General features: G+C 64.5%; 103 protein-coding genes (1 of these 103 running past the window's edge). 61 read left to right on the top strand and 42 right to left on the bottom strand.

The genetic code is table 11. The features are described from left to right. Positions 1-3 precede the first annotated feature (3 nt). Positions 4-981 carry an SMP-30/gluconolactonase/LRE family protein gene (locus ACVWY3_RS18965; RefSeq protein WP_456839836.1) on the bottom strand — a complete coding sequence of 326 codons (978 nt, stop codon included), beginning with the start codon at positions 979-981 and terminating at the stop codon, positions 4-6. An 89-nt stretch (positions 982-1,070) separates the two neighbouring features. Here ACVWY3_RS18965 and ACVWY3_RS18960 point away from each other — a divergent pair, with 89 nt between their 5' ends. Next, positions 1,071-1,895: an NAD-dependent epimerase/dehydratase family protein gene (locus ACVWY3_RS18960; RefSeq protein WP_456839835.1), complete on the top strand. Its 825-nt coding sequence runs from the start codon at positions 1,071-1,073 to the stop codon at positions 1,893-1,895. Positions 1,896-2,087: 192 nt separating this feature from the next. Here ACVWY3_RS18960 and ACVWY3_RS18955 read toward each other — a convergent pair whose 3' ends face one another. The 3 genes from ACVWY3_RS18955 to ACVWY3_RS18945 form a co-directional block, all read right to left on the bottom strand. Further along, positions 2,088-2,651, bottom strand: coding sequence for a hypothetical protein (locus ACVWY3_RS18955; protein ID WP_456839834.1), 564 nt, complete (start codon positions 2,649-2,651; stop codon positions 2,088-2,090). Between the two features lie 34 nt (positions 2,652-2,685). Further along, on the bottom strand, positions 2,686-3,678 hold the full coding sequence (locus ACVWY3_RS18950; protein WP_456839833.1) for a TAXI family TRAP transporter solute-binding subunit: 993 nt from the start codon (positions 3,676-3,678) through the stop codon (positions 2,686-2,688). A gap of 431 nt (positions 3,679-4,109) precedes the next feature. Then, positions 4,110-4,790, bottom strand: a complete 681-nt coding sequence (locus ACVWY3_RS18945; RefSeq protein WP_456839832.1) for a GntR family transcriptional regulator — start codon at positions 4,788-4,790, stop codon at positions 4,110-4,112. 173 nt (positions 4,791-4,963) lie between these two features. Between ACVWY3_RS18945 and ACVWY3_RS18940 the strand changes: the two genes are divergently transcribed. The 4 genes from ACVWY3_RS18940 to ACVWY3_RS18925 all read left to right on the top strand — a co-directional run bounded on the left by ACVWY3_RS18940 (position 4,964) and on the right by ACVWY3_RS18925 (position 9,770). Continuing rightward, positions 4,964-6,676, top strand: a complete 1,713-nt coding sequence (locus ACVWY3_RS18940) for an IlvD/Edd family dehydratase (protein WP_456839831.1) — start codon at positions 4,964-4,966, stop codon at positions 6,674-6,676. 57 nt (positions 6,677-6,733) lie between these two features. Beyond that, on the top strand, positions 6,734-7,729 hold the full coding sequence (locus ACVWY3_RS18935; protein WP_456839830.1) for a TRAP transporter substrate-binding protein: 996 nt from the start codon (positions 6,734-6,736) through the stop codon (positions 7,727-7,729). 125 nt (positions 7,730-7,854) lie between these two features. Next, positions 7,855-8,433: a TRAP transporter small permease gene (locus ACVWY3_RS18930; protein ID WP_456839829.1), complete on the top strand. Its 579-nt coding sequence runs from the start codon at positions 7,855-7,857 to the stop codon at positions 8,431-8,433. Next, positions 8,430-9,770, top strand: a complete 1,341-nt coding sequence (locus ACVWY3_RS18925) for a TRAP transporter large permease (RefSeq protein ID WP_456839828.1) — start codon at positions 8,430-8,432, stop codon at positions 9,768-9,770. Before ACVWY3_RS18930 ends, ACVWY3_RS18925 begins: the two co-directional genes overlap by 4 nt. Positions 9,771-9,774: 4 nt before the next feature. Here the strand turns inward: ACVWY3_RS18925 and ACVWY3_RS18920 are convergent, their stop codons facing one another. Further along, complete coding sequence (locus ACVWY3_RS18920) at positions 9,775-10,569, bottom strand: enoyl-CoA hydratase/isomerase family protein (RefSeq protein WP_456839827.1); 795 nt, start codon at positions 10,567-10,569, stop codon at positions 9,775-9,777. A 226-nt stretch (positions 10,570-10,795) separates the two neighbouring features. Here ACVWY3_RS18920 and ACVWY3_RS18915 point away from each other — a divergent pair, with 226 nt between their 5' ends. After that, entirely contained in the window at positions 10,796-12,013 is a 1,218-nt protein-coding gene (locus tag ACVWY3_RS18915; protein ID WP_456839826.1) for an NAD(P)/FAD-dependent oxidoreductase, read from the top strand. Here the strand turns inward: ACVWY3_RS18915 and rbsK are convergent, their stop codons facing one another. Then, positions 12,014-12,931 (bottom strand): ribokinase, encoded by a 918-nt coding sequence (rbsK, locus tag ACVWY3_RS18910; protein WP_456839825.1) that lies wholly within the window; start codon positions 12,929-12,931, stop codon positions 12,014-12,016. A gap of 78 nt (positions 12,932-13,009) precedes the next feature. Then, entirely contained in the window at positions 13,010-13,903 is an 894-nt protein-coding gene (locus ACVWY3_RS18905) for a sugar kinase (protein ID WP_456839824.1), read from the bottom strand. A gap of 208 nt (positions 13,904-14,111) precedes the next feature. Between ACVWY3_RS18905 and ACVWY3_RS18900 the strand changes: the two genes are divergently transcribed. From ACVWY3_RS18900 to ACVWY3_RS18860, 9 genes are all read left to right on the top strand, one after another. Then, complete coding sequence (locus ACVWY3_RS18900; RefSeq protein ID WP_456839823.1) at positions 14,112-14,960, top strand: VOC family protein; 849 nt, start codon at positions 14,112-14,114, stop codon at positions 14,958-14,960. 225 nt (positions 14,961-15,185) lie between these two features. Beyond that, positions 15,186-15,845 (top strand): TetR family transcriptional regulator, encoded by a 660-nt coding sequence (locus ACVWY3_RS18895; protein WP_456843397.1) that lies wholly within the window; start codon positions 15,186-15,188, stop codon positions 15,843-15,845. Positions 15,846-16,046: 201 nt separating this feature from the next. Then, the gene (locus ACVWY3_RS18890; RefSeq protein ID WP_235539608.1) at positions 16,047-16,856 is read left to right on the top strand and encodes an ABC transporter permease; all 810 of its coding nucleotides are present in this window, start codon (positions 16,047-16,049) and stop codon (positions 16,854-16,856) included. Between the two features lie 51 nt (positions 16,857-16,907). Then, complete coding sequence (locus tag ACVWY3_RS18885; protein WP_456839822.1) at positions 16,908-17,900, top strand: ABC transporter substrate-binding protein; 993 nt, start codon at positions 16,908-16,910, stop codon at positions 17,898-17,900. A gap of 116 nt (positions 17,901-18,016) precedes the next feature. Further along, complete coding sequence (locus ACVWY3_RS18880) at positions 18,017-18,859, top strand: ABC transporter ATP-binding protein (RefSeq protein ID WP_456839821.1); 843 nt, start codon at positions 18,017-18,019, stop codon at positions 18,857-18,859. Positions 18,860-19,074: 215 nt separating this feature from the next. Then, complete coding sequence (locus ACVWY3_RS18875; protein WP_456839820.1) at positions 19,075-20,472, top strand: hypothetical protein; 1,398 nt, start codon at positions 19,075-19,077, stop codon at positions 20,470-20,472. Next, positions 20,469-21,620 carry a Gfo/Idh/MocA family protein gene (locus tag ACVWY3_RS18870; protein ID WP_456839819.1) on the top strand — a complete coding sequence of 384 codons (1,152 nt, stop codon included), beginning with the start codon at positions 20,469-20,471 and terminating at the stop codon, positions 21,618-21,620. The genes ACVWY3_RS18875 and ACVWY3_RS18870 overlap by 4 nt, the downstream gene beginning before the upstream one ends. 10 nt (positions 21,621-21,630) lie before the next feature. Continuing rightward, positions 21,631-22,836 carry a dihydrodipicolinate synthase family protein gene (locus ACVWY3_RS18865; RefSeq protein WP_456839818.1) on the top strand — a complete coding sequence of 402 codons (1,206 nt, stop codon included), beginning with the start codon at positions 21,631-21,633 and terminating at the stop codon, positions 22,834-22,836. Next, positions 22,836-23,699 carry a sugar phosphate isomerase/epimerase family protein gene (locus ACVWY3_RS18860; RefSeq protein WP_456839817.1) on the top strand — a complete coding sequence of 288 codons (864 nt, stop codon included), beginning with the start codon at positions 22,836-22,838 and terminating at the stop codon, positions 23,697-23,699. The genes ACVWY3_RS18865 and ACVWY3_RS18860 overlap by 1 nt, the downstream gene beginning before the upstream one ends. 884 nt (positions 23,700-24,583) lie before the next feature. Here the strand turns inward: ACVWY3_RS18860 and ACVWY3_RS18855 are convergent. Further along, positions 24,584-25,669 (bottom strand): SphA family protein, encoded by a 1,086-nt coding sequence (locus ACVWY3_RS18855; protein ID WP_456839816.1) that lies wholly within the window; start codon positions 25,667-25,669, stop codon positions 24,584-24,586. 83 nt (positions 25,670-25,752) lie between these two features. Then, the gene (locus tag ACVWY3_RS18850) at positions 25,753-27,189 is read right to left on the bottom strand and encodes an outer membrane protein (RefSeq protein ID WP_456839815.1); all 1,437 of its coding nucleotides are present in this window, start codon (positions 27,187-27,189) and stop codon (positions 25,753-25,755) included. A 586-nt stretch (positions 27,190-27,775) separates the two neighbouring features. Here ACVWY3_RS18850 and ACVWY3_RS18845 point away from each other — a divergent pair. The 3 genes from ACVWY3_RS18845 to ACVWY3_RS18835 all read left to right on the top strand — a co-directional run bounded on the left by ACVWY3_RS18845 (position 27,776) and on the right by ACVWY3_RS18835 (position 30,923). Beyond that, entirely contained in the window at positions 27,776-28,765 is a 990-nt protein-coding gene (locus ACVWY3_RS18845; RefSeq protein WP_456839814.1) for a formylglycine-generating enzyme family protein, read from the top strand. Continuing rightward, positions 28,755-30,428, top strand: coding sequence for an arylsulfatase (locus tag ACVWY3_RS18840; protein ID WP_456839813.1), 1,674 nt, complete (start codon positions 28,755-28,757; stop codon positions 30,426-30,428). The genes ACVWY3_RS18845 and ACVWY3_RS18840 overlap by 11 nt, the downstream gene beginning before the upstream one ends. Before the next feature lie 258 nt (positions 30,429-30,686). After that, entirely contained in the window at positions 30,687-30,923 is a 237-nt protein-coding gene (locus tag ACVWY3_RS18835) for a hypothetical protein (RefSeq protein WP_456839812.1), read from the top strand. Positions 30,924-31,037: 114 nt separating this feature from the next. Here the strand turns inward: ACVWY3_RS18835 and ACVWY3_RS18830 are convergent, their stop codons facing one another. From ACVWY3_RS18830 to ACVWY3_RS18820, 3 genes are all read right to left on the bottom strand, one after another. Continuing rightward, positions 31,038-32,495, bottom strand: coding sequence for a Spy/CpxP family protein refolding chaperone (locus ACVWY3_RS18830; RefSeq protein WP_456839811.1), 1,458 nt, complete (start codon positions 32,493-32,495; stop codon positions 31,038-31,040). Positions 32,496-32,994: 499 nt separating this feature from the next. Continuing rightward, positions 32,995-34,209 carry an ornithine--oxo-acid transaminase gene (gene rocD / locus ACVWY3_RS18825; RefSeq protein WP_456839810.1) on the bottom strand — a complete coding sequence of 405 codons (1,215 nt, stop codon included), beginning with the start codon at positions 34,207-34,209 and terminating at the stop codon, positions 32,995-32,997. Positions 34,210-34,437: 228 nt separating this feature from the next. Next, positions 34,438-35,658: a cytochrome P450 gene (locus tag ACVWY3_RS18820; protein WP_456839809.1), complete on the bottom strand. Its 1,221-nt coding sequence runs from the start codon at positions 35,656-35,658 to the stop codon at positions 34,438-34,440. Positions 35,659-35,764: 106 nt separating this feature from the next. Between ACVWY3_RS18820 and ACVWY3_RS18815 the strand changes: the two genes are divergently transcribed. From ACVWY3_RS18815 to cnbZ, 9 genes are all read left to right on the top strand, one after another. Further along, positions 35,765-36,307: a phosphonopyruvate decarboxylase gene (locus ACVWY3_RS18815; RefSeq protein WP_456839808.1), complete on the top strand. Its 543-nt coding sequence runs from the start codon at positions 35,765-35,767 to the stop codon at positions 36,305-36,307. Next, positions 36,304-36,894 carry a thiamine pyrophosphate-dependent enzyme gene (locus tag ACVWY3_RS18810; protein ID WP_456839807.1) on the top strand — a complete coding sequence of 197 codons (591 nt, stop codon included), beginning with the start codon at positions 36,304-36,306 and terminating at the stop codon, positions 36,892-36,894. The genes ACVWY3_RS18815 and ACVWY3_RS18810 overlap by 4 nt, the downstream gene beginning before the upstream one ends. 159 nt (positions 36,895-37,053) lie before the next feature. Continuing rightward, positions 37,054-37,740, top strand: coding sequence for a TetR/AcrR family transcriptional regulator (locus ACVWY3_RS18805; RefSeq protein ID WP_456839806.1), 687 nt, complete (start codon positions 37,054-37,056; stop codon positions 37,738-37,740). Position 37,741: 1 nt separating this feature from the next. Next, positions 37,742-38,932 carry an efflux RND transporter periplasmic adaptor subunit gene (locus tag ACVWY3_RS18800; RefSeq protein WP_456839805.1) on the top strand — a complete coding sequence of 397 codons (1,191 nt, stop codon included), beginning with the start codon at positions 37,742-37,744 and terminating at the stop codon, positions 38,930-38,932. Between the two features lie 68 nt (positions 38,933-39,000). Beyond that, positions 39,001-42,096, top strand: a complete 3,096-nt coding sequence (locus ACVWY3_RS18795; RefSeq protein ID WP_456839804.1) for a MexW/MexI family multidrug efflux RND transporter permease subunit — start codon at positions 39,001-39,003, stop codon at positions 42,094-42,096. 145 nt (positions 42,097-42,241) lie between these two features. Beyond that, a complete protein-coding gene (locus tag ACVWY3_RS18790) occupies positions 42,242-44,821 on the top strand; it encodes an ATP-binding protein (RefSeq protein ID WP_456839803.1) in 2,580 nt (859 codons plus the stop codon). Further along, complete coding sequence (locus ACVWY3_RS18785; protein WP_456839802.1) at positions 44,818-45,207, top strand: response regulator; 390 nt, start codon at positions 44,818-44,820, stop codon at positions 45,205-45,207. Before ACVWY3_RS18790 ends, ACVWY3_RS18785 begins: the two co-directional genes overlap by 4 nt. Continuing rightward, positions 45,204-46,454, top strand: a complete 1,251-nt coding sequence (locus ACVWY3_RS18780; RefSeq protein WP_456839801.1) for an adenylate/guanylate cyclase domain-containing protein — start codon at positions 45,204-45,206, stop codon at positions 46,452-46,454. Before ACVWY3_RS18785 ends, ACVWY3_RS18780 begins: the two co-directional genes overlap by 4 nt. A gap of 9 nt (positions 46,455-46,463) precedes the next feature. Next, entirely contained in the window at positions 46,464-47,210 is a 747-nt protein-coding gene (cnbZ, locus tag ACVWY3_RS18775; RefSeq protein WP_456839800.1) for a 2-amino-5-chloromuconate deaminase CnbZ, read from the top strand. 67 nt (positions 47,211-47,277) lie between these two features. Here the strand turns inward: cnbZ and ACVWY3_RS18770 are convergent, their stop codons facing one another. The 12 genes from ACVWY3_RS18770 to ACVWY3_RS18715 form a co-directional block, all read right to left on the bottom strand. Further along, entirely contained in the window at positions 47,278-48,165 is an 888-nt protein-coding gene (locus ACVWY3_RS18770) for an ABC transporter permease (RefSeq protein WP_456839799.1), read from the bottom strand. Positions 48,166-48,168: 3 nt separating this feature from the next. After that, a complete protein-coding gene (locus tag ACVWY3_RS18765) occupies positions 48,169-49,110 on the bottom strand; it encodes an ABC transporter permease (protein ID WP_456839798.1) in 942 nt (313 codons plus the stop codon). A gap of 32 nt (positions 49,111-49,142) precedes the next feature. After that, positions 49,143-50,654: an ABC transporter substrate-binding protein gene (locus ACVWY3_RS18760; RefSeq protein WP_456839797.1), complete on the bottom strand. Its 1,512-nt coding sequence runs from the start codon at positions 50,652-50,654 to the stop codon at positions 49,143-49,145. A gap of 23 nt (positions 50,655-50,677) precedes the next feature. Beyond that, positions 50,678-51,781 carry an ABC transporter ATP-binding protein gene (locus ACVWY3_RS18755; RefSeq protein WP_456839796.1) on the bottom strand — a complete coding sequence of 368 codons (1,104 nt, stop codon included), beginning with the start codon at positions 51,779-51,781 and terminating at the stop codon, positions 50,678-50,680. A gap of 175 nt (positions 51,782-51,956) precedes the next feature. Further along, positions 51,957-52,946 carry an ABC transporter ATP-binding protein gene (locus tag ACVWY3_RS18750; RefSeq protein WP_456839795.1) on the bottom strand — a complete coding sequence of 330 codons (990 nt, stop codon included), beginning with the start codon at positions 52,944-52,946 and terminating at the stop codon, positions 51,957-51,959. Further along, a complete protein-coding gene (locus ACVWY3_RS18745) occupies positions 52,943-53,653 on the bottom strand; it encodes a DUF1028 domain-containing protein (protein WP_456839794.1) in 711 nt (236 codons plus the stop codon). Before ACVWY3_RS18745 ends, ACVWY3_RS18750 begins: the two co-directional genes overlap by 4 nt. Before the next feature lie 9 nt (positions 53,654-53,662). Then, the gene (locus tag ACVWY3_RS18740; protein ID WP_456839793.1) at positions 53,663-55,468 is read right to left on the bottom strand and encodes a gamma-glutamyltransferase family protein; all 1,806 of its coding nucleotides are present in this window, start codon (positions 55,466-55,468) and stop codon (positions 53,663-53,665) included. Between the two features lie 81 nt (positions 55,469-55,549). After that, positions 55,550-56,539: an ABC transporter ATP-binding protein gene (locus tag ACVWY3_RS18735; protein ID WP_456839792.1), complete on the bottom strand. Its 990-nt coding sequence runs from the start codon at positions 56,537-56,539 to the stop codon at positions 55,550-55,552. After that, complete coding sequence (locus ACVWY3_RS18730) at positions 56,536-57,522, bottom strand: ABC transporter ATP-binding protein (RefSeq protein WP_456839791.1); 987 nt, start codon at positions 57,520-57,522, stop codon at positions 56,536-56,538. Before ACVWY3_RS18730 ends, ACVWY3_RS18735 begins: the two co-directional genes overlap by 4 nt. A gap of 13 nt (positions 57,523-57,535) precedes the next feature. Further along, positions 57,536-58,507, bottom strand: coding sequence for an ABC transporter permease (locus ACVWY3_RS18725; protein ID WP_456839790.1), 972 nt, complete (start codon positions 58,505-58,507; stop codon positions 57,536-57,538). Positions 58,508-58,517: 10 nt separating this feature from the next. Next, positions 58,518-59,498, bottom strand: a complete 981-nt coding sequence (locus ACVWY3_RS18720) for an ABC transporter permease (RefSeq protein WP_456839789.1) — start codon at positions 59,496-59,498, stop codon at positions 58,518-58,520. Between the two features lie 104 nt (positions 59,499-59,602). Beyond that, entirely contained in the window at positions 59,603-61,198 is a 1,596-nt protein-coding gene (locus tag ACVWY3_RS18715) for an ABC transporter substrate-binding protein (RefSeq protein ID WP_456839788.1), read from the bottom strand. A gap of 376 nt (positions 61,199-61,574) precedes the next feature. Here ACVWY3_RS18715 and ACVWY3_RS18710 point away from each other — a divergent pair, with 376 nt between their 5' ends. The 6 genes from ACVWY3_RS18710 (at position 61,575) to ACVWY3_RS18685 (ending at position 69,320) form a co-directional block, all read left to right on the top strand. Beyond that, positions 61,575-61,832 carry a DUF6489 family protein gene (locus ACVWY3_RS18710; RefSeq protein ID WP_235539575.1) on the top strand — a complete coding sequence of 86 codons (258 nt, stop codon included), beginning with the start codon at positions 61,575-61,577 and terminating at the stop codon, positions 61,830-61,832. Next, positions 61,832-62,632, top strand: coding sequence for an esterase/lipase family protein (locus tag ACVWY3_RS18705; RefSeq protein WP_456839787.1), 801 nt, complete (start codon positions 61,832-61,834; stop codon positions 62,630-62,632). The genes ACVWY3_RS18710 and ACVWY3_RS18705 overlap by 1 nt, the downstream gene beginning before the upstream one ends. 47 nt (positions 62,633-62,679) lie before the next feature. Beyond that, positions 62,680-64,230: a WS/DGAT/MGAT family O-acyltransferase gene (locus tag ACVWY3_RS18700; protein ID WP_456839786.1), complete on the top strand. Its 1,551-nt coding sequence runs from the start codon at positions 62,680-62,682 to the stop codon at positions 64,228-64,230. Between the two features lie 22 nt (positions 64,231-64,252). Further along, positions 64,253-65,248: an alpha/beta fold hydrolase gene (locus ACVWY3_RS18695; RefSeq protein ID WP_456839785.1), complete on the top strand. Its 996-nt coding sequence runs from the start codon at positions 64,253-64,255 to the stop codon at positions 65,246-65,248. Between the two features lie 130 nt (positions 65,249-65,378). Further along, positions 65,379-68,615, top strand: coding sequence for a bifunctional cytochrome P450/NADPH--P450 reductase (locus ACVWY3_RS18690; RefSeq protein WP_456839784.1), 3,237 nt, complete (start codon positions 65,379-65,381; stop codon positions 68,613-68,615). 30 nt (positions 68,616-68,645) lie between these two features. Next, positions 68,646-69,320, top strand: a complete 675-nt coding sequence (locus tag ACVWY3_RS18685) for a spermidine synthase (RefSeq protein ID WP_456839783.1) — start codon at positions 68,646-68,648, stop codon at positions 69,318-69,320. On the opposite strand, the gene ACVWY3_RS18680 is transcribed toward ACVWY3_RS18685, so the two are convergent. Next, on the bottom strand, positions 69,317-70,231 hold the full coding sequence (locus ACVWY3_RS18680; RefSeq protein WP_456839782.1) for an alpha/beta fold hydrolase: 915 nt from the start codon (positions 70,229-70,231) through the stop codon (positions 69,317-69,319). The two genes, ACVWY3_RS18685 and ACVWY3_RS18680, sit on opposite strands and share 4 nt — an antisense overlap. 167 nt (positions 70,232-70,398) lie before the next feature. Here ACVWY3_RS18680 and ACVWY3_RS18675 point away from each other — a divergent pair, with 167 nt between their 5' ends. The 16 genes from ACVWY3_RS18675 to ACVWY3_RS18600 all read left to right on the top strand — a co-directional run bounded on the left by ACVWY3_RS18675 (position 70,399) and on the right by ACVWY3_RS18600 (position 84,565). Continuing rightward, complete coding sequence (locus ACVWY3_RS18675; protein WP_456839781.1) at positions 70,399-70,779, top strand: hypothetical protein; 381 nt, start codon at positions 70,399-70,401, stop codon at positions 70,777-70,779. Further along, the gene (locus tag ACVWY3_RS18670) at positions 70,776-71,858 is read left to right on the top strand and encodes a PHA/PHB synthase family protein (protein WP_456839780.1); all 1,083 of its coding nucleotides are present in this window, start codon (positions 70,776-70,778) and stop codon (positions 71,856-71,858) included. Before ACVWY3_RS18675 ends, ACVWY3_RS18670 begins: the two co-directional genes overlap by 4 nt. Continuing rightward, on the top strand, positions 71,855-72,448 hold the full coding sequence (locus ACVWY3_RS18665; protein ID WP_456839779.1) for an N-acetyltransferase family protein: 594 nt from the start codon (positions 71,855-71,857) through the stop codon (positions 72,446-72,448). Before ACVWY3_RS18670 ends, ACVWY3_RS18665 begins: the two co-directional genes overlap by 4 nt. 267 nt (positions 72,449-72,715) lie before the next feature. Next, a complete protein-coding gene (locus tag ACVWY3_RS18660) occupies positions 72,716-73,171 on the top strand; it encodes a phasin (protein ID WP_456839778.1) in 456 nt (151 codons plus the stop codon). 169 nt (positions 73,172-73,340) lie between these two features. Then, complete coding sequence (locus ACVWY3_RS18655) at positions 73,341-74,627, top strand: DUF445 domain-containing protein (protein WP_456839777.1); 1,287 nt, start codon at positions 73,341-73,343, stop codon at positions 74,625-74,627. 188 nt (positions 74,628-74,815) lie between these two features. Next, positions 74,816-75,586: an esterase/lipase family protein gene (locus ACVWY3_RS18650; protein ID WP_456839776.1), complete on the top strand. Its 771-nt coding sequence runs from the start codon at positions 74,816-74,818 to the stop codon at positions 75,584-75,586. 261 nt (positions 75,587-75,847) lie between these two features. Then, entirely contained in the window at positions 75,848-76,714 is an 867-nt protein-coding gene (gene paaX / locus ACVWY3_RS18645; RefSeq protein ID WP_456843396.1) for a phenylacetic acid degradation operon negative regulatory protein PaaX, read from the top strand. Positions 76,715-76,789: 75 nt separating this feature from the next. Beyond that, positions 76,790-77,782: a 1,2-phenylacetyl-CoA epoxidase subunit PaaA gene (gene paaA / locus ACVWY3_RS18640; RefSeq protein ID WP_456839775.1), complete on the top strand. Its 993-nt coding sequence runs from the start codon at positions 76,790-76,792 to the stop codon at positions 77,780-77,782. Between the two features lie 9 nt (positions 77,783-77,791). After that, positions 77,792-78,079: a 1,2-phenylacetyl-CoA epoxidase subunit PaaB gene (gene paaB / locus ACVWY3_RS18635; RefSeq protein WP_456839774.1), complete on the top strand. Its 288-nt coding sequence runs from the start codon at positions 77,792-77,794 to the stop codon at positions 78,077-78,079. Then, on the top strand, positions 78,079-78,855 hold the full coding sequence (gene paaC, locus ACVWY3_RS18630; protein WP_456839773.1) for a 1,2-phenylacetyl-CoA epoxidase subunit PaaC: 777 nt from the start codon (positions 78,079-78,081) through the stop codon (positions 78,853-78,855). Before paaB ends, paaC begins: the two co-directional genes overlap by 1 nt. Next, complete coding sequence (gene paaD / locus ACVWY3_RS18625; protein ID WP_456839772.1) at positions 78,849-79,352, top strand: 1,2-phenylacetyl-CoA epoxidase subunit PaaD; 504 nt, start codon at positions 78,849-78,851, stop codon at positions 79,350-79,352. The genes paaC and paaD overlap by 7 nt, the downstream gene beginning before the upstream one ends. A 136-nt stretch (positions 79,353-79,488) precedes the next feature. After that, a complete protein-coding gene (gene paaE / locus ACVWY3_RS18620) occupies positions 79,489-80,571 on the top strand; it encodes a 1,2-phenylacetyl-CoA epoxidase subunit PaaE (RefSeq protein WP_456839771.1) in 1,083 nt (360 codons plus the stop codon). Positions 80,572-80,623: 52 nt separating this feature from the next. Further along, on the top strand, positions 80,624-81,073 hold the full coding sequence (paaI, locus tag ACVWY3_RS18615) for a hydroxyphenylacetyl-CoA thioesterase PaaI (protein WP_456839770.1): 450 nt from the start codon (positions 80,624-80,626) through the stop codon (positions 81,071-81,073). A 32-nt stretch (positions 81,074-81,105) separates the two neighbouring features. Then, positions 81,106-82,437 carry a phenylacetate--CoA ligase PaaK gene (gene paaK / locus ACVWY3_RS18610; protein WP_456839769.1) on the top strand — a complete coding sequence of 444 codons (1,332 nt, stop codon included), beginning with the start codon at positions 81,106-81,108 and terminating at the stop codon, positions 82,435-82,437. A 65-nt stretch (positions 82,438-82,502) separates the two neighbouring features. Then, complete coding sequence (locus ACVWY3_RS18605) at positions 82,503-83,507, top strand: quinone oxidoreductase family protein (RefSeq protein WP_456839768.1); 1,005 nt, start codon at positions 82,503-82,505, stop codon at positions 83,505-83,507. A gap of 2 nt (positions 83,508-83,509) precedes the next feature. Continuing rightward, positions 83,510-84,565, top strand: a complete 1,056-nt coding sequence (locus ACVWY3_RS18600; RefSeq protein ID WP_456839767.1) for a YeeE/YedE family protein — start codon at positions 83,510-83,512, stop codon at positions 84,563-84,565. Here the strand turns inward: ACVWY3_RS18600 and ACVWY3_RS18595 are convergent. After that, positions 84,544-85,458 (bottom strand): DMT family transporter, encoded by a 915-nt coding sequence (locus ACVWY3_RS18595; protein WP_456839766.1) that lies wholly within the window; start codon positions 85,456-85,458, stop codon positions 84,544-84,546. The two genes, ACVWY3_RS18600 and ACVWY3_RS18595, sit on opposite strands and share 22 nt — an antisense overlap. Positions 85,459-85,559: 101 nt before the next feature. On the opposite strand from ACVWY3_RS18595, the gene pdxR reads away from it, so the two are divergent. Next, entirely contained in the window at positions 85,560-86,984 is a 1,425-nt protein-coding gene (gene pdxR, locus ACVWY3_RS18590) for a MocR-like pyridoxine biosynthesis transcription factor PdxR (RefSeq protein ID WP_456843395.1), read from the top strand. 9 nt (positions 86,985-86,993) lie between these two features. Here pdxR and ACVWY3_RS18585 read toward each other — a convergent pair whose 3' ends face one another. Genes ACVWY3_RS18585 through ACVWY3_RS18565 form a run of 5 tightly spaced genes read right to left on the bottom strand, consistent with a single transcriptional unit; the run spans position 86,994 to position 91,782 of the window. Continuing rightward, positions 86,994-88,217 carry a bifunctional alpha/beta hydrolase/OsmC family protein gene (locus tag ACVWY3_RS18585; RefSeq protein ID WP_456839765.1) on the bottom strand — a complete coding sequence of 408 codons (1,224 nt, stop codon included), beginning with the start codon at positions 88,215-88,217 and terminating at the stop codon, positions 86,994-86,996. 25 nt (positions 88,218-88,242) lie between these two features. Beyond that, positions 88,243-88,902: a sulfite oxidase-like oxidoreductase gene (locus tag ACVWY3_RS18580; protein WP_456839764.1), complete on the bottom strand. Its 660-nt coding sequence runs from the start codon at positions 88,900-88,902 to the stop codon at positions 88,243-88,245. 33 nt (positions 88,903-88,935) lie between these two features. Continuing rightward, positions 88,936-90,258: an MFS transporter gene (locus ACVWY3_RS18575; protein WP_456839763.1), complete on the bottom strand. Its 1,323-nt coding sequence runs from the start codon at positions 90,256-90,258 to the stop codon at positions 88,936-88,938. Positions 90,259-90,289: 31 nt separating this feature from the next. Further along, positions 90,290-91,513, bottom strand: a complete 1,224-nt coding sequence (locus ACVWY3_RS18570) for a cytochrome P450 (RefSeq protein ID WP_456839762.1) — start codon at positions 91,511-91,513, stop codon at positions 90,290-90,292. 59 nt (positions 91,514-91,572) lie between these two features. Continuing rightward, the gene (locus ACVWY3_RS18565; RefSeq protein WP_456839761.1) at positions 91,573-91,782 is read right to left on the bottom strand and encodes a ferredoxin; all 210 of its coding nucleotides are present in this window, start codon (positions 91,780-91,782) and stop codon (positions 91,573-91,575) included. Positions 91,783-91,929: 147 nt separating this feature from the next. Here ACVWY3_RS18565 and ACVWY3_RS18560 point away from each other — a divergent pair, with 147 nt between their 5' ends. Then, on the top strand, positions 91,930-92,574 hold the full coding sequence (locus ACVWY3_RS18560; protein WP_456839760.1) for a TetR/AcrR family transcriptional regulator: 645 nt from the start codon (positions 91,930-91,932) through the stop codon (positions 92,572-92,574). A gap of 125 nt (positions 92,575-92,699) precedes the next feature. Here ACVWY3_RS18560 and ACVWY3_RS18555 read toward each other — a convergent pair whose 3' ends face one another. The 4 genes from ACVWY3_RS18555 to ACVWY3_RS18540 form a co-directional block, all read right to left on the bottom strand. After that, positions 92,700-93,350, bottom strand: a complete 651-nt coding sequence (locus tag ACVWY3_RS18555; RefSeq protein WP_456839759.1) for an aspartate/glutamate racemase family protein — start codon at positions 93,348-93,350, stop codon at positions 92,700-92,702. Between the two features lie 167 nt (positions 93,351-93,517). Next, positions 93,518-94,528 carry an amino acid ABC transporter substrate-binding protein gene (locus ACVWY3_RS18550; protein WP_456839758.1) on the bottom strand — a complete coding sequence of 337 codons (1,011 nt, stop codon included), beginning with the start codon at positions 94,526-94,528 and terminating at the stop codon, positions 93,518-93,520. Between the two features lie 12 nt (positions 94,529-94,540). Next, positions 94,541-95,890 (bottom strand): aspartate aminotransferase family protein, encoded by a 1,350-nt coding sequence (locus tag ACVWY3_RS18545; protein WP_456839757.1) that lies wholly within the window; start codon positions 95,888-95,890, stop codon positions 94,541-94,543. A gap of 3 nt (positions 95,891-95,893) precedes the next feature. Continuing rightward, on the bottom strand, positions 95,894-96,766 hold the full coding sequence (locus ACVWY3_RS18540; RefSeq protein WP_456839756.1) for a MurR/RpiR family transcriptional regulator: 873 nt from the start codon (positions 96,764-96,766) through the stop codon (positions 95,894-95,896). Between the two features lie 87 nt (positions 96,767-96,853). On the opposite strand from ACVWY3_RS18540, the gene ACVWY3_RS18535 reads away from it, so the two are divergent. Continuing rightward, positions 96,854-98,041: an amino acid ABC transporter permease gene (locus tag ACVWY3_RS18535; RefSeq protein WP_456839755.1), complete on the top strand. Its 1,188-nt coding sequence runs from the start codon at positions 96,854-96,856 to the stop codon at positions 98,039-98,041. 3 nt (positions 98,042-98,044) lie between these two features. Beyond that, complete coding sequence (locus tag ACVWY3_RS18530) at positions 98,045-99,151, top strand: amino acid ABC transporter permease (RefSeq protein ID WP_456839754.1); 1,107 nt, start codon at positions 98,045-98,047, stop codon at positions 99,149-99,151. Positions 99,152-99,215: 64 nt separating this feature from the next. On the opposite strand, the gene ACVWY3_RS18525 is transcribed toward ACVWY3_RS18530, so the two are convergent. Both ACVWY3_RS18525 and ACVWY3_RS18520 read right to left on the bottom strand, forming a co-directional pair. Further along, positions 99,216-100,631: an amidase gene (locus ACVWY3_RS18525; protein ID WP_456839753.1), complete on the bottom strand. Its 1,416-nt coding sequence runs from the start codon at positions 100,629-100,631 to the stop codon at positions 99,216-99,218. Positions 100,632-100,756: 125 nt separating this feature from the next. Next, positions 100,757-101,533, bottom strand: coding sequence for an SDR family oxidoreductase (locus ACVWY3_RS18520; protein ID WP_456839752.1), 777 nt, complete (start codon positions 101,531-101,533; stop codon positions 100,757-100,759). 156 nt (positions 101,534-101,689) lie between these two features. Here ACVWY3_RS18520 and ACVWY3_RS18515 point away from each other — a divergent pair, with 156 nt between their 5' ends. Beyond that, positions 101,690-102,763 carry a tartrate dehydrogenase gene (locus ACVWY3_RS18515; RefSeq protein WP_456839751.1) on the top strand — a complete coding sequence of 358 codons (1,074 nt, stop codon included), beginning with the start codon at positions 101,690-101,692 and terminating at the stop codon, positions 102,761-102,763. Positions 102,764-102,813: 50 nt separating this feature from the next. On the opposite strand, the gene ACVWY3_RS18510 is transcribed toward ACVWY3_RS18515, so the two are convergent. The 4 genes from ACVWY3_RS18510 to ACVWY3_RS18495 all read right to left on the bottom strand — a co-directional run bounded on the left by ACVWY3_RS18510 (position 102,814) and on the right by ACVWY3_RS18495 (position 107,114). Continuing rightward, positions 102,814-103,887 (bottom strand): malate/lactate/ureidoglycolate dehydrogenase, encoded by a 1,074-nt coding sequence (locus ACVWY3_RS18510; RefSeq protein ID WP_456839750.1) that lies wholly within the window; start codon positions 103,885-103,887, stop codon positions 102,814-102,816. An 11-nt stretch (positions 103,888-103,898) separates the two neighbouring features. After that, positions 103,899-104,810, bottom strand: coding sequence for an NAD(P)-dependent oxidoreductase (locus ACVWY3_RS18505; RefSeq protein WP_456839749.1), 912 nt, complete (start codon positions 104,808-104,810; stop codon positions 103,899-103,901). Positions 104,811-104,822: 12 nt separating this feature from the next. Then, positions 104,823-106,073 carry an allantoate amidohydrolase gene (locus ACVWY3_RS18500; RefSeq protein WP_456839748.1) on the bottom strand — a complete coding sequence of 417 codons (1,251 nt, stop codon included), beginning with the start codon at positions 106,071-106,073 and terminating at the stop codon, positions 104,823-104,825. 123 nt (positions 106,074-106,196) lie between these two features. Further along, positions 106,197-107,114, bottom strand: coding sequence for a LysR family transcriptional regulator (locus tag ACVWY3_RS18495; protein ID WP_456839747.1), 918 nt, complete (start codon positions 107,112-107,114; stop codon positions 106,197-106,199). A 119-nt stretch (positions 107,115-107,233) separates the two neighbouring features. On the opposite strand from ACVWY3_RS18495, the gene ACVWY3_RS18490 reads away from it, so the two are divergent. The 6 genes from ACVWY3_RS18490 (at position 107,234) to ACVWY3_RS18465 (ending at position 112,822) form a co-directional block, all read left to right on the top strand. Further along, positions 107,234-108,049: a putative hydro-lyase gene (locus tag ACVWY3_RS18490; protein ID WP_456839746.1), complete on the top strand. Its 816-nt coding sequence runs from the start codon at positions 107,234-107,236 to the stop codon at positions 108,047-108,049. Between the two features lie 86 nt (positions 108,050-108,135). Further along, on the top strand, positions 108,136-109,380 hold the full coding sequence (locus ACVWY3_RS18485; RefSeq protein ID WP_456839745.1) for an ABC transporter substrate-binding protein: 1,245 nt from the start codon (positions 108,136-108,138) through the stop codon (positions 109,378-109,380). A gap of 164 nt (positions 109,381-109,544) precedes the next feature. Beyond that, positions 109,545-110,423, top strand: a complete 879-nt coding sequence (locus ACVWY3_RS18480; protein ID WP_027558616.1) for a branched-chain amino acid ABC transporter permease — start codon at positions 109,545-109,547, stop codon at positions 110,421-110,423. Continuing rightward, positions 110,423-111,406: a branched-chain amino acid ABC transporter permease gene (locus ACVWY3_RS18475; protein WP_456839744.1), complete on the top strand. Its 984-nt coding sequence runs from the start codon at positions 110,423-110,425 to the stop codon at positions 111,404-111,406. The genes ACVWY3_RS18480 and ACVWY3_RS18475 overlap by 1 nt, the downstream gene beginning before the upstream one ends. Then, positions 111,403-112,134 carry an ABC transporter ATP-binding protein gene (locus ACVWY3_RS18470; protein WP_456839743.1) on the top strand — a complete coding sequence of 244 codons (732 nt, stop codon included), beginning with the start codon at positions 111,403-111,405 and terminating at the stop codon, positions 112,132-112,134. The genes ACVWY3_RS18475 and ACVWY3_RS18470 overlap by 4 nt, the downstream gene beginning before the upstream one ends. Then, on the top strand, positions 112,118-112,822 hold the full coding sequence (locus ACVWY3_RS18465) for an ABC transporter ATP-binding protein (RefSeq protein ID WP_456839742.1): 705 nt from the start codon (positions 112,118-112,120) through the stop codon (positions 112,820-112,822). The genes ACVWY3_RS18470 and ACVWY3_RS18465 overlap by 17 nt, the downstream gene beginning before the upstream one ends. A 122-nt stretch (positions 112,823-112,944) precedes the next feature. Here the strand turns inward: ACVWY3_RS18465 and otnC are convergent, their stop codons facing one another. After that, positions 112,945-113,631 (bottom strand): 3-oxo-tetronate 4-phosphate decarboxylase, encoded by a 687-nt coding sequence (gene otnC / locus ACVWY3_RS18460; RefSeq protein ID WP_456839741.1) that lies wholly within the window; start codon positions 113,629-113,631, stop codon positions 112,945-112,947. A 104-nt stretch (positions 113,632-113,735) separates the two neighbouring features. On the opposite strand from otnC, the gene ltnD reads away from it, so the two are divergent. Beyond that, positions 113,736-113,838 carry the 5' portion of an L-threonate dehydrogenase gene (gene ltnD / locus ACVWY3_RS18455; protein WP_456839740.1) on the top strand. The gene runs 815 nt beyond the window's last position, so the window shows 103 of its 918 coding nt (coding positions 1-103); the start codon lies at positions 113,736-113,738; its stop codon lies off the right edge, out of view.

Genomic DNA, 113,838 nt, shown 5'->3' with positions numbered 1-113,838 from the left:
AGACTATCCCCCCAGCGCACCCTGCGTGTTTACATACAACGCGTAGATCGACTGGCTCGCCGCCATGAACAGGCGGTTGCGCTTGACGCCGCCGAAGCAGACGTTCGCGCAGCGCTCGGGTAGCGCAATGCGGCCGATCATGACGCCGTCCGGCGCGAACACCACGACGCCGTCGAGTTCGGGATCGCCCATGCCCCAGCCGCACCAGAGATTGCCGTCGATGTCGCAGCGCATGCCGTCCGGCGTGCCAGGCCCTGCATCGATGTGGACGCGCTTGCCCGAGATCGTGGTGCCGTCAGGCGAAACGTCGTAAGCGAGAATCTTGCGGTTCGGCACACCGCGCGATTCCACGACGTAAAGAATCTTCTCGTCCGGCGAGAAGCACAGCCCGTTCGGACCGAGCACGCCCTCGGCGACGATGGTCGCCTTGCCTGTTGATGGATCGAGCCGGTAAACGTTCGGCTCGATCTCGCTCTCGGCCTTGTAGCCCTCGTAATTGCCGAGCAGGCCGAAGGTCGGATCGGTGAACCAGATCGAGCCGTCGGATTTCACCACGACGTCGTTCGGCGAGTTCAATCGCTTGCCATTGAATTGGTCCATCAGCACGGTGAGGCTGCCGTCATATTCGGTGCGCACCACGCGCCGCCCGCCATGCTCACACGTCACGAGCCGGCCCTGGCGGTCGCGCGTATTGCCGTTGGCGAAATTCGACGGTTTCCGGAACACCGAAACCGCGCCAGTCTCCTCCTCCCATTTGATGATGCGCTGGTTCGGGATGTCGCTGCACAGGAGATAGCGCCCGTCGCCGAACCACACCGGCCCTTCCGCCCAGCGCAGGCCGGTCGCGAGCCGCTCCACCGCCGACAGCTTCAGCCAGTATTTTTCGAAGCGGGAATCGAGCGCACGGATCGCCGGATCGGGATAATAGCTCGCCGGCCGCCAGCCTGGCCGCTCCTGGGTGTGGGACGATGCCTCATTCATGCCGGTTCTCTCGTTTCGTTCCCTCTGGACAATCCTGCTATCATTAGAGACACGTGACCGCAAATCGGTGGCTACAGACGAGGAAAGACATGCCGCGTATTTTGATGACGGGAGCTTCGGGCGGAATCGGCACGAGCCTTCGAAAACTGCTGCCGCCGATCTATCCGGATCTCCTGCTCTCCGACATCAAGCCGCCCGCCGATCTCGGCGCGAACGAGAAATTCAAGGCGGCGGATCTTGCCGATCTCGCGCAATGCGAGGCGATCTGCGAGGGCGTCGACGGCATCATCCATTTCGGCGGCTATTCGGTCGAAGGCACCTGGGACCAGATCCTCCAGGCCAACATCATCGGCGGCTACAATCTGTTCGAGGCGGCGTACCGCCAGGGCGTCAAGCGCGTGGTGTTCGCCTCGTCGAACCACGCTGTCGGCTTCTATCCGCGTCACCACAAGATCGGCACCGACGTCACCCCGCGCCCCGACGGCCGCTACGGCGTCAGCAAGGTGTTCGGCGAGGCCGTGGGCGCGCTCTATGCCGACAAGCATGGGCTGAAGGTGACGTGCCTGCGCATCGGCAATTTCGGCGACATGCCGCTCGACCAGCGCCGGCTCTCGATCTGGCTCAAGCCCGACGACCTCGTACAGCTCTGCCGCATCGGGCTCGAACATCCCGACATCCATTTCGAGGTCTTCTATGGCGCCTCGCTGAACGAGCGCGCCTGGTGGGACAATCATCGCGCCTATGAATTCGGCTATCGCCCGACGGGACGCGCGGAGGACTTCCGCGAGCACGCGATGGCCGAGCAAGCCAAGCTGAAGCCGGACCCGGTCGGCGATTATTTCCAAGGCGGCACGTTCTGCAGTATGGAGTTCGACGCCGACCCGAGTCGGATCATCGACTGGAACAAGCGGTAGCGTTTGACGCGAACGCACGGGCGCTCCCTCGCGCCGTTCTTGCGGGGCGCGACGAGCTTCACTCGCGCCGAGAGGGATGAGGGCCGCTTCCGAGGGCGCGGTGAGAGTTGGATTCGCGAAGAGCTCCTCGGCGTCATGGTCGGGCTTGTCCCGACCGTTTTTGCAGGGGGCGCTGGCAAGAAAGTCCAGTCGTCATTTCGCAACGCGCGCTTCCTGTTTCTTGGTAACATGCCAGAGAACCACGTGGTAATGCGGCACGTCCACGCCCGGGTGACCGGGATTGAAGTAGAAGCTGACGTGATCAACCGGCCGCGTTGACCCCGCCCCCTCAAGTGACTTGTGATCGTCGATGTCCTTGTTGGGGACCATGTACACGGTCGCGACCAGACGATCCCTGCGATCGAAGCACAGGAATGGTCCCAGCGGCAAACTGTCGGGCTTGACGAAGATGATGCCAAGGCCCGGAAAGAACTTCGGGAAGTTCACGAGATCGCTGACCCGCTTGTATCCGTTTTTTTCCGCGACCTCCCGCTGATTTGGCGGCGGACGAACGACGGCGTGCTTCCTGTGCACCCGGCTGCTTCGATGGTGGGCTGTCCTGGGTTGCTCGACATTGTCCGCCGGTTGTGCGGTGGCCGGCGCGAGCGTTTGCGGCGCCTGTGGTAAGAAGGGGGCAAATTGGGCGGCGAGACGCCTCACATCGGCGATCAAGACGAGCAACGCAACGAGGGTTACGCTCACCAGCGCTTTGCGCATCGGACCCCTCCCGAGGTTTGTTTGTCAAGCTCGCTCACTTGGCCGGATTGCGTTCTCTCCAGCGTAGGAAATCCTGGAACAATTCTTCGCGGTCTGGCGGATTGGCGGTTGGCTTTCCCTCGAGGAACCGGCCGAACGCCTTGCGAAGCGCGGCCTCGCCACCTGATTGCTGCTGGAGCCACCGCTCTGCCGGTCGGAATCGTCGCCATCCGGGGAGCAGCGCGGCCAGGTTCACCTCGCGCCATTTAGGATGATGCGAGTCGCCGAGAAATTCGGGAAAGCGCGTGAACAATGTCTGCACGAAGAAATCCAGCAACCGATATCGCTCGCTGCCGATCGGCCAGCTATAGGCGAACAGAGCTGATTTAATCGCGATCGTGTCGACGCTGGCTTCGGCCGCGATGATGTTCGGGTAGTCCAGATGGCGAAGCGTCGATGGCAGGTATTCCTGTTGCAGCAGCTCTTTGGAGTAGGGGATGGGCAGGAGGCGAATACCATCGAGCTGCGAGATCTGTGTCAGGAAGCTCACCGGCTTTCCTGACACCAGCAGAGCGGCGGAGAGATCTCCCTTCCTCAGGCCATCCAGCGCGGCTTCCGGTCCCAAGTTCGACTCGCTGATCTTGACGCCGAGACGGTTGAACACTTCACGGCCAAGGATGGCGCTGGCACTACCGTCATCCCCGAGATTGACCCTTTTTCCCGCCAGCTCCGTCAGGTCTCCGATCTCCGGCCGCGCGAGAAGATGGAACTCTTCGATATGGAGCGGAGCAATGTAGGTCAGCCTGTCGGAGATATCTCCGAAGGTCCTTGTCTCCCGCAGCCGGTCGACAAGCACGACAGGGGCGATCGCCACGTCGGCACCGGCGAGCGTCAGCACATCGAGGACGTTGCGAATACCGCCGTTTCCGACGATGGGCAGAACCCGCAAGGCGACCTCGCCATGAGGGCCGGTCTCTTGGCCGGCAGCGAGCGTGGTCGCAATGTCCTGAGCGATCGCGAATTCAGTGCATTGCGGCGTACCGGTCACGAATCCCACCGTGTACGGGTCCGCAGATCGTCCTGTTTCCTTCCTGGGGATGGCTTCCTTTCTCGGAGACGACTTCGTCGACTCCCTCGGAGAGGCGGGCGGCGGCGTCTGCGCAAGGCAATCCTGGACCTGTCCGCCGAACCAGACCGCTGCAATCAATGCGATGAACAAACCGGCCCGCATCGTTCCGCAGACCCTCATTGTTCAACCTGCTTGGCCAGCCCACTCTTGGGCGTGACATGCTCCGGGAAACTTCCATCTGCCGCGTCCGAAGCAAGACCCAAGCTAAAGGTTGGACTTCCAACGCGCCCAGGGCGGCGGCGTTCCGTGGCAATGCCTGCAGCTTGACCTTGCCGCGAGCTCGATCGTCAGCTCGTGCTCGCGCCGCAGGTGCGCTCCCCGCAAGCGGAAAGAGACGAAGCAAGGACCGGCTAGCTCGCCTCGCCCGCAATCCTCGCCAGATAATCGGACTTGCTGAACTGCATGTGGTCCACACACAGCTGCGCCAGTGCCCAGCTGTCGCGGCCTTTCAAGAGCTCGATCATCAATTCATGCTGGCGGCGCGATTGCGCGAGGCCTTCGCGGTCGGCGAGATTCTTGGCGCGCATGGGCAGCGTCAGGTTCATGTAGTCCTGAAGCGAGCGCACCAGATAGGGGTTGCCGCAGGCCGAGAACAGGGTGACGTGGAACGCGTCGTTGGCTTCGTGAATGCCGCGGAGGTCCCGTATGTCTGCCTTCGCGCAATACTGCTTCTGCAAGGTGGTCAGCTCGTCAATGAGAGCTTGCGGCGCGGGCAGAGGAATCATCAGCGCGGCCTGCCGCGTCAGCATCTCCCGGACCTCGTAGATCTGGCGGACCTCCTCGGCCGAATAGAACCGCACGGTGGCGCCGACATTCTTCTCGCGGCGCACGATGCCGCGCCGCTCGGCATCCACCAAGGCCTGGCGCACGAAATGGCGCGAGGTGCCGTAGCGCGACATCAGCGCGTCTTCGGTCAGGCGCGCGCCCGGCGGCAGCCGGCCGAAGATGATGTCCTCCTCCAGCCGCGCGACCACGTCGTCCGGATCGTCGCGCCGGACCGGCATGCTGTCTGCGGTGCGAATGTCGGACATTGCCCTCGGCCTTCGGTGCTGGACCGGTTCCTTCTGTGGAGCAGGGAAGGCGCAGATTGTCAATAATCTGGGCGTTTCGCGGTGCAAGGGCCCAGAAATGGCCGGGGAGACGCCTGTCTTATTGACAATGAGGGGGCAGGCTGTACCACAATGGCAACGCAAGGAGTGGCATGATGGCGAGTGGTCTGCGCAAGGGTCTGACGAGCTATGGCGATGCCGGCTTCTCGCTGTTCCTGCGCAAGGCGTTCATCAAAGCGATGGGCTATTCCGACGACGCGCTGGAGCGCCCCATCGTCGGCATCACCAACACCTATAGCGACTACAATCCCTGCCACGGCAACGTTCCGCAGATCATCGATGCCGCCAAGCGCGGCGTAATGCTCTCGGGCGCGATGCCGTTTGTGTTCCCGACCATCTCGATCGCCGAGAGCTTTGCGCATCCGACATCGATGTATCTGCGCAATCTCATGGCGATGGACACCGAAGAGATGATCCGGGCGCAGCCGATGGATGCGGTGATCGTGATCGGCGGCTGCGACAAGACACTGCCGGCACAGTTGATGGCCGCAATCAGCGCCGATCTGCCGACCGTGGTCATTCCCGTCGGCCCGATGGTGGTCGGCCATCACAAGGGCGAGGTGCTGGGCGCCTGCACCGACTGCCGCCGCCTGTGGGCGAAATATCGCGCCGGCGACATGGACGATGCCGAGATCGAGGCGGTCAACGGGCGCCTCGCGCCGTCCGTCGGCACCTGCATGGTGATGGGCACGGCTTCGACCATGGCCTGCATGATCGAAGCCATGGGCCTGTCGCTACCGATGAGCGCGACGATCCCCGCGCCGCATGCCGAGCGCTTCCGTCTGGCCGAAGCCAGCGGCAAGGTTGCCGCCGAAATGGCCAAGGCCAAGGGGCCAAAGCCGAGCGAGCTCTTGACGCCGGCGTCCTTCAAGAACGCGCAGGTCGTGCTTCAGGCGATCGGCGGCTCGACCAATGGCCTGATCCATCTGACGGCGATGGCGCATCGCTCGCCGCACCGGCTCGATCTTGAAGTTTTCGACCGGATCGGCCGCGAGGTGCCGGTGCTGGTCGATCTGAAGCCCTCCGGCGAGCACTATATGGAGCATTTCCATCACGCCGGCGGCGTGCCGAAGCTGCTGGCACAGCTCGGCGACCTCATCGATCTCGATGCGAAGACGATCGCGGGCCAGACGTTGCGCGATGTCGTCGCAAATGCCGAGGACGTGCCCGGTCAGGACGCGATCCGCTCGCGCGACAATCCGATCAAGAAGGAGGGCGGCCTCGCCGTCCTGCACGGCAACCTTGCGCCGCGCGGCGCGGTCATCAAGCAGTCGGCGGCGAGCCCGAAGCTGCTGAAGCATACCGGGCGCGCGGTCGTGTTCGAATCCGTCGAGGACATGACCTTGCGGGTCGACGATCCCGATCTCGACGTGAACTCCGACGACGTGCTGGTGCTGCGCAATGCGGGCCCGAAGGGCGCGCCGGGCATGCCCGAAGCGGGATACTTGCCGATCCCGAAAAAGCTCGCGCGCGGCGGCACCAAGGACATGGTGCGCATTTCGGACGCGCGCATGAGCGGCACCGCGTTCGGCACCATCGTGCTGCACATCACGCCGGAATCCGCCGTCGGCGGGCCGCTAGCGCTGGTGCAGAACGGCGATATGATCAGCCTCGACGTGGCCAGGCGCAGCATCGAGCTGCTGGTCGATGCCGCCGAGCTGGAGCGGCGGCGTGCGGCCTTGAAGCCCGCGGCCGCGCCGGACGAGGCCAGGCGAGGTTACGCCTGGCTATTCGACAAGACCATCTTGCAGGCCGACGAGGGCTGCGATTTCGACTTCATGCAGAGGACTGGACCAAAGACGGATTGACGACTCGCACGAGCGCTCAGACCGCACAAGCGGCGGGCGACAAAACAGGGGGAAACGATGATTGCACGATCCACGCGTGGGTTGGTGGCTTTTGCCGCCATGCTTTTCGTCACGGGGGCCGGGGCGCAGGAGGTGAAGCATTATCGCTTCCCCTACGATCAGCCGCGCAACACCGGCTATTCGATCGCGGGCGACCTGTTTGCCGACAAGCTCAAGGAATTGAGCAAGGGCACCATGATCATAGACCAGTATCCCGGCGCGCAGCTCGGGCAGGAGCCGCAGGTGCTTCAGCTCGTGAAGGCCGGCGACGTCGAATTCGCCATCATCTCCTCGGCCAACACCGCGACTATCTCGCCGCAGGCCGGTGTGATGTCGCTGCACTTTCTGTTCCGCGATGAGAACCACGTCGTCAAGGGCCTCGCCGATCCCCGCGTGTTCGAAGCGCTGAAAACCATGATCGACGAAACCACGCAGGGTCTGCACGTGATCGCGACGGGGTCGCAGGGCGTGCGCCACATGTATTCGAAGCGGGAGATCCACAACGTCGGTGACATCAAGGGGCTGAAGGTCCGCGTGCAGGCGACCGCGACCGAGGACACCATGTTCCCGGCCTATGGCGCCCAGACCGTGCACATGCCGTTCGGCAGCGTCTACACCAGCTTGCAGACCGGCGTCGTCGACGTCGCCGAGAACAGCATCAACGTCTACCTCGTCAATAAGCATTACGAGGTCGCGCCCGTGCTCAACATCACCGAGCACGAGGCCAACAACGCACTGGTCTTCATCTCCGACAAGCTCTGGCAGAGTCTCACGCCCGAGCAGAAGGGGTGGGTGCAGACCGCGGCCAACGAGATCAGCTCGAAAGAGCCGCAAAAGGCGTTCGAGCTCGAACGCACCGCGGCCGAGAAGCTGAGGAAGATGGGCGTGAAGGTCGTCGACAATGTCGACAAGAAGAGCTTTACGGTGATCGCCGACCCCTATCTCGACAAGCTCGCCAAGGAGCTCGGCCCGCACGCCGAGAAGATCAAGAATTTGATCCGGTCGATCAACTAATCACAAACAAGGTCGTCATGCCCGGGCTTGTCCCGGGCATCCACGTTCTTCCTTCGAGACCGCGCCAAGTGCGTGGATGGCCGGGACAAGCTTGGCCATGACGGAAAGCCGCAGCCAGGACAATAATGCCCATCGCCGACAAACTGCTGGTGCAACGGCAACGCCACCTCAAATGGCGCGCGTTCGACTGGCTCGAGCTTGCGCTGATGATCCTATGCGGCCTCCTGTGCTTCGGCTTCTCGTTGTCGGTCACCGCCGACATCGTCACCCGCACCATCGGCCATCCCTGGCTGTGGCTCCAGGAAGTCACCTCGACACTGTTCATCTACGCGATCTTCATCGGCACCGCGGCGGCGACCCGGCGCAACGATCACCTCTATCTCACCGCGATCTCCGAGGCGATGCACGGCACGCCGCGGCTGATCGTCGAGATTCTCATTCGCCTCGTCGTGCTCGGCGTCGCCTTGTGCCTGATCTGGTACGGCTACCAGAACTATCTGCGCGGCTTCGGCAGCTTCCGTCTGCCGTCAGGCACCCCGATCGCCTCGCTCTACGCGATCATCCCGCTGTCGGGCGTGTTGATCGGCCTGTTCACCATCGAGCAGCTCGTCAACGGCCTGCGCAACGGCTTTGACCATCCCGAGCCGCCTGACGAGCATGCCGCACCTGTCGTCGCCGAGCCGCAGATGAGGGCGCAGCCGTGAGCGCCCCTGTTGTCCTCGCCTTGATGTCGATCTGCTTCCTGTCCTTCGGCTATCTCGGCGTGCCCGTGCCGTTCTCGCTGATGGCCGGCGTGTTCGTCGGCGCGATTCTGTCGGACGTTTCGCTCGCCGCCATCATCCAGAAGATCTTCGATGGCGTCGATTCCGAGGCGCTGCTGGCGATCCCATTCTTCCTTCTGGTCGGCGAGCTCATGAGCTCGGCGAACGTGGTGGTGCGAATAGCCAATCTGTCGGTGTCGCTGGTCGGCCATATCAGGGGCGGGCTGTCGCAGGTCGTGGTCGTCTTCAGCATGTTCTTCTCGGAAATGTCCGGCTCGACCACGGCCGATGTTGCGGTGATGAGCCGCGCGCTGGGCGGCCCGATGAAGCGCGAGGGCTACGAGCCCGCCTTCATCGCCGCGATCATCGCCTCCGCCTCGACCATCGCCGCGCTGGTGCCGCCGAGCATCACGGCCGTGGTCTATGGCGCGGTGGGCAACGTCTCGATCGCCGGCCTGTTCATGGCCGGCGTCGTGCCCGGGCTGATGATCGGCTTCGGGCTGATGATCTACTGCTATTTCTTCGGCCCATCCGGCCTGCGCAAACCGCGCGCGCCGCTGCGCCAGGTGGTGTTCGCGGCCGGCGATGCGGCCCTGCCGCTGATGATCCCGGTGATCCTGCTCGGGGGCATCCTCACGGGGTGGTTCACGCCGACGGAAGCCGGTGTCGTCGCCGTGGTCTGGATCATCCTCGTCGTGATCCCCGCGCTCAACCGCGGCCACATCAGGAAGATCCCCTATGATTTCTGCCTCGCCGGCCTGATCTTCTCACTGCCGCTGATCACCATCGGCGCCGCCAACGCCTTCGGCTGGATGCTCGCCTATCTGCGCGGCGCGACCTACATCGCCGAGTGGATCACCTCGATCGCCGGCAACGACCCGCACCTGATCATGCTGTTGATGGTGCTGCTGTTCACCGTGGTCGGCGACTTCATCGAGCCGGTGCCGACCATCATCATCTTCATGCCGCTGGTGAACGCGCTCACCGAGGCGGGCGAGATCAACGGCGTCCACATGGGCGTAGTGCTGATCGCAACGCTCGCCTTCGGCCTGATCACGCCGCCTTATGGGCTCGTCTTGCTGATGGCGTCGAAATTCGTCGGCATCAGCTTTGCGAAAGCGCTGCGCGCGGCGCTGCCGATCTACCTCGTGTTCTTCACCACGATCGCATTCGCGATCTACTTCCCGAGCGTCGTGCTCTGGCTGCCGCGGCACGTGCTCCCCGAGTCGGTCGGCTGCTTCAAGTCGCCCGCCGGGACGGGCTATATCTGTCCGCAGTGAGGGCTCACTTGCCCTTACTGGTGAACTTCTTCACGGCAACGCGAAACTCCTCCGTGTTCATCGCCATGATGATCTTGTGCTCCTCGGCGTCCAACTGTTGCTTCACCGCCGTGGTCGCGGCTTGGTAGACTAGCTGCTTGGTGCCTGATATCGCCGCCGGCGGGTTCTGCGCCAGCCGCTCGGCAAATTGCCGCGTCGCCGCCTTCAGCTCGGTCGCAGGAACGGTCTTGGCCACGAGACCCCATTCATAGGCCTGCTGCGCGGTAAAATTGTCCTCGGCGAGAAAGATCTGCAGAGCGCGGCGTGAGCCGACCGTGCCAACGATGCCGACCGTGGAGCCGCCGTCCGGCGACACCCCGATCTTGGCATAGGCCGGCGTGAATTTTGCGTCGTCAGCGGCGATGCAGAGGTCGGTGACGAAGGCGAGGCCCATCCCGGCGCCGGCCGCCGAGCCGTGCACGCTCGACAGCGAGATCTTCGGCATGCGCCTGATGATCTCGATGAAGGAATGATAGTGCTTCAGGAGCTCGCCGACGACGGGCGTCACCGTGCCGGCCTCGGCGGCAGCCCCGATCGTCTGCAGATCCCCGCCGGCCGAGAAGGCGCGGCCTTCGCCCTCGATCACCAAAACCCTGATGGCGTCGTCGCCTTCGATATAGGCGGCGAGCTGCTCGAGCTTCTGCGCAATCGCCAGATTGATCGAGTTGAACGCAGCGGGGCGGTTGAGCGTGATGGTTGCGATCGGGCCGTCGATCCGCAGCAAGGCGGGATCGTCCGGCTTTGAGACGGGAGCTGGCATCTGGAATATCTCCGGCAGGAGGTCGCTCTCGCGACTAAATCGCAGAAGGCTGGGGGTGACAATCCCCGGCCGCTCTTGCGCAAGGCGAAACGATAGGCTCAAATGGAGCCGCCTTTGCCAAGGGACGGACACGAGCGCCGGCTCCTCGTAAGGTCAGCCAAACCAAAATCAGCGAGAGAGGAGACGACATGGGTCACGCTCGTGTCTTCCGGAAATGGGCTGCCCAATGACTGGCCCGGTGATCATCGTCGGCGCCGGCCATGGCGGCTATCAAGTCGCGGCATCGCTGCGCCAGGCGGGCTTTGCCGAGGCCATCAGCCTGATCAATGACGAGGCGCATCTGCCGTACCAGCGGCCGCCGCTGTCCAAGGCCTACATCAAGGGCTCGGCCGGGCCGGAGGGCCTGATGTTCCGCCCCGAAAAGTTCTACCAGGACCAGAAGATCGAGCTGATCGCGGGCCGCGCGGTGTCGATCGACCGCGCGGCGCACAAGGTGCTGCTCGCCTCCGGCGAAACGCTGCCTTACGGCCATCTCGTGCTGGCGACAGGGGCGCGCAACCGGCTGCTGGATTTGCCAAATGCGAATCTGCCCGACGTGAAATATTTGCGCATCCTCGACGACAGCGAGGCGCTGCGACGGATCATGCCGTCGAAAAAGCGCGCCGTGATCATCGGCGCCGGCTTCATTGGCCTCGAATTCGCCGCCACCGCGCGGATCAAGGGTCTCGAGGTCGACGTGCTCGAGCTCGCCCCGCGCGTGATGGCGCGCGCGGTGACGGCCGAGGTCTCCGAGTATTTTCAGGACCGGCATCGCGAGGCCGGCATCCGCATCCATCTGGGCGTGCAGGCAACCTCCATCGAGGCCGAGAACGGCAAGATCACCGGCGTGTCCCTGAGCGACGGCCGGCATCTGCCCGCCGACCTCGTCGTGGTCGGCGTCGGCGTGCTGCCGAATATCGAGCTCGCGGCCGAGGCGGGGCTGCCGGTTGCCGCCGGCATCATGGTCGACGAATATCTGTCGACGGCCGATCCTGACATCTCCGCGATCGGCGATTGCGCGCTGTTCGCAAGCCCGCGCTTCGGCGGCTCGCTGCGGCTGGAATCGGTGCAGAATGCCACCGACCACGCCCGCTGTCTCGCCGCGCGGCTGACCGGCGACAAGAAGCCGTACGACAGCCATCCCTGGTTCTGGAGCGACCAGGGCGACGACAAGCTCCAGATCGCGGGCCTCACCACCGGCTACGACCGCGTCGTGCTGCGCGGCGATCCTGCCAAGAAGGCCTTTTCGGCGTTCTGCTATCACGGCGACAGATTGCTCGGCATCGAATCGATCAACCGAGCCGGCGATCACATGTTCGGCCGGAGACTGCAGGCCATGGACCGCTCGATCACGCCGGAGCAGGCCGCCGACGAGAGCTTCGACCTGAAGAGCGCGCTGGCGTGATCAGCCGACGCTAAGCACTGCCTTAACCTCCGCGGCCGTCGGCATCGACGGCCCGGCACCCATACGCTGCACGGAGACCGACGCTGCGGCGTTGGCGAAGGTCAGCGCGTCACGCAACGTCGCGTCCTCAGCGAGCTGCGAGGCGAGCGCGCCGACGAAACAGTCGCCGGCGCCTGTCGTGTCGACTGCCGTCACGAAGCGGCCAGGCACCGCAATCTCCTCGCGCCCCGCAAGCGCGAGCACGCCGCGCCTGCCGAGTGTGACGCAGATAGTCTGGTCCGGGCGTGCCTGAAACTTTCGCGCCACGTCGATGATCCGCGCAGCCTCGTCGCTGTCCGAAAGCTCCACGCCGGCGAGAAAGCCGAGCTCGGTCTCGTTGAGCACGAGGATGTCGACCAGCGCGAGCAGCTCGCTCGCCATCTTTTGCGCCGGCGCCGGGTTGAGCAGCGTCGTGGCTCCAACGCCACGCGCCCGCTCGAAGAACGCGGCAATCGCCGGCAACGGGATCTCGAACTGGCTGACAGCGACGTCGCCCTTCAACATCGGCACGACGCTGACGTCCTCTGCGCTGACCAGCGCATTGCTGCCGGGAATGACGACGATGGTGTTGTCGGCCTCCGCCACCGTGATGAGCGCGGTGCCGGTGTGAGCCTCCGCCGTCTCCTGGACATAGCCGAGGTCGATGCCCTGGTCGGCGAGGAACGTGCGCAGCTCGGCCCCGAACGAATCCTTGCCCAGCCTTCCGATCAGCGTCGTCCCAGCGCCGAGCCGCGATGCCGCGACCGCCTGGTTCGCGCCCTTGCCGCCCGGAAAATACAGCACCTGCTTTCCTGCGACTGTCTCGCCGACGCGCGGGTGGCGATCGGCCGTCGCCACCACATCCATGTTGATGCTGCCGGCGACGAAGACGCGCCCCATATCACCCTCCTAGAGCATGATCCGGAAAAGTGTGCAGCGGTGTTCCGATAAGATCATGCTCGAACAAGAACAAAAAGCCTAAACCCTGACCTCGAACTCGTGCCGGACCTTGGCGATGTCGACAAGTGTCGGCAGGCCCGCCTCGTTGCCGAGGCGCTGGATCTTGTAGGTCGAAGCGGCACGGGCAAAATCGAAATGCTCGCGCCAGCTTTTGCCCGGATGGGCCAGATAAGAATAGACATAGGCGCCGTGGAAGACGTCGCCGGCGCCGTTGGTGTCGATCACGCGCTCGCGCGGGATCGGCATTGCCGGCATCACCTGAACCGTCCCGGTCTCGTCGTACCAGAGCAGGCCCTTCTCACCCATGGTGACGCCGCCGATCTTGCAGCCGCGGCTCTTGAGATAATCGAGCATCTTCTCCGGCGTCAGATCCATCTGCTCGCAGAGACGTTCGGCGACGATCGCGACGTCGATGAACTCCAGGAGCTCATGCGTGTTGGTGCGCAGGCCGCCGCCGTCGAGCGAGGTCAGGATGCCGGCCTCGCGGCACACTTTGGCGTAGTGGATCGCCGCGTCCGGCTGATGGCCATCGACATGCAGCGCGCGGCAGCCGCCGAGATTGAGCATCGGAAAAGGGTGGATGTGCTCGTCGTCGCGGCAGCGGACGATGGCGCGCTTGCCGTCCTTGGGCATGATGAAGGACAGCGAGGACTGGTTGACCTTCCGCCCGTGCAGCGAGATGCCGTATTTCGCGCACATGTCCTGGAACATGCGCCCCAGCCAGTCATTGGCCGCCGTCGCGATCAGGTCGGGCACGATGCCGAGCTTGGCGCAGCAGAACGCCGCCGTCACCGCGTTGCCGCCGAAGGACACCGCGTAGTCCTTGGCCACGTGCTTTTCGTCGCCGGTCGGCATGTGGTCGGTGATGAAGACGACGTCGATATAGGTCTGTCCGATGAAGAGAGCCTGCATTGCTTGTCCGTGATGCGCTTGTGGTCCCGGCCGGCGCACTTACTCTAGCACCGGTTCCGCGTCTGAGACGCTGAAATTATTCGCAAAACCGCCCCGAAGCGCTTGAGGTCGGCATGGTGCCGGAATACGACCATGTCAGGCCCATGCCAAGCCCGGACAAACGCCGTCTTTCGGCGCGCGGTTCCAGGCCGTTCAAAAGGGGGGACATATGATCACCGGCCTCGATCACGTCGTCGCTCTGGTCAGGGACATCGGCGCGGCCAAGGTGGCCTATCAGACGCTCCTCGGCCGCGCGCCGGCCTGGCAGAACTCGGGCGAGGGCGCCGACCGGGTGCTGTTCACGCTCGACAACATGACGATCGAATTGATGGCGCCGAGCGGCTTCACCGCGACCGCCGACCGCATGCGTGCGCTGCTCGACGACCATGACGGCGTGCTCGCGAGCCTCTGCTTCCGTGTCGCAGACATCGGCAAGATGCACCGGCGGCTGGAGCGGGTGGCGCTGAAGCCTGATCCGGTCGCCGAGGTCGAGAGCAGCGACGATGCGAGCGGTGCGGCCCTGCACTGGAAGCGCACGCGCCCCGCCACCGAGCTGACGCGCGGCGTGCGCATGTTCTTCCTCGAGCTCGCCGAGGAGCGGCCGAAGTCGGTCGCGACCGACGTCGCGCCGATCGAGGGGCTCGATCACGTCGTCATCACCACCGAGGATTCCGATGGTGCCGCAGCGCTCTATGGCGCGCGGCTCGGGCTCGATCTCGCGCTCGACCGCTCGCACCACGACTGGGGGCAGCTGATGTTCTTCCGCTGCGGTGATCTCATCATCGAGGTGGTGCGACGTCCCGTGGCGGGCGGCGATGCCCAGCACGACCGGCTCTGGGGCCTGAGCTGGCGCGTCGCCGACATCGACGTCGCCCGCGCCCGCCTGATCGCCGCCGGCCTCGACGTCAGCGAGATCCGCAACGGCCGCAAGCCCGGCACGCGCATCATGACGGTGCGCAGCGGCACCTGCGGCATCCAGACCGTGCTGCTGGAGCGCTCGCCGAAGCCGGTGGAGTGAGGGGATGGAGTCATTCCGGGGCGATGCAAAGCATCGAACCCGGAATCTCGAGATTCCGGGTCTGGTCCTTCGGACCATCCCGGAATGACGGAGCTAGCCGGCGTCCCTGCTTTCTCAAACGTGCGTCCTCGTGTTACACGGAATCCTGAGAACACCCAGCGAGCACCCGGTTTGGCCAAGGCAACCGCAAAGCGAACTCTGAAATGGCAGCGCGACCCCGAGGGGATGCGGCTGCGCATTCTCGAAGCCGCCAAGCAGGAGTTCTCCGCTCACGGGCTCGCCGGTGCGCGCGTCGACCGCATCGCGGCGAAAGCCGGCGCCAACAAGCGCATGCTGTATTACCACGTCGGCAACAAGGACGAGCTTTATCTGGCGGTGCTCGAAGGCGCCTATGACAAGATCCGCAGCGAGGAGCGCGGACTCGATCTCGAACATCTCGATCCGCCCGAGGCGATCCGGCGCCTGATCGAGTTCACCTGGAATTACTTTCTGCGCAACCCGGAATTCCTCTCGTTGCTGCAGACCGAGAACCTCGCGCGCGCCAAGCACCTGAAGAAATCGACCAAGGTCAAGTCGATGCACTCGCCCTTCGTCGAGATGATCCGCACCGTGGTGCGGCGCGGCGTCGAAAGCGGCGAGTTCCAGGTCGCGGTCGATCCGGTCCAGCTCTACATCTCGATCGCGGCCCTCTGCTTCTTCTATCTCTCCAACTCGGCCACGCTCAGCGTGATCTTCGGCCGCGACCTGCTCGCCAAGGACGCCAAGGACGAGCGGCTTTCGCATATGGTCGGTCTCGTGCTGGCCGCGCTGACGGGCCAGTCGGCCGCGCTGTTCGAGATCGCCAAGCCCGCGAAATCGCGGAGCGCGGTGGCGCAGACGGTTTAGTCCCCTAAGCTCTCCACTGTCATTCCGGGGCGGTCCGTAGGACCGAACCCGGAATCTCGAGATTCCGGGTTCGATGCTTCGCATCGCCCCGGAATGACGATCTGGAACCCGATGCGAAACGTCACAGGGAAAGCTCTGGACAGTATTTATCCAACGGGTTAATTTCTCGCCCGAACGAAGAAAGAATGCCGGGAGTGAGACGTGGCTGAAGTGAAGCCGCAGGGTGCGGTGTCCAAGATGCTGAATGCGGCCTGGGTGCGGCCGCTGTTGTTCCTGGTGTTCATCGTCGTCGCCTGGGATCTTTCGATCCGGCTGTTCAAGATTCCCGCCTATCAGATCCCGGCACCGGCCGACGTCGTCGCCGTGCTGCGCAGCGACTGGCCGGAACTGCTGCGCCAGTCTTGGCCAACGACTTATGCGACCATCTGGGGCTTCGTGCTTTCGGCGCTGTTCGGCATTCCCGTGGCGATGCTGATCGCGGGCTCGAAGACGGTGGAGAGCTACGTCTATCCGCTGCTGGTGTTCTCCCAGTCCGTGCCGAAGATCGCGATTGCGCCGCTGTTCGTGGTCTGGTTCGGCTTCGGCATCCTGCCGAAGGTGATCTCGGCCTTCTTGCTCGGCTTCTTCCCGGTGGTCGTCTCCGCGGTGCAGGGCTTCAAGTCGGTCGATCCTGACATGGTCGATCTCGCCCGCGCCATGCAGGGCAGCCGCTTCCAGGTGTTCCGCGCGGTGAACCTGCCGCATGCGCTGCCGGCAATCTTCTCCGGCCTCAAAGTTTCGGTGACGCTCGCCGTGGTCGGCGCCGTCGTCGGCGAGTTCGTCGGCTCGAATTCCGGCATCGGCTACGTCATGCAGCGCTCGATCGGCACCTTCGACCTGCCGACCATGTTCGCGGCGCTCGTGATCCTGGCACTGCTCGGCGTCATCCTGTTCTGGATCGTGGACCGCATCGAGAAGCTGGTCATTCCCTGGCATGTCAGCCAGCGCGAAGACGTGATTTTCGCATCTTAACTTAAGCAACGGCCCAGCAACGGCCGAAACAACAACGATAGGGAGAGTGCAATGAGGCGGTGGATTGGGGCTGCATCTGCGGCGCTGATGGTGTTTGCGGCCATGCCGGCGCAGGCGGCCGACAAGGTCGTGCTGATGCTGAACTGGTACGTCTATGGCGAGCACGCGCCGTTCTATTACGGCAAGGCGAAGGGCATCTATGCCGCCGAGGGCATCGACCTCGAGATCCAGGAAGGCCGCGGCTCCGCTGCAACCACGCAGGCCGTCGCCGCCAAGACCGCTGATTTCGGCTATGTCGACGTGCCTACCATGATGCGCGCCGCGATCAAGGGCGCGCCCGTGATCGCGACCGGCGTGCTGCTGCAGACCTCACCGATGTCCGCCATGGGTTTTGCCGACAAGAACATCAAGAAGCCCGAGGACATCAAGGGCAAGACGGTGGCGATCACGCCGGCCGACTCCATGACCCAGATCTGGCCGCTGTTCCTGAAGAAGACCGGCCTCAAGGAAAGCGATTTCAAGACCGTCGCCGGCGACGGCCAGACCAAGCTCAACGCGGTCATCAACGGCCAGGCCGACCTCTTGCTCGGCTACGTCATGGACCAGTCGATGAAGATCAAGGACGCCACCGGCAAGGACGTCTATCCGATCAAGTTCGCCGACTACGGCATCAACATGGTGTCCTCCGGCATCATCGCCAACTCCGACTATGTGAAGGCCAATGCCGATCTCGTCCGCCGCTTCATGTCGGCGACGACCAAGGCGGTCGAAGCTGCCGAGAAGGAGCCGAAGGCGGCCGCGCAATCGATCCTCGATGCCAACCCCAAGGGCGGCAAGATCGAGACGCTGACGCAGGGCTTTGAGCTGACCATTCCGCTGTACCGGACCGCGGAAACCAGGAGCAAGCGGCCGTTCCAGGTCACCGACCAGAACATGACTGAGACGGTCAACCTGATGGTCGAATATGGCGGCCTCGATGCCAAGGCCAAGGAGAATCCGAAGGCGTTCTACACCAACGACTATCTGCCGAAGAGTGGCTCGTGAGGCAAACACTGTCATTCCGGGGCGCCCGCAGGGCGAGCCCGGAATCCCGAGATTCCGGGTTCGATGCTTCGCATCGCCCCGGAATGACGAGCATATCGTGGAGTGGACCTGTTTGAATGAACCCAGCAACCAAGATAGCTGACGTGCAGCCGGCCGCGCATCTGAGACTGGTGAGCGACCGGGCCAGCGATGCCTCGGGCATCAAACTGTCAGGCGTATCGAAGACCTACCGGACGCGCGACGGCGACGTGCCGTCGCTGCGTCCGCTCGACTTCCACATCAATGACGGCGAGTTCTTCGTCGTGGTCGGCCCATCGGGCTGCGGCAAGTCCACGCTGCTCAAGCTGATCTCGGGGCTGCTGCCGCCGACTACGGGCGAGGTGCTGGTCGAGGGCGAGAAGGTGACGAAGCCGCACGGCAATGTCGGCATCGTGTTCCAGAACGCGCTGCTGCTGCCCTGGCGCAACATCCTCAACAACGTGATGCTGCCGATCGACATGAAGCGGCTGCCGCGGCAGGAATATCTCGATCGGGCCAGGTCGCTGCTGAAGCTGGTCGGTCTCGAAGGCTTCGAAAAGAAGCTGCCCTGGCAGCTCTCCGGCGGCATGCAGCAGCGCGCCTCGATCTGCCGTGCGCTGGTGCATGATCCCAGGATCATGCTGATGGACGAGCCGTTCGGCGCGCTCGATGCGCTGACGCGCGAACGCATGAATGTCGAGCTGATGCGGATCCAGCGCGAGACCAAGAAGACCGTGCTGCTGATCACGCATTCGATTCCGGAAGCCGTGTTCCTCGCCGACCGCGTGCTGGTCATGACCGAGCGCCCCGGCGCAGTCGCCGCCATCTACGACGTGCCGCTGCCGCGCCCGCGCTCGCTCGACGTGATGGCCGACCCGGTGTTTACCGAACTCGTGCAACGCATCCGCAAGCATTTCTTCTCGCAAGGTGCATTGGACTAGAGGCGAGTGATGTTCTCCGGAGCCACCACATGCCCGGTGCGCTCCCTCCCCCGCCTGCGGGGGAGGGTTGGGGAGAGGGTGTCTCCGCAGGCGAGAACCTCGCAAAGGAGAAAACCCTCACCCGGCACTTCGTGCCGACCTCTCCCGCAAGCGGGAGAGGTGCACGGCCACCGCTGCGGCCGCACTGACGTCACCAACGATCATTCGGGTGCACCATGTCCCCGCGCCTGAAGCTGCGAGACATCGCCTTCTTCGAGCGACCCGTGCAGTTCGCGCGGCCGTTCCGCTTTGGCGCCGTTACCATCAAGGCGACGCCGCAGCTGTTCGTGCGGGTGGAGATCGAGGTCGAGGGCAGGGGCGTCGTGGTCGGTGCGGCTGCCGAGCTGCTGGTGCCGAAATGGTTCGACAAGCGGCCGGAGCTGTCGCCGGCACAGACGGTCGACGGCCTGCGCAGATCGCTCCAGATCGCGCGCGATCTCTATCTGGCGCAAACCGGTTTCCAGACGGCATTCGGTCTGCACGCCTCCTGCATCGGTGCCCAGGTCGCGGCTTGCGCGAAGGAGAACATTCCACCGCTTGCCGCAGCCTATGGCCCGGCGGAGATCGACAAGGCGATCCTCGATGGACTGCTACGTGCCACCGCGACCAGCTTCTTCGACGGCATGGCAGGTAACGTCGCGGGCATTGATGCGCGGCTTTCGCCTGATCTGAAGGACGCCGATCTCGCCACGTTCCTCGCCGGCCGAAGGCCGCTGCCGCGCGTTGCCGTCCGGCATACCGTCGGCCTTGACGATCCCATCGAAGGTCAAGGCGGCGTTGCCGATGCGCACGAGAACGCCGGTGCAAACTATTTCAAGCTGAAGCTGTCAGGCGATCCCGCCGCCGATGCCGCCCGTCTGGCACGGATCGGCAGGGAGCTCGATACGCTCCGACGCGAGACCAAGGTGACGCTCGACGCCAATGAGCAGTACGCCGATCTGGCCGCGCTGCAAGCGCTGATGGACCTGATCGATCGCGATGCCGCCTTGCGGCCGATCGCCTCGCACCTGCTCTATGTCGAGCAGCCGATGCCGCGCGACATCACGCGGCAATCGCCGTTGGGTCCGCTCGCCGCATACGGCTTCATCATCGACGAGGCCGACGATTCCTACGATGCCTTTCCGGCGGCGCGGGCGCTCGGCTATTGCGGCATGTCCTCGAAATCCTGCAAGGGGCTCTACAAGTCCATCGTCAACGCCACGCGCGCGGCGAAGTGGAGTGCGGCCGGCGAGCGGTTCTTCGTCACCGGCGAGGACCTTACCTGCCAGGCTGGCCTTGCCGTCCAGCAGGACCTCGCGCTGGGTGCCTTCATCGGCGTGACCCATGCCGAGCGCAACGGCCACCACTATGTCGACGGTTTTGGCGAAGCACCCGCCGCCGAAGCTGCGGCCTTTGCGGCGGCGCATCCCGATCTCTATGCCGATGATGGCCACGGCATCCGCCTCAAGATTCATAACGGCGATCTCCTGACGGGATCGCTCTACACAGTGGGCTTTGCGACGTCGGTCCATCCGGACTGGTCGGCGCTCCGCCCGCTCGAACAGCCAAGATCACTCTGGGAGCAACTAGCATGACCACCCAACGCCTCGGCCTCATCATGAACGGCGTCACCGGCCGCATGGGGCTCAACCAGCATCTGATCCGTTCGATCGTCGCGATCCGCGACCAGGGCGGCGTCCGCCTGAAGAACGGCGATCGCGTGATGCCCGATCCGATCCTGGTCGGCCGCAGCGCCGAGAAGGTCGAGGCGCTCGCCAAGCGCTACAACATCACGCGCTGGACCACCGATCTCGATGCCGCGCTCGCCGACAAGAACGACACCATGTTCTTCGACGCCGCGACCACGCAGGCGCGCCCGGGCCTGCTGACCCAGGCCATCAATGCCGGCAAGCACGTCTATTGCGAGAAGCCGATCGCGACGAATTTCGAGGAAGCCGTCGAGGTCGTGAAGCTCGCCAATGCCAAGGGCGTCAAGCACGGCACGGTGCAGGACAAGCTGTTCCTGCCGGGGTTGAAGAAGATCGCCTTCCTGCGCGACTCCGGCTTCTTCGGCCGTATCCTCTCGGTGCGCGGCGAGTTCGGCTATTGGGTGTTCGAAGGCGGCTGGCAGGAGGCGCAGCGGCCGTCCTGGAACTACCGCAGCGAGGATGGCGGCGGCATCATCCTGGACATGGTCTGCCACTGGCGCTACGTGCTCGACAATCTCTTCGGCGAGGTCGAGAGCGTGATGTGCATCGGCAACACCGACATTCCCGAGCGCTACGACGAGCAGGGCAACAAGTACAAGGCGACCGCGGATGATTCCGCCTACGCGACGTTCCAGCTCAAGGGCGGCGTGATCGCCCACATCAACATGTCCTGGGTGACGCGCGTCTATCGCGACGACCTCGTCACCTTCCAGGTCGACGGCACGCTCGGCTCGGCGGTCGCGGGGCTCACCGACTGCATGATCCAGGCGCGGCAGGCAACGCCGCGGCCGGTGTGGAATCCCGACGAGAAGCGGCTGCACGATTTCTACGGCGACTGGCAGAAGATGCCCGACAATGTCACCTATGACAACGGCTTCAAGGAGCAGTGGGAGATGTTCATCCGCCACGTCTACGAGGATGCGCCCTACAAGTTCACGCTGCTCGAAGGCGCCAAGGGCGTGCAGCTCGCCGAATGCGCGCTGAAGAGCTGGAGGGAGCGGCGCTGGATCGATGTCGCCCCGATCAAGGCCTGAGGAGGCAGACATGAACAAGCCCGTCCTGCCCAAGTCCGCTCCTTCAATGTCGTCATTGTCACTCAAGCTGCCGAAGGCCGATCGCTCGATCGAGACCTACCAGCTCGCGGCCTCGCGCACATTTCCCGCCAAGCTCGAGGGGCCATTGAACCGCATCGCGTTCTCGGCCGTGCATACGGTCGCCGATCCGTTCGCGGACAACGACCCCTGGCTCTCGGTCGCCGTCGACTGGGACAAGACCATCGCCTTCCGCGAGCATGTCTGGGACCTCGGCCTCGGCGTTGCCGAAGCCATGGACACCGCGCAGCGCGGCATGGGCCTGGACTGGCCGACATCGCTGGAGCTGATCACGCGTTCGGTCAATGCCGCAAAGCGCCGCAACGCTCTGGTGTTCTCCGGCGCCGGCACCGATCACCTCGCGGTGGAGGATGCCAAAAACCTCGGCGACGTGATCCAGGCCTATGAGGAACAGCTCTCGGCCGTCGAGAAGGTCGGCGGGCGCATCATCCTGATGGCGTCGCGCGCGCTGGCAAAGCTCGGTCGCAGCGCCGACGACTACGCCAATGTCTACAACCGCGTGCTGTCGCAGGTTCGTGAACCCGTCATCATCCACTGGCTCGGCGACATGTTCGATCCGGCCCTGGCCGGATACTGGGGCAACAAGGATCTCGACAAGGCGATGGACATTGCGGTGGCCATCATCAACAGCAACGCCGCCAAGGTCGACGGCGTCAAGGTCTCGCTGCTCGACAAGCAGCGCGAGATCGACATGCGCCGTCGTCTCGACAAGCGCATCAAGATGTACACCGGCGACGACTTCAATTACGCGGAGCTGATCGCTGGCGATAGCCAAGGTTTTTCGCACGCGCTGCTCGGCATCTTCGATGCGATCGCGCCGGCGGCATCCTACGCGCTGTCGCGGCTGGCGGCCGGCGACGAGGCCGGCTTCCATGACGTGCTCGGGCCGACCGTGCCGCTGTCGCGTCACATCTTCAAGGCGCCGACGCGCTTCTACAAGACGGGCGTGGTGTTCATGGCGTATCTGAACGGCCACCAGGATCATTTCACCATGGTCGGCGGTCAGGAGAGCACGCGCTCCACGCTGCATCTGGCCGAGCTGTTCCGTCTCGCCGACAAGGCCGGCCTGCTCGCCAATCCCGAACTCGCGACGCAGCGGATGAAGACCGTGCTCGCCATCCACGGCATCGAACCCTGATGCGTGATTTTTCGTCCGATCATCGCTGGCTGTCGCTGAACACGGCGACCGTCCGCAAGCAGGGTAATCTCGTCGAGATCATCGATGCCTGTGCCAGGCACCGCATCCGCGCCATCGATCCCTGGCGCGACCAGGTCGCTGCCGTCGGTCTCGATCGCGCCGCACGCGCGGTGCGCGACGCTGGCCTTGATCTCTCAGGCTATTGCCGCGGCGGCATGTTCACCTCTGATACCTCGCGCCGGGGCGAGGTGCGGGACGACAACCGGCGCTGTGTCGACGAAGCCAAGGCGATGGGCGCATCCTGCATCGTGCTGGTCGTCGGCGGCCTGCCGCAATATTCGCGGCCTGGCAGCGAAGCCTCGAAGGATATCGTGGCGGCGCGCGGGCAGGTCGAGGAAGCGCTCGCCGACATGCTCGACTATGCGAAGCAGGCAAAGCTGCCGCTGGCGATCGAGCCCTTGCACCCGGCCTATGCAGCTGACCGCGCCTGCGTGAACACCACGAAGCAGGCGCTCGATATCTGCGACCGGCTCGACCCGGGCCGCAGCGGCATGCTCGGCGTCGCGCTCGACGTCTATCACATTTGGTGGGACCCGGAGCTGATGAGCCAGATCGCGCGTGCCGGCAAGGATCGCCTGCTCGCCTTCCATGTCTGCGACTGGCTGGTGCCGACCAAGGACATCCTCAACGACCGCGGCATGATGGGCGACGGCGTCATCGACATCAAATCGGTGCGTCAGGCAGTCGAAGCGCAGGGCTTTGCCGGCTATTCGGAGATCGAAATCTTCTCCAACGACTGGTGGGGCAAGCCGATGGACGAGGTGCTCCGCACCTGCATCGCGCGGCACAAGACGGTGGTGTAGTTAACATCAGTGCGCCCCCGCGGGGCCTGCGATCTGTTGCGGCGCACCTTCTGGCGCAGCAGCAAGCCGGTGGGAGTACCACCAATGGTGAGGTGGACGCCCATCAGTCCCAGGCAGAATATCATCATCTCGATGCCGCAGCCGCGTCACAGTCTGCGCCAGATTGGATGTGGTGATCCGTGGCATCAACGATCAGCAGACGCGGCGGATGTACCCAGGCCTGTTGATCTCGAATGGCCCCGACGTGCAACCGTCGGGGCCATTGTTGTGATGATAGTCGAATTGACGGCGAAGAGCCGAATTCTCGCAATTTGTCCGCTTCGCGAATTTGCGGAAGCGGGCGGACTGGTCGCATATTCAATGACATGCCCGGACAGCTATTGCCGCCTCGAGTGAGGTCGCGAGAAGCTCTACAGCCATTCCGCAAAACTGAACGGATCGAGACTTAAAGCATGATCCGGAAAAGTGCGAAGCGGTTTTCCGGAAAGATCATGCGCAAACAACAACCTAAAGCGCGATGACGATTCATCCAAATCTCATCGCGGCTTTAGTGCTTCCCGCCGCCGGGACGGCATATCCGCCGCGGCTTGTTCGGCAACGTTGGCTTGATGGCAGCCCACGCCATACCTGTGAGTTCGTAGCATGATTCGAGCCGCCAGTTTGGGAACTTGAATCACGGCCTCAGGGCAGGCTCAACGTGTGGCTCGGCGGGAGGCGGTTGGACGCCGTCCGCTCGAAAGCAGACGCATTATGCCCAGATTGAGTTTTTCGAGTGTGACCCAACTCGAACATGTCCCCACGCCTGCGGAGTGGCTGATCGGGTTGCTACCGCCGCACCGGATTTATCCTTCAGCACGGCACCAGTGGCAGCATCACCGCTATTGCTATTTCGTGAATCTGGGCCTTGTGGATGTCGGCGGCGTTGGCGCCGCAGGCTGAAGATTGAACGTCAGCCAGACGTTCCAGCCCGCCGGCCGATTTTCATTGGCGAATTCGCCGTAGGCCTTCAGGTTCAGATACCCCTGCATGTCTCCAACTGGGAAAATGTAACCAACCTGCGGGCCGACGCCGACCACGCGCGACCGGAAGCAGCCGACGCGATCGCCGGAGCCGCTGTCGCAGCCGAGTTGCTGATAGAGGTAACCGACGAGGCCGACCTGCCACTGCTTGGTCAGGAATTGCGATGCGCCCCAGTCGAGGTGCATGTCAACGCCGCTTTGATATTGGGTCGAGGGGTTGACGAAGTTGTAGGTGAATCCCAGCACCGTCGAAAATTCATGCCCGGTCTTTGGATCGAAGTAGGTGTAGCCGCCGCCCGCGTCGATCGCCCAGTGCCCGATCCCCAAATTCGCCAGCCGGTTCGACTGGTAAGCGCCGGCCGGAAGATCGGCGGTAATGTACGTCATGTAATTGTTGACACCTGCATTCCAGCGCAGCGCGAACTGCGGGATCAGGTCGCCGAATGCAATGAGCGAGCTGTCGATGCTGTCAAACCGGGAGAAGGGGAGCGTTCCGCCGCCCGGTCCCGTCAATGTCCCAACGAGCGATCCCGCCAGCGACGTGGAGTTAGAGCCATAGGTCGCCAACAGGGTGGCAGAAGCCTGGCCGCCCAGCACAGGCGTCGCAAAGGTGTAAGTTCCGGCCACAAGGCCAAGATCCACGTTCGCATTGACGTTCGCGTTCACGGTGGCCGTCAGATTCGCGGGAAAGCGACCAAGCGTGATCTCGCGTGCCCGCGCGACGTCGCCGCCGGCGGAAACAGAGGTGTGATAGTAAACTGTGGTCACCGACCAGCCCGGCGCCTGCTGAGGCACGGCAGCGAGGCTACCAAAGAAGCCGGGTATCCAGAAGCTGATGCCATTTTCATCGGCGCGAGCCGCATTGGAGAGGAGAACGAGCAAGGCGGCGACTGCCGCCAAACCCGGCCGCAAAACGACACTAGGCCTTGGTATCAATTTCCTGCCCTTCATCGCGATCTCCCCTTTCACGGCCTGCAACGCACCAGAGTTGCGCGACCACAAATTTCCGAATCTCACTCGTTGCAAGACGACTCTTAACTTTCCGGGAACAGTAGAGACAATTGTGCTCGCAATTGCCAGTTTGGCGCGCCGGTTGGACGAACGACGTTGTAATAGCCGGCTATATTTGCACTCACCGGCTGGTCGCCAAGCTTGAAGATTCGACCAAAGCCGCCGCCAATCGGTACGGTCCACTGCTGACCCGGCGCTGCCAGCCAGTCTGCGGTGATCACCGGTGAGCTTGTCAGGTACCACCCGTGCGCCATGTTGTAATTGACGAATGGCTGCGCGAGAAATTCGTTCACGGGCGGGCGCAACGGGTTGCCGCCAACTGACCACTGGTTGTTGACCAGAACGCCGATCACCCAATGTCCGGGCGTCACGAGGGCAACGGCGGTCGGGCCGAACAACACCTTGCCTGTTCCGAGAATCGGATCGGTCGCGGACGGGACCGTAAAGACGGGACCGACACCCCAGATCAGAACGCCGGGATGGGTGGGGGTGAAAAAGAACTGCTGAGTAATGTCGCCAATTCCATTCGTGTTGTTGTTGAAGAACGGATTGGGTTGACTGATCACCGGCATGATGGTCCGCGAGATCACGTTCCAGTCCGCGTTGATGCGCAGCGGTATGACTGGCTGAATGTTGAGCACTTCCTGGGTGCGGTTGAACGGCCCGGCGTTGAAATTCGTATTGCTTTGGAACGGAACACTGACGAGATCGGCGATAGGGTTTTGCGATTTTTGGGCGAGGTCTTCATTTTCGGAAGGTTCAGCAGAATGCGCGGCTCTTGTCGGCGCGACCGTATCGGCAATGCCGCGCTCAAATTTGTAGTTTGCACCGAACTTGACCATTTGAAGGTCACGGTTCAACTGAATTGGCGGGACGGTGGGCGAAATCCAGCTTCCTAGCCCAATGTAATCGTATTCGAGTTTCAGCGTCCAATTCGGTTTGAATCCGTACTCGACACCCACTCCAGTCAGCCAGCCGGAGCTGGTGGTGGACCCCTGCCAGGTAACGCCGGGGAAGTTCAGCGTGGCATTGCTGTGCACCCAACCGCCGCCAAGCTTGGCGTAGAGGAGCCACTTATCCTCCACGAGGCCGACGCGGCCTGCCAATGTCCCAATCCAGTTGTGGCTGACCGAGCCGAGCGTCGGGGCCGGAAGCACGGGATGACCAAAAGTCGCCCCATCGAAATCACCTTCCGCACCAAACAAGAGATGGCCAGCTTGAAAATTGTAGCCGGCCTGAACACCACCGATGAATTCGGTGATGCCGCCATACAAGTTGTTACCTGGGATAGGCAGGCTGCCGCTGGTCCACGCTCCACCGAGATTTGCACCGAGATAAAATCCCGACCAATTGTAGGCTGGGGGTAAAGCGGGCGGAGCCTTCACTGGCAAGTCCGCGGCACGCGCTGTGAGACTTACGCAGACTGCAAACAAAGCAACGCTTGCAAGGAATGATTTCATGGAGCCCCCAAAGCGGGTAACGACGCTGCCAAATCTTCCCAATGCTGGATAGTCAACTACAAGGCGATGCTTTTGACTGTCTCCCCCCGGCCACACTCGGAGGAATTTCTCGGCCAGGTTGTCGCTTGCCCTAGCAGACCTGCTCTCGGCTCTCGCGTGGCCAAGCCCCAGCTCGGATCTATCTAGATCCATTCGGCGGGAACCGCTCCGCCTTGTTCGCCTGAGCCTAAAAGATCCAATACCGAAATGTGCGCGCGGGTGCTTAAGGCGGCCGGCATCCTTGCTCTTGTCATTGCAGCCGCTGCCATCGTCCGGCGGCAGGCAATGCCCGGTCGAGACCTCCGCAAGCCATGTCGGCTTCAGGTGCATGCAGGAAAGAGGCGACCTTGCTCGATTGATCTAGATCAACAAAGCAAGGTTGTGCCGCTGCGAACGTGCCACTGCTTCAGATGTTCGATCGGTCATGTTGACTGACTAAGATGTTAAGCCGCGCTCGTTCCCGGCAGAATCGACGCTAGGAAGCTGCCGAGAGAGTTTTGCGCGTGCCCCACGCAATTTTTTGAAACTCATTCGCTGGGAGCAGCGCATGCACGACGTTGGGGTTGCGGCAGGCCTACCTTTGTCGGATGGGCCCAGCGAGAGGGGTATGGTCTGGATTCCGAGCGGCACGTTTCGCATGGGCTCCGACAGGCACTACGCCGAAGAGGCACCCGTCCATCGCGTTTCGGTGAGCGGCTTTTGGATGGACCGGACGCCGGTCACCAATCGCGATTTCCGCAAGTTCGTCAACGCAACAGGCTACGTGACGTCAGCGGAGACGCGGCCTGACGCAAAGGACTATCCGGGCGCGCTGCCGCACATGCTCAAGGCAGGCTCGCTGGTTTTCACGCCACCGAAGCGTCCGGTCGATTTGCGCGACTGGTCGCAATGGTGGAATTTCAAATTTGGCGCCAACTGGCGCCGGCCATACGGCCCCCGCAGTTCGATCAGCGGCCTCGACGCTCATCCCGTGGTCCACATTGCCTATCGCGATGCCGAGGCCTACGCGGCATGGGCTGGCAAGGACTTGCCGACCGAAGCCGAATGGGAGTTTGCCGCGCGCGGCGGACTCGACGGAGCCGAGTTCGCCTGGGGCGACGAGCTCATGCCCGGCGGCAAGCCAATGGCGAATACCTGGCAAGGCGCATTTCCGTACGAGAATCTCAGCAGCGATGGTTACGCGCGAACCTCGCCGGTGATGGCGTTCCCGCCGAATGGCTACGGCCTCCATGACATGATCGGCAATGTCTGGGAGTGGACCACGGATTGGTGGTCCACCAGACATGAGCCCGATCCGGCCAAGGCGTGCTGCATTCCGCACAATCCACGCGGCGGGCGTGAGCAGGACAGCCACGATCCGTCGCTGCCCAGGATCAAAATTCCCCGCAAGGTTCTCAAAGGCGGCTCGCATCTCTGCGCGCCGAACTACTGCCGTCGCTATCGCCCGGCTGCGCGTCATGCGGAAGCGGCGGATACGTCCACGAGCCACGTTGGCTTTCGATGCATCATAAGGAAGGGAGCAAATGATGAGCGATGAGAAGGATAACAAGGCCCGCGACATGAGCCGCCGCAATGTTCTGCTCGCGACGACAAGCATTGCCGCCGCGTCCGCGTTGGGCACCGCTGCATCGGTTGAGAAGGCACTGGCCCAGGCGCAGCAGGCACCGAGCGGACAGCGGCCCAATATCGTCGTCATCATGGGGGACGATATCGGCATCTGGAATATCGGTGCTTACCATCGTGGCATGATGGCCGGCCGCACGCCGAACCTCGACAAGATCGCGGCAGAAGGCATGCTGTTTACCGATTACTACGCCGAGGCGAGCTGCACCGCAGGCCGGGCCAACTTCATCACCGGCGAGCTGCCGATCCGCACCGGCATGACCACGGTCGGTCAGGCCGGCGCTCCCACCGGCTTGCCGGCGGAGGCTGTGACCATCGCCACCGCGCTCAAAGGCATGGGCTATGCCACCGGCCAGTTCGGCAAGAATCATCTTGGCGACAAGAACGAGTTTCTGCCGACCGTGCACGGCTTCGACGAGTTCTTCGGCTATTTGTATCACCTCGACGCCATGGAAGATCCGGCTCACCCCGGTTATCCGCAGGACCTGTTGAACGTCGTCGGTCCGCGCAACATGCTGCATACGTGGGCGACCGATGTGGACGATGCCACCGTGGATCCGCGCTGGGGCAAGGTCGGCAAGCAGAGGATCGAGGACGCCGGCACGCTCTATCCCAAGCGGATGGAAACCGTGGACGACGAAATTCGGGATCTTGCCCTGAAGTTCATCGAAAAGGCCAAGGCCGACAACAAGCCGTTCTTCCTATGGCTCAATCCAACCCGCATGCACATCGTCACGCACTTGTCGCCGAAGTACCAGGCGATGCGCAATTCCAAGAACGGCTGGTCGATTCATGAAGCCGGCATGGCCCAGCTCGACGACGATGTCGGCATCGTCATGCAAAAACTCAAGGACATGGGCGTGGATGACAACACCATCGTCATCTTCACCACGGATAACGGCACCGAGGTCTTCACCTGGCCGGATGGCGGACAGACACCCTTCGCGCAGAGCAAAGGTACGGTCTTGGAAGGCGGCTTCCGCGCGCCGGCGATGATCCGCTGGCCGGGCAAGGTGCCGGCGGGCAAGGTCGAGAACGGCATCATCTCCGGGCTGGACTGGTTCCCGACCTTGCTGGCGGCTGCCGGCAACCCCAACATTGTCGAGGAACTGAAGAAGGGCAAGCACATCGGCGACCGCACCTACAAAGTCCATCTGGACGGTTACAATCAGATGGACATGATCACCGGCAAGGGACCGTCGGCCCGGCACGAAATCTGGTACTTCGGCGAGAGCGAGCTTGGGGCTGTGCGCATCGACGACTTCAAGTACCGTTTCATCGACCAGCCAGAGGGGTGGCTCGGTGCAAAGACCAAGGTTGACGTTCCCTACCTGATCAACCTTCGCCTCGATCCGTTCGAGCGGACGGGATGGCCCGATAGCGGGACAAAATACGGCGCGCAACAATACTTCGACTGGTTCAAATATGAATTCTGGCGCTTCGTGTTCGTTCAACAGGAGGTCGAGAAGCTGGCCATGACCGCGATCGAGTTTCCGCCGATGCAGAAGGGCGCGAGCTTCAACCTCGATTCCGTGAAGGCGAAAATCGAGGCGGCCAGGGCGGCGATGGCAAAATAGCCTGGATTCATGATCAGCATGGCGGGGCGGCCTCTTAGGCCGCCCCGCGCAGCACCGGGGGAAGTGTCTCTTCCTGGTCCCTCGCGACATTTGCCGCGGTTGCACAAAGCGGGCGATGGCCGTTCAGTGAAAAGTCAGACGATTGCGCTGTCTTCGATTCACCGTCAAACACCGGGCTATCACTTGCCAATTCGATCTGCGAAGCTGTGGCAGCATAAATGCGCTTGCAAACAAGCAAGCTGCGTAGGGAGGTCCGCAGTGGATAAAGTGCGACGCTTGCGTGCGATGAGCTCACTGCGCCGCCAACAGGCCGCGTACAACAGCATGAACAAATGGAAGCTGCTCGCAGAAGCAGAATACTGGGATCATCTGGCCGATCTCGAGTTGTCTTCTCACTTCCAGCAACGCAACGCCGTTGTCTCGAGTGAGGTCGAGCAGTCTCAATCGATCACAAACGCGAATGATGCTGGGCGGAAGACGATTTCCGCCGCGTGAGGTCAGAACGAGGCTGTCGTATGCGTGCCGCAGCACTCTCACAGAGAGCCGCGGCGGCGACGTGCACGATCTCGTCGAGCTTTGCAGCAAGACGATTGCGTCACCTGACGTCGTTCACGGCCCTGCGACCTGTTGCAGCGTGTTGAAGCGCGCCTTCTGCTCGCTGCTCAGCGTGGCGTAGAACTCGTCCAGGGCCGGCTCGACCAGCTTGGCGGCCGTCAGCATGGCCTCGAGCCGGTGCTGCATCGCCTCCAGCCGTCCAACCGGCGTCAGCGGTATGTCGTTTGGGCAGGCCGCCTGCAGGCCTTCAACGCCCTTGGCTGTCGCGTCACTGAGGCGGTCGAGCGCCTCCTTCTGCTTGCCGGCGGGGTGGAGCACAGCCTCGATTCTTTGGATCGGTAACTGCGTCAGGCCGGACTTCGGATCGCCGCAGCCCTCGGCGTTGGCTTGCTGCTGTGGCGAGCGCTCGCCGACATTGGGACCGAGCGCGTTGAAGCGGGCCTGCTGCTCGTCGCTGAGCGAGTTGTAGAAATTCTCAAGTGCCGGCCGCACGATCTTGACGGCTTCCAGCGTCGCGCTGATGCGGTTCATCATCGCGCGCAGGCGGCCAGGCGGAGTCAGGGCATAGGTCTCCGCGCAGGAGTCCTTGAACACACCGGCAGCGTTGGCCGCCGCGGCCTTCAACTCGTCGAGCAGTGCGCGTTGCTCCGCTGTCGGCCGCACGGCCCGCGCGATGTCGGCAAGCGGCCAGGCGGTCACGCCTTTATCCGGTGTGCCGCACAATTGCTGGAGCGTTCGCGGACTGACGCTGGCGCGCTGGCGAACGCGGCTGCCGCCGGCTTGCGGGTAGTCCTGCGGGTTGATGCTGGCATAGGCGGAATAGGGGCCGTCACCACCCCAGAACACCGTGTCGACGAAGTCGTCATACGCGTACGCCCAATAGCCGGGTTCGTAGGCATAGGACCAGAACGTGTAGTCGAAAATGTCGGAATAGGCATAAGGCCAGAACACGGGCCCAAGCCAAGCCACGAACACGGCGGGATGGCGATGTCGCCAGGCCTGCCGGGGAGCCCAGCCGCTCTGGCGGGTGGTGAGCGCCGCCTGGGCTTGCGCAGGGGCCTGCTCGCGGAAGCGCTCGGCAAACCGTCCGCGCTGGACGGCCTGGGCAGCGGCCGCGATCGCCGGCGCCCGCCCGGTCGGAGCTTGCAGTCCAAGTCGCTGCTGGCGCGTCAGGTCACTCTGCTGCGCCCGCTGTTCACGGCTCAGCAAGCGGCTCTGCGCCTGGAGCATCCGTTGCTGCTGGCGCAACGCCCGCGCGCCTTCCGGTTTCTGCGATTGGAGTTGCTGCACGCGCTGCTGCAGGCGATCGATGCGGGCCTGACGCTGCGTCGTTTGGCGCGCCAGCATCTCGCGCTGCCGCTGCTGCACGATCTGTTGGCGCTGCTGGATTTGTTGCTGGCGCTGTTGCGCGCGCTGTTCGATCTGATCGCGCCGCGACAGCCGCTCGCTCGCGGCCGGCGGTCCGCTGGGCCGCGAGGGAGCCGCGATGTGCGGCGTCGGCCGGGGAGCCATGGCCGGACGTTGCGGTGCTGCGGGCGCCCGATGGAATTCGGGCCGTGGCGCCGCCACGTGCGGGGCCGCCCGCGGCGGCGGTGCAGCGAAATGTGGCGCCGGGCGCGGTGGCGGTGAGGCAATATGCGGCGCGGGATGTGGTGCCATCGCCGGCCGCTGCGGCATGGCCGGGGGATGGAACGCCGGCGCGGCGGGACGCGCCATGGCTGGCGGCGCCGCTGGACGGGCCATGGCCGGTGGTGCTGCTGGCCGTGCTGCCGGCGCTGCGGCTGGGCCGGGTGGCCCGCCCCTTCCATGTCCCTGGCCGGGTCCTTGGGCGAAGGCACTGATGCTCGCCGTCAGCATCAAGGCACCAACTAAAACCGCCGTCAGGCAAACGCCACGCGGAAGCATGATTGTCGCTCCCAGCTCGTATTAGCCCACGACCTTCAACGCACGGCTGGCGGAATCGTTCGTGGTTGGCCATCGCCGGCATTGCGATCTTCCGACGCAGGCAGTCTCAAGAGAGATCCTGCGTCAGGGTGGTTGCGAGCCGCTCCAGCGCCCAGTCGACCTGGTCGCTGGTGATCACGAGCGGCGGAGCGATGCGGATCGTTTGCTCATGAGTGTCCTTGGCGAGGATGCCCTTGCGCTGAAGCGCCTCGCAGTAGCGGCGAGCGCGGCCGGCCTCGGGATGCAGCTCGACGGCCAGCATCAGGCCGCGCCCGCGCACCTCGCGGATCGTGTTGGCACGAATGCCTTTCAAGCCTTCCAGGAAGCGCGCGCCTTGCCTCGCCGCGTTCTCGATCATGCCTTCCTCGACCAGCACGCGCATCGCCGCGCGCGCCACCGCGCAGGCAAGCGGGTTGCCGCCGAAGGTCGAGCCATGCTGCCCGGGCCTAAGCGTGCCGAGCACGTCGTTGTTCGAGAGCACGGCCGAGACGGGATAGAAGCCGCCGGACATGGCCTTGCCGAGCAGCGTGACGTCCGCCTCGATACCCTCGTGCTGTTCGGCGAGCAGCTTGCCGGTGCGGCCGAGCCCGGTCTGGATCTCGTCGAGCACCAGCATCACATTGTTGGCGGTGCAGAGCTCCCGCACTTTGGTGAAATAGCCGGCTGGAGGAATGACGACACCGGCTTCCCCCTGGATCGGCTCGACCAGAAAAGCCACCGTGTTCGGGGTGATTGCCTCCTCCAGCGCCGCGGCGTCGCCGAACGGGATGATCTTGAAGCCCGGCGCGAACGGCCCGAAATGCGTGCGCGTCTCGGGGTCGGTTGAAAAGCCGACGATGCCCAGCGTGCGTCCGTGGAAATTGTTGGCGCAGATGATGATCTCGGCCTGGCCGTCCGGCACGCCCTTCACCTCATAGCCCCATTTGCGGACCGACTTGATCGCGCTTTCGACCGCCTCCGCGCCGCTGTTCATCGGCAACACCTTGTGGGAGCCGGTGAGCGCCGCGATTTCTTCGTAGAACAAGGCGAGCTGGTCGTTGTGGAAGGCGCGCGAGGTGAGCGTCAACCTGTGCGCCTGCTCGACCATCGCCGCCAGGATCTTGGGGTGGCAGTGGCCCTGGCTGACCGCGGAATAGGCCGAGAGGCAATCGAGATAACGGTTGCCTTCGGTATCCCAGACCCAGACGCCTTCGCCGCGCGACAGGACGACCCCGATCGGCTCGTAATTGCGGGCGCCAAAGCGTGCTTCCGTTGCGATGAAATCAATGACCGACGAGCTCATCTGTCGTCACTCCGTTGCGGCGCGCGGTGGCTGGCAACCGACTGCACCGGCGGCCTCAGCATGATTTGGGTATCAGCCTGCCGCCCTGGAAGCCTTCATGCGCCAATGGCGCGGCGCGGCCCGATTTGCTCGCAAGGTCAGATAGTTCTGCGGAACCCACAGGGCGTCCCTCGTCGACCCGGCCCCTACTGTGCATGGGGTTGTTTTCGATATTATTGTTGTTGGCCCTCACCCGATCGAACAGGGCACGCTCAAAAACCCGCGGAACCGCACCCGTCCGCCCCGCACCGGCTGGCCGCTGACGGCGTAGTTCGGGAAGCGCGCCAGGAAGCGTGAGATCGCGATGGCTCCTTCCAGCCGCGCCAGCGCCATGCCGGCGCATTGATGCGCGCCGGTGGCGAAGGCGAGGTGCCGGTTCGGCGTGCGCGCAACGTCGAAGCGCTCGGGGTCGGCAAACTGCGCGGGGTCGCGGTTGGCCGCGCCAATGCACAGCGTCACCGAGGTGCCGGGCTCGAGCATGACCCCGCCGAGCTCGACCCGCTCCGCGGTCATGCGGTTGCCGAGCTGGTTCGAGCTCTCGTAGCGCAGCATCTCCTCGACCGCGGTCTTGATCATGTCAGGGTTGTGGATCAGGCGCTGCTTCTGGTCCGGATGCCGGTGCAGTGCGACGAGGCCGTTGCCGATCAGGTTGGTGGTGGTCTCGTGGCCGGCATTGAGCAGGAAGATGCAATTGTGCAGCAGCTCCTTCTCGGTGAGCCGCTCGCCGTTCTCCTCGCCCATGATGAGACGCGTGAGCACGTCGCGGTCGGGATTGCCGGGCTTCGCGCGGCGGCGCGCAACCAGTGTTTCCAGATAGGCGAGGAAATCCGTCACCGCCTTGTTGCCGCGCGCGGCGACTTCCGGCGACACCACCGGTTCGAGCGCACCAAGGATCGCAAGCGACCAGTCGCGCAGCGGCCCGCGTTCGTCATGGGGAACGTCGAGCAGGTTGCCGATCACCTCGATCGGGATCGAGGCGGCAAAGTCGTCGATGATCTCGCAAGAGCCCCTGGCGGCGATGGCGTCGAGCAGGCCGTCGACCAGCTTGACGATGTCGCCCTCCATGCCCGCGATCGCGCGCGGCGACAGCGCGCCCATGATCAGGCGTCGCACGCGGGTATGCGCCGGCGGGTCGTTGAAGACGAGGCTGGTGGTGTGATGCTCGTAGAGCGGCGTATCGCCGTATTTCGGCGCGAACTCGCGCTTCTTGTCGGAGCTGAACGACTTGGTGTTCTTGTAGGTGGTGACGAGATCGTCATAGCGGGTCAGAAACACGGTGCCGTTGCGCAGACGCTTGACCGGCTCGTTCTCCCGCAATGCACGATAGGTCGGATAGGGATTGTCGTAGAATTCCGCCGTCAATTTCTCCAGATCGAAATTGGCCGCCAGTTCTTTCGCACTTGCGTTCATCCGCCATACTCGCCGGTTGAGACCGTTATGCTGTTTTCGCTCTTTCGAGCGGCTCGGCTCACCGTCTACAGTCGTGCCGTGATTTGCAAGCCGACCGGACAGGAAAATGCACGCCCGCGCTGACGCTGCCGACACGGCCCCGAATTGGCCCGACGATATTTTCGCGACCTTGCAACGCTTCGACGTCCGGCAGGTGCCTTACGTGCCTGACGCCGGCCATTCCAGGCTGATCCAGCGCGTGCTGGGTTCGTCCGCCATGCGCGGCATTCCGCTGACGACGGAGGAGGAGGGCGTCGCCCTTCTCGCCGGCGCCTGGGCCGGCGGCCAGCGCGGCGTCCTGCTGATGCAATCGAGCGGCGTCGGCAATTGCATCAACATGCTGTCGCTGATCCCTATCCTGCGCTTTCCGTTCCTGACGCTCGTGACGATGCGCGGCGAATGGGGCGAGTTCAATCCCTGGCAGGTACCGATGGGCTCGACCACGCAGGGCGTGTTCGAGCTGTCCGGCGTTCAGGTGCTGCGCGCCTTGAACGCGGCCGAGGTGCCGGCCGTGATGGAGGCGGCCGCCGCCCAGGCCTACAACGCACTCACGCCCACCGCCGTCCTTTTGTCGCAGCGCCTGATCGGGGCCAAGGTGTTTACCAAATGAGCAAGGCCAATCTCCTCGATCGCCGCCAGGTGGTCGCCGCGCTGCTGGCGAACCGCAAGGACCTCGTCGCGATCGGCGGCTTGGGCGCCTCGACCAACGACATGTGCGCGGCCGGCGACCACGCCCGCAACTTCTATCTCTGGGGCGGCATGGGCGGCGCTGCGATGATCGGGCTGGGCCTCGCGCTGGCGCAGCCCAAATTGCCGGTGCTGGTCATCACCGGGGACGGCGAAATGCTGATGGGGATGGGCAGCCTTGCCACCATCGGCCTGCAGAAGCCGTCCAACCTGTCGATCGCAGTGCTCGACAACGAGGCCTATGGCGAGACCGGCGGCCAGACCAGCCACACCTCCGCGGCCGCCGACCTCGTCGGCGTCGCCAAGTCCTGCGGCATCCAGGACAGCCGGGCTGTGACCACCATGGCCGAGGTCGAGGCCTTCGCCAAAGCGGTCCACGACGTCTCCGCCGGACCGCGCTTTGCCAATGTGAAGATCGACAACGCCAGCCTCGAGCGGATCCTCCCGACCCGGGACGGGACCTACATTCTCAACCGGATCCGCGGAGATCTCGGCTTCCAGCCCATCTAGGCCGGACCTGTCCATCCCGGCGCAGTCACCATTCTGCACGTGACCCGTGCAGGACGGACCGATTTCCACTGATTTTACAACACATCTAGGTTGCGGCGCAGCATTCTGCTTGACTTTTGCGTGGGTGAGTGCTTACTCACTAACATGAGCTCATTGCGAATGACGAGCGACCTGAGGCGTCAGTTGATCCTCGGTGCCGCAAAACGCTGCTTTGCACGGCACGGGTATAACGGCACCACGACCAAGAGCGTGGCGGCCGCCGCTGCCATTTCCGAAGCGCTGCTGTTCAAGCACTTCCCGTCCAAGGCGGCGCTGTACGCCGAAATTCTCAGCGACGAATGCGAGGCGGATCCGGCGCTCACCGAGTTGCTCGAACGGCAGCCGTCGACGGCGACGCTGGTCGAGCTGATCCGTGGCATGGTCGAACATTTCCTCGAGATCGCCGACGGGCCCGATCAGGAGGAGGCGCAGCGGCTGCGACTGATGGCCACGAGTCATTTGGATGACGGCGAATTCGCCCGTTTGCTATACGCCAAGATCGAGACGCTGATCGGGGCGGTGTTCGTCACCTCGCTCGAGCGCGCGGTGGCCGCCGGGGACGCACGGCCATTCAGCGGCGATCCGCTCAACCTGTTCTGGTTCGCGCATCACACGGTGATGACGGCGGCGCTGACCAGGCTGCCGGCCACGCCCTGTCTCGCCTACGGCAAGGCTGACGATCTCGAGCGCCAGCTTTGTGAGTTTCTCCTGAGGGGTATCGGACTTAACGACGCCGCAATTGCTTTGCATCTGGGCCGCGCTTTGGCGCCGGGTGCGGGTGAGGCGGCGATTGCAGAAAGCGCATGACATGAACATCGTAGCTGAACACAAGATATCGGGCGAACCGATCGACAAGGCGCCGAAGCGGCCCGTGAAGCCGGTCCGCTGGTTCATCATCGTCAGCCTGCTACTGAGCCTGCTCGTCGGCGGCCTCGTCTGGTTCAACTATTTCCGCGGCCAGATGATCAAGCAGTTCTTCGCCAACAACAAGCCGCCGCCGGTCGCCGTCAGCGCCGCCGAGGCGAAGTCGGAGATCGTGCCCAACCTGCTCACCGCGGTCGGCAGCCTTGTCGCCGTGCACCAGGTCGACGTCAGCGCCGACGTCAACGGCCGCGTCACCGAGATCAAGTTTGAGCCGGGCACGCGCGTCGAGGCTGGCACGCCGCTGGTGCAGCTGTTCGATGCGCCGGAGCAGGGCGATCTCGCCAATTACAAGGCGCAGGCCACCGTCGCGCAGCTCTCGCTCGACCGCGCCAAGCAGCTGGCCTCGCGCCAGTTCGGACCGCAGGCGACCGTCGATACCGCGCAGGCCGCCTACGATCAGGCGCAGGCCGGCATCGCCAAGACCGAAGCGCTGATCTCGCAGAAGCTGGTGCGCGCGCCGTTCTCCGGCGATCTCGGCATGCGCAAGGTCGAAGTCGGCCAGTATCTGACGGCTGGCACGGCGATCGTGTCGCTGACCGATCTGTCGGAGCTGTGGGCCAACTTCACGGTGACCGAAAAGGATTCCGGCAGCCTCAAGGTCGGCCAGACCGTTCGGCTGAAGGTCGACGCCTATCCGGGCCGCACCTTCGAGGGCAAGATCACCACGATCGAGCCGCAGATCGCCACCGACACCCGCAACATCCGTGTGCAGGCGACGATCGCCAATCCCGAGAAAATCCTCAAGCCCGGCATGTTCGTGACCACCACGGTGGTGCTGCCGGAGAAGCCGGCGGTGATCACCGTGCCCGAGACGGCGGTGGACTACACACTCTACGGCGACTCGGTCTTCGTGATCACCGAGAAGAAGGAAGAGGACGGCAAGACCAGCCTCTCAGCGGTGCGCACCTTCGTGCAGACCGGCAATCGAGTCGACGGTCGCGTCGAGATCATCAAGGGCGTGAAGCCCGGCGACAAGGTCGTCGCCGTCGGCCAGCTCAAGCTGCAATCTGGCGCGCCGGTGTCGATTTCGACCGATCCGGCTCCGGCGATCCCGGCGCAGCCGCCGCGCTACTGATAACATCCTCACGTGATCCGGCCCGGCCGGATCACGTCTCTTGAGACAAAGAAATCGAGATCGCCGCGATGGCCTTTACCGATATTTTCATCAAGCGCCCGGTTCTTTCGGTCGTCGTCAGCCTGCTGATCCTGCTGATCGGTCTGCGCGCGGCGATGGTGCTGCCGATCCGGCAATATCCGAAGCTGTCGAACACGGTCATCAACATTACGACCGTCTATCCCGGCGCGTCCGCGGACCTGATCCAGGGCTTCATCACCACGCCGATCGAGCAGGCGGTCGCCTCCGCCGAGGGCGTCGACTACATCACCTCATCCTCGGTGCTCGGCACTTCGACGATCCAGGTCTACATCAAGCTGAACTTCGATCCGAACCAGGCGCTCACCGAAGTTCTGGCGAAGACCAACTCGGTCAAGTACCTGATCCCGAAGGAATCCAACGACCCGATCGTGACCAAGACCACGGGCCAGACCACCGCCGTTATGTACCTCGGATTCTCGTCCGAGGAGCTGTCGGGCTCGGCGATATCAGACTATCTGACACGCGTGGTGCAGCCGGTGCTGTCGACCGTCGACGGCGTCGCCTCGGCCGATATTCTCGGTGGCCAGACCTTTGCGATGCGGCTGTGGCTTGATCCCGTAAAGATGGCCGGCCGCAACGTGTCGGCGGCGGACGTTGCCGCTGCCATCCAGGCCAACAACTTCCAGTCCGCGGCGGGTCAGACCAAGGGCTATCTGATCGTCTCGAACGTCTCGACCAATACCGGCCTGACCGACGTCAACCAGTTCAAGAAGATGATCGTCAAGGCCAAGGACGGCGGCTTCGTGCGGATGGAGGATATCGCCACCGTCGAGCTTGCCGCCCAGAGCACGGATGCGAGCGTCGCCTTCAATGGCGAGCACGCGATCTTCATCGGCGTGCAGGCAACGCCGCAAGGCAACCCTCTGACGCTGGTCAAGGGCGTGCGCGCACTGTTCCCTGAGCTCGAACGCAACCTGCCGCCGTCGATGAAGATGAAGGTCGCCTACGACTCGACCAAGTTCATCCAGTCTTCGATCGACGAGGTGGAGAAGACGCTCGGCGAAGCCGTGATCATCGTGATCGTGGTGATCTTCCTGTTCCTGGCCTCGCTGCGCTCGGTCATCATCCCGGTCGTTACCATTCCATTGTCGATGATCGGCGTCTGCACCCTGATGCTGGCGCTGGGCTTTAGCTTCAACCTGCTGACGCTCCTGGCGATGGTGCTCGCGATCGGTCTCGTGGTCGACGACGCCATTGTCGTGGTGGAGAACATCCACCGCCATCTGGAGGAGGGGAAGACACCGGTCCAGGCCTCGCTGCAAGGCGCGCGCGAAATCGTCGGTCCCGTCATCTCGATGACGATCACGCTGGCCGCGGTGTATGCCCCGATCGGCTTCCTCGGCGGACTCACCGGCTCGCTGTTCCGCGAGTTTGCCTTCACGCTCGCGGGCTCGGTGATCGTGTCGGGCGTGATCGCTCTGACGCTGTCGCCGATGATGTGCTCTGTGCTGCTGAAGAACACCGAAGAGGGCCGTTTCGCCAAGCTGGTCAACAAGGTGTTCGGCGCGATGACGCGCTGGTACGGCCGCAGGCTCGACCGCTCGCTCGACTACAAGGCCATTACCGGCCTGTTCGCGGTGACGATCCTCGGGCTCGTCGGCTTCCTCTACATGCATACCTCGAAGGAGCTGGCACCCGAGGAAGACCAGGGCATCGTGTTCGCGGTGACCAAGGCGCCGAAATACGCCAACATCGACTACGTCGATTACTACGGCGAGAAGCTCGACAAGGAATTCCAGAAATTCCCCGAGACTGATCTGCGCTTCGTGCTGAACGGCATCAACGGCCCGCAGGGCGGCATTGCCGGCATGCTGCTCAAGCCCTGGGAGGAGCGCAAGCGCTCATCGATTGCGCTGAAGCCGCTGGTGCAGGCCGAGCTCTCCAAGATCGAGGGCGTGCAGGCGTTCGCGTTCAACCTGCCGCCGCTGCCGGGCGGACCGGGCGGCTTGCCGGTGCAGATGGTGATCAACTCCACCGCGAGCTTCCAGACGGTCTACGAGCAGATGGAGAAGCTGAAGGACGCCGCGCGCAAGAGCGGCATGTTCATCGTCTCCGACAGCGACCTCGCCTACAACCAGCCGAGCGTGGAGGTCACGATCGACCGCACCAAGGCGCAGGATCTCGGCATCAACATGCAGAACCTCGGCTCCACGCTCGCGGTGCTGCTGGGCGGCAACTACATCAACCGCTTCAACCTCGAGGGCCGCTCCTACCAGGTGATCCCCCAGGTGCCGCGTGGCAAGCGGCTCTCGCCGGAATCGCTCGGCGGCTACTATGTGACCACCAACACCGGCCAGCAGCTGCCGCTGTCAACCGTGGTCTCGATCAAGACCCGGACAGACCCGAACTCGCTGACCCACTACAACCAGCTCAATTCGGCGACGTTCTCGGCAGTGCCGATGCCCGGCGTGACCATCGGTGCTGCGGTTGACTTCCTCGAAGGCGAGGCCAAGAAGCTGCCGCAGGGGTTCAGCCACGACTATCTGGCGGACTCGCGTCAGTACGTGCAGGAAGGCAATCAGCTCGCAATCACCTTCGGCTTTGCGCTGATCATCATCTTCCTGGTGCTGGCGGCGCAGTTCGAGAGCTTGCGTGACCCGTTCGTGATCATGATCTCGGTGCCGATGGCCATCGTCGGTGCGCTGATCCCGCTGTTCTTCGGCGCTGCGACCATGAACATCTACACCCAGGTCGGTCTGTTGACCCTGGTTGGCCTGATCACCAAGCACGGCATCCTGATGGTGGAGTTCGCCAACGAGCTCCAGGTCAACGAGCGGCTCGACCGCCGCTCGGCGATCGAGATGGCGGCCCGCATCCGCCTTCGTCCGATCCTGATGACCACGGCTGCGATGGTGACCGGCCTGATCCCGCTCTTGACGGCGTCGGGCGCGGGCGCGGCCAGCCGATTCTCGATCGGCCTGGTCGTCGTCGCCGGCATGTCGATCGGCACGCTGTTCACACTGTTCGTGCTGCCCGCCGTGTACGTTGTGCTGGCGACCGACCATCGCGCGGCGGCCGATTCGGAGCGGAACAAGCAGGTCAACGCGCTCGACCTCGACGCCAAGGCGCTGCGGCCGACCTGAGGCGGCGGACAATCGAACGAGGAGAGAAGGGCGGCAACGGCCAATCCGTTGCCGCCCTTTTTACGTCCCGATCGCGGCGTCCGCCCTAAGGCTTAGGGCGAGCGTGAGAGACAAGATCGGGCCTTCTTGCTAGGTTCGGCGGGATATGGCCCTCTCCCTCCATCCCGACACCCCGCAAGCCAGGACGCTGCCGAGCGCGGCCTCGGACGGTGTTGTGTCCGGCGAGGCGGCCGGGCGGGGGATCAGGCCCCGGCTGTTCACCAAATATGTCGGGCTGTTCGTGGCCGTCGTCGCCATCGCGCTGCTGGCCAACGGCCTGTTCGAGGTCTTCTTTTACTATCGCGAGCACAAGGCCGCTCTGATCCGGGTCCAGCACGAGCAGGCCGAGGCGGCTGCGGCCAAGATCGGCCAGTTCGTCAAGGAGATCGAGAGCCAGCTCGGCTGGACCACGCAACTGCCCTGGTCGGCGGGCTCGGTCGAGCAGCGCCGGTTCGATGCGCTGCGGCTGCTGCGGCAGGTGCCTGCGATCACCGAGCTTGCCCAGGTGGACGCGACCGGCAGGGAGCGGCTGCGCGTGTCGCGGCTCGCGATGGATGCGATCGACAGCGGGATCGATTTGTCCGATGACCCCAAGTTCACCCAGGCAGTCGCCCACAAGGTCTTTTACGGACCGGTCTACTTTCGCAGAGACTCCGAGCCCTACATGACGCTGGCACAGGCCGGCGCGCGCAAGGATGCCGGCGTCAGCATCGCCGAGGTGAACCTCAAGCTGATCTGGGATGTCGTGTCCCAGATCAAGGTCGGCCAGCACGGGCACGCCTATGTCGTCGGCCCGGAGGGACGGCTGATCGCGCATCCCGATATCAGCCTGGTCCTGCGCAACACCGACATGTCGAACCTCGCGCAGGTGCAAGCGGCGCTGGCCGGCGGCGATACCAAGGGCGCGCTTGCGGAAGCGCGCAACATCCAGGGACAGAGGGTGCTGACCGCATCGGCTCCGATCGAGCCGCTGCACTGGACCATGTTCGTCGAGCTGCCGGTCGAGGAGGCCTATGCGACGCTCTATGCGGCGCTGGAGCGGCTCGCGCTCGTGCTGCTCGTCGCCTCGATCTTTGCGGTGCTTGCCGGGATTTTCCTTGCGCGCCGCATGGTCGGGCCGATCCAGGCGCTGCGCGTCGGCGCCGAGCGGATCGGCGGCGGCGATTTCGCCCAGCGCATCTCGATCAAGACCGGCGATGAGCTCGAGGGTCTTGCGGACCAGTTCAACCACATGGGTGAGCGCCTGCAGCTATCCTATGCCGACCTGGAGAACAAGGTCGAGCAGCGGACGGCCGAATTGCGGGAAGCATTACAGCAGCAGACCGCGACCGCCGATGTGCTGAAAGTGATCAGCCGCTCGACGTTCGATTTGCAAACCGTTCTGGATACGCTGGTCGCATCGGCGGCCCGCTTGTGTGACGCGGACGAAGGAACGATCTTCCGGCCCCGCGACGGCGTGTTTTATCTGGCAGCAAGCTGCGGCCTGGACGCGGAGCAGGAGACCAAGCTTCGGACGTTTGCCTCCGTACCGGAGCGGGGAAGCGTCGTCGGGCGTACCTTGCTTGATTGCAAGACGGTGCATGTTCCGGATGTGCAGGCGGATCCGGAATTTGCTCCTTCGTCCGCGCGAAGACGCTCCAACGTTGGCACCATGCTTGGCGTGCCTTTGCTTCGAGAGGGGGCGCCCATCGGCGTGTTCGTCCTGACGCGGCATGTCGTGCGGCCCTTCAGCGAGAAGCAGATCGAGCTCGCCACGACGTTTGCAGATCAGGCCCTCATTGCGATCGAGAACGTCCGATTGTTCGAGGAAGTCCAGGAACGCACCAGGGAGCTGTCGCGGTCCCTCGACGATCTGCGTGCCGCCCAGGACCGCCTGATCCAGACCGAGAAGCTTGCCTCGCTCGGCCAGCTCACCGCCGGCATTGCGCATGAGATCAAGAATCCGCTCAACTTCGTCAACAACTTCTCGTCACTGTCGACCGAGTTGATCGACGAGCTCAACGAAACCCTTCAAGCCGTATCGCTCGATGCCAAGACGAAGGAGGACATCGAGGAGCTGACCGGCATGCTCAGGAGCAATCTGGAAAAGGTGGTTCAGCACGGCAAGCGCGCCGATTCCATCGTCAGAAACATGCTGCTGCATTCGCGCGAAGGCTCCGGCGAGCATCGCCCCAGCGACATCAACGCGATCGTGGAGGAGAGCCTCAATCTCGCCTATCACGGCGCGCGCGCCGAAAAGCCGGCCTTCAACGTCACGCTGAGGCGCGATTTCGACCCTGCCGCCGGCATGATCGACGTCTATCCGCAGGAGATCACCCGCGTCCTGCTCAATCTGATCTCGAACGGATTCTATGCGTCCGCCAAGCGCAAGGAGAGCGCACAGGACGGCTTCGAGCCAACTTTAAGCGCCGCCACAAAAGATCTCGGCAGCGGGGTCGAAATCCGGATCCGCGACAACGGCACCGGAATTCCGGCGGAGGTGAAGGAAAAGATGTTCAATCCTTTCTTCACCACCAAGCCGGCCGGCGAGGGCACGGGGCTCGGGCTATCCATGAGCCATGACATCGTCGTGAAACAGCACGGCGGCACGATCGACGTGAACACGGAACCCGGTGTATTCACCGAATTCATCATCACTCTGCCGCGCATGATGGCGGCAGGCGGCACTTCCGGAGGCAAGAGTTGAACGTTTACATCCTGGTCGTCGATGACGAGCCCGACGTCGAGGCGCTGTTCCGGCAGCAGTTCCGGCGCGACCTGCGCGCCGGCCGTTTCCAGATGGAATTCGCGCCGTCTGCGTCCGATGCGCTGAAACTCGCTGCCGAGGTGCGCGATCCCTCGCTGATCCTGATCCTGTCGGACATCAACATGCCCGGCATGAGCGGGCTCGACATGCTGCCGAAAGTACGCGCCGAGCATCCGGACGTTCCCGTCATCATGATCACGGCCTATGGCGATGCCGAGACGCGTCGCAAGGCGATCGAGCGCGGCGCCGTCGGGCTCTTGACCAAGCCGATCGACTTTGCGCTGCTGCGCCAGGAGATCGACACGAGGCTCGAGCAGGCGGCATGACTGCGACCATCCTCTTCGTCGACGACGAGCCGGATCTCGAGGCGCTGGTCCTGCAGAAATTCCGCAGGCAAATCCGCGACGGGATGCTCGCCATCATGTTCGCCCGCGATGGCGTGGAGGCGCTGCAGTCACTGGAGCAAAATCCGCAGGTCGACATGGTGGTCTCCGACATCAACATGCCGCGCATGGACGGGCTGTCGCTGCTGCAAAAGCTGCAGGAGGCCGAAGACAAGAAATCGACCATCATCGTCTCGGCCTATGGCGACATGAGCAACATCCGCACCGCGATGAACCGCGGCGCGTTCGACTTCCTCACCAAGCCGATCGACTTCGCCGACCTCGAAGCCACGATCGACAAGACGATCCGCCACATCGAGATGCTGCGCGAGGTGCGGCGCCGCCAGATGGTGGCGGAGCGGGCCCATGCCGCGCTGTCGCGCCATTTCTCGCCCGAGCTTGCCAAGCGTCTGGCGGCCAGCGGCGAGGGTGAGGGAATCGAGGTACAGTGGCGCGAGGTCGCCGCCATCTTCACCGACATCACCGGCTTCACCTCGCTTGTCGAGAGCGCGCCGCCGGAGACGCTGGGAGAGCTCCTCAACGAGTATGTCGGAGGGATGACCGAGGTCGTCTTCGCGCATGAAGGCACCGTCGCAAAGATCATCGGCGATGCGCTCCAGGTGCTGTTCAATGCGCCCGGCGATCAGCCCGACTATGCGACGCGCGCGGTCGCCTGCGCCCATGACCTCGATGCCTGGGCGCGGGATTTTTGCGCGCGCCAGCGTGCGAGGGGCGTGAACTTCGGCGCCACCCGCATCGGCATTCACGCAGGTCCAGCCCTGGTCGGCAATTTCGGCGGCAACCGCTTCTTCGACTACACTGCCTATGGCGATTCCATCAACATCGCGGCGCGGCTCGAGGCCGCCAACAAGCATCTCGGCACGCGCATCTGCGTCAGTGCTAGCGTCGCCAAGGCGGCCGAGAATTTCCAGGGCCGCCCCGTAGGCGAATTGATGCTGCGCGGACGCAGCGAGCCGTTGCGCGCGTTCGAGCCGCTGCCGCAGGCCAGATTCGAGGCCCCGGAGACGGCGCTCTATTGCGAGGCCTTTGCCAAGATGGAGGCCGGCGACGTCGCTGCCATGCCGGCCTTCGCCGCGCTGGTGGGGATGCATGCCGAGGATCCGCTGGCCAGCTTTCACCTGAAGCGCCTGCTCAACGGCGCCAAGGGCATCCGCATGCAACTGGACTAGGAGCTCGACATGTTCAGTGACTTCTCCGCCGGCAATTATCGTTTCATCCCGTCCGTGTTCCAGTATTCGGCCGGTGCGGCCGCGCACGACGGCTACGAGATCGAGCGCGTCCGGTTCGATCGGCTGGTGCCGCTGGCTGAAGGATTTGCGCTGGCCGCGAAGTATATTCAGGAGGCGGGCCGGCCGCTGACGGCCTTCTGCGCCTGCGAGTTGCGCTCGCCGGCGGCCTTCAGCGAAGAGGGCTTTCGCGCATTCAATCTGCACTACGTCAAGACGTTGTCGGAGTGGGGCATCTTCGACGGTACCACCAACCCGGTGGCGCGCAGCAATGTCTGTCCCGAGATCGATCCGCCGTCCGAGCCTTCATTCTATGCGTTCTCCTTCACGCGGCCGACGACGTCCAAGGCGCCTTCCTTCGTGATCGCCGGCGGGGCCGAGGCGCGCGAGGGCAGCGGCACCTATGTCGAGCGCACGGTGCGCTACCGCGATCTCAGCCCGGAGGGCCTGCGTGAAAAGGTGCGGTTCACCACGACCTCGCAGATGGAAAGCCGGATGACCGCATTCGGCTTCGGCTGGAGGGACACGACCGGCGTGCAGGCCTATTCTGTGCACGACTTCCACCACGCGCTGGTCGACGAGTTGGTCCGCCGCGGCGCGCTGCGCTCCGGCCTGACCTGGCATTATGCCCGGCCGCCGGTGGTCGATCTCGAATATGAGATGGATTGCCGGCGCGTGATGCGGGAGACGGTGATCTGATCCGTCGACAGTGGGTCTTCACCTCTCCCCGACGGGAGAGGTGAAGGGCCCGCCAGCAGAGTTTAGCCTAGCGCTGCCTCGGGTCGAGGGCGTCGCGTAGGCCGTCGCCGAGGAGGTTCAGTGAGAGCACCACGAGGAAGATCGCCAAGCCCGGCCAGATCGCCATCCACGGCGCCTGGGTCAGGAAGCGCTGGGCTGCATTGAGCATGCTGCCCCAGGACGGCGCCGGCGGCTGCTGGCCGAGGCCGAGGAAGGACAATGCGGCCTCGGCGATGATGGCGGCGGCGATCGACAGCGTCGCCTGCACCAGCAGCGCCGGCAGGATGTTCGGCAGGATGTGCGAGAACGCGATCCGCCAGGGCGGATTGCCGAGCGCGCGAGCGGCCTCGACATAGTCCTCGGCCTTGACGCTCAGTACCTGACCGCGGGTCAGGCGGATGAAGATCGGCGTTGCCGAAATACCGATCGCGATCATGGCGTTGCCGAGGCTCGGGCCGAGGAACGCCGCGAGCGCGATGGCCAGGATCAGGAACGGGCAGGCCAGCATCGCATCGGTGATCCGGCTGATCAGGGCATCGACAAATCCACCGCGATAGCCGGCGAGCAGGCCGAGCGGCACGCCGATGCCGAGCGCGATCGCGACCGAGATGAGACCTGCCAACAGGGAAGCGCGGGCGCCGTAAACGACACGGCTGAGGATGTCGCGGCCAAGCTCGTCGGTGCCGAACCAGTGCGCCGCCGTGGGCGGCTTGCGGACCAGGCTCCAGCTGGTCGCGATGGGATCGTAAGGCACGATCAGCGGTGCGAAGGCTGCAAGGAGGATGAACGCGGTGATTACGAGGAGCCCGAATACCGCGGCCTTGCGCTTGAACAGCCGCCGCCGCGCGCGGCGGGCGGGGCTGTCGAGCTCGTGGGCTTGCGTGGCGGGACTGGCTGAAAGCGCGGCGTCGGTCATGGCCTAGCTCCTCAGCCTGGGATTAACGAGGACATAGGCGATGTCGGCGACGAGGTTGAGCGTGATATAGACCGTGGCCGTCACCAGCACCACGCCCTGCACCACGGCGTAGTCACGGTTGAACACGGCATCCACGATGAGCTTGCCGAAACCGGGAATGGAGAAAATCTGCTCGGTCAAGACGGCGCCTGAGAGCAGCGTGCCGAGCTCGAGCGCGCCGAGCGTGATGATGGGCGTGAGTGCATTGCGCATCGCGTGTTTGAGGATCACGGAGCGCTCCGACAATCCCTTCGCGCGCGCGGTGCGGACATAGTCGCTCTCCAGCACCTGGAGCATCGCGCTGCGGGTATGCCGCATCAGAATCGCGGAGATCGCATTGCCGAGCACGAAGGCCGGCATGATGGTGGCAGCCAAACTCGCGCGCCAGTTCTCGGTGAGCGGCACATAGCCGGAGGCCGGCAGCCAGCCGAGCTTGATTGAGAACAGGAAGATGAGGAGAATTCCGAGCCAGAAATTCGGCGTCGAGATGCCCCACAGCGCGAACAGATTGGCGCCGTAGTCCCAGGCCGTGCCCTTCTTCACCGCCGAGATGATGCCGGCGGGAATGCCGATGCAGAACGCGATGACGATCGCCATCGAGCCGAGCTGAAGCGTCACCGGCAGCTTCTGCGCGATCAGCTCGCGCACCGGCATCTTGTTGCGCAAGGACTCGCCGAAATTGCCCGTCAGCACCCCCTTAAGCCAGTAGACATATTGCACCGGGATCGGCTGATCGAGCTTGTACTGCTGGCGGATCTGCTCGATCACGGCGGGATCACGCTCCTCGCCGGCCATGACCAGCGCAGGATCGCCCGGCAGCAATTGCTGCAGCGAGAAGATCAGCACGGACACGAAGAACAGTGTCGGCACGATCTGCGCGATGCGGCGCGCGAGAAAGTTCAGCATGATTCAGATCGCGTCCCGCGGCGTAGCCGTAATCACTTGAACTTCAGCCCGACGACGCGGACCAGTCCGTCGGGCATCTGCCTGTAGCCGTCGAGCTTCTTGGTGTGCGCGATCAGCAGTGTGCGGTGATAGAGGTAGATGATCGGCAGGTCGTCGAGCAGGATCTTGGTCAGCTTGGCATAGATCGCCTTGCGCTCATCGACGTCGGATGTGGCCCGGCCTTGTTCCAGCAGCTTGTCGGCCTCGGGGTTCGAATAGCCTCCGTCGTTCTGCGGCGCTTTGCTGCGCATGAAGATGTAGGAATTGCCGTCGGGGTCGATGCGGCCGCTCCAGTTGATCTGGAACACCTGGAACTCGCCGGCCTGGGCCTGCTTGAAGGTCGTCGCAAACTCGACCGCGCGGATCTTGATATCGAAGCCCGCTTCTGCGGCCATCGACTGCACGACCTGGGCGACAGCCTCGTTCTCCGCGCCCTTGGGGATCATGTAATCCACCGTCACCGGCGTGGTGACGCCGGCTTCCTTCAACAGCGCCTTCGCTTTTGCGATGTCGCGGCCGTGAACCGGGAAGGCCTTCTGGTAATAGGGATGGGTCGGGCTGACCCATTGGTTGCCTGGTGTGAACTCGCCATTGAAGACGACCTGGTTAAGCGCTTCGCGGTCGATCGACAGATCGAGCGCCTGACGGACTTTTGCCGACTGGCTTAGCGGCCCCTTGTTCTTGTCGTTGCCGATGTTGACAGTCAGGCCGAGATAGCCGAGCTCCGGCGCCGTCGACAGCACGAGGCGGGAATCGGCGCGCACGTCCTTGATGTCGGTGGCGAGCACGCGCTCGATCAGATCGAGCCCGCCGGACTTCAGATTGGCGAGGCGGACGGTGGCATCGACGATCGGCAGGAACACGATGCGATCGATATGGATGTTGTCCTTGTTCCAGTAGTCGGCGAACTTTTCGAACACCATGCGGTCCTGCTGGACGCGCTCGACGAACTTATACGGGCCGGCGCAGACCGGATGCAGGCCGAACTTGTCGCCGGCTTCCTTGGCCGCCTTGGGCGACACCATCATGCCGGAGCGGTCCGTGAGCTGAGCGATCAGCGGCGAGTAGGGAGTCTTGAGCACCAGCTTGATGGTGAGCGGATCAACGACCTCGACATGATCCACGCTTGCGAGCTCGGATTTCCGGAACGAGCCGGGCAATGTCATGTGACGCTCAATGGAGAATTTGGCAGCCTCGGCGTCGAGGGGCTCGCCGTCATGAAATTTGACGCCCGGCCGCAGCTTGATCCTCATCTCCTTGCCGTCGGCCGAAGTCTCGTGCGACAGCGCGAGCTGTGGCACGATGTTGAGCTTCTCGTCGATGTCGAACAGCTTGTCGCAGAAGGCGGAGAACACGATGCGGCCGACATAGGTGCGGCCGACGCTGGGATCGAGAATGTCGGGGTCCTCGGCGATGCCGATGCGAAGTGTGGACTGGGCCTGGGCAGCGCCCGCGAGCGACGTCAGCAAGGCCGACGCCAGGATTGCCAAATGCATGAAGCTCATCGCTCTCAACCTCTGTTTTGCGGCTATGCGGGATCGGTCCCCAAGGGACTAACCCCGCTCGCGCGCGCTGCTTCCGGGCCACCGCTGAAGGCGGCGACCAATTTTTCAAGGACCGGCGAGAAGCCGCCGTCCATCGGGACGATCGCCGCGGAGGACGGCAGTTCCGACGTTCGGTGGCAGGCGGTTGCATGTCCGATGCCATCCGGCAGGAGCCGCGGCATTTCGCTGCGGCAACGCTCGATGACGTAGGGGCAGCGGGTATGGAAGCGGCACCCGCCCGGCGGATTGAGGGCGCTCGGGATCTCGCCCTGGAGCACAATCCGGCTGCTCTTTGCCCGCGGTTTAGGCACGGGGATCGCGGACAACAGCGCGCGGCTATAAGGATGGCGGGGCGCGGCGAACAGCGCGTCGGCCTCGGCTTCCTCGACGATCTGGCCGAGATTCATCACCGCGACGCGGTCGGCGATGTGCTTGACCACCGCGAGGTCATGCGAGACGAAGATGTAGGCGAGGCCGAGCCGGTCCTGGAGCTCGCGCAGCAGGTTCAGGATCTGCGAGCGGATCGAGACGTCGAGCGCCGAGACCGGCTCGTCGCAGATGATCAGCTTCGGCTCGACCGCGAGCGCGCGGGCAATCGCAATGCGCTGGCGCTGGCCGCCGGAGAATTCGTGCGGATAGCGCCGCTCGAGCCGTGGCTCGAGGCCGACCAGCCGCAAGATGTCTGCGACGCGCTCGCGTCGTTCCGCCGGCGGTACCAGATCATGCAGGGCCAGCGGCTCGGTCAGGATCTGGCCGACCGTCATACGCGGATTGAGCGAGGCGTAAGGGTCCTGGAAGATGATCTGCGCCTCGCGGCGGAACTTGCGCAGCGCGAGGGCGTCCAGCGAGAGCAGATCGCGGCCGTCGAAACGCACAGAGCCCGCATCCGGCTCGATCAGCCGCAGCACCAGGCGGCTGACGGTGGACTTGCCGCAGCCGGATTCGCCGACAAGGGCCAGCGTCTTGCCGGCTTCGAGAGAGAAGGAAACGCCATCGACGGCTTTGACATGGGCCAGCGCCCGGCCGAACAGCGAACGCTGGGCGATGAAATGCTTGACCAGTCCTTCGACCTCGAGGAGAGCGGTCATCGTCCGTAGTCTCCGCGAATACCGATCTCGTGTCCCCGGCGCGGCGCGGCGCGGAGTGCTGCGACGCTGAACCGGGACCGAGGCTGTCGCCCCATGGGGCCCGGTTCAGCAGCGCACCACGGCGCTAAGCTTGTGCTGCGCTGCGCCCGGGGCACGAGAGGAGAAAACGAGGCCATCACGACACCAACGTTTCGAGCGGCGCGCGGATGCAGCGCGAGAGGTGGCCGGGGCTGATTTCGACCAGCGGCGGCGGTGCCTTGGTGCAGGCGTCCAGCACGAACGGGCAACGCGCGGCGAAGCGGCAACCGACGGGCGGCTGCGCCATGTTCGGGACCATGCCCTCAATCGTCGCGAGCTGCTCGGCGCGATGGTCCAGACGCGGGATCGAGCCGAGCAGGCCGACCGTGTAGGGATGCTGCGGCGCGGAGAACAATTCGTCGACCGGCGCGCGCTCGACGATCTCGCCCGCATACATGACCGCGACCTCGTCGCAGACCTCGGCGACCACGCCGAGATCGTGGGTGATCAGGATGATCGCGGCGCCGCTCGCTGCTTTCAGCTCGCGCATCAACTCCAGAATCTGCGCCTGCAGGGTGACGTCGAGCGCCGTGGTCGGCTCGTCCGCGATCAGGAGCTGTGGGTCGCAGGCGAGCGCCATCGCGATCATCACGCGTTGGCGCATGCCGCCGGAGAGCTTGTGCGGATACTCGTCGATCCGCCGCTCGGGCGAAGGGATATGGACGCGGCGTAGGAGCTCGATTGCCCGCTCGCGTGCGCTCTTCCGCGATCCGCCGCGGTGGCGCAGGATCGTCTCGATGATCTGGTCACCGATCGTAAAGCTCGGATTGAGCGAGGTCATCGGCTCCTGGAAGATCATCGCGAGCCGGTTGCCGCGCAAGTCACGCAAGGTCTGATCGGACGTATGCAGCAGATCGAAGCCGTCGAAGCGGATCGCGCCAGTAATCTCCGCGCTCTGCTTCGGCAGCAATCCCATGATCGCGAGCGACGTCACGCTCTTGCCGCAGCCGGATTCGCCGACGAGGCCGAGCGTGGCGCCTTTGGCGACGCTGAGGTCGACGCTGTCGACCGCGTGGGTGATGCGGCCGTCGTCGCCGTGGAAACGGATGCGCAGGTCCTCGATCTCGATGAGAGAGCTGGCGCTCATGACTGCCTTGCGCGCGCTGCTGCGATGCTCGCGTCGATGACGCTGCGATCGGTGTTGCCGGCCGGGTTCTGCCGCGTCGGCAGCGAGCTGCGGAAATGCACCCAGAGCTCCTGGCTGACACGTTCGAGCCGTTCGAGCTCGCCAAGCGGATCGGGATGATCGTCGGCACGAATGTCGAGCGCCGGCCATTCCTCTTCGCCGTGGATCAGCAGCGCCGCCGACTGCTTGCCGCGCTTGTCGCCGCCCGCAGCCTCGCCCGCGCGCATCGCAGCGAGCAGGCGGCGCGGGAAGGACAGGCTGTCATTGGCGATGTAGGTCTTTGCGGTTTCGTCGAGCACGTCGGCGCCGGTCAGCATGTTGCCGGCAATGGAAAAGCCGCTGCCGGCGATGTGGCCGCACCAGTCGACGCAATCGCGCCCGGTATGCGCGGCGATCTCGCCGCTCGCGTCCATGACGTGGATCTGGCGGCTCTCGCGGCCGTTGTCAGTCGCCAGCAGCGAGGCGAGCACATCATGCGCGTTGAGGCCTTCGCGCAGCAGCTTGACGCCGTCGATGCCGTAATAGGGATTGACGAAGGCCTGCGTCGCGATGGCGCCGAGGCCCGCCGCGATGTAGGGCACGCGTGCGCCCACGGCGAAGAAGCGGGTCGCAACCGCGATGCCGAACTGGCCGGTGGCAGGGTCTCGCGCGATGATCGACCAGGTCATGTGCTGCCTTCAGCGTCCCGCGGCGTAGCCTTGCATGCCGCGCGGATTGGCGGCGGCACGCCGGCGCACGCCGACCCGCGAGGCCGCGGTGAGGCGGCCTTCGGACCAGTCGGGGCCTACCTCGACGATATGCCCGCGCTCGCGCAGGTTCTCGATCGTCGCCTTCGGCACCCGGTTCTCGACCACGAGAACCCCGGGGCGCGCGGTACGCGGCCAGAACGAGATCGGGAAATGCTCGGAATGCCAGGCCGGCGCGTCGATGGCTTCCTGGAGATTCAGGTTGCAATGAACGTGGCGCAGGAAGAACTGCGTGATCCACTGGTCCTGCTGGTCCCCGCCGGGCGAACCCCATGCGAGATACGGCTCGCCGTCGCGCAGCGCCATGGACGGCGACAGCGTGGTGCGGGGGCGCTTGCCTGGGGCGAGCGCGGCCGGATGGCCTTCCTCCAGCCAGAACATCTGGGCGCGGCTGCCGAGGCAGAAGCCGAGTTCCGGAATGATCGGCGAAGATTGCAGCCAGCCGCCCGACGGCGTCGAGGACACCATATTGCCGGCCTTGTCGATGATGTCGAAATGCACGGTGTCGCCGCGCACTTCGCCGAAGCGACCGACGGTCGGCTCGCCGGCGCCAAGTGCGCCGACGGCCTCGCGTTGCCCTTCCGCGCGGCGCAGTTTTACGATCCCGCCAAAGCCTTCGACGGAGCCGGCGATGAAATCGAGCGAGGCCTTGTCGGTGACGAGCTTGCGGCGCTGGTCGTTATAGGCATCCGACAGCAGCGTCGCGATCGGGATTTCGGTGAACTTCGGATCGCCGTAGAACTTCTCACGATCCGCGAAAGCGAGCTTGGCGCATTCGATCTGGAGATGGATGAACTCCGGCCCGGTCGGGTCGAGCCCGTCGAGCGCAAAACCCTTGAGCAGTGCGAGCTGTTGCAGTGTCACCGGACCCTGGCTCCAGACACCGGCCTTGCAGACGGTGTAGCGGCCATAATCGTAGGTCAGCGGTGCCTCGACCGTCGGCTGCCAGCGCGCTATGTCGTCGGCCGAAAGCACGCCGCGATGCGGCGAGCCGCTGACGTCCATCACTTCTTGCGTCCGGCAGAATTTGTCGATGGCTTCCGCGACGAAGCCCTGCGACCATGCCTTGCGTGCGCGCTCGATCTCGGCCTCGCGGCCTCCGCCGGCGCTCTCGGCTTCGCTCAATATCCGGGTGTAGGTCGTGGCCAGCGTCTTGTTGGTGAAGAGCGTGCCGGGCTTCGGCACCTCGCCATTTGGCAAATAGACCGCGGCCGAGGTCGGCCAGTGCTTGCGGAACAATTGTTCGACGGTCTGGATCGTGGCGCAAGCGCGCTCGACCAGCGGATAGCCGTCGCGCGCATAGGAGATCGCGGGCTCCAGCACGTCGCGCACGCGCATCGTGCCGTAGTCGCGCAGCAGCATCATCCAGGATTCGAAGGTGCCGGGCACGCAGGCCGCGAGCAGGCCGGTGCCGGGCACCATGTCGAGGCCTTCGCTCCTATAATGCGCGATGGTGGCGCGGGCCGGCGCGGGCCCCTGGCCGCAGATCACCTCGGTACGGCCGCGCCTGACGTCATGGACGATGATCGGAACGTCGCCGCCGGGACCGTTCAGATGCGGCTCAACCACCTGGAGCGTGAAGGCGGTGGCGACGCCGGCATCGAAAGCATTGCCGCCCTTTTCCAGGATGCCCATGCCGACGGCGGTCGCGATCCAGTGCGTCGAGGCGACCACTCCGAACGTGCCCTCGATCTCGGGGCGCGTCGTGAACGGATCGGGATTGATATTGCTGGCCATGGTCTACCTCATTTGCGGCGCGCGCAATTGATCACAGCGCCAGGCCGCGGCCAAATGCGCAGGCCGCATGGCACGCGCGCGTCACGCTGGGACCGGTGCGGTGTTCACCGCGTGGCAGGCGACACCGTCGATCAGTTCCGGCGTTTCCTTGCGGCAGAGATCGAACGCCAGTGGACAGCGCGGATTGAAGGCGCAGCCGGAGGGCGGATTGATCGGGTTCGGGATCTCGCCCTTCACCGGAATGCGTTGTCGGCCAGACATAGCGAGGTCAGGCACGGCGCCCAGCAGCATCTTGGTGTAGGGCATGCGCGGACGGGCGAACAGCTCGCGTCCTTCCGCGATCTCGACGATGCGGCCGAGATACATCACGCCGACGCGGCTCGCCATGTGGCGGACCACAGCGAGGTTGTGGCTGATGAACATGTAGGTCAAGCCGAACTTGTCCTGGAGGTCGCGCATCAGGTTCAGGATCTGCGCCTGCACGGAGACGTCGAGCGCCGAGGTCGGCTCGTCGCAGACGATGAACTCGGCGTCGGAAGCGAGCGCCCGCGCGATCGCGATACGCTGGCGCTGGCCGCCGGAGAACTCGTGCGGAAACTTCAGCCTGTCGTCGGGATGCAGACCCACAAGGCTGAGCAGCTCGCCGACGCGGGCCTGGATGTCGCGCTCGCCCTGGATCAGGTCGAAGGCGCGGATCGGCTCGGAAATGATGGCATCGACGCGGAAGCGCGGGTTCAGGCTCGCATAGGGGTCCTGAAAGATCATCTGGATGCGACGGCGCAGTTTGCGGCGCGCTGGCGCCTGCCGCGGATCGGTCATCGAGACCCCGTCGATCAAGACGTCGCCGGAGCTCGGTGGGAGCAGGCCGACGACCATCCGCGCGACCGTGGTCTTGCCTGACCCGGACTCGCCGACCAGCGCGAAGGTCTCGCCTTTCTTGATGTCGAAGGTGACGCCGTCGACCGCTTTGAGGTATTCGAGATGACCGCCTTCGAGCACGCGATTGAGCCACGGCTTCGAGACGTCGAAGACGCGGCGCAGGTTTGTGGCCTGGACGAAAGAAGCGCTCATGCCGCGCTCTCCGCCGGCACCGTGTCATAGAGATGGCAGGCGACCGATTGCGCGCCGCGCGGCAGCGGCTCGGGGCGCTCCACGCGGCAGCGGTCGAAGGCGAAGGCGCAGCGCGGATTGAACGAACAGCCGCGCGGGATCGCCGACAGGCGTGGCATCGAGCCCGGGATCTGCACCAGGCGCTTGTCGTCGCCGGCCAGCGTCGGGATCGCGCCCATCAGACCCTTGGCGTAAGGGTGCAGCGGATTCCTGACGACGTCCTGGACCGGGCCGATCTCGGCGACTCGGCCCGCATACATCACCGCGACACGGTCGGAGGTTTCCGCGATCACGCCCATGTCGTGCGTCACCAGCATCACGGCGGTGCCGTGGTCACGGCCGAGCCGCTTGATCAGCGAGATGATCTGGGCTTGCACCGAGACGTCGAGCGCGGTGGTCGGCTCGTCCGCGATGATCAGCTCCGGTTCGGCGCAGATCGCCAGCGCAATGACCACGCGCTGGCGCATGCCGCCGGAGAATTCGTGCGGATAGCCGTCGGCGCGCTTTTCCGGCGCGGGAATGCCGACCTCGGCGAGCAGATCGATGGCACGGCGGCGGGCGGCCGCCTCGGAGAGATTGAGGTGGGTCCGGATCGTCTCCACGATCTGGTCGCCGACCTTGTACAGGGGATTGAGCGAGGTGAGGGGATCCTGGAAGATCATGCCGATGCGCTTGCCCCTGATGCGGCGCATCTCCTCGGGCGGCAGGTTGTCGATCCGCATTCCTGCGAGGCGGATCTCGCCGCCAGTAATGCGGCCAGGCGGATCGATCAGGCCGATCACCGATAGCCCGGTCACGGACTTGCCGGCGCCGGATTCGCCGACCACGCCCAGCACCTCGCCCTTGGCGATGTCGAAGGAGACGCCGTCGATGGCGCGCAGCGTGCCGCGGCGGGAAGCGAATTCCACGTGTAGGTCGCGAACGGAGAGAACGGGTTCGGTCATGGGCAACGCATACTCATCGCAGTTTCGGGTTGAGCGCGTCGCGCAGCCAGTCGCCGAGCAGGTTGATGGAGAGGATCAGCGCTGCCAGCGCGAGCCCGGGGAAGGCAACAATCCACCATTCGCCGGCGAACAGATAGTTGTTGCCGATGCGGATCAGCGTCCCGAGCGAGGGCATGGTGTCGGGCAGGCCGACGCCGAGGAAGGACAGCGTCGCCTCGGTGATGATGGCAAGCGCGAGGTTGATGGTGGCGATGACGAGAATCGGACCCATTGTGTTCGGCAGCACGTGCCGCAGCATGATCTTTGGTGCTGGCAGGCCGATCAGCTGCGCGGCGGCGACATAGTCCTTGTTCTTCTCGACCATCACCGAGCCGCGCACGGTGCGGGCATATCCAACCCAGAAGCTCAGGCCGATCGAGATCACCAGCACCACCAGCATGCTGTTTGCATCGAGCCGGTTGCCGAGGATCGATTTGGCGATGCCGTTGACCAGCAGCGCGATCAGGATGGCGGGGAAGGTGAGCTGCACGTCGGCGATGCGCATGATCACGCCGTCGACCGCGCCCCCGAAATAGCCGGCGATCAGGCCGAGCGCGATTCCGAGCGCGCCGGCGAAGATCACGCCGGCAACGCCGACGGCGAGCGAGATCCGCATGCCATAGAGAATGGCAGAGAACACGTCGCGACCCTGCTCGTCGGTGCCGAGCAGGAACGGGCTCTGGCCGTCGGCGGTCCACAGCGGCGAGATCCGGGAGTTCATCAATTGCAGCTGCGCCGGATCGAACGGGTTCTGCACCGCCAGCCATGATGCAAAGATCGCGAGCAGGAAGAACGAAACCGTGATGGCGGCCGCCACCATCGTCAGCTTGGAACGGCGGAACGAATAGAAGACGTCGCTGTCGAGCGCGCGGCTGAACCAGCTGCGCGCGGCGTGCGCCGGCTGCGCGCTCTGTCCGTTGGAATTTGAGACGACTGCGTCGGACATGCGGGCTGCCTTATGCGGCGCGGCCGACCGTCGCGCGCAGGCGCGGATCGACCACGGTATAGAGGATGTCGACCACAAGATTGATGGTGACGAAGATCAGCGAAACCATCAGCAGATAGGCAGCCATGATCGGGATATCGACGTTTTGCACGGCCTGTACGAACATCAGTCCCATGCCCGGCCACTGGAACACGGTTTCGGTGATGATCGAAAATGCAATAACCGAGCCAAACTGCAGGCCGGCCACCGTGATCACGGGGATGAGCGTGTTCTTCAGCGCGTGGCCGAAATGGATGGCGCGGGTGGTCAGTCCGCGGGCGCGGGCAAAGCGGATATAGTCGGTCCGCAACACTTCCAGCATTTCCGCGCGCACCAGCCGCATGATCAGGGTCATCTGGAACAGGCCGAGCGTGATCGAGGGCATGATCAGCGCCTTCAGGCCCGACAGCGTCAGTAGGCCCGTCGTCCACCAGCCGAGCTTGACCACCTCGCCGCGGCCGAACGAGGGCAGCCAGCCCAACGTCACCGCGAACAAATAGATCAGCAGGATGCCGATCAGGAAGGTCGGCAGCGAGATGCCGATCAGCGAGACCGCCTGGAATAATTTGGCGAGTAAGGTGTCGCGCCTGAGCGCGGAATAGACGCCCATCAGGATGCCCAGCACCATCGCAAAGACGGTCGCGCAGATCGCCAGCTCCAGCGTCGCGGGCATGCGCTCCATCAACAGCGCCGCGACGGGTTGGCGGAATTGATAGGAGATACCGAACTTGAATTGCGCGGCGTCGGCGAAATAGCGCACGAACTGCACCGGCACGGGATCGTCGAGGCCGAGCGATTTGCGCACGACCTCGCGTTCGGCCGCCGATGTGTCGATCGAGACGATCTGGTTGACGGGGTCGCCGGCGAAGCGGAACATCGAGAACGCGATGATGCCGACGGCGAACATGACGCCGATGGCCTGGACGGCGCGGCGAAGCGTGAAAGCGAGCATGCCTTCCACTTTCCTTGGATGAGCGTACGGCCAACGTCCTTGTCAGCCGGAAAAGGAAAGGTCCCGGAAGCGTGACGCTGCCGGGACCTCGTGTTCAAGTGACGCTATTCCTTCTTGGTCGCCCAATGGAACATGACGAGGTTGTCGGCGCGCTGCGGCAGGTCGACCTTCTTCGACACGCCCCAGGCCAGCGCCTGCTGGTGCAGCGGGATGTAGGCCCAGTCCTTGATGCTGATCTCGTAGGCCTGTTTGATCAGCTGGTTGCGCTTGGCGGTGTCGGTCTCGACCAGCACCTTGTCGGTGATTGCGTCGAACTCCTTGTTGCAGTAGCCGCCGAGATTGGCTTCGCCTCGTGAGGATTTCGCATCGTCGCGGCAGCCCATGATGTCGTAGAGCACGTTGTGGGAGTCCATGGTGCTCGGCGTCCAGCCCAGCAGGTAGAACGAGGTCTGATAGCCGCCCTGCTTGAGCACCTTAGCGAAGTATTGCGCCTTCGGCTGCGCCAGCAAATTGATCTTGACGCCGATGCGGGCAAGCATGCCGACAACGGCTTGGCAGATCCCGGCGTCGTTGACGTAGCGATCGTTCGGGCAGTCCATGGTGACCTCGAAGCCATCGGGGTAGCCGGCCTCGGTCAGGAGCTTCTTGGCGCCGTCAGGATCGAATTTCGGCCGCTTGAACTCCTTGGACAGTATGAACAGCTCCGGCGCGATCATCAGCGCCGAGGGCGTCGACAGTCCGCGCATCACGCGCGTCTTGATCAGCTCGATGTCGATCGCCTTGTAGAAGGCTTCGCGGACGCGGGCGTCCTTGAACGGGTTCTTGCCCTTGATATTGGAGTAGAGCAGCTCGTCGCGGGTCTGGTCGAAGCCGATGAAGATGGTGCGCAGCTCCGGCCCCTTCAGCACCTGGGCATTGGGGCTGGAATCGACACGCGAGATATCCTGGATCGGCACCGGCTCGATGACGTCGACTTCGCCCGAGAGCAGTGCGGCGACGCGGGTAGCGTCAGAGGCGATCGGGGTGAAGATGATCTCCTTCAGATTGCCTTCAACCTTGCCCCAGTAATTGGGATTGGCCTTGAACACCGTCTTCACGCCAGGCTGATGGCTCTCGATGATGAAGGGGCCGGTGCCATTCTCGTGCAGCGAGGCGTAGCTTGGCGTGGTCGCCGCCACTGGCGTGGGATCGACGACGTTGTTCTCCTCGGCCCATTTCTTGTCCATGATGTACCAGACATCCCACGCGTTATGCAGGATGGGATTGGGCGAGGGCAGGACGAAATCGACGGTATAGTCGTCGACCTTGACCACCTTGACGTCGGGCGCAAGACGGGTCTGCATGTTCGACCCCTTCTTGCGCACACGATCGGCCGAGAACAGCACGTCGTCCGCGGTGAAGGGATCGCCGTTGTGGAACTTCACGCCCTTGCGCAGATGGAAGCGCCAGCGGGTCGGCTCCGGCGTTTCCCAGCTTTCCGCCAGCGCCGGAATGATCTTGAGGTCCTTGTCGCGCGCGGTGAGGCCTTGATAGACGTGACCGAGATGGGCGTGGGTGGTGCTCTCGTTGAGGGTATAGGGATCGAGCGACTTCAGGTCACCCTGGTTGGCATAACGCAGCGTCTGGCTGGACGCCGGCGACACCGTCAACGCAAACGTACCGGCGAGCGCCGCCGCAAACAGACTTCGACCGACTGACATTCTTGACCCTCTCCACACTGCCGCACCGGTGATTTTTGATTGTTCGGCGGGCTGATTTATCCATGTTGCCCAGAGTTATCGACCCGTGCAAGCGCCATTCCAGCAAGGAACGCGCCAAGTTGCGCCGCTGTGCAGCAATGCTGACCCGCAATCTCGGAGCGGACGGTTCGCCGGCAATATGGACTTTCGACTCGTGAAATCCCCCGGAGGCCGGGACGGTCGTCGGCCGGCCGGTGCGGTGCCCTCGTGCGATTTGATTGACCATACCTGCCGATCACGCAAGCCGGCGCCCGGCCGGCCGTCTCAGGTCGCTTGCGTTGCACACCGTGTCGCGGCGATACTGCAACAGGCCGCTCGAATCTGATCCGGAGGGGACATGAAGGTTAACATCGAAATCGACTGCACCCCCCTCGAGGCCCGCCAGTTCTTCGGATTGCCCGACGTAGCGCCGATGCAGACGGCGGTGATGGACAAGCTCCAGCAGCAGGTCCTGAGCAACATCGAGAAGATCTCGCCGGAGTCGCTGGTCCAGAGCTGGTTCACCTTCGATCCGAAGATCGCCGAGCGGTTTCAGGACATGTTCGTCGCGATGGCCGGCCTCGGCGGCACGCGCAGCGGCGACAAGAAGAAATAGTGGCGCCCGGACGGGACGGGGCGCTGGGGACAGACCGGCTTCGTCCGCCGGCTCTTGGCCTGCTGCTGGCCGAGACCCGTGGGCTGCTCGAATTGAATGCGAGCCTGCTGCTGTCGCCCGTCCTGATGCGCGCGCCCAGGGGCGACGGCCATCCGGTGCTGGCGCTGCCGGGCTTTCTCGCCAGCGATCTCTCGATGGCGCCGATGCGACGCTATCTCAGCGAGCTCGGCTATGAGGCACATGCCTGGCGGATGGGCCGCAATCTCGGTGGTCTCGGCCGGATGCGGGAGTCGCTGCGCGCCCGCCTGGCCGAGATCCATGGCGCGACCGGGCGCAAGGTCAGCCTGGTCGGATGGAGCCTCGGCGGCGTCTATGCCCGCGATCTCGCGCTGTGGGCGCCCGACATGGTCCGCTACGTGATCACGCTCGGCAGCCCGTTTGCCAACGACGTGCGGGCGACCAACGCTACGCGGCTCTACGAGGCGCTATCCGGAGAGCGGGTCGAGGATTTTGCGGAAGCGCGCGCGGCCATCGCGGGCGATCTGCCGGTGCTGGCGACGTCGATCTATTCGCGTGCCGACGGCGTCGTGAACTGGCGGACCTGCCTGCTCCGTCCTTCCGATCGCGCCGAGAACATCGAGATCCACCTGGCGAGCCATATCGGGCTCGGCGTGAACCCCGCGGCGCTGTGGGCCGTGGCCGACCGCCTGGCGCAACCGGAGGGGGAATTCTGGCCATTTGACCGGGCAGGGCCGTTTGCCATTGCATATGCCCCGCCGGAACAGGCAGTATCTGCCTGACGAGAAGCGCCGGCAAAGGCGCCCGTCGAATTTGAGTGGAGGGAACAATGGCCGACGGTAAGAAGCTGTCGTCACTGGACGCGTCGTTTCTCTATCTGGAAACGCCTGAGATGCCGATGCATGTCGGCAGCATGGCGATCTTTCGCCTGCCCGACGATTACAAGGGCGACTTCTTCGAAGACTTCAAGGCGATGATCGTCTCGCGCCTGCACATCGCGCCGATCCTGAAGGCGCGGCTGGAGAAGGCGCCGCTCGACATCGACCATCCCTCCTGGGTCGAGGACGATCAGTTCGACATCGACCGTCACATCTTCCGCGCCAGCCTGCCGCAACCGCGCGACCGCGCCACGCTCGAGCGCATCGTCGGCTGGATGCACGCCAAGCTGTTGAACCGCGCCCGCCCGCTCTGGGAATTCTATGTGTTCGAGGGCATGAAGGACAACGAGGTCGGGCTCTACTCGAAGATGCATCATGCCGCCATCGACGGTGGCGCCGGTGCAGCGCTGACCAACATGATCTACGACATCTCGCCGATCCCGCGGCAGGTCGATCCCCCGACCGGCGGGTCGAAGCCCGGGCAGGAGCCGCGCGACATCGCGGCGAACCTGCTCGATTCCTATCAGCAGCTGTTCAGCCAGCCGCTCGATGCCTCGCAAGCGGCGAGGAACCTGCAACTGCCGCGCACCGGCAAGAGCGACATCGGCTCGATCCTGTTCGACAACGCGATGTACCAGATCGAAAGCGCGGTGCGGTTCGCCGGCAACATCCCGACCGTGCTCAAGAGCGTCTCCGACGTGCTTGGCAAGATCTCTGATCCCAAATCGCGGGAAAGCCTCGCCAGCATGGTGTCGCCGCCGACCATGCTCAACAAGACCATCTCGTCGGAGCGCAGTTTTGCGGGTGTGTCGATCTCGCTGTCGCGGGCGAAGGCGCTGGCCAAGCAGGCCGGCGGTAAGCTCAACGACGTCGTGCTGGCGCTCGCCTCCGGCGTGGTCCGCCGCTACCTCCAGCAATACGGCACGCTGCCGGCGAAATCGCTGACCGCGGCGGTGCCGATCTCGCTGCGCGAGGAGGGCAACACCGAGGCCAACAACCAGGTGTTCGGCATGATCTGCGCGATCGCGACCAACATCGACGATCCCAAGGCGCGATTGGAGGCCATCATCGCGCAGTCGACCAAGTCCAAGGAGATGTCGCATCCGCTGCGCGCTTTGATGCCGCAGGTCTCCAACATCTCTATGCTGGGAGCGCCGATCATGGTGCAGATCCTGGCGCTGCTCTACAGCCGCTCCAATTTGTCGGACGTGCTACCGCCGGTGGCCAACATCACCGTGTCCAACGTGCCGGGGCCGCGGCAGACGCTGTATGCGGCCGGTGCCGAGCTGCTGCACATCTTCCCGGTGTCGATCTCGACCCACGGGCAGGCGCTCAACATCACCGTGCAGAGCTATCGCGACCAGCTCGATTTCGGCTTCATCGTCGGCGCCAACATCATCCCGCATGTGCAGGTAATGTGCGACATGCTGCCGGAGGAGTTCGCCGCGCTGGAGGCGGCCTATGCGCCGCCCACAGCCGATATCAAGGGCGCAGCCGAATAGCGAGTTGATCAGGAAGCGTATCATGATTGAAATGCCGCCACTCCAGTTCGCCCAGACGAACGGAATCCGCATGGGATATTACGAGGCCGGCCCGGCCACGGACACTCCGCCAATCGTGCTGTGCCACGGCTGGCCCGAGCTCGCCTTCTCCTGGCGCCACCAGATCAAGGCGCTGAGCGAGGCCGGCATCCGAGTGATCGCGCCGGACCAGCGCGGTTATGGCGCGACCGACCGGCCGGAGCCGGTCGAGGCCTACGACATGGAGCATCTGACCGGCGATCTCGTCGGGCTCCTCGATCATCTCCGGATCGAGAAGGCGATCTTCGCCGGCCACGACTGGGGTGGTTTCGTCGTCTGGCAGATGCCGTTGCGGCATCCTTCGCGCGTCGCCGGCGTCGTCGGCGTCAACACCCCGCATTGGGACCGCGCTCCGATCGATCCGATTGCGCTGTTCCGCCAGCGCTTCGGCGAGCACATGTATATCGTCCAGTTCCAGGACCCTGCGCGCGGGCCGGACAAGATTTTCGGCAGCCGCGTCGAAGAGACGTTCGATGCCTTCATGCGCAAGCCGGCCGCCCGCCCTCCGGGTGCGCCCGAGGAACAGCCGATTGCCGGCATTGGTGCTTCGCCCCGCATCAACCTGGCGTTCCCACAGATGATCGCGAATTACGACGCCAGACATGATCCGCGCACTCCGATCCTGTCGCCGGAGGAGAAGAAGGTGTTCGTCGATACGTTCACGAAAACCGGCTTCACCGGCGGCATCAACTGGTACCGCAATTTCACTCGTAACTGGGAGAGATCAAAGGGGCTGGATCACCACATCAGCGTGCCGTCGCTGATGATCATGGCCGAGAACGACGCGGTGCTGCCGCCCTCGGCGGCCGACGGCATGGACAAGCTGATCGCCGACCTCGAGAAGTATCTGGTGAAGGACAGCGGCCATTGGACGCAGCAGGAGAAGCCGGAAGAGGTCAGCGCCAAGCTGATCGAATGGCGTAGAAGGCGGTTTGGCTGACGATGCTGTTGCCGATGTGAGTTTTAGACGTCGTTCCGGGATGGTCCGAAGGACTAGACCCGGAACCTCGAGATTCCGGGTTCTCGCTTCGCGAGCCCCGGAATGACGCGGTCAGGGGAAGCGTAGTTAAATGTCATCCAAGAACCGACTGAACCCGATTCCGCAGCCGCCGACCAGGCCGGTGGTCGGCAACATGTTATCGCTGGATTCCGCCGCCCCGGTGCAGCACCTGACGCGGCTGGCCAAGGAGCTGGGCCCGATTTTCTGGCTCGACATGATGGGCGCGCCGATCGTCGTCGTCTCCGGCCACGATCTCGTCGACGAGCTCTCCGACGAGAAGCGTTTCGACAAGACGGTGCGCGGCGCGCTGCGGCGCGTGCGCGCGGTCGGCGGCGACGGCCTGTTCACGGCTGACACACGCGAGCCGAACTGGAGCAAGGCGCACAACATCCTGCTGCAGCCGTTCGGCAACCGTGCCATGCAGTCCTATCACCCGAGCATGGTCGATATCGCCGAGCAGCTCGTGCAGAAATGGGGGCGGCTCAACGCCGACGACGAGATCGACGTCGTCCATGACATGACCGCGCTGACGCTGGACACGATCGGCCTATGCGGTTTCGAGTACCGCTTCAACTCGTTCTACCGGCGCGACTACCATCCCTTCGTCGAGTCGCTGGTGCGCTCGCTCGAAACCATCATGATGACCCGCGGCCTGCCGTTCGAGCAGTTTTGGATGCAGAAGCGGCGCAAGACGCTCGCCGAGGACGTCGCCTTCATGAACAAGATGGTCGACAAGATCATCGCCGAGCGCCGCAAGAGTTCGGAAGGGATCGACGACAAGAAGGACATGCTCGCCGCGATGATGACCGGCGTCGACCGCGCGACCGGCGAGCAGCTCGACGACGTCAACATCCGCTACCAGATCAACACGTTCCTGATCGCGGGCCACGAGACCACCAGCGGCCTCCTGTCCTACGCGCTCTATGCGCTGCTCAAGCATCCGGACGTCCTCAAAAAGGCCTATGACGAGGTCGATCGCGTGTTCGGTCCTGACGTCAACGCGAAGCCGACCTACCAGCAGGTGACGCAGCTCACCTACGTCACGCAGATCCTGAAGGAGGCGCTGCGGCTGTGGCCGCCGGCACCCGCTTACGGCATCTCGCCGCTACAGGACGAGACCATCGGCGGCGGCAAGTACAAGCTCCGGAAGGGCACGTTCATCACCATCCTGGTGACGGCTCTGCATCGCGATCCCTCGGTCTGGGACCCGAACCCGGATGCCTTCGATCCCGAGAATTTCAGCCGTGAGGCCGAGGCGAAGCGGCCGATCAACGCCTGGAAGCCGTTCGGCAACGGCCAGCGCGCCTGCATCGGCCGCGGCTTTGCTATGCACGAGGCGGCGCTTGCGCTCGGCATGATCCTGCAGCGCTTTAAGCTGATCGACCATCAGCGCTATCAGATGCATCTGAAGGAAACGCTGACGATGAAGCCGGAAGGCTTCAAGATCAAGGTGCGGCCGCGGGCCGACCGCGAACGCGGCACCTATGGCGGGCCGATTGCGGCTGCGTCCTCGGCGCCGAAGGCGCAGCGCCAGCCCACCACGCGGCCCGGCCACAACACGCCGATGCTGGTGTTGTACGGCTCCAATCTCGGCACCGCCGAGGAGCTTGCGACGCGCATGGCGGACCTTGCGGAGATCAACGGTTTTGCCGTGCATCTCGGAGCGCTGGACGACTATGTCGGCAAGCTGCCGCAGGAGGGGGGCGTTCTGATCATCTGCGCCTCCTACAACGGCGCGCCCCCGGACAACGCGACACAGTTCGTCAAATGGCTCGGCGAGGACCTGCCGAAGGATGCCTTCGCCGGCGTGCGCTACGCCGTGTTCGGCTGCGGCAACAGCGACTGGGCCGCGACCTATCAGTCGGTGCCGCGTTTCATCGACGAGCAATTGTCGATGCATGGCGCGCGCGCGGTCTATCCGCGCGGCGAGGGTGATGCGCGCAGCGATCTCGACGGCCAGTTCCAGAAATGGTTCCCGGCGGCCGCGCAAGTCGCGACCAAGGAATTCGGCATCGACTGGAATTTCACCCGCACGGCGGAAGACGATCCGCTCTACGCGATCGAGCCGGTCGCGGTGACCGCGGTCAACACCATCGTGGCCCAGGGCGGCGCGGTGGCGATGAAGGTGCTGGTCAACGACGAGCTCCAGAACAAGTCCGGCGCAAACCCTTCCGACCGCTCGACGCGCCATATCGAGGTGCAGCTGCCGTCCAACATCACCTATCGCGTCGGCGATCATTTGAGCGTGGTCCCGCGCAACGATCCGACGCTGGTGGATTCGGTGGCCCGCCGTTTCGGCTTCCTGCCGGCCGACCAGATCAGGCTCCAGGTCGCAGAGGGCCGCCGCGCACAATTGCCGGTGGGTGATGCCGTGTCGGTCGGCCGCCTGCTCAGCGAGTTCGTCGAGCTGCAGCAGGTCGCAACGCGCAAGCAAATCCAGATTATGGCGGATCACACCCGCTGCCCCGTCACCAAGCCAAAACTGCTGGCGTTTGTCGGGGAGGAGCCTGAAACGCTCGAGCGCTATCGCAGCGACATCCTGGCGAGGCGCAAATCGGTGTTCGACCTGCTGCTCGAATATCCCGCCTGCGAATTGCCGTTCCACGTCTATCTCGAAATGCTCTCGCTGCTGGCGCCGCGCTATTACTCGATCTCGTCCTCGCCGTCAGTCGACCCGGCGCGGTGCAGCGTCACGGTGGGCGTGGTCGAAGGGCCCGCGGCCTCCGGGCGCGGCACCTACAAGGGCATCTGCTCGAACTATCTCGCCAACCGGCGCGCCGGCGATACGATCTATGCCACCGTGCGCGAGACCAAGGCGGGCTTCCGCCTGCCGGACGATCCATCCGTGCCGATCATCATGATCGGTCCGGGCACGGGACTTGCGCCTTTCCGCGGCTTCCTCCAGGAGCGCGCCGCACGCAAGGCGAAAGGGGCCACGCTCGGTCCAGCCATGCTGTTCTTCGGCTGCCGTCATCCCGACCAAGATTTTCTTTACGCGGAGGAGCTGAAGGCGCTGGCGGCCGGCGGCATCGCCGAGCTGTTCACGGCGTTCTCGCGCGCAGACGGGCCGAAGACCTATGTGCAGCACGTGCTCGCCGCGCAGAAGGACAAGGTCTGGCCGCTGATCGAGCAGGGCGCGATCATCTATGTCTGCGGCGACGGCGGCAAGATGGAGCCCGACGTGAAAGCCGCGCTCGTCGCGATCCATGGTGAGAAGAGCGGCAGCGATGCCGCCGCCAGTGCACGCTGGATCGAGGACATGGGCACGAACAACCGGTATGTGCTGGACGTCTGGGCCGGCGGGTGATTGATCGTCCGATCGTGCTAAAACTCTCTCATGATTCCCTGGGAAAAACTCGACGCCGCCAAAATACCCGGCTCGGACGAAGAGCTACGCCTGATGCGGCGGGGCAAGGAGTTTTCGATCAAGCTCGGCACCAACGAGCTGATGAACAGCCGCCTGTCAGGCTCCGAGGCCGCACTCGCGACGCTGGCGGCGAAGCAGATCGAGAGGGTTGCCGAGCCTGTCGTTCTGATCGGCGGCCTCGGTATGGGTTTTACGTTGCGCGCGGCGCTCGCCGTGCTCGGCGCCAAGGCGAAGATCGTCGTCTCCGAGCTCGTCCCGTCGGTCGTTGCCTGGGCGCGAGGCCCGATGGCAGAGGTTTTTGGTGACAGCCTGGGTGACCCACGCGTCAGCATCCGCGAGACCGACGTCGGCGAGATCATCCGGGCGAAGAGCTCGGCCTTCGATGCCATTCTGCTCGACGTCGACAACGGGCCGGAAGGGCTGACCCGCAAGGGCAATGACGCACTCTACAGTGCGAGCGGATTGACGGCGGCAAAGGCGGCGCTGCGACCGGGTGGCGTGCTCGCCGTCTGGTCGTCAGGGCCGAACCCTGCCTTCACCAAGCGTCTCGGCCGTGCCGCCTTTAACGTCAACGAGGTCAACGTCCGCGCCACCGGCCGAGGCGGCGGCGCACGCCACGTCATCTGGATCGCGAAGAAGACTTAAGCCGCCTTCGCCGCCGCGCCATGCGCGTGCTTGTCGATGGCGCCGATGATCTCTGGCCAGAAGCGCATTGGCAGCGCGTGGCCCATGCCTTCGATCATCAACAGCTTTGCGCCAGGAATTGACTCTGCAGTGTCCTTCCCGCCCTCGGGACGAACCAGCGGATCAACCGTGCCGTGAATGACCAGCGTTGGCGTCTTGACGCTACGCAGCCGCGCCTTGCGGCTGCCGGAGGCAAGCACGGCGCGGAGCTGCCGGCCGACGCCGGCAGGATTGAGCCCGCGGGCAAAGACGCGTTCTGCGCGGCCGGGATCGAGTGCCTCCTCTTCCGGAAACGATCCGGCGCGCAAGATCTTCCAGGTCTCGCCGAAGCGGGTGATGAACTCCTCCTTGCTGCGCGGTGGCGGCGCCATCAGCATGGCGGCGGCCTCGCGGGTCGGCGGCGGCACGCGCGGATTGCCCGTCGTCGACATGATCGAGGTCAGCGAGCGCACGCGCTCGGGAAACGACAGCGCCACCTCCTGCGCGATCATCCCGCCCATGGAAGCCCCGACCAGATGCGCCGACTTGATGCCGAGCGCGTCCATCAGCCCAACCGTGTCCCTGGCCATGTCGATCAGCCTGTAGGTCGCGGCGACGGGAATCCTGAGGAAGCGCAGCTTCAGCAGCTCGAGCGGCGTCAGGCGCTTGCCGCCGGTGAGATGGCTCGACTTGCCTATGTCGCGATTGTCGAAACGGATCACGCGAAAGCCGCGTGCGGCGAGCTGCTCGCAGAACGCATCGTCCCAATGGATCATCTGCGCCCCGAGCCCCATGATCAGCAGCAGCGGCTCGGCGTTGTCGTTGCCGAAAATCTCGTAGCAGATGTCGATGCCGTTGGCGCGGACGGTCTGGGGCGGCTGATGGGTGGTCACGGGCGCGGTCCCTCCTGCTGATCGATGCTGTATCGCACGGTTTTGTTCCGCGAAGAAGCCGCGTGCGCGACGCCACGCGCGCGGCTTGCCGGTTGACCGGCACTGCGCAACGGTGTGGTATGGCGAGAAAAGAGGGGTGAAAAGCCCTCCACATTGGGAGGACGCTGATGACCGACAAGATCACCGATCCGGTTGCCTTGTGGCAGAAGATGGTTGGCGAGATGGAGAAGGGTTTCAACTCCTTGGCGACCAAGGCCATGGAGACGCCTGAATTCTCGCAGGCCATGAACCGCGCCGGCGGCGTTGCTGCAGGTGCTCAGAAGCAATTCGGCGATCTCATGGAGAAGTACCTGCTCTCCATGAATCTGCCGAGCCGCGAGCAAATGACCGGTATCGCCGAGCGGCTTCAGTCGATCGAGGGCCAGCTCGGCGAGATCAGGTCGATGCTGAGCCAGATGTCGGCCAATACGGGCGCGCAGCAGGTTGGCGCTGCGCCTCGGCCGCCGCGCACGAAACGTCCGCCGTCCGAAGGCGGAGAGCAAAAATGAACGCCCCAACGGGACTTGATTTCGCAGCCATCCCCGAGCGCATCCAGTCCGAGGTGCAGCGCGCCATCATGCGCAGCATCAAGGGCGTCGAATATTTCTCGACATCCGGTCCCACGCTCGGCTCGACGGCGAAGGACGTGCTGCATTCGCGCGGCACGATGAGCCTCTATCACTACCGACCGATGTCGGACGAGGTCTACCGCGTGCCGGTCTTGATCGTGATGGCGACCACCAACCGCGGCTACATTCTCGACCTCGTGCCCGGCCAGAGCTTCATCGAGTTCCTGCTGAAGCGCGGCTACGACGTCTACATGCTCGACTGGAGCGCGCCGCGCCCGGAGGAGAAGAGCCTGCGCATGGAGGACTATGTCCTCGACTTCATCCCGGATTGCGTCCGCCGCGTGCAGGCCGATTCCGGCGAGCAGGACGTCTCCGTCATCGGCTATTGCTTCGGCGGGGTGCTGTCGCTGCTCTACGGCTCGATCCACAAGGACGGGCCGATGAAGAATCTGATCTGCTTCACCACGCCGATCGACTTCCGCGAGATGAAGCTGTTCTCGAACTTCTCCGACCGCCGCTATTTCGACGTCGACCGCCTTGTCGATAGCGTCGGCAACGTGCCGCCGGAGATGATCCTGTCCTCGTTCGAGATGCTGCGTCCGGCCTCACGCACGGTGAGCCAGATCCAGCTCTGGGAGAACATCTGGAACGACGAGTTCGTGAAATCGTACCGGATGTTCGACCGCTGGGCGACCGACACGCTGCCGCTCGCGGGCGAATATTTCCGCACCATCACCAAGGACCTGATGTGGGACAACAAGCTGTTCAACGACACGATGTCGGTGGGCGGTCGGCCGGCGAAGCTCGAAGACATCAAGGTGCCGATCCTGCATGCGGTCGCCGAGCATGACCATATCGTGCCCTATGACGCCGCAAAGCACCTGATCGCCAAGATCGGCTCCGCGGACAAGGAAGAGGTGGTGCTGAAGGGCGGTCACGTCTCGCTCGTAGCGGGGGCCAATGCGGTGAAGCGGCTGTGGCCGAAACTGGACTCCTGGCTGGGGAAGAGATCGACATGAGCGAGCAGCGTTCCTATCCGCGTCACGTCAAGACCGACGCCGGCAATATCGAAATCCGTCTGATGTCGCCCGCGGACGAAGCCGCGGTGCTGGCGTTCGGCAAGGGCCTGCCGACCCATGACCTGTTGTTCCTGCCGCGCAATATCAGCGAGCCGAAGGTGCTGTCCGCCTGGGTCAAGGAGATCGAGCGCGGCGCGATTCAGAGCTTGCTCGCGGTCCAAGAGGGCAGGGTCGTCGGTTGCGGGACGCTGGTGCGCGATGCGCATTCCTGGTCGCCCCATGTCGGCGAGATTCGCATGGTGGTCTCGCCCGACGTCCGCGGGAAAGGGGTGGGCAAGGCGCTGTCACAGGAGACCTTCGCCCTCGCGCTTGGCGCCGGTCTGGAGAAGCTCTCGGTGCAGATGACGGTGGACCAGCAGGCGGCGATCGCGCTGTTCGAGAGCCTCGGCTTCAAGGCCGAGGCGCTGCTGCGCGACCATGTCCGGGACGTCGACGGCAAGACGCATGACATCGTCGTCCTCGGGCACAATATCGCGCAGGTTCAGGCCCAGATGGAGGCTTATGGGCTGCCAGGCGCCGTCCAGCATTAGATGCGCCGTCCAGCATTAGATGCGCCGTCCAGCACTGAGGCGCCGTCCACGGCGGCCAGAAACTGGAAATCAACCCCATGCACAGTAGGCGGCGGGGCCCGGGAAGGCAGCCGATTGCCTCGAATTGAGGCTGTTCACGATTTCGTGATATCGCAGTGCAGTACGAATATTGCATCGCACAATTGGCCGTGCCATATAAGCCGTGCCCCGGGCCATCGAGGACGGGGTGAGCCCATAGCTCAACGCAATGAGGATGGAGAGAACCCCATGACCACTGAAACCAACACTGCTTTCGAGGGCTTCAAGGACGCTTTGAAGAACATCCAGAACCTGGAAGTTCCCGAGGCCGCCCGCGAGTTCGTCAAGAAGACCGCCAACACCGCCAAGGACCGTGCTGCCGAGGTGTTCGCTGGCTCCGAGCGCGTGACTGCCGCCGTCGAGAACGCGGTGACCGAGTCCGTCACCGAGGCCGGCAAGATCAGCCGCAACATCCAGCAGGCGATCTACGAGGACGCCGAGGCTTTCTTCTCGGGCATCGACAAGCTTGCGTCCGCCAAGTCGGTCAGCGAAGCCGTCGAGATCCAGTCGAGCCTGCTGCGCGCCCGCGGCGAAGTGTTCGTCTCGCGCGCCAAGGCGACCGCCGACTATCTCGGCAAGCTCGCCGCCAACGGTGCCAAGTCCGCTCAGGACAACTTCGCCAAGGTCTACACCAAGACCGCCTGATCCGGCGCCCTGAGCAGAGAAACTGAATTTGAGGCCCGCTTCGGCGGGCCTTTGTTTGTGCTGCCGTCGTGATCGTCATTCCGGGGCGCCCGAAGGGCGAACCCGGAATCTCGAACTTCCGGGTTCGATGCTTCGCATCGCCCCGGAATGACGTAATCTAGACTTCATCATGAACGCACCCGCCACGTTCTCCTTTGATAGCCCCGGCGATGCCGAGCGCGCGGCCGAGCTCCGCCGCGTGAAGGCGCTGGCGACGCTGGTGCTGGCTTCGACGCTGGCACTGTTCATCGTCGCAAAGTGGCTGCTGCCCGTGCATCCCGTGTTCGCCTTCATCGCGGCCTTCGCGGAGGCCGCGACCATCGGGGGGCTCGCCGATTGGTATGCCGTGGTCGCGTTGTTCAAGCGGCCGCTCGGCCTGCCGATCCCGCACACCGCGATCATCCAGAGCAACCAGGCCCGCATCGCGGACAAGCTTGGCGAGTTCATCCAGGTGCATTTCCTCGAGGCAGGTCCCGTCGAAGCCAAGCTGAAGGAGATCGATTTCGGCTCCTTCGTCGCCGACTGGCTGCGCGACCGCAAGCGCAGCGACGACCTTGCGCGCTTTGCGCTGCGCCTGCTTCCTGAGGCCGTCTCCGCGACCGAGACCTCGGGCCTGATGACCTTCATCATCCGCCGCATGTCCTCGCAGCTCCAGGCGATCGACCTTGCGCCACTCGCCGCCGGCACGCTGCGCGGTTTCGTGGCGGAGGGGCGGCACCAGATCCTGTTCGACGATCTCCTGCGCGTGATGCACGAGACGCTGACCCAGAAAGAGACCATGGCGATGATCCGCGACAAGGTGCGCGCGGAATTGCCGACCCTGCTCAAGCTCTATCGCGCCGACAAGTTTCTGGTGAACAAGATCGTGTCGTCCGCCACCGCGTTCTTCAACGAGGTGCGCAGCGATCCCAAGCATCCGTTCCGCGGCGAGTTCGACCGCATGGTGCTGAGCTTCGTCGACCGGCTCGGCACCGACCAGGCCTATATCGATCGCATCGACGGCTTGAAGCGTGATCTGCTCGCGCGGCCTGAGCTTGCCGATCTCGCCCGCACCGTATGGGCCAACACCCGCTCCTTCATCGAGCGCAGTGCGAGCGGCGAGACGCAGGTTTTGCAGCATCACCTCGCCGGCATGTTCGTTTCGGCGGGCGATGCGCTGGCCGGCGATGCCGAGCTGCGCGGCGAGATCAACCAGGGCCTGGTGACTGTGCTGCGCAGCTTCGTCGCCGACCAGAAGAGTGGCGTCTCGACCTTCATCTCCGACCAGGTCAAGGCGTGGAATATGACGCAGCTGATCTCGCTGATCGAAATCAATATCGGCCGCGACCTGCAATACATCCGCTTCAACGGCTCGCTGATCGGCGGCCTCGCCGGGCTCGCGCTCTACTCCGCAGAATTCCTGCTTCGATTGTTGTGACTTTTGCGTCACGGCCGGTGGCATTAACGTATGGGCCTATTGTCGCCTTGCGTCTCTCCCGCTTGAATGTCCGGAACCGGCCACCTAACTGATTCATACTGCGCTGCGGAACGTTCAAGAAGCCGGCGTATTGGAATTCAAGCCCATTGCCGGCATCGCGACCGGCGCCTTCTCCAAGGGATCCAGTGATGACCGCTACTGCCCAGACGCTGCGTCCGCCCTCCCGTACCCTGATGTTTCTGGAGGGGCGCGCGATCCACGAGTTCGGCGCATTCCTCGGCGCACTGCCACTACTGAGCCTCGCGCCGCGTGGCGACGGGCATCCGGTGCTGGTGCTGCCGGGCCTTGTCGCTTCTGATGCGTCCACGCGCGCGCTGCGCACGTTCCTGACCAGCAAGGGCTATGCGGTGAGCGGCTGGCGTCAGGGCCGCAATTACGGCCTGCGCCCCGGCGTCCAGCATGCGATGGTCGATCTGGTCGAGGAGCTCAGCGACAGGCATGGCCGCAAGATCAGCCTGGTCGGCTGGAGCCTTGGCGGCCTCTACGCCCGCCAGCTCGCCAAGATGATGTCCGAGCGCGTGCGCCAGGTGATCACGCTCGGCAGCCCCTTCGCCGGCAATCCGCGTTCGACCAATGCCTGGCGCGTCTATGAATGGGCGAGCGGCCGCCGCGCCGACGAGGTCGATCCGCAGTTCGGCGGCGAACTCGCCGTGCCGCCGCCGGTGCCGACCACCGCCATCTTCAGCCGCACCGACGGCGTCTGCGCCTGGAAGGGCTGCATGGAGAAATCAGGCGCGCAGACCGAAAGCATCGAGGTCGAGAGCAGCCATTGCGGCATGGGCCACCATCCCGCGGTCGTCTACGCCGTCGCCGACCGCCTCGCGCAAAAGGAAGGCCAGTGGCGCCCGTTCGATCGCAGCGGCTGGCGTAGCCTCGCCTACCCCGACCCGCATCGGTAATTTCTTCGCCTCTCCCATTTGGCTCCCCTGCGGCGCATCCTTCGAGATGCCCGCCTCTGGCGGGCCCTCCGAATGAGGCCCGAGTGTGTTGCAGCTGCTTTAGCGGGCGCCGATGCCCGTTTAGCCTCATCCTGAGGAGACCGCCACCGGGTCCGCGCAAAGCGCGGCCCGATGACAGGCTCCGCGGAGAAGAAGCAGCGTCGCGCCAGCCGTCGCTCCCGTCCACTGTCGCGGCCGCACCAAACGCGCTATGCCTCGCGCATGGCGCATCCGCTCTCCCGCATCATCGACCAGCTCAAGCGCGAACCATCGCGCACCGGCTCCATCGTCATCACCGTGTTCGGCGACGCCATCGTGCCGCGCGGCGGCTCTGTGTGGCTCGGCACGCTCCTGGAATTCTTCGAAACCCTCGACATCGACAGCGGCGTGGTGCGCACCGCGATGTCGCGCCTCGCCGCGGATGGCTGGCTGACGCGCGAAAAGGTCGGCCGCAACAGTTTCTATCGCCTCGCCGACAAGGGGCGGCAAACATTCGAGGCCGCGACGCGCCACATCTACGATCCGCCGCAATCGGACTGGACCGGACGCTTCGAGCTGCTGCTGATTGGCAATGGTGAAGACCGCGACGTCTCGCGCGAGGCGCTGCGCAACGCCGGCTTCGGCAGTCCGCTTCCCGGTGTCTGGGTCGCGCCATCGGGCGTGCCGGTGCCGGAGGAGGCCGCCGGCGCCATCCGTCTCGAAGTCTCGGCCGAGGATGACAACGGCCGCCGCCTGCTCGGCGCGAGCTGGCCGCTGGGGCGGACTGCGGATGCCTATCTGAAATTCATGAAGACCTTTGAGCCGCTGCGGGCCGCGATCGGGCGGGGCAGGGATTTGTCCGAGGCTGATGCGTTCACCGCACGCATCCTGCTGATCCACTATTATCGCCGCGTCGTGCTGCGCGATCCGCTGCTGCCCGAGAGCCTGCTGCCCGCGGACTGGCCGGGCAGGGCAGCCCGCGCGCTGTGCAGCGAGATCTATCGCGCGCTGCTCGCCCCGTCCGAACAATGGCTTGACGGCCATGGAACCAACGAAAAGGGGCCGCTGCCGCCCGCCCGAAAGCTCCTGGAGAGGAGGTTCGAGGCTTGATTTATATGTTACAGAAATATCTTGCATGACGTAATTTTTGTTATATATTGCCTCCCAATAAACGGGAGGACGCGCATGTACACCCAGGCGCTGAACACGGCCGAGACCGACGATCGCGGTCTGGAGGAAGCAGGCCGAGCTGAGCAGTTCCAGGCCCGCATCGATGCCGAAGAACGCATCGAGCCGAACGACTGGATGCCGGCGGCCTATCGCAAGACGCTGACCCGCCAGATCTCCCAGCACGCCCATTCCGAAATCGTCGGGATGCTCCCCGAAGGCAACTGGATCACGCGCGCGCCGACCTTGCGCCGCAAGGCCGCGCTGCTCGCCAAGGTGCAGGACGAGTGCGGCCACGGGCTCTATCTCTACGCCGCGGCCGAGACGCTTGGCACCTCGCGCGAGGAGCTGGTCGACGCGATGCTCGCAGGGAAAGCCAAATATTCCTCGATCTTCAACTATCCGACGCTGACCTGGGCCGACATCGGCACCATCGGCTGGCTGGTCGACGGCGCCGCGATCATGAACCAGATCCCGCTGTGCCGCTGCTCCTACGGGCCGTATGCGCGCGCGATGATCCGCGTCTGCAAGGAGGAGTCGTTCCACCAGCGCCAGGGCTACGAGATCATGCTGACGCTGTGCCGTGGCTCGGAGGAGCAGAAGGCGATGGCGCAGGACGCGCTGAACCGCTGGTGGTGGCCGGTGCTGATGATGTTCGGCCCGCCGGATGCGACGAGCCAGCACAGCGACACCTCGACCAAGTGGAAGATCAAGCGCTTCTCCAATGACGAGCTGCGCCAGAAGTTCGTCGATGCAACCGTGCCGCAGGCGCAATATCTCGGTCTCACCATTCCCGACCCCGGCATGATTCAGGATGTGGACGGGCACTGGCGCTACAGCGAAATCGACTGGACCGAGTTCAAGCAGGTGCTGGCCGGCAACGGCCCGTGCAACCGCGACCGCATGGCCGTGCGCCGCAAGGCGCATGACCAGGGGGCCTGGGTACGCGAGGCGGCGGCCGCTTATGCCGCAAAGCGCGCGCAGCGTCAGATCGCGCAAGCCGCGGAATAGGAGATCAATATGGCTACGCCGAACACGCCGTTGTGGGAAGTCTTCATCCGCAGCCGCAACGGGCTCGCGCACAAGCATGTCGGCTCGTTGCATGCGAGCGACGCCACCATGGCCTTGCAGGCCGCGCGCGACATCTACACCCGCCGCGGCGAAGGCCTGTCGATCTGGGTCGTGCCCTCGGCCGCGATCACCGCGAGCGATCCCACCGAGAAGGGCATGATGTTCGAGCCGGCGGAATCGAAGATCTACCGGCATCCGACCTTCTATGAGGTGCCGGAAGAAGTGGGGCACATGTGATGACGACCGCCAACATCCAAGTCGCCGAAACGCCGCTGGTGCTCTATGCGCTGCGCCGCGCCGACGATGCGCTGATCCTCGGCCATCGGCTGTCGGAATGGTGCGGTCACGCGCCGATGCTGGAAGAGGACATGGCGCTCTCCAACATCGCGCTCGACCTGATCGGCCAGGCCCGCGAGCTCTACACCTACGCCGCCAAGGTCGAAGGCAAGGACAACGATGAGGACAAGCTCGCCTACCTGCGCGACGTCAGACAGTACCGCAATCTGCTGTTGGTCGAGCAGCCCAACGGCGACTTCGCGCAGACCCTGGTGCGGCAGTTCTTTTATTCCGCCTTCGCTGACTTTTATTGGCGCGCCATGACCGCCTCGCGAGATCCGACGCTGGCGGCGATTGCCGCGAGATCGGAGAAGGAAAGCGCCTATCATCTGCGCCACGCCTCGGAATGGATCATCCGGCTCGGCGACGGCACGGACGAAAGCCACAATCGCGCGCAAGCCGCGATCGATCACCTCTGGACCTTCACCGGCGAGATGTTTGCCGTCGACGACGGCGAGCGCGCGCTGATTGACGCCGGTATCGCCATCGATCCCGGGTCCTTGCGTGGCCGTTGGCTGACGACGCTCTCAGATGTCGTCGGCGAAGCAACGCTGCAGTTGCCGCAGAACGACTGGATGCAGCAGGGCGGCCGTGCCGGCCGCCATAGCGAGCATCTCGGCCATCTCCTCTCCGAGCTGCAGTCGATGCAGCGCACTTTTCCGGGGCTGACATGGTGACGGTGCTGTACCGCGACAGCGAGCTGCGCCGGCGCGCCTGGGACGCCGCGGCGAGCGTGGTTGACCCGGAAATCCCGGTGCTGACCATTGCCGATCTCGGCGTGCTGCGCGATGTCGTTCTCGACGGAGACCACGTCGAGGTTGCGATCACGCCGACCTATTCGGGCTGCCCGGCCATGAACATGATCGCGCTCGAAATCGAGCTCGCACTGGAGCGGGCCGGCTTCCATCGTCCGAAGGTGCGCACGGTGCTGTCGCCGGCCTGGACCACGGACTGGATGAGCGAGGAGGGACGCCGCAAGCTGACCGCCTATGGCATCGCGCCGCCGCAGGCATCAAGCTCACGCCGTGCGCTGTTCGGCGAGCAGGCGGTGGCATGCCCGCAATGCGGCTCGGACAGGACCGAGTTGTTGTCCGAGTTCGGTTCGACCTCCTGCAAGGCGCTGTGGCGCTGCAAAGCCTGCCGCGAGCCCTTCGATTATTTCAAGTGTCATTGAGGCGCATGATGTCAGCCCCATCGTCATTGCGAGGAGCCCTTGCGACGAAGCAATCCAGACCGCTTCGGCGGAAAGACTCTGGATTGCTTCGCTTCGCTCGCAATGACGCCGGAGAGACCGAACGAGGGCGCTTGTAATGTCAGCATCCGCACCACGTTTCCATCGCCTGGCCGTCGCCGATCTCCGCCGCGAGGCGTCGGATGCGGTTTCGATGACCTTCACCATTCCCGGCGAACTCGCCGGCGATTACGCCTTCACGCCCGGCCAGTACCTCACGCTCCGCACCATGCTGGACGGCGAAGAAGTGCGCCGCTCCTATTCGATCTGCTCCGGCCCCGATGACGGCGAGATCCGTATCGCGGTGAAGAAAATCGACGGGGGCGCGTTCTCGAGCTGGGCGGCGGACGAGCTGAAATGCGGCGACGAGCTGGACGTCATGACGCCCACGGGGCGATTTGGCGTGGTCCCGCCTGCCGAGGCCGGGCGCATCCATGTCGGCTTCGCCGCGGGCTCCGGCATTACGCCGATCCTATCGATCGTCAAGGGCATCCTCGCGCGCGAGCCGGGCAGCCGCTTCTTCCTGTTCTACGGCAACCGCGCCACCGACAACATCATGTTTCTCGAGGCCCTCGAAGAGCTGAAGGATCGCTTCATCGATCGCCTCTCGATCTTTCACGTCATCTCCGGCGAGGAGCAGGACATCCCGATCCTGCATGGCCGGCTCGACGGCGACAAGGTGAGGGTGCTCTTGCGCTCGCTGGTGCCGGCTTCAAGTGTCGACCACGTCTTCATCTGCGGTCCCCTTGGCATGAGCGAGGAGATCGAGGCGACCTGCCGCGAACTCGGCATTGCGGACGAGCGCATACACGTCGAACGTTTCGTCTCCGAATTCGGCGGCAAGCCGCGGCCGAAGAAGGCCGTTGCGTCCGATGCGCCGCCGAAGGCGATCGCTTCCCTGATCATCGACGGCAAGCGCCGCGATGTGCCCGTCGCCGAGGACGAGGCGATCCTCGATGCCGCGCTGCGCGCCGGTATCGATCTGCCCTTCGCCTGCAAGGGCGGCATGTGCTCGACCTGCCGCGCAAAGCTGGTCGAGGGCGAGGCGCCGATGGACCTCAACTATTCGCTGGAACCCTGGGAGCTGAAGGCCGGCTTTGTCCTGACCTGCCAGGCCAAGCCGTCCTCGGAGCGGGTCATCGTCGATTACGACCATGTTTGACAGTGTTGTCCAACCAGCAAGAACATTGCGTGCAAAGAGCCGGGAGAAGCGCGTGAACGTCAAAGCCGCCCTGTCATCTCAGGATGTTGCTCGCGCCTGCGCTGATGCGATGTGGGCAGAGGACGATGCGTCCAAGGCGCTCGGTATGGAGATCGTCGAGATCGGCCCGGGCTTTGCGACGCTCGCAATGACGGTGCGGCCGGACATGGTCAACGGCCAGCGCATCGCCCATGGCGGTTTCATCTTCACGCTCGCCGATTCTGCCTTTGCGTTCGCCTGCAACTCGCACAACGAGCGCGTGGTGGCGGCGCAGGGGCAGATCACCTTCATCAAGCCGGGCAGGCTCGGCGACCGCCTCGTCGCGAAGGCGCGCGAGGTGACCCGCGGCGGCCGCTCCGGCATTTACGACGTGCGTGTCACCGCAGGCGACACCATTATCGCCGAATTTCGCGGGCATTCCCGTGTCATTCCGGGCACGTGGCTGCCCGCACGAGATCAATAAAGAAAAGAACAAATCAATGTGGGGAAACGAGGATGGCTCTGACGAGGCTCAAGGAAGGCGGCAACCACTATAGTGCCGAGATGGACGCGCATGAGCGTGCCTCGCGCGACGAGATCATGGCGTTGCAGACGCAGCGACTGGCATGGTCGCTGAAGCACGCCTACGACAACGTCACGCATTATCGCAAGGCGTTCGACAAGGCGGGCGTGCATCCGTCCGAGTTTCGCGAGCTCTCCGATCTCGCAAGGTTTCCGTTCACGGTGAAGACGGACCTTCGCGACAACTATCCCTTCAACATGTTCGCCGTGCCGCGCGAGAAGCTGGTGCGGGTTCATGCCTCCTCCGGCACGACTGGCAAGCCGATCGTTGTCGGCTATACCCAGCGCGACATCGACACCTGGTCGGACGTGATGGCGCGGTCGATCCGCGCCGCCGGTGGCCGCACCGGCATGATCATCCACAACGCCTATGGCTATGGCCTGTTCACCGGCGGCCTCGGCGTTCACTACGGAGCGGAGAAGCTTGGCTGCACCGTGGTGCCGATCTCCGGAGGCATGACGGAGCGGCAGGTGCAACTCATCAACGACTTCCGGCCCGACATCATCACGGTGACGCCGAGCTACATGCTGGCGATCCTCGACGAGTTCAAGCGCCAGAAGCTCGATCCACGCCAGTGCTCGCTCAAGGTCGGGATCTTCGGCGCCGAGCCCTGGACCAACGCGATGCGCGGCGAGATCGAGGATGCCTTCGATATGGATGCGACCGACATCTATGGCCTCTCCGAGGTGATCGGTCCCGGCGTCGCGCAGGAATGCATCGAGACCAAGGATGGCCTGCACATCTGGGAGGACCATTTCTATCCGGAGGTGATCGATCCCGAGACCGGTGCGGTGCTGCCGGATGGCGAGAAGGGCGAACTCGTCTTCACCTCCCTGACCAAGGAAGCCTTTCCGGTGATCCGCTATCGCACGCGTGACCTTACGCGGCTGCTGCCGGGCACGGCGCGGCCGGGCATGCGGCGCATGGAGAAGGTGACGGGCCGCTCCGACGACATGATCATCCTGCGCGGCGTCAATCTGTTCCCGACCCAGATCGAGGAGGTGCTGCTCGCGACCGACTGGTGCGGCGGCCACTTCATCCTGGAGCTGACCCGGGAAGGCCGCATGGATGAGCTCACCATCATCGCCGAGGCGCGGCCGGAAAGCTGGGATGGAAGAGGCCTCGTCGACCATGCCGACCAGGTCTCGACCCATATCAAGAACACGATTGGCATCAGCTCCAGGGTCCAGGTGGTGGCGCCGGCCACGCTGGAGCGCTCGCTCGGCAAGGCCAAGCGGCTCTACGACAAGCGGCCCAAGGACTGACTTGACGGATTGACTTGACCGGCCCCAGAGGCGACAAGGCCCGCGAGAAATCGCGGGTCTTATCCATGTCGTCAGCCGGTACCAAAGCCTTCGAAGCGCGCTGCGTGCGCCTCAATGCCAAGGCCGAGAATGCCGCCGCGCTTGCGCCGGTGGTCGAGCACCGCACGCTCGCGCGCGGCCCGAACGATCTGCTGATCGAAGTGAAGGCCGCCGCAGTCAATCCGTCCGACGTCAAGGCTGCGACCGGGCTGATGCCCTATGCGGTGTTCCCGCGCACGCCCGGCCGCGACTACGCCGGCGTGGTGATCGACGGGCCCGCCGGAACAATAGGGCGCGAAGTGTTCGGCTCGTCCGGCGATCTCGGTATTCGCCGCGACGGCACGCACGCCAGCTATCTCGTCGTCGAGGCCGATGCGGTCGTGGAGAAGCCGAAGACGGTGTCGTGGGAAGAAGCCGCTGGCATCGGCGTGCCCTTTGTCACTGCGATGGAAGGCTTTCGTCGCGCCGGCATTCCAAAGCCCGACGAAACCGTGCTGGTGTTCGGCGTCAACGGCAAGGTCGGTCAGGCCGCGGTGCAAATCGCGACCTGGCAGGGCGCGCGCGTCATCGGCGTGGTGCGCAGGGCGGAAGCTTATGAAGGCCACACCAACGCGCCCGTCCAGGTGATCGACGCCTCCGCAACAGATGTCGCCACACGCATGCGCGAACTGACCGGCGGCAAGGGCGCCGACATCGTCTTCAACACGGTCGGCGATCCCTATTTCCAGGCCGCGCACAAGTCGCTGGCGCTTCGCGGCCGCCAGATCCTGATCGCGGCGATCGACCGCATCGTGCAGTTCAACATCCTCGAATTCTATCGAGGCCAGCACACTTATGTCGGTATCGACACGCTCGGCCTGTCCTCGGCGGCGACCGGCGCGGTGCTGCGCGATCTCGGTCCGGGCTTTGCGAGCGGCCACCTGAAGCCATTCCCGATCAAGGCGAACGCGGTCTACCCGTTGGAGCGTGCGAAGGAGGCGTACGTTGCCGTCGCCGGCTCGTCGCGCGACCGTGTGATCCTGAAGCCGTGACAATGGAACCCACCCAACTCGTCGTCCTCACCGGCCTCGTCATCGGCCTCGTCTATGGCGCCGTCGGCCTGCTCAGCGGATTCTGCCTGATGAGCGGCATGCGCGGCTGGCTGACGAAGGGAGACGAACGGCTGGTCCGGACCTATGCGCTGGCGATCGCGGTCGCGATCGCAGCGAGCCAGCTCGTTGCCGGCAACGGCATGGTCGATCTCGGCAGGTCGATCTACCTGCAACCGACCTTTTCGGTGCCGGTGCTGTTTCTCGGCGGCCTGTTGTTCGGCTATGGCATGGTGCTGTCCAATGGCTGCGGCTCACGTGCGCTGGTGCTGCTCGGCCGCGGCAATCTCCGCTCCTTCGTCGTCGTGATCGTGCTCGGCATCGCCGCGCAGATGACGCTGAAGGGTCTGATCGCACCGGCCCGCATCGCGATGGTTCAGGCCTCCCAGACGACCGTCAGCGCGAACTCGCTGCCATCCCTGCTGGCGACGCTCGGTCTCACGGAAGCGCTCGCGCGTGCGCTGGGCGCTGCCGCGATCGTTCTTGCGCTGCTCCTGTTCGCGTTCGCTCATCCGCCGTTCCGGCGCTCGCCGGGTCAGATCGCGGCGGGCATCATTGTCGGCCTGCTCGTCGCCGGCGGCTGGTACGTCACCGGCTATCTCGGTGCCGACGACTTCAACCCCGTCCCGGTGACGTCGCTGACCTTCGTCGCTCCGATCGCAGACGCCCTGCAATACGCGATGCTCTCGACGGGCCTGACGCTCAATTTCGGCATCGCGACGGTGGGCGGCGTCTTCAGTGGCAGTCTCGTCGCTGCGGTCGTTACCGGCCGCTTCCATCTCGAAGGCTATTCCTCGCCGCGCCACATGCTGCGTTCGGCCGGCGGCGCGGCGCTGATGGGCATCGGCGGCGTGATGGCGTTCGGCTGCTCGATCGGGCAGGGGCTCACAGGTCTATCGACGCTCGGGCTGGGCTCGTTCGTCGCGGTCGCCGGCATCCTGCTCGGCACCACGGCCGGTCTGCGCGGCGCCTTGCGCGTTCAGCCGCTCGCGGTGGCCTGACCGCGCAGCAGCCGGTCGCCGAGCGTCGCGAGCCCAATGCCGGTGACGATCAGTCCGGCCGCAACGGCAAGGCTGATGTCGATCGGCTCGCCCAGCAGGATCGCGGCCGCGGCGATGCCGACGAGCGGCGTCCCGGTGGTGCCGAGCGAGGTCGTCAGGGCCGAGATGCTCTTGTTGACCATCGACATCGCCCAATAAGCCAGCGCCGTCCCGATCAGGCCGGAATACAGGAACAGCAGGACGAGCTTCCACGACCATTCCGCGTGCGGCGGGCCGTCCGTGACCAGCGCCGATCCTGTCAGCACGACCGTCGCAACGAGCACCTGCCAGATCAGAAGCTGGAGCGGCGAGGCGATCCAGCGATGCGCGCGGATATAGATGATGTTGGCGGCCCAGGAGATCGCGGCCAGGATGACCATCCCGGCGCCGATGAGGACGTTGACATTGGTCCAGTCGATCGACGTTGGGTTCAGGATCACGGCAAGGCCGATCAGCCCGAGCAGGGCGCCGGCGAGCTTTGGCGCAGTCAGCGTATCCTTCCCCAGCAAGGGCGAAGCGATCGCGACCCAAAGCGGCGTGGTGTAGCCGAGCACGATGGCCTTGCTCGCAGGCAGGAAGCGCACACCGGCCGCAACCAGAACCGAGAACACCGTCATGTGCAGCAGCGCCACGCTCAGCACCACCGGAATGTCGCGCCGCTCCGGGATCATCAGATTGTTGCTCAGTCCGAGGATCACGAACAATCCGGCCAGCGCGATCCAGCTCCGGATCGCTGACGTCCACAGGGGCGGGAAGAACTGGACGAGCTGCTTCGTCACCGACCAGTTGACGCCCCAGGCAACGACGACGATCAGGAACAGGCCGATGGCCGCACGGGGTGACAGGGAGTTCATCGCGGAGGTCCTTGAAGCAGTCCAGTGCCGCGGTTAGCATCGTTATTGGCACCTGAAAAAGTGCCAGATTGGAGAATAATAAGGTGCCAGTTTCAGACGGTGTGATTTCCGCCATGATCGACCTGAACCGGGCTGACGAGCAGGGGCTGATGGCACAGCTCACCAGCCAGCTCCGCGGCCTGATCGCGAGCGGCCGTCTCGGCAAAGGCCGCGTGCTGCCGTCGAGCCGTCGCCTTGCCGGCGATCTCGGCGTCTCACGCAACACCGTCACCTATGCGTTCGAGCAGCTCGCGGCCGAGGGATATCTCGAGGCCTCGCACGGACGCCGTCCGGTTGTCACGGTCGATGGCGGCGAACCCGGCAAAGCGGCGAGTGCCGCCGGTGCGCGCACCGGCAAGCCGCGGCTCTCGCCATGGGCCGCAAGGCTCAAGCAGACCGACTGGCCGATGTCCTACCAGGCGCCGCTGAAACCGTTGCGTCCGGGGCATGGTGATGCAAGGGAGTTTCCGAACGAGGTCTGGGCGCGCTGCCTGCGTCGCACTGCCGTGCGTGCGGCGAGACGTGAGCTCGGACCGATCAACCGGCCGCGCCTGCGCGAGTCGCTGGCGCATTATCTCGCGACCAGCAGGGGCGTTCGCGCTACGGCAGACCAGATCCTGATCCTGCCGAGCGCCCAGGCCGCGCTGACCTTGATCGCGGCTGCGCTGATCTCGCCCGGTGACGAGGTGTGGGTCGAGGATCCCGGCTATCCCGGCGCGGCGGCCGCCTTCCGCGCCTCCGGCGCGCGCGTGACCGGCATCGGCCTGGACCAGCAGGGCATGCAGCGGATGGCGGGATTGGCGGCCCCGACGCTCATCTTCATGACGCCATCGCACCAGCATCCGACCGGACGGCTGATGTCGCTGGCGCGCCGCACGGAGTTTCTCAAGGCAAGCAGGCCGGGCAAGACCTGGATCGTGGAGGACGACTACGACGGCGAATTCCACTATGACAGCCGACCCGTGCCGGCCCTGCAGGGGTTAGACGTCCATGGCCGCGTGTTCTATGTCGGCACTTTCGCGAAGTCGATGACGGCGGATATCCGGCTCGGCTATCTCGTCGTGCCGCCGGCACTGGTCCGCACCCTCGAGATCGCGCAGCGGCACATCGGGCTGATCGCTGCCAGCCACATCCAGGAAGCATTGGCCGAGTTCATTGCCGACGGCCACTTCGTCGCGCATCTGCGGCGGATGCGCCGGCTCTATCATGCGCGCCGCGATCATCTCGCCGAGGGGCTGGAGCGCCAGCTTGGCGAGGTGCTTTCGGTCGAGGTGCCCTCCGGCGGCATCCAGCTCGTCGCGCGCCTCAAGCGCGGTCGTGGCGATCAGGTGGCGGTGAAGCGGCTGGTCGCCGCGGGTGTCGAGACGCGCGCTCTATCGAGCCTTGCGCTCGGCAGGCCGCGCGATCACGGCCTGCTGCTTGGCTTCGCAGCCTGGCGCGAGAGCGAGATCAGCGCAGCGCTGCGGACGATGGCGGCGTGCTTCTAGCGCGCCACTTCAACCGACGGCTTTCGTCACGATGCGGATCTCGGACGTCAGCGTCCGGTGCACCGGGCACTTGTCGGCGATCTCCATCAGCTTCTTGCGCTGCTCGACGTCGAGCGCGCCGTCCATGGCGATATCGCGCTCGATCTGGTCGAGCATGCCGTCCCGCGTCTCGCACTCGGCGCAGTCCTTGGCGTAGATTTTCGAATGTTTCAGCGTCACCGTGACGCGATCGAGCGGCAGCGACTTGCGGTCGGCATAGAGGCGCATGGTCATGGAGGTGCAGGCGCCGAGGCCGGCGAGCAGGAAATCGTAGGGGCCAGGGCCGGCATCCTCGCCGCCGGCGGCCTTCGGCTCATCCGCGACCAGATGATGCGGGCCCACGGTGATGATCTGGTTGAACTTGCTCTTGCGGGTTTCCTGCACCACGACCCGGCGCGGCTCCTCCGCGAGGTCCATCGCCGGCGCGGGCTTCGCCGTATCGATGTAGCGGCTCGCCCAGGCCGTGATCACGTCGGCTGCATAGAGCGCGTCGGCCGGCTTGGTCAGGAGATGATCGGCATGATCGAGCGAGACGAAGCTCTTCGGATGCTTTGCCGCAACGAAAATCCTGGTCGCATTGTCGATGGCGACGGTGTCGTCGACAGGCGAATGCATCACCAGCAGCGCCTTGTGCAGGCCGGCGACGTCCTTCATCAGCTCGTGCTCGACGATATCGTCGAGGAATTCGCGCTTGATCCGGAACGGGCGCCCTGCGAGCGACACCTCGACTTCGCCCCGCGCGCGGATGTTGTCGAGATGCTCCTTGAAGAGACCGGTGACGTGCGCCGGATCGGACGGCGCCGCGATGGTCACGACCGCCCTGGCTTCGGGGATCTTCCCGGCTGCCGCGAGGATGGCGGCACCACCGAGGCTGTGGCCGATCAGGATCGACGGCGCCTCACGAACGCTGCGCAGATGATCGGCGGCCCGCACGAGATCGGCGACGTTGGAGGAGAACGTCGAATTGGCGAAATCGCCTTCGCTGGAGCCGAGCCCTGTGAAGTCGAAGCGGAGCACGGCGATGCCCCTGGCGGCGAGTGCAACCGAGATGCGCTTGGCCGCCAGCGTGTCCTTGCCGCAGGTGAAGCAGTGCGCGAACAGCGCGTAAGCCGCGGGCTCGCCGTCAGGCAATTCCAGCGCGGCCGCGAGCTGATGGCCACCCTCGCCGGTGAATTGGAAGCGCTCCGTTGCCATGATCCTCCCCCACTCTTGTTCGACTTCAATCGCCTGAATAGCGCTGCTCGGCCCAGGGATCGCCGCGGTTATGATAGCCGCGGACTTCCCAGAAGCCCGGCGCGTCCTCAGTCAGGAATTCGATGGCCTGGAGCCATTTGGCGCTCTTCCAGAAATAGAGATGCGGCACGACCAACCGCACCGGGCCGCCATGCTCGTCGGACAGCGGCTGGCCCGACCAGCTATGGGCGAGCAGCGCGTCCTCGGCGGCAAAATCCTCCAGCGCGAGATTGGTGGTGTACCCGTCATAGGAATGCAGCACGACGAAACGCGCATCCTCGCGCGGCCGGCAGGCTTGGAGCAGCTCGCGCGTGGCGAGCCCTTGCCATTGATTGTCATAGCGCGACCATGTCGTCACGCAATGGATGTCGGAGGTGAATTGCTGCTGCTTCTGCGCGGTAAACTCGGCAAAGCTCCAGAACACGGGATTGTCGACCGCGCCATAGACGTCGAGCCGCCAGCGTTCCCGCGACACCGGCGGCACGATGCCGAGATCGAGCACCGGCCAGTCTTTTGTCAAATGCTGGCCGGGCGGCAGGCGCTGGTCCTCCGGTCGCGTGACCTTGCCTGTCAGGAAGCGGCCCTCGCGCGCCCATTTCTCCTTGGTGCGCGTCAGCTTGCTGTCGGATGGCGTCTCGTCAGCCATAAGTTACTCGTGGATGGGCTACTCGTGAATGAGCTACTCGTGGCGATGCATCGCGGAGGCGTGCTTGGTGTCGCGCATGGTGGAATAAATGATCAGCGACAGGAAGATGATTCCGGCGAGATAATAATAGAACCAGTCCTCGTGCCCGATGCTCTTGAAATAGAGCGCGATCGCCGGCGCCGTGCCGCCGAAGATCGAGACCGTGATCGCATAGGGCAGGCCGACGCCGAGCGCCCGGACATTGGTCGGGAACAGCTCGGCCTTCACCACCGCGTTGATCGAGGTGTAGCCGGCGACGAACAGCCAGGCGCAGCAGATCAAGATGAACGCCATGAAGGGCGATTTGGTCTCCTTCAGCGTCATCAAGAGCGGCACGGTCGCGAGCGTGCCGGCGGCACCGAAGAAGATCAACAGCGGCTTGCGGCCGATCCGGTCGGAGATCGCGCCGTAGATCGGCTGCAGGATGGTCGCGAAGATCAGCGTGCCGAAGATCACGAAGGTGGTCTGGTCCTCGGTCAATCCGACCGAGAGCTTGACGAAAGTCTGCATGTAGGTGGTGAAGGTGTAGAACGCTGCGGTGCCGCCGGCGGTGAGGCCGACCACGAGCAGCAGCTCGCGCGGGTAACGCAGCAGATTGGCGAGCGAGCCCGTCGGCTTCACCACCTTCTTGGCCTCCACGAACGCCTCGGTCTCGTGCAGGCCGCGCCGCATAACGGCTGCGAAGATCGCGAGCGCGGCGCCGATCGCGAACGGGATGCGCCAGCCCCAGGCTTTCAGCTCCTCCGGCGTGAGGAAGACCTTTTGCAGGAGCAGCAGCACGATGATCGCGGTGAGCTGGCCGCCGATCAGCGTGACGTACTGGAAGCTGGAATAAAAGCCGCGGTGCTTGGGATCGGCGACCTCGCTCAGGTAAGTGGCGCTGGCGCCATATTCGCCGCCGAGGCTGAGGCCCTCGATCACGCGGGCGAGCGCCAGGATCAACGGCGCGGCAAACCCGATCGTGGCATAGGTCGGTGTCAACGCGATGATGAGCGAGCCGAAGCACATGAAGACGACCGACAGGGTCAGCGAGATGCGTCGGCCGAAATGGTCGGCGAGATAGCCGAAGAACCAGCCGCCCAGCGGGCGCATCAGGAAGGTCGCCGCGAACACCACGGCCGCGTTCAGCTGCTGCACGACCGGGTCGTTGCCAGGGAAGAACGCCGGGGCGAAATAGAGCGCGAACGCCGTATAGGCGTAGAAATCGTACCACTCGACGAGGTTGCCGACGGAACCGATGAAGATCGCCTTGATCCGCCGCTCGGCGTCGGCGATGTCGAAGTGGTCGGAGGCCGGTTGGGTTGCTTGCTCAGTCACGTCCGGCCTCTCCGTTGGTCCTGGAAAAAGCCTACATCGCCTTTCCCAGCAAAAATGGCAACTGGCGGGGGCCTCGCACCGTGCCCTGCGACCAGGTCACGGTGCCTGCCGGATCGAGGCGGAAATCCGGAATGCGCTTCAGCCATTCCTCCAGCGCAACCTGCATCTCCATGCGTGCAAGATTGGAACCGACGCAGCGGTGGATGCCGAGGCCGAAGGCGGCATGACGATTCTCGCGGCGGTCGATCACGACTTTGTCAGCGTCCGGAAACATCTTTGGATCGCGATTGGCGGCCGGAAAGGACAACAGCACCATGTTGCCTGGCTTCACCGGGCAGCCGGAGATGGTGGTTTCCTTGACCACCTCGCGCGCCATCGTCACCGGCGAATAGGCGCGCAGCAGCTCCTCCACCGCGGTCGGGATCAGCCCGGGCTCGGCGATCAGCCGCTCGCGGTCTGCCGGTGTCCGGGCGAGGTGCCACAGCGAGGAGCCGATCGCGCTCCAGGTGGTGTCGATGCCGGCGATCAGGAGCAGCCGCAGCGAGCCCAGCACGTGGGAGTCCTCGAGCGGATTGCCCTCCTTGTCCTTCGCATTCATCAGGTAGGAGATCAGATCGTCGGTCGGCTTCTTCTTGCGCGCCTCGATGTGTCCGCTGAAATAAGCGCTCATCTCCTCCACCGCCTGCAGCAGCACGTTCTCGTCCTTGATGCCGAGCTCGAGGATCATGTGAATCCAGTTGATGAAGAGGTCGCTGTCGGTCTCGGGAATGCCGAGCATATGCGCGATCGCGCGCACCGGGATGTGCTTGGTATAGCGCTCCGCCGCGTCGATCCGTGCTTCGGCGACGAAGCCGTCGATCAGTTCGTTGCAGATCGCGCGCACCCGCGGCTCGAGCTTCTTCATTGCGTCCGGTGTGAAAGGCGGCAGCAGCAGCTGCTTGGCCGGCTTGTGCGCGGGCGGATCGGACGTGATCGGCGGGGCGGCGTTCCTGCTCGTGATCTCCGGCCGCACGTCGCGGACAATGATGCGGCGGGAGGAGAAATGCTCGGTATCGTTGGCGATCGCGCGCACCGCTTCGTAGGTCGTCGGCATGTAGCAGCCGAGGAAGCGCTGGGTGTGCACGACCGGGCTTGCGGCGCGCAATTCCTCCCAGATCGGGAACGGATCGTCGGTCCATTGCGGGTCCGTGTGATCGAAATCATGGACCCAGTCGGTCACGGGCGGATGGGCGGCGGGCTGGCTGACGTCGGACATCTCGAAAATCCCTTGTAGCTCGTGTTCGCTCAAAGCACGCGGGGCGCGGGGAGGTCCCGCTACTCTTCGATCACATCGATCGCGATTTCCGGGCAGTTGGATTTGGCAAGCCAGGCCTTGTCTTCGAGGCCCGGCGGAACGACGCCGTCACCGGCCTCATGGGCGTTGCCGTACGCGTCGAGCTCGAACAGCTCCGGCGCCAGCGCCTTGCAGCGCGCGTGGCCCTGGCACTTGTCGGGATCGACGTGAACCCTCAGTCGCTCTGTCATGGCGGCTCCTCGGTCGTATGCGCGTGGCCCGAAGGGCGCGCGTTCCTCAATCTTGACCGCGACATTTGCGGCTTGTTCTAAGTTATATGCTATTACATTCGCGACAGGCTTCCCCTGTCAAGCGCAAACTTATAGGTTGGCCGCAACATGCGCTCAAAACTAGCCCGCAAGCCCGAGAAGACCTACCACCACGGCGATCTCCGCGACGCTCTGATCAAGGCCGCGTTGCGCGAAGCGGAGCAGGGCGGGGCGGAAGCAATCAGCATCAAGGCGCTGGCAAAGCAGCTCGGCGTCTCGCAGCCGGCGCCCTACCGCCACTTTGCCGATCGGGAGGCGCTGCTTGCGGCGGCGACGGCGGAAGCGTTCCGCCAGCTCAGTGCGATCCTGCGCGAGGCGATGGCGAAGCCGTCGAAGCAATCAAAACTGTCGCGGCTGGCGCAGGCGATGCTCGATTTCGGGTTGCGCCGCAACGGCATCTACCGATTGATGTTCGCATCCCGCACCGTGTCATGCGCGGCCAAGGGCAGCGAGCTGCACGCGGCGACGCGGGAGACGTTTGGGCTCGTGATCGAGGCGCTGGAAGCGCCGGCCGTCGGCTATTTGCGCGAGCGGCAGGCTCTCAAGATCTGGGCCGCCCTGCACGGCGTGGTGATGCTGGCCGAGCAGGGCCTGTTCACCGGCGAGTCGGCGCACGCCACGCGCGAGGAGCTGGTCGAGGATTTTGTCAACGAGACGAAGGCCGCACTCGCGGTTGCGATCAAGGATGCGCGGCGTCAGAAGACTGGCGCCTAAAGCGCGACGAGATTTGGATGAATCATCATCGCGCTTCAGGTTGTTGTTTGAGCATGATCTCCGCGCAAACGCGTTCCGCGTTTGTCGCGAGGGAAAACCGCTGCGCATTTTTTCCGGGTCATGCTTTAGGTTTTCGCCTTGAGCAGCCGCATCAGCTTGTCGACCGCGCTGTCAGGCGTTGTCACCACGGGACGGCCGGTCGCCTCCGCGACCAGCGGCGCTGTTGCCGCGATGCTGAACTGCGCCAGCGCGATGACGTCGCAATCGCGCAGGTCACGCGAGGCTTCCGCGATCAGCCGGTCGTGCGTGGCGCGGTCCCCGCGGTCGAGCGCCGCCAGGGCGCCCTCGGCGAGTTTCGGTACCAGCTGAACGGAGGCGGGAAACTCCGGCGGCATCGAGGCCAGCGTCGGCGGGAAGGTCGAGAGCAGGCCGATCCGCTTGCCCATCGTCACGGCACGTTCGATCATCGCTTCATTGGGCTTCAGCACCGGCGTCGGCGCATGTGCCCGCGCCACCGCCTCGATGCAGGTACCGAAGGCCGAGCAGGTGAACAGGATCGCATCTGCTCCGGTCGCCGCCGCATAGTCGCCGAGCGCGAGGAAGCGCTCGGTCATGGCATCGTTGAGTGCACCGGCGCGCGCCAGATCCGCCGACAAGCTGTCGTCAAGCAGGTTCATCAGCCGCGCCTCCGGCCACACCTTCGCGAAGGCCGCCTCGATCGGGCCGATGGAGTGCTTGAGGGCGTGGATCAGGGCGATGCGAGGGGGCATTGTCATTGAGCGCGTAGACCCGGTCTCGTGCCCCGGGCGCAGCGCAATGCGAAGTATTGCGCTGCAGAACCGGGGCCCATTGTCGCTGCTGGGTCCCGGCTCTGCGCAGCAGCGTGCCGGACGATGCTTCGCATCGCCGGGACGCTGCAGCGCGTCCGGGACACGCGAGATTTTTACTTGAATGGTATCGCGTACATCAAGCCGCCCTTGCTCCAGAGGCCGTTGAGACCGCGCTCGAGCTTGAGCGGGCTCGCCTTGCCGACATTGCGCTCGTAGATCTCGCCATAATTGCCGGTGGCCTTGATCACTGTCACCAGCCATTTGTTGTCGAGACCGAGCCGCGAGCCGAGATCGCCGGTGGCGCCCAGCAGGCGCTGGATCGCGGGCGTCTGCGACTTCGTCATCTCCTCGACATTGGCTTGCGTGACGCCGAGCTCCTCGGCTTCGATCAGGCCGTAATGCAGCCAGGTGATGATGTCGCTCCACACCTCGTCGCCGTTGCGGGTGAAGGGACCGAGCGGCTCCTTGCTGATGGTCTGCGGCAGCACGACGTAATCCGCAGGGTTCGGGGCGGCGGTCGTGACGGCGCCTGCGAGCGCGGAGGCGTCCTGGGTCATGGCGTCGCAGCGGCCGCCAAAGAAGGTCTGGTACATGGTGTCGACGCGGTCGAACACCAGCGGCTTCCAATCGATGCCGTTGGCCCGGCCGTAATCGCCTAGCGTGACCTCATGCGTGGTGCCCTGTGCGACACAGACGGTGGCGCCCTTGAGGTCCTTCAGCTCTTTCACGCCGAGGTCCTTCTTCACAACAAAGCCCTGGCCGTCGTAGAAATTGATCGGGCCTTGCCGCAGGCCCAGCGTGACGCCGCGCAAATAGGTCTGCGTCGAGTTGCGGTAGAGCACATCGATCTCGCCCGATTGCAGGGCGGTGAAGCGGTTCTGCGCCGTCAGCGAGACGTAGCGCACCTTGCTGGGATCACCGAGCACGCCGGCTGCGAGCGCGCGGCAATAGTCGACGTCGAGACCTTTGTAATTGCCCTGCGAGTCCGGCGCGGAGAAGCCGGCAAAGCCAGCGCTGACGCCGCACACCAGCGTGCCGCGGCTTTTCACCGTATCCAGCGTCGCCGCCGATGCGACGATCGTCGATGCGGCGAGCACGCCCGCTGCGATGACCACTTTCCTCATTCTACTCTCCCCTCAGTGATTGACACTACGCAACACGTTGTCGACGGCCGTGCCGAGCTTATCGACGATCTGATCGATCTCGCCTGCCGAGGCGATATAGGGCGGCGCCAGCAGCACATGATCGCCGCGGACCCCATCCGCGGTGCCGCCGCCGGGATAGCAGCCGAGCCCGTTCGCGAAGGCCTCGGCCTTGATCTTCTGGTGCAGCTTCAGCGCCGGGTCGAACGAGGTGCGGCTGACTCGATCGGCGACGAGCTCGATCGCCCAGAACAGGCCGCGGCCCCTGATGTCGCCGACATGGCGATGATTGCCGAAGCGCTCGGTCAGGCGCTGCTCGAGCTGCTTGCCGCGCTCCCTCACGCGATCGAGCAGACGGTCCTCGCGGATCACCTCCTGCACTGCAAGCGCGGCTGCGCAGGCGAGGGGATGGGCGAGATAGGTGTGGCCGTGCTGGAATGCGCCGGAGCCGGACCGGATGGTGTCGATGATCTCTCTGCTCGCGAGCATCGCGCCGATCGGCTGGTACCCGCCGCCGAGACCCTTTGCGATCGCCTGAATGTCGGGCGCGATGCCTTCCTGCTCCCAGGCGTGCGTCGTGCCGGTGCGGCCCATGCCGCTCATGACCTCGTCCAGAATGAGCAGCGCGCCATGCCGGTCGCAGATCTCGCGAACCGCCTTGAAGTAGCCGTCCGGTGCCGTCACGGCGCCGGCGGTGGCGCCAACGACGGGCTCGGCGAGGAATGCTGCGACAGTATCGGGACCAAGCCGCTGAAACTCGGCCTCCAGCTCCGCGGCAAGACGCGCGACGAACTGCGCATCGGACTCGCCGTCGTGCTTCTCGTGATAGGCGAAAGCCGGCGTCACATGGCTGAACGCGGCCGAGAGCAGCGGCGCGTAGGGTGCGCGGCGCCAGGCATTGCCGCCGGCGGCGAGCGCGCCGAGCGTGTTGCCGTGATAGCTCTGCCGCCGCGCGATGAAATGCTGCCGCTGCGGCTCGCCGCGTTCGATGAAGTATTGCCGCGCCAGCTTGATGCTGGCTTCGATCGCCTCCGATCCGCCGCTGACGAAATAGGCGTAGGCGAGGCCGCCGGGCTCGTGCCCGACCAGGGTTTCGGCGAGCGCCTCGGCCGGCTCGGATGAGAAGAAGGCGGTGTGGGCATAGGCCAGCGTCGAGGCCTGCTTGGCGATCGCCGCGATCACGCGGGGATGCTGGTGGCCGAGGCAGGAGACCGCCGCACCGCCGGACGCATCGATCACGCGTCGTCCGTCCTCCGCAAAGAGATAGACGCCTTCGCCGCCGATCGCCTTGGGCGGCGTTTCGCGGAGCGAGCGGTGCAGCACGCGGCTGGTACGGGTGCCCATGACTCAACCTTTCTCTGAGACGTAGGTGGAGGCAGCGGCGAGCCGCGCCTCGGTATGTTCCAGGCGCTTCTTCGCGGCAGTGCCGCCGAGCGAGAACGTCACTGCGGCCAGTGACTGTGCGATCGCGATGGCTCCGGTGAGGCTGGGGAAGAACCCGGGGGAGGAAGCCGCTTCGAACAGCAGCACCTGGTCGGCGCCCTCGGCCATCGGTGCCGAGAGGCTGTCCGCGATCGCAATCAGCGTTGCACCGGCGCGATGAGCGGCTTGTGCGACCCGCACGCTCGCGTTCGTGTAGGGCAGAAAGCCGATGACGATCACCGCCTCGCCGGAACGAAAGGCGCCGAGATCGAGATCGTCGGGACCGGATGCGCCGACAAGCTGCACCTGTTCGGGGCGGAACAGCCGCAGCTCGTAGTTCAAGAGCTCCGCGACGCTGCGGCAGCTGCGGTAGCCGGCGATCCAGATCCGCTTGGCTTCGTGCAGCGCGCGGGCTGCGGCCGCAATGGGTTGTGCCGGAATGCGCGGAAGACCGGCAGCTTCAGCTTCGAGCTTGTCGATGACCAGCGCGACATCGACGTTGGGGCCATGACGCCGGCCCTTCGCCCTGGCGGAAAACGGCGAGGTCTGCAACGGCCGCCGCGCTTCGGTCAGCGCCGCGCGCAGCTCGTCCCAGCCGGAATAGCCGATCGCCTTGGCAAGCCGGGTGAAGGCGGCGGGATCGGCGCCGGCTTCGGCGGCGAGATCGCGCATCGAACGGGTGGTGGCGTCGTAATCATTGGCGGCGACGAAGCGGCCGACCTCCTGCAGGCGCAGGGGAAGCGATGGCAATGCGATGCGCAGTTCGCTCAGCGGCGAGGATTTCGCGGGCTCGGCCATGAAACATTTGTTGCATGAATCCAGGATTGGTGCAACAGTTGACGTGCGCCGCCGGAAATCGTTGCTTTTGAGAAGGATTTTTGTGCTGTGACATCAGACACGCCAAGGCCGCCGCCGCGCCGCCGCCTGTTCGGTGCATGGGGCCCCCGCGAGCTGAAGGGCCTGCTCTGGCAGGTGCTGGTGGTCGGGATCGCGGTCGCGGTCATCGCTTTCCTCTGGTCCAACACCGTCACCAATCTGTCGGCCCGCCGCATCACGACCGGCTTTGCCTTCCTTGGCCGCGAGGCCGGCATGCCCATCGCGGACAGCCTGCTCGCTTATAGTCCGAGGGATACGTATTTCTGGGCGTTCGTCGTCGGCGTCGCCAACACCCTGCGCGTCGCGGTGATCGGCATCGTGCTCGCCACCCTCCTGGGCACGCTGATCGGCATCTCCAGGCTGTCGGCGAATTGGCTGCTGTCGCGGCTCGCCGCCGTCTATGTCGAGACTCTCCGCGACATCCCGCTGCTGCTTCAACTCTTGTTCTGGTACGTGCTGATGCAGGCGCTGCCGGCCGCGCGCGCGGCATGGCGGCCGGTCGAGGGGGTGTTCCTGTCCAATCGCGGCCTGATCCTGCCGGCGATCCCGGTCGGAGCGCCGCAGCTCTGGGTACTCGGCACGGCTGTGCTCGGGATTGCCGCGTTCTATCTGATCCGGCGATGGTTGGTCGCGCAGCAGATGCGCGACGGCAAACCGCGGCCGGCCTGGCCGTTCGCGCTTGGTCTCATCGTCGCGCTGCCTGCGGCCGTTTCGCTGGTGCTCGGCGTCTCCTGGACGATCGAGTGGCCGCAGCTGCGCGGCTTCAACTTCGTCGGCGGCCTGACGCTCGCGCCGGAATATTTCGCGCTGCTGATTGCGCTCGTGACTTACACGTCCGCCTTCATCGCCGAGATCGTGCGCAGCGGCATCCAGTCGGTGCCGCGCGGGCAGTGGGATGCCGCCAATGCACTTGGTCTGCGCCGCAGCTTCATGCTGCGACAGATCATCCTGCCGCAAGCGCTGCGAGTCATCGTGCCACCGATGACGAGCCAGTATCTGAACCTCACCAAGAACTCCTCGCTCGCGGTCGCGATCGGCTACCAGGACGTGGTCTCGGTCGCCAACACCACGTTGAACCAGACCGGGCAGGCGATCGAAGCGATCGCGCTGATCATGGCTGTGTTTTTGACCATCAGCCTGTCCATCAGCTTCTTCATGAACTGGTACAATGCGCGCATCGCGCTGGTGGAGCGCTGACGAATGACCGCGATCACCGACATGCCCGATGCACCACGGGCAGCCCGCCGCCCGCAAGCCGGCAATCCCGTGCTGCGCTGGCTGCGCACGAATCTGTTTTCGTCGATCCCGAACGGCATCCTCACGGTCGTGCTGCTGGCGCTGCTCGCCAAGGGCATTTTCAGCTTCGTGCAATGGGGCATTGCCAATGCGGTCTGGCTGACGCCGGCGAACGATTCCAGCGCCTGCCGCGCGGTGCGTGGGCTTGGCGCCTGCTGGGCGATCATTCCGGAAAAATATCGTTTCATCCTGTTCGGTACCTATCCGTTCGACGAGCAGTGGCGGCCGGCGCTGTCGGTGCTGCTGTTCATCGCGCTGTATTATCTCTCGACCCGCCGCGCCCTGTGGCGGCGCGAACTCGTCTATGTCTGGATCGGGGCGCTGGCGCTGATCAGCCTGCTGATGTGGGGCGGCCTGTTCGGGCTCTCCTTCGTCTCGCAGGACCGTTGGGGCGGCCTGCCGGTGACGCTCATCCTGGCGACATTCGGATTGGCGTTCGGATTCCCGCTCGGCATCCTGGTCGCACTCGGCCGGCGCTCAAAACTGCCGGCGATCCGCTCGCTCAGTGTGCTCTATGTCGAGCTGATCCGCGGCGTGCCGCTGGTGAGCCTCCTGTTCATGGCGAGCGTGATGTTCCCGCTGTTCATGCCTGCCGGCTTCAACATCGACAAGCTCTTGCGCGCGCAGATCGCGATCATCCTGTTCGCGGGCGCGTACCTCGCCGAGGTCATCCGCGGCGGCCTGCAGGCCGTGCCCCGCGGGCAGTATGAAGCCGCCGACGCACTGGGACTGTCCTACTGGCGCAAGCACCGGCTGATCATCCTGCCGCAGGCGATCCGGCATGTCATCCCGCCGCTGGTCAACACCTTCATCGCGTTCTTCAAGGACACCAGCCTCGTGCTGATCATCGGCATCTTCGACCTGCTCACCACGGCCAAGACCGCGATCATCGATCCGGCCTGGCAGCAGTTTTCGGTTGAGGTCTACATCTTCGTCGCCGCGATCTATTTCGTGTTCTGCTTCGCGATGTCGCGCTATAGCCGAAGTTTGGAAGCGACGAGCGCAAGGTAAGGTCCGGTGTCCCGGACAAGGTGCAGCGCGTGAGCGCTGCGCTGCGTCCGGGGCACGAGAGCGGTTACTTCACCTTCGGGTCGATCGGTGTCGTGCCGCGAAGGTCCAGAATGTCCTCCAGCACCTTGGCGCCCGAGATCACCTGCGCATCCGCGCGCGGGGCGCCCACGACCTGCACGCCGACCGGCAGGCCAGAGGCCGTGAAACCACAGGGCAGCGACAGTGACGGACAGCAGGCAAGCGTGATCGCATAGACGATCCCGAGCCATTCGACGTAGTTCTCGAATTTCTTGCCGCCACATTCGGCGACATAGCGGTGCTCGACCGGGAAGGGCGGCACGATCGTCGTCGGCGTCAGCAACAGATCATACGTCTTGAAGAACTCGACGGCGCGTGCGGTCATGCCGACGCGCTGCGCTTCGGCGCGCGCGAGTTGCTCGACAGTGAGCTTGAGACCTTCGTTAATGTTCCAGATCACCTCGGGCTTGAGCAGGTCGCGCTTGGTGCGCAGCAGGTTGGCCTTGGTGATCGCGAAATCGAAGGCGCGCAGCACGTGGAAGCATTCATGCGCCTCGCGCCAGTCCGGATGCGCCTCTTCGACGATGACGCCGGCTTCGGCAAAACGTTCCGCTGCCTTGCGCGTGATCGCCTTCACCTCGGGATCGACCGGGGTGATGCCGAGATCGGGCGAATAGGCAATCCGCCTCGGTTTCTTGCCGGATTGCGCCGCCGACAAGAACGAGGTCAGAGGCGCCGGCAGCGACAGCGGATCGGCGGCATAGTCGCCGCTCATGGCATCGAGCAGCAGCGCGAGGTCCTCGACATTGCGCGCCATCGGGCCGACCACGCCGAGATTGCGATCGATCGCCGATTTCGGGGTATGCGCGACCCGGCCGATGCTCGGGCGCATGCCAACGACGCCGCAGAATGCCGCGGGGCTGCGCAAGGAGCCGCCCATGTCGGAGCCCTGCGCGAGCCAGGCCATGCCGGTGGCGAGCGCTACGGCCGCGCCGCCGGACGAGCCGGCGGCCGATTTCGACGTATCCCACGGATTGAGCGTCGCGCCGAACACCTCGTTGAAGGTGTTGGCACCGGCGCCGAATTCGGGCGTGTTGGACTTGGCGTAGACCACCGCGCCGTTGGCCTCGAGGTTCTCGACCATGAGGTCGGACGTTGCAGGGATGTTATCCCTGAAGATTGGCGAGCCCTGGGTGTTCAGGACGCCTGCGACGTCGGTCAGGTCCTTGATCGGCACCGGCAGGCCCGCGAGCAGCCCGCGCGCGCCGGCTGGCTTCTGCATCAGCACTTTGGCATGGTCGCGCGCGCGATCGAAGCACAGCGTCGGCAGCGCGTTGACCTTGCCGTCGATCTCCTTGACGCGCTTCTCCACCACATCCAGCAGTTCGAGCGGAGAGACGTCCCCCGAGCGCAGCTTGTCGACGACGGTGCAGGCGGTTTCGCGGATCAGGTCTTGGGACAAGTATCGTACTCCTACCTCTTGATTGTCATTCCGGGGCGCCCGCAGGGCGAACCCGGAATCTCGAGGTTCCGGGTTCGATGCTTCGCATCGCCCCGGAACGACGATGCTCAATGCTCTATGTCAGTTTAACTCCAACCCGCGCTGATGCCGCCATCCACCGTATAGATCACGCCGGACGTATAGCCCGCGCGATCCGAGGCCAGGAACGCCATGAGATCACCGATCTCGCGCGCATGCGCGGGCCGGCCGAGCGGCAGGCTCTTCTGGAACTCCTTGTAGCGGCTCTCGTCGCCGAACTGGTGCTTGGCGCGTGTCTTGAGCAGCGTCACGTGGCGGTCGGTGCCGACGGGGCCGGGATTGATGCCGACCACGCGGATGTTGTCGGCGAGGCTTTTTCCCCCGAGCGCACGGGTGAAGGCCATCAGCGCGGCATTGCCCGTGCTGCCGCAGATGTAATTGGCATCGAATTTCTCGCCGGCGGCGCCGATGTCATTGACGATGACGCCGCCGCCCCTGGCCTTCATCTGCGCATAGATCTGCCGCGTCAGGTTGATGTAGCCGAAGACTTTCAATTCCCAGGCGTGGCGCCAGGTCGCCTCGTCGATCTTGTCGATCGAGCCGCCCGGGATGTCGCCGGCATTGTTGACGAGCACGTCGATGCCGGCGGCGTCCTTGGCGAGTCGTGCAATGTCCTCGACCTTGCGCAGGTCCACCACGCTGGTTGCCGCGTCGATCTGGTGCGCAGAGCGCAGGCGCTCTGCCAACGCCTTGAGCTGGTCGCCGCTGCGGGCGGCCAGCAGGAGGTGCGCGCCTTCCTCGGCGAACGCCTCGGCGGCGGCAGCGCCAATGCCCTTGGACGCGCCTGTGATCAGGACGCGCTTGCCACGCAGATGCAAATCCATGAGGAGTACTCGCGAGGATGAGAACAGGATGAAATCAGTAGGCGCTCGGCGGCGCCATGGTCAACATTGCAGTGCAGCGTTGCGCTGCCCGCGAGTTTGGTCCATTGCAGTGCAGTCAAAACGCGGCGACTGCCGGACCAACCAAGGACGTTCTCGATGAGCAAGAAACAATACCGGATCGCGGTCATTCCCGGCGACGGCATCGGCAAGGAAGTGATGCCCGAGGGCTTGCGCGTTTTGGAAGCCGCGGCGAAGAAGCACGGCGTCTCGCTGCAATTCGATCATTTCGACTTCTCGTCCTGGGACTATTACGAGAAGCACGGCCAGATGATGCCCGACGACTGGAAGGAGAAGATTGGCAAGCACGATGCGATCTATTTCGGCGCGGTCGGCTGGCCGGCCAAGATTCCGGATCACGTCTCGCTGTGGGGCTCGCTGATCAAGTTCCGCCGCGAGTTCGACCAGTACGTGAATTTGCGTCCGGTGCGGCTGATGCCCGGCGTGCCGTCGCCGCTGGCAAACCGCAAGCCCGGTGACATCGATTTCTGGGTGGTGCGCGAGAACACCGAAGGCGAGTATTCCTCGGTCGGCGGCCGCATGTTCCCGGATACCGATCGCGAGTTCGTGACGCAGCAGACGGTGATGACCCGAACCGGCGTCGACCGCATCCTGAAGTTCGCCTTTGAGCTCGCGCAGTCGCGGCCGAAGAAGCACCTGACCTCGGCGACGAAGTCGAATGGCATTTCCATCACCATGCCCTATTGGGACGAGCGCGTGGAGGCGATGGCCAAGAAGTTCCCGGGCGTGAAGTGGGACAAGTACCACATCGACATTCTCACCGCGAATTTCGTGCTGCATCCGGACTGGTTCGACGTCGTGGTCGGCTCCAACCTGTTCGGCGATATCCTGTCCGATCTCGGCCCGGCCTGCACCGGCACCATCGGCATCGCACCGTCAGGCAACATCAATCCGGAAGGAGATTTCCCCTCGGTGTTCGAGCCGGTCCACGGCTCGGCGCCTGATATCGCAGGGCAAGGCATCGCCAATCCGATCGGCATGATCTGGTCCGGCGCGATGATGCTCGAGCATCTCGGCGAGAAGGTCGCCGGCAAGTCCATCGTCGAGGCGATCGAGCGCACGCTCGCCGAACGCACGCTGCGCACCAAGGACCTCGGCGGCAATGCCGACACCACCGCCTGCGGCAAGGCAGTTGCGGACATGGTGGACTAAGGCGGAGCAACAACCACGGTGTCGTCCGGGACGACACCGGTTATGATCGTTCAGCCCGCGATCTTCTCGATCGCGGCCTGATCCAGCCCGAACTTCTTTCCGGCCTCGACGATCTCCTGCCAGGTGGTCGGATCGACCGGGATGCCTTCGGCCAGGCGCTTCGTCTTGGTCTCGCGTTCGGGCTCACCGGCGATCTTCACCTTGTCGACGCCGGGGCCGGGCGGCGAGCCGGTGTGCCAGGCAACGAAGCTCTCGACTTCGCGCGCGAGGTTTTCACCGGTGCCGAGCTTGTCCGGATCGATGACGATCGAGAGCATGCCGTTGAGGACGTTGTACTTGCCGTCGGACGGGCCCTTGACCACTTGCCCGCCGGCGAGCGCGCCGCCGAGGATTTCGCACACCAGCGCGAGCCCCGAACCCTTGTGCTCGCCGAACGGCAGGATGGCGCCATGCGGCGGGATCACGGTGTAGCGCGGGTTGGTGGTCGGCTTGCCCTCGTTGTCGATGATAGTGCCGGGCTCGAGCTCGACGCCCTTGTTGTGGGCGACGCGAGTCTTGCCTTGCGCGATCCTGCTGGTGGCGAAGTCGAGCACGATCGGGTCCTTGCCCCTGCGCGGAATGCCCACGCAGAACGGGTTGGTGCCGTGGCGGGCATCGCTGCCGCCCCAGGGCGCGACGATCGGGCGTGAGATCACGTTGACGAAGTGGATCGAGACCAGCCCGTGATCGATGCACTGCTCGGCCCACTGGCCGATGCGGCCGATGTGGTGCGAGTTGGAGAGGCCGACGAGACACACGCCGTTGCGCTTGGCGCGCTCGGCCGCCAGCTCCATCGCTTCATGGCCGATCACCTGGCCGTAGCCGGTGAGGCCGTCCAGGGTGAGAAGTGGGCCAGTGTCGAGCACGATCTTGACGTGCTGGTTCACGGCGAGCCCCCCATTGGTGACGCTCTGGACATAGCGCGGGATCATGCCGACGCCGTGGGAGTCATGTCCTTTGAGATTGGCCTCGACGAGGTTGGTGGAGACGAGCTCGGCTTCGCGGTCCGAGGAGCCGCCGGCCTTGACAATGGCGCGGACGACGTTGGTGAGCGGCTCAGCCTTGATGGTGCGGTAGTCGGCCATTGTCGTTGCTCTTATCCTTTCGCGATCCGGCGGCAGTGGACCCAGGCCGCTTCAATCAGGTTCTCGCTGGCCTCCGGCGTGCGGAAGGCCGAATGCGCCGACAGCGTCACGTTCGGAATCCTGGTCAGCGGATGGTCGGCGGGCAGGGGCTCGATGTTGAAGACGTCGAGGCCGGCATGACGGATATGGCCCGACTTCAGCGCGTCGATCATGGCGGCTTCGTCGACGATCGCGGCGCGCGCGGTGTTGACGAGGATGACACCGGGCTTCATCGCAAAGATCTTCTCGCGCGTGATCATGCCGCGCGTGTCGTCATTGAGCAGCAGATGCAACGATACGACGTCGCTTCGCGCCAAGACGCTGTCGAGATCGGTGAACTCGACGCCGGGATGGCTCTTCGGCGAGCGGTTCCAGGCGATCACCTTCATGCCTGAGCCGGACGCGATGCGCGCGACCTCCGCGGCGATGCCGCCGAAGCCGATCAGGCCGAGCGTCTTGCCGGTGAGCTGCATGCCGTCCTCACGCAGCCAATTGCCGGCGCGCATCTCGCGATCCATCATCGCGATGACGCGAGCGGAGGACCACATCAGCGCGATCGCGGATTCCGCCACCGCCGTGTCGCCATAGCCCTTGATCAGGTGCACGGAGATGCCGAGCTCGGCGAGCTCCTCCGGGTTCATGTAGCTGCGCGCGCCGGTGCCGAGGAACACGACGTGCTTCAGCCCTGCACATTTCTTCGCGACCTCAGTTGGCAGCGCGGTGTGGTCGACGATCGCGATCTCGGCGCCGTCGAGGATCTCAGGGTATTGCTCGGGCTTGATATCGGGATCGCGGTGGATCCGCACCTTGGGATCACCGGGCTTCTCCAGCCGCTCCATGATCACGGCGAGGGCTTCGTTGGCGTCGACGAAAACTCCGCGCATGGCTCTCTCCGGTCAGGACGCGACGCCGGCGATCGCCAGCACGGTGTGCATGAGCACGTTGGTCCCCGCGGCGCAGTCAGGCTGCGTGGCGTCCTCCAGCTCGTTGTGGCTGATGCCGTCCTTGCAGGGCACGAACACCATCGCTGCCGGCATCACGGTGTTGAGGTTGCAGGCATCGTGGCCGGCGCCAGAAGTGATGCGACGAGAGGAATAGCCGAGCGTCTTAGCGGCATTCTCGACGGCTGCGATCAGCTTGGGATCGAAATGCGTCGGCGGCTTGCGCCAGACCAGTTCGATCTTCACGTCAACCTTGCGGCGCGCGGCGATCTCGGCAATGGCGGCGCGCAAGTCCCGATCGAGCGCATCCATGATGGCGCCATCAGCGCTGCGGCAATCCATGGTGAAGGCGATCTCGCCGGGGATGACGTTGCGCGAGGGATTTGCGATCACGGCCTCGCCGATAGTGCCGACGGCGTTCGGCCCGTGCTTCTTGGCGATGGCCTCCATCGCCAGCACGATCTCGGAAAGCGTTGCCAGCGCATCGCGCCGCAGCGGCATCGGGGTCGAGCCCGCATGGCTCTCGAAGCCGGAGATCTTGCCGTCGTACCAGAGCACGCCCTGGCCGGAATCGACCACGCCGATGGTCTTGCCCTCGGCCTCCAGGATCGGGCCCTGCTCGATGTGCAGCTCCACGAAGCAGCCGAGCTTCTGGAAGCCGACCGGCTTGTCGCCGCGATAGCCGATGCTGTCGAGCGCCTGGCCGACGGTCGTACCCTCGATGTCCTTGCGCGAGAGGATGTCGTCAGTGGTGAAATCGCCGACATAAGCGGCGGAGGCCATCATCGCCGGCGCAAAGCGCGAACCCTCCTCATTGGTCCAGTTGACCACGCAGATCGGCGCCTCGGTTTCGATCCCGGCATCGTTGAGCGTGCGGATCACTTCGAGCGCGCCGAGCGTTCCCAAAATGCCGTCATACTTGCCGCCGGTCGGCTGGGTGTCGAGGTGCGAGCCGATGCCGACGGGCAGCTTCGACATGTCGCGGCCCTTGCGCAATCCGAACATCGAGCCGAGCGCATCGACGTGCACTTCGAGGCCTGCATCTTCGCAGGCCTTTCGGAACCAGTCACGCACCTGCTTGTCCTCGTTGCTCAGCGTCAGCCGTCGCACGCCGCCCTTGGCCGTCGCGCCGAATTGCGCGGTCTCGTGGATCGAGCCCCAGAGGCGGGCGGAATCGATTTGCAGATTGGTGGCGGCTCGGCTCATACGGTCAGTCTCTCAGTTGTCATTCCGGCGCGGCTCGAAGAGCCGAACCCGGGATCTCGAGATTCCGGGTTCGATGCTGTCGCATCGCCCCGGAATGACGTGGAAGGTTGTCCGGCGCCTTTTTCAATGACGCGCCAGCACGGGCGCGTCAACAGCAAGGCTCCTCTGCGCAATCTGACGTGCAAGCTCCGCGACGCGTTCCACCGCGACGACGTCGGGCGAGGCGAGCCAGCTCGCGGTGAATGTCAGCGGCGCGATGGCAAGATCGGTGTCGAGCAGCTGCAGCCGCCCGTCGGCGAGCTCGTTCTCGACGATGGCATCGGGAATCACGGCGATGCCGAGTCCCTCGACCGCCATGTGGATGACGGTCGCAAGCGATGCGGACGCATGCAGCCGGATCGGCGGTAGCTCCGGCCGGTCGAACACCTCGCGCACGACCTCATAAGGCTTCGTCTTGCGCGGGAAGGTGATGATCGGAAACCGCGCGAGCTCCGCCGGCGTGACCGGCCCCTTGCCGAGGCCGAGCGAGGGGCTTGCGAGAAAGCCGATCGGATAATCGGCGAGCACGCGATTATGCACGCCCGAGGCCGACAGCGGCCCGACGACGAAGGCGAGCTCGATCTCCTGTGCGAGCAGGCGCGCAGTGAGGTTCGGCGTGATGTCGACCTCGATCTCCAGCGACAGGTTCGGATAGACCTCGTTCACGCTCTTCACGAGGCGCGGCAGCCAGGTGTGTACGATGGTCTCGGCGACGCCGAGACGCATCACGCCGCGCATGGCCGAGCGGTCACCGATCTCCGCCATCATTTGGGCGCGCAGGCCGATCAGCTTCTCCGCATAGACCATCATCTGCCGCCCGCTCGGCGTCGGCGAAGCCACGCGATGGTCGCGGTTGAGGAGCTTGACACCTATCTCGCGCTCGAGCTGGGCGATGCGCTGGGAGATCGCCGGCTGGGTCGTATTGAGCCGCGCCGCAGCGCCGCGGAAGCTGCCGAGCTTCACGACCCAGAGGAAGGTTTCGATCGACCTGAAGTCGAGCATTGGAAGGATTTTCCTGGTCGATAAAGCGAGTTTATCGATATCGATTAAAAAGGACGATTAGACTTTATAGTATGCTTGATGTTGGTTGTGCTTGTCGAGTTCGTAGGCAGGTCGATCAAATGACTGTTTTAGTGGCAGCGCAGCAAACTGAAACGCCCGACACGCTCCCGAGCCGCAAGGCCCGGCTCGCCTACCGCGAGGGGCTGGTCGCTTCCACCGCCGGAATCGCTCCGGGCTTCGTCCAGGGCAATCTGGCGATCCTGCCGGCCGAATATGCCAGTGCCTTTCACCGCTTCTGTCAGCTCAATCCGAAGCCGTGCCCGATCATCGGCATGTCCGATGTCGGCAGCCCGCACATTCCCGCGCTCGGCGCCGATCTCGACATCCGCACCGACGTGCCGCGCTACCGGGTCTGGCGCGACGGCGAGGTGGTGGACGAGCCGACCGACGTGACCAGCTATTGGCGCGACGACCTCGTGACCTTCGTGCTCGGCTGCTCCTTCTCGTTCGAAGAGGCGCTGCTCGATGAAGGCATGCCGATCCGCCACATCGAGCACAATGTGCGCGTGCCGATGTACCGCACGAACATCGCCTGCGGCGAGGCCGGTCCGTTCGCCGGCCCCATGGTGGTGTCGATGCGCCCGTTCAAGCCGGCGGACGCGATCCGCGCGGTGCAGATCACGTCGCGCTATCCCGCCGTGCACGGTGCGCCCGTGCATCTCGGCCATCCGCATCTGATCGGCATCAAGGACATCGCCAAGCCCGACTATGGTGACCCCGTGCCCGTCGCCGACGACGAGATCCCGGTGTTCTGGGCCTGCGGCGTGACGCCGCAATCTGTAATCAACGCTGCGAAACTCCCGTTCGCGATCACGCATTCGCCCGGCCTGATGCTGGTGACAGATCTGAAGAACAGGGCCATGGCCGTGATTTAGGAGGCAGCGTTTGCTGCTTCTTCGGGCTTTACGCTAATCGCCAATCGCTTCATTCGAACAGTCGAAATTCAACAGGGGACTTTGCCATGACGATCACTCGCCGCGACGTGCTGCTGGGCGCCACCGCTATTGCTGCGCTGGTGCCGCTCGCCGCACGCGCCCAGACGTCGGAAGTCGTGATCGGCGTGATCTATCCGTTCTCCGGCGGCAGCGCACAGCAGGGCGTCGACGCGCAGAAGGCCTACGAGACTGCGCTCGAGGTCATCAACAAGGATACCGATTTCGACCTGCCGCTGGCCAAGGGCGAGGGCCTGTCGGGGCTTGGCGGCGCCAAGGTGCGCCTCGTGTTCGCCGACCACCAGGCCGATCCGCAGAAGGGCCGCGCCGAGGCCGAGCGCCTGATCACGCAGGAGAAGGTCTGCGCCATCATCGGCACCTATCAGAGCGCAGTCGCCGTCACCGTCAGCCAGATCTGCGAACGCTACCAGATTCCGTTCGTCTCCGCCGACAATTCCTCGCCGAGCCTGCATCGCCGCGGCCTGAAATATTACTTCCGCGCCGCGCCGCATGACGAGATGTACTCGGCCGCGATGTTCGACTTCTTCGATGCCATGAAGAAGAAGGGGACGAAGATCGAGACGCTGTCGCTGTTCCACGAAGATACCATCTTCGGCACCGACTCCGGCAACGCGCAGGCCAAGATCGCCGGCGAGCGCGGCTACAAGATCGTCACCGACATCAAATATCGGGCCAACTCGCCCTCGCTCTCGGCCGAGGTGCAGCAGCTCAAGACGGCCAATGCCGACGTGCTGATGCCCTCGAGCTACACCACGGACGGCATTTTGCTGGTCAAGACCATGGCCGAGCTCGGCTACAAGCCGAACGCGATCGTGGCGCAGGACGCCGGCTTCTCCGAGAAGGCGCTGTATGACGCCGTCGGCGACAAGCTCGAAGGCGTGATCTCGCGCGGCACTTTCTCGCTCGACCTCGCGCAGAAGCGCCCGATGGTCGGCAAGATCAACGAGATGTTCAAGGCGCGCTCGGGCAAGGATTTCAACGACCTCACCTCGCGCCAGTTCATGGGCCTGATCATCCTGGCGGACGCCATCAACCGCGCCAAGTCGACCGACGGCGAGAAGATCCGCGATGCGCTGGCGGCGACCGACATCCCGGGCGAGCAGACCATCATGCCCTGGAAGCGCGTCAAGTTCGACGAGATGGGCCAGAACAACGACGCCGACCCGGTGCTGCTGCAATATATCGGCGGCAAGTTCGTCACCATCTTCCCGCCGCAGGCCGCGATCGCCGAAGCGACCTGGCCGATGAAGTAAGCGCTGCGGGAGCAGGGGAGCAAGTCGAGATCGTCGCGCGAGCCTCGTCATTGCGAGGAGCGAAGCGACGAAGCAAACCAGGCAATTGCCGGAGAGGCAGTCTGGATTGCTTCTTCGCTCGCAATGACGGAGCAAACGATCACGTTTCGGACGGGGGACCAGAGTTGACAGCCCAAGCCATAATCCAGAGTCTCGCGAGCGGCCTTCTCATGGGCCTGCTCTATGGATTGATCGCCGTCGGCCTCGCGCTGATCTTCGGCCTGATGGACGTCGTGAACTTCGCTCATGGCGAGTTCCTGATGATCGCGATGTATGCGAGCTTCTTCCTGTTCGCGTTCTTCGCCATCGATCCCTTGCTGTCGGCGCCCTTGGTCGCCGCCGCACTGTTCGTGTTCGGAGCGGTCGTCTACCTCTTGATTGTACGCTTCGCCATGCGGGCCAAGGCCAATGCCGGCATGGTGCAGATCTTCTCGACCTTCGGCCTTGCCATCGTCATGCGCGGCCTCGCGCAGTTCTTCTTCACGCCGGACTACCGCAGCATTCCGCAGTCCTGGCTCGGCGGCAAGACGGTATCGATCGCCGGCATCTTTCTGCCGGAGCCGCAGCTGATCGGCGCGCTGGTCTCGATCGCAGCCTTCGCCGGCCTCTACTTCTTCATCCACCGGACCGATTTCGGCCGCGCGCTGGAAGCCACGCGTGAAGATCCCGGCGCGGTCGCGCTGGTCGGCATCGACAAGAACCGCGTGTTCGCGCTCGGCTGGGGCCTCGGCGCCGCGTTGGTCGGTCTCGCCGGCGCGATCATGGCGGTGTTCTTCTACATCTATCCCGACGTCGGTGCGTCCTTCGCGCTGATTGCCTATGTGACCGTGGCGCTCGGCGGCTTCGGCAGCGTGTTCGGCGCCTTCGCCGGCGGCATCATCGTCGGTCTCGTCGAGGCCACGACCGCCCTGGTGCTGCCGCCCTCGCTGAAATCGGTCGGCATCTATGCGGTCTACCTGCTCGTCGTCTTCATCCGGCCGCGCGGCCTGTTCGGGTCGATGTGATGGACAAGAATTTTGCCGCGCGGCGCCGCCGCGACCTCATCATCGCCGCGGTGCTGGCAGCCCTCGCCGCACTCGCGCCGCTGTTCATCAAGGACGTCTACGTCCAGAACATCCTGATCCTGACCCTGATGTATGCGGCGCTGTCGCAGAGCTGGAACATCCTGTCCGGCTATTGCGGACAGATCTCGCTCGGCCACGCGCTCTATTTCGGCATCGGCGCCTACACCACCGAGCTCTTGTTCACCAAGTTCGGCGTGCTGCCCTGGTTCGGCATGCTCGCCGGCGGCGTGATCGCGGCGGTGATCGCGATGGGGCTCGGCTATCCCTTCTTCCGCCTGCGCGGCCATTACTTCGTGATCGCGACCATCGTCATAGCCGAGATCGGCCTGCTGCTGTTCCAGAACTGGGAGTGGGCGGGGGCTGCGATGGGCATCACCATTCCGGTGCGCGGCGACAGCTGGCTGAAATTCCAGTTCCTGCGCAGCAAGCTGCCGTACTTCTATTTCGCGCTGGCGCTGTGCAGCCTCGCCTGGTTCGTCACCTGGTGGCTGGAAGACTCCAAATGGGGTTTCTGGTGGCGCGCGGTGAAGGACAATCCGGAAGCGGCCGAAAGCCTCGGCGTCGTCGTGTTCAACTCCAAGATGGGCGCGGCTGCCCTCTCGGCCTTCCTCGTCGCCATCGGCGGCGCCTTCTATGCGCAGTTCCTCGCCTATATCGATCCTGAGAGCGTCATGGGCTTCCAGTTCTCGCTGCTGATGGCGCTACCGGCCGTGCTCGGCGGCATCGGCACCCTCTGGGGCCCCGTGCTTGGCGCCGCCATCCTGATCCCGATGACCGAGCTGACGCGGTCTTATATCGGCGGCTCCGGCCGCGGCGTCGACCTCATCGTCTACGGTACGCTGATCGTGGCGATCTCGCTGGCCCTTCCTCAGGGCCTAGTGAGCCTGTTCTCCCGTTCAAAGTCGAAAGGAGCCACGCGATGACCGCGCTCCTTGAAACCCGCGGCGTCTGGCAGCGGTTCGGCGGCCTCGTCGCCAACAGCGACGTCTCGATCTCGGTCCGCCGCGGCGAGATCGTCGGCCTGATCGGCCCCAACGGCGCCGGCAAGTCGACCCTGTTCAATCTGATCGCCGGCGTCTTGCCGCCGACGCAAGGCTCGATCTGGTTCGACGGCGAGGACGTCACCCACATGCCGGCGGCCGCGCGCTGCCAACGCGGCGTCGGGCGCACCTTCCAGGTGGTCAAGAGCTTTGAAACCATGACCGTCGTCGACAACGTCATCGTCGGTGCGCTCGTGCGCAACACCGTGATGCGCGAGGCGCGCCGCAAGGCGCGCGAGGTGCTGGAATTCACCGGCCTTGCCGCGCGCGCCGACGTGCTCGCGAGCGATCTCGTCCCGGCCGAGAAGCGCCGCCTGGAAGTTGCGCGTGCGCTCGCAACCGAACCGAAGCTACTGCTGCTCGACGAGGTCCTCACTGGCCTTACGCCGACTGAGGCGCAGACCGGCGTGGCGCTGGTGCGCAAGGTGCGCGATGCCGGTATCACCGTCTTGATGGTCGAGCATGTCATGGAGATCGTGATGCCGCTGGTCGACCGCGCCATCGTGCTCGACCTCGGCAAGGTGCTGGTCGAGGGCAAGCCCGCCGACGTCGTCCGCGATCCCAAGGTGATCAGCGCATATCTGGGAGATCGTCATGCTCAGCGTGCATGAAGTCACGACCGCCTATCAGGGCCTGGTCGCGATCTCCGCGGTTTCGATCGAGGTCCAGAAGGGCGAGATCGTCTGCGTCGCCGGCGCCAACGGTGCGGGCAAGTCGACGCTGCTGAAATCCATCGCCGGCGCCGAGCGCCCGCGCTCGGGCACGGTGACGTTCGATGGCAGGCGCCTCGACGGCATGGCGCAGCATCACGTCACCGCCACCGGCATTGCCTACGTGCCGGAGAACCGCCGCTTGTTTCCGCGCCTGTCGGTGCGCGACAATCTCCGCCTCGGCAGCTACCTCTATCGCGGCGATGCGGATCGCGAGGGACCGCTCGACCTGGTCTTCAACCTGTTTCCGCGCCTGTCCGAGCGCCTCGAGCAGCGCGCTGAGACGCTCTCCGGCGGCGAGCAGCAAATGCTCGCGATCGGCCGCGCCCTGATGACGCGCCCGCGGCTGTTGATGCTGGACGAGCCCTCGCAGGGCATCATGCCAAAACTGGTCGATGAGATCTTTCAGGCCGTGAAACGGATCCGCGACGCCGGCATGACCGTCCTGATCGTCGAGCAGCGCATGGCCGAGTGCCTCGAGATCGCCGACCGTGCCTACATCCTGCAAACCGGCCGCGTGCTGATGCAGGGCCCGTCCGCGGAGATCAAGGGCAATCCCGACGTGCGCAAGGCGTATCTGGGGCTGTAGCTAGACTGCCGTCGCAATCTCCGCCGTCATTGCGAGCGAAGCGAAGCAATTCAGACTGCCTCCGCGGAAAGATTCTGGATTGCTTCGCTGCGCTCGCAATGACGAGGGGTGAGAGCCGGGCTCTAGTGCTCGTGCCCACGCTCCGGCAACGTCACCCCGAACACCTTCACCAGATCCGTCACCTGCTCGGGCGAGAGATACCGCGGGTTTAGCCCGCGCAGCAGCAGATACAGCTTCGCGGTCTCCTCAAGCTCCTCCGTCGCGAACACGGCTGCTTCGAGCGTGTCGCCAGCGACGACGGGGCCGTGGTTGGCGAGCAGCACGGATGAGTACTTTCCCGCTAGTCCCTTGATCGCGTCGGCCACCGCGGGATCGCCGGGGCGGTAATAGGGCACGAGCGCGGTGGCGCCGCATTTCATCAGGTAATAGGCGGTCATCGGCGGCAGTGCGGCGCGCGGGTCGATCTCGGGCAGCATCGAGAGCGCCACCGAATGAGTCGAATGCAGATGCACGATCGCGCGTGCGCTGCCGCGCGTGTCATAGAGCGCCGTGTGCAGCGGAACTTCCTTGGTCGGCGCATCGCCTGATACCAGCCGGCCCTGATCATCCAGCCGGGACAATTTTGCGGGATCGAGGAAGCCGAGCGAGGCATTGGTGGGGGTCACCAGCCAGCCACCGCCGTCCAGCCTGACGCTGATATTGCCGGAGGAGCCCGGCGTTAGCCCGCGCTCGAACAGGGACCGTCCGAACCGGCAGATATCCTCACGCAGCCTTGTCTCGTTGCTCGTTTCAGTGCTCATGGCCGTCATGCCCGCTTGTCTCACGCTTTGGCAGCGCGGCCAAGCCGTGTTATTCGGTTGCGAAGCCGCCGCAAAGGGCGGCCGTCCAGGAAACGTTCGCAAGGGTCAGTTGCATGTCCGCCACCACATCACAAAATCAGCGCATCGCCGTCATCGGGCTCGGCTCGATGGGGTATGGCATGGCGACCTCGCTGAAGCGCGCCGGCCATGCCGTGA

The sequence above is a fragment of the Bradyrhizobium sp. USDA 4486 genome (assembly GCF_054057995.1).
The sequence above is the reverse complement of the archived record's forward strand: the minus strand, read 5'-3'. Positions and strand labels throughout refer to the sequence as shown.

Excerpts from the sequence above, each read along its gene's own strand:
- ACVWY3_RS18900 (WP_456839823.1), top strand. The coding sequence starts at position 14,112 with ATGATCACCGGCCTCGATCACGTCGTCGCTCTGGTCAGGGACATCGGC.
- cnbZ (WP_456839800.1), top strand. The coding sequence starts at position 46,464 with ATGTTCAGTGACTTCTCCGCCGGCAATTATCGTTTCATCCCGTCCGTG.
- ACVWY3_RS18580 (WP_456839764.1), bottom strand. The coding sequence starts at position 88,902 with ATGGCTGACGAGACGCCATCCGACAGCAAGCTGACGCGCACCAAGGAG.
- ACVWY3_RS18810 (WP_456839807.1), top strand. The coding sequence starts at position 36,304 with ATGAGCAAGGCCAATCTCCTCGATCGCCGCCAGGTGGTCGCCGCGCTG.
- ACVWY3_RS18750 (WP_456839795.1), bottom strand. The coding sequence starts at position 52,946 with ATGAGCGCCAGCTCTCTCATCGAGATCGAGGACCTGCGCATCCGTTTC.
- ACVWY3_RS18770 (WP_456839799.1), bottom strand. The coding sequence starts at position 48,165 with ATGACCGACGCCGCGCTTTCAGCCAGTCCCGCCACGCAAGCCCACGAG.
- ACVWY3_RS18725 (WP_456839790.1), bottom strand. The coding sequence starts at position 58,507 with ATGTCCGACGCAGTCGTCTCAAATTCCAACGGACAGAGCGCGCAGCCG.
- ACVWY3_RS18565 (WP_456839761.1), bottom strand. The coding sequence starts at position 91,782 with ATGACAGAGCGACTGAGGGTTCACGTCGATCCCGACAAGTGCCAGGGC.
- paaA (WP_456839775.1), top strand. The coding sequence starts at position 76,790 with ATGTACACCCAGGCGCTGAACACGGCCGAGACCGACGATCGCGGTCTG.
- ACVWY3_RS18540 (WP_456839756.1), bottom strand. The coding sequence starts at position 96,766 with ATGGCCGAGCCCGCGAAATCCTCGCCGCTGAGCGAACTGCGCATCGCA.
- ACVWY3_RS18780 (WP_456839801.1), top strand. The coding sequence starts at position 45,204 with ATGACTGCGACCATCCTCTTCGTCGACGACGAGCCGGATCTCGAGGCG.
- ACVWY3_RS18520 (WP_456839752.1), bottom strand. The coding sequence starts at position 101,533 with ATGGATTTGCATCTGCGTGGCAAGCGCGTCCTGATCACAGGCGCGTCC.
- ACVWY3_RS18675 (WP_456839781.1), top strand. The coding sequence starts at position 70,399 with ATGACCGACAAGATCACCGATCCGGTTGCCTTGTGGCAGAAGATGGTT.
- ACVWY3_RS18790 (WP_456839803.1), top strand. The coding sequence starts at position 42,242 with ATGGCCCTCTCCCTCCATCCCGACACCCCGCAAGCCAGGACGCTGCCG.
- ACVWY3_RS18710 (WP_235539575.1), top strand. The coding sequence starts at position 61,575 with ATGAAGGTTAACATCGAAATCGACTGCACCCCCCTCGAGGCCCGCCAG.
- paaD (WP_456839772.1), top strand. The coding sequence starts at position 78,849 with ATGGTGACGGTGCTGTACCGCGACAGCGAGCTGCGCCGGCGCGCCTGG.
- ACVWY3_RS18655 (WP_456839777.1), top strand. The coding sequence starts at position 73,341 with ATGAACGCACCCGCCACGTTCTCCTTTGATAGCCCCGGCGATGCCGAG.
- ACVWY3_RS18500 (WP_456839748.1), bottom strand. The coding sequence starts at position 106,073 with ATGAGCCGAGCCGCCACCAATCTGCAAATCGATTCCGCCCGCCTCTGG.
- ACVWY3_RS18855 (WP_456839816.1), bottom strand. The coding sequence starts at position 25,669 with ATGAAGGGCAGGAAATTGATACCAAGGCCTAGTGTCGTTTTGCGGCCG.
- ACVWY3_RS18935 (WP_456839830.1), top strand. The coding sequence starts at position 6,734 with ATGATTGCACGATCCACGCGTGGGTTGGTGGCTTTTGCCGCCATGCTT.
- ACVWY3_RS18545 (WP_456839757.1), bottom strand. The coding sequence starts at position 95,890 with ATGGGCACCCGTACCAGCCGCGTGCTGCACCGCTCGCTCCGCGAAACG.
- ACVWY3_RS18660 (WP_456839778.1), top strand. The coding sequence starts at position 72,716 with ATGACCACTGAAACCAACACTGCTTTCGAGGGCTTCAAGGACGCTTTG.
- ACVWY3_RS18800 (WP_456839805.1), top strand. The coding sequence starts at position 37,742 with ATGAACATCGTAGCTGAACACAAGATATCGGGCGAACCGATCGACAAG.
- ACVWY3_RS18945 (WP_456839832.1), bottom strand. The coding sequence starts at position 4,790 with ATGTCCGACATTCGCACCGCAGACAGCATGCCGGTCCGGCGCGACGAT.
- ACVWY3_RS18795 (WP_456839804.1), top strand. The coding sequence starts at position 39,001 with ATGGCCTTTACCGATATTTTCATCAAGCGCCCGGTTCTTTCGGTCGTC.
- ACVWY3_RS18735 (WP_456839792.1), bottom strand. The coding sequence starts at position 56,539 with ATGAGCGCTTCTTTCGTCCAGGCCACAAACCTGCGCCGCGTCTTCGAC.
- ACVWY3_RS18885 (WP_456839822.1), top strand. The coding sequence starts at position 16,908 with ATGAGGCGGTGGATTGGGGCTGCATCTGCGGCGCTGATGGTGTTTGCG.
- ACVWY3_RS18875 (WP_456839820.1), top strand. The coding sequence starts at position 19,075 with ATGTCCCCGCGCCTGAAGCTGCGAGACATCGCCTTCTTCGAGCGACCC.
- ACVWY3_RS18805 (WP_456839806.1), top strand. The coding sequence starts at position 37,054 with ATGACGAGCGACCTGAGGCGTCAGTTGATCCTCGGTGCCGCAAAACGC.
- ACVWY3_RS18605 (WP_456839768.1), top strand. The coding sequence starts at position 82,503 with ATGTCGTCAGCCGGTACCAAAGCCTTCGAAGCGCGCTGCGTGCGCCTC.
- ACVWY3_RS18820 (WP_456839809.1), bottom strand. The coding sequence starts at position 35,658 with ATGAACGCAAGTGCGAAAGAACTGGCGGCCAATTTCGATCTGGAGAAA.
- rocD (WP_456839810.1), bottom strand. The coding sequence starts at position 34,209 with ATGAGCTCGTCGGTCATTGATTTCATCGCAACGGAAGCACGCTTTGGC.
- ACVWY3_RS18595 (WP_456839766.1), bottom strand. The coding sequence starts at position 85,458 with ATGAACTCCCTGTCACCCCGTGCGGCCATCGGCCTGTTCCTGATCGTC.
- ACVWY3_RS18895 (WP_456843397.1), top strand. The coding sequence starts at position 15,186 with ATGCGGCTGCGCATTCTCGAAGCCGCCAAGCAGGAGTTCTCCGCTCAC.
- ACVWY3_RS18720 (WP_456839789.1), bottom strand. The coding sequence starts at position 59,498 with ATGCTCGCTTTCACGCTTCGCCGCGCCGTCCAGGCCATCGGCGTCATG.
- ACVWY3_RS18960 (WP_456839835.1), top strand. The coding sequence starts at position 1,071 with ATGCCGCGTATTTTGATGACGGGAGCTTCGGGCGGAATCGGCACGAGC.
- ACVWY3_RS18665 (WP_456839779.1), top strand. The coding sequence starts at position 71,855 with ATGAGCGAGCAGCGTTCCTATCCGCGTCACGTCAAGACCGACGCCGGC.
- ACVWY3_RS18685 (WP_456839783.1), top strand. The coding sequence starts at position 68,646 with ATGATTCCCTGGGAAAAACTCGACGCCGCCAAAATACCCGGCTCGGAC.
- ACVWY3_RS18490 (WP_456839746.1), top strand. The coding sequence starts at position 107,234 with ATGACTGTTTTAGTGGCAGCGCAGCAAACTGAAACGCCCGACACGCTC.
- ACVWY3_RS18470 (WP_456839743.1), top strand. The coding sequence starts at position 111,403 with ATGACCGCGCTCCTTGAAACCCGCGGCGTCTGGCAGCGGTTCGGCGGC.
- ACVWY3_RS18840 (WP_456839813.1), top strand. The coding sequence starts at position 28,755 with ATGAGCGATGAGAAGGATAACAAGGCCCGCGACATGAGCCGCCGCAAT.
- ACVWY3_RS18850 (WP_456839815.1), bottom strand. The coding sequence starts at position 27,189 with ATGAAATCATTCCTTGCAAGCGTTGCTTTGTTTGCAGTCTGCGTAAGT.
- ACVWY3_RS18940 (WP_456839831.1), top strand. The coding sequence starts at position 4,964 with ATGGCGAGTGGTCTGCGCAAGGGTCTGACGAGCTATGGCGATGCCGGC.
- ACVWY3_RS18865 (WP_456839818.1), top strand. The coding sequence starts at position 21,631 with ATGAACAAGCCCGTCCTGCCCAAGTCCGCTCCTTCAATGTCGTCATTG.
- ACVWY3_RS18715 (WP_456839788.1), bottom strand. The coding sequence starts at position 61,198 with ATGTCAGTCGGTCGAAGTCTGTTTGCGGCGGCGCTCGCCGGTACGTTT.
- ACVWY3_RS18555 (WP_456839759.1), bottom strand. The coding sequence starts at position 93,350 with ATGACAATGCCCCCTCGCATCGCCCTGATCCACGCCCTCAAGCACTCC.
- ACVWY3_RS18530 (WP_456839754.1), top strand. The coding sequence starts at position 98,045 with ATGACCGCGATCACCGACATGCCCGATGCACCACGGGCAGCCCGCCGC.
- ACVWY3_RS18550 (WP_456839758.1), bottom strand. The coding sequence starts at position 94,528 with ATGAGGAAAGTGGTCATCGCAGCGGGCGTGCTCGCCGCATCGACGATC.
- ACVWY3_RS18870 (WP_456839819.1), top strand. The coding sequence starts at position 20,469 with ATGACCACCCAACGCCTCGGCCTCATCATGAACGGCGTCACCGGCCGC.
- ACVWY3_RS18755 (WP_456839796.1), bottom strand. The coding sequence starts at position 51,781 with ATGACCGCTCTCCTCGAGGTCGAAGGACTGGTCAAGCATTTCATCGCC.
- ACVWY3_RS18920 (WP_456839827.1), bottom strand. The coding sequence starts at position 10,569 with ATGCCAGCTCCCGTCTCAAAGCCGGACGATCCCGCCTTGCTGCGGATC.
- ACVWY3_RS18915 (WP_456839826.1), top strand. The coding sequence starts at position 10,796 with ATGACTGGCCCGGTGATCATCGTCGGCGCCGGCCATGGCGGCTATCAA.
- ACVWY3_RS18880 (WP_456839821.1), top strand. The coding sequence starts at position 18,017 with ATGAACCCAGCAACCAAGATAGCTGACGTGCAGCCGGCCGCGCATCTG.
- ACVWY3_RS18690 (WP_456839784.1), top strand. The coding sequence starts at position 65,379 with ATGTCATCCAAGAACCGACTGAACCCGATTCCGCAGCCGCCGACCAGG.
- paaC (WP_456839773.1), top strand. The coding sequence starts at position 78,079 with ATGACGACCGCCAACATCCAAGTCGCCGAAACGCCGCTGGTGCTCTAT.
- ACVWY3_RS18965 (WP_456839836.1), bottom strand. The coding sequence starts at position 981 with ATGAATGAGGCATCGTCCCACACCCAGGAGCGGCCAGGCTGGCGGCCG.
- ACVWY3_RS18600 (WP_456839767.1), top strand. The coding sequence starts at position 83,510 with ATGGAACCCACCCAACTCGTCGTCCTCACCGGCCTCGTCATCGGCCTC.
- ACVWY3_RS18815 (WP_456839808.1), top strand. The coding sequence starts at position 35,765 with ATGCACGCCCGCGCTGACGCTGCCGACACGGCCCCGAATTGGCCCGAC.
- ACVWY3_RS18700 (WP_456839786.1), top strand. The coding sequence starts at position 62,680 with ATGGCCGACGGTAAGAAGCTGTCGTCACTGGACGCGTCGTTTCTCTAT.
- ACVWY3_RS18730 (WP_456839791.1), bottom strand. The coding sequence starts at position 57,522 with ATGACCGAACCCGTTCTCTCCGTTCGCGACCTACACGTGGAATTCGCT.
- ACVWY3_RS18765 (WP_456839798.1), bottom strand. The coding sequence starts at position 49,110 with ATGCTGAACTTTCTCGCGCGCCGCATCGCGCAGATCGTGCCGACACTG.
- ACVWY3_RS18475 (WP_456839744.1), top strand. The coding sequence starts at position 110,423 with ATGGACAAGAATTTTGCCGCGCGGCGCCGCCGCGACCTCATCATCGCC.
- ACVWY3_RS18860 (WP_456839817.1), top strand. The coding sequence starts at position 22,836 with ATGCGTGATTTTTCGTCCGATCATCGCTGGCTGTCGCTGAACACGGCG.
- ACVWY3_RS18930 (WP_456839829.1), top strand. The coding sequence starts at position 7,855 with ATGCCCATCGCCGACAAACTGCTGGTGCAACGGCAACGCCACCTCAAA.
- ACVWY3_RS18760 (WP_456839797.1), bottom strand. The coding sequence starts at position 50,654 with ATGAGCTTCATGCATTTGGCAATCCTGGCGTCGGCCTTGCTGACGTCG.
- ACVWY3_RS18955 (WP_456839834.1), bottom strand. The coding sequence starts at position 2,651 with ATGCGCAAAGCGCTGGTGAGCGTAACCCTCGTTGCGTTGCTCGTCTTG.
- ACVWY3_RS18505 (WP_456839749.1), bottom strand. The coding sequence starts at position 104,810 with ATGCGCGGAGTTTTCGTCGACGCCAACGAAGCCCTCGCCGTGATCATG.
- ACVWY3_RS18745 (WP_456839794.1), bottom strand. The coding sequence starts at position 53,653 with ATGACCTGGTCGATCATCGCGCGAGACCCTGCCACCGGCCAGTTCGGC.
- paaB (WP_456839774.1), top strand. The coding sequence starts at position 77,792 with ATGGCTACGCCGAACACGCCGTTGTGGGAAGTCTTCATCCGCAGCCGC.
- paaX (WP_456843396.1), top strand. The coding sequence starts at position 75,848 with ATGGCGCATCCGCTCTCCCGCATCATCGACCAGCTCAAGCGCGAACCA.
- otnC (WP_456839741.1), bottom strand. The coding sequence starts at position 113,631 with ATGACGGCCATGAGCACTGAAACGAGCAACGAGACAAGGCTGCGTGAG.
- paaE (WP_456839771.1), top strand. The coding sequence starts at position 79,489 with ATGTCAGCATCCGCACCACGTTTCCATCGCCTGGCCGTCGCCGATCTC.
- ACVWY3_RS18650 (WP_456839776.1), top strand. The coding sequence starts at position 74,816 with ATGACCGCTACTGCCCAGACGCTGCGTCCGCCCTCCCGTACCCTGATG.
- rbsK (WP_456839825.1), bottom strand. The coding sequence starts at position 12,931 with ATGGGGCGCGTCTTCGTCGCCGGCAGCATCAACATGGATGTGGTGGCG.
- ACVWY3_RS18485 (WP_456839745.1), top strand. The coding sequence starts at position 108,136 with ATGACGATCACTCGCCGCGACGTGCTGCTGGGCGCCACCGCTATTGCT.
- paaK (WP_456839769.1), top strand. The coding sequence starts at position 81,106 with ATGGCTCTGACGAGGCTCAAGGAAGGCGGCAACCACTATAGTGCCGAG.
- ACVWY3_RS18695 (WP_456839785.1), top strand. The coding sequence starts at position 64,253 with ATGATTGAAATGCCGCCACTCCAGTTCGCCCAGACGAACGGAATCCGC.
- ACVWY3_RS18465 (WP_456839742.1), top strand. The coding sequence starts at position 112,118 with ATGCTCAGCGTGCATGAAGTCACGACCGCCTATCAGGGCCTGGTCGCG.
- ACVWY3_RS18495 (WP_456839747.1), bottom strand. The coding sequence starts at position 107,114 with ATGCTCGACTTCAGGTCGATCGAAACCTTCCTCTGGGTCGTGAAGCTC.
- ACVWY3_RS18905 (WP_456839824.1), bottom strand. The coding sequence starts at position 13,903 with ATGCAGGCTCTCTTCATCGGACAGACCTATATCGACGTCGTCTTCATC.
- ACVWY3_RS18510 (WP_456839750.1), bottom strand. The coding sequence starts at position 103,887 with ATGGCCGACTACCGCACCATCAAGGCTGAGCCGCTCACCAACGTCGTC.
- ACVWY3_RS18830 (WP_456839811.1), bottom strand. The coding sequence starts at position 32,495 with ATGGCTCCCCGGCCGACGCCGCACATCGCGGCTCCCTCGCGGCCCAGC.
- ACVWY3_RS18570 (WP_456839762.1), bottom strand. The coding sequence starts at position 91,513 with ATGTCCGACGTCAGCCAGCCCGCCGCCCATCCGCCCGTGACCGACTGG.
- ACVWY3_RS18670 (WP_456839780.1), top strand. The coding sequence starts at position 70,776 with ATGAACGCCCCAACGGGACTTGATTTCGCAGCCATCCCCGAGCGCATC.
- ACVWY3_RS18585 (WP_456839765.1), bottom strand. The coding sequence starts at position 88,217 with ATGGCAACGGAGCGCTTCCAATTCACCGGCGAGGGTGGCCATCAGCTC.
- ACVWY3_RS18515 (WP_456839751.1), top strand. The coding sequence starts at position 101,690 with ATGAGCAAGAAACAATACCGGATCGCGGTCATTCCCGGCGACGGCATC.
- ACVWY3_RS18845 (WP_456839814.1), top strand. The coding sequence starts at position 27,776 with ATGCACGACGTTGGGGTTGCGGCAGGCCTACCTTTGTCGGATGGGCCC.
- ACVWY3_RS18740 (WP_456839793.1), bottom strand. The coding sequence starts at position 55,468 with ATGGCCAGCAATATCAATCCCGATCCGTTCACGACGCGCCCCGAGATC.
- ACVWY3_RS18560 (WP_456839760.1), top strand. The coding sequence starts at position 91,930 with ATGCGCTCAAAACTAGCCCGCAAGCCCGAGAAGACCTACCACCACGGC.